100 protein-coding genes and 1 tRNA gene (1 of these 101 only partly in view) are annotated in these 115343 nt (G+C 49.8%); 60 read left to right on the forward strand and 41 right to left on the reverse strand.

Annotated elements, in window-relative coordinates; all coding sequences use genetic code 11:
* From ACO064_RS13850 to ACO064_RS13880, 7 genes are all read left to right on the forward strand, one after another.
* A protein-coding gene (locus ACO064_RS13850) for a 3-keto-disaccharide hydrolase (RefSeq protein ID WP_421827886.1) crosses the window boundary here: on the forward strand, positions 1 to 66 show its 3' end. The gene continues 657 nt to the left of window position 1, outside the view; 66 of the gene's 723 nt are visible here — the last part of the coding sequence; its start codon lies off the left edge, out of view; its stop codon occupies positions 64 to 66.
* Positions 67 to 171: 105 nt separating this feature from the next.
* Positions 172 to 498, forward strand: a complete 327-nt coding sequence (locus ACO064_RS13855) for a PadR family transcriptional regulator (RefSeq protein ID WP_138993000.1) — start codon at positions 172 to 174, stop codon at positions 496 to 498.
* A 96-nt stretch (positions 499 to 594) separates the two neighbouring features.
* A complete protein-coding gene (bshC, locus tag ACO064_RS13860; protein ID WP_421827887.1) occupies positions 595 to 2142 on the forward strand; it encodes a bacillithiol biosynthesis cysteine-adding enzyme BshC in 1548 nt (515 codons plus the stop codon).
* 3 nt (positions 2143 to 2145) lie between these two features.
* Positions 2146 to 2754 carry a 5-formyltetrahydrofolate cyclo-ligase gene (locus tag ACO064_RS13865; RefSeq protein ID WP_421827888.1) on the forward strand — a complete coding sequence of 203 codons (609 nt, stop codon included), beginning with the start codon at positions 2146 to 2148 and terminating at the stop codon, positions 2752 to 2754.
* Between the two features lie 86 nt (positions 2755 to 2840).
* Positions 2841 to 3932, forward strand: a complete 1092-nt coding sequence (locus ACO064_RS13870; RefSeq protein ID WP_421827889.1) for a serine hydrolase domain-containing protein — start codon at positions 2841 to 2843, stop codon at positions 3930 to 3932.
* 90 nt (positions 3933 to 4022) lie between these two features.
* A complete protein-coding gene (locus ACO064_RS13875; RefSeq protein WP_421827890.1) occupies positions 4023 to 4886 on the forward strand; it encodes an inositol oxygenase family protein in 864 nt (287 codons plus the stop codon).
* 118 nt (positions 4887 to 5004) lie between these two features.
* Positions 5005 to 6453 carry a sodium:solute symporter family protein gene (locus ACO064_RS13880; protein ID WP_421831021.1) on the forward strand — a complete coding sequence of 483 codons (1449 nt, stop codon included), beginning with the start codon at positions 5005 to 5007 and terminating at the stop codon, positions 6451 to 6453.
* Here the strand turns inward: ACO064_RS13880 and ACO064_RS13885 are convergent.
* The gene (locus ACO064_RS13885; RefSeq protein ID WP_421827891.1) at positions 6438 to 6890 is read right to left on the reverse strand and encodes an NUDIX domain-containing protein; all 453 of its coding nucleotides are present in this window, start codon (positions 6888 to 6890) and stop codon (positions 6438 to 6440) included. The genes ACO064_RS13880 and ACO064_RS13885 overlap by 16 nt on opposite strands.
* A gap of 83 nt (positions 6891 to 6973) precedes the next feature.
* Between ACO064_RS13885 and ACO064_RS13890 the strand changes: the two genes are divergently transcribed.
* Positions 6974 to 7702: a ThuA domain-containing protein gene (locus ACO064_RS13890; RefSeq protein ID WP_421827892.1), complete on the forward strand. Its 729-nt coding sequence runs from the start codon at positions 6974 to 6976 to the stop codon at positions 7700 to 7702.
* Positions 7703 to 7815: 113 nt separating this feature from the next.
* Here the strand turns inward: ACO064_RS13890 and ACO064_RS13895 are convergent, their stop codons facing one another.
* Positions 7816 to 8982 (reverse strand): Gfo/Idh/MocA family protein, encoded by a 1167-nt coding sequence (locus ACO064_RS13895; RefSeq protein WP_421827893.1) that lies wholly within the window; start codon positions 8980 to 8982, stop codon positions 7816 to 7818.
* 193 nt (positions 8983 to 9175) lie between these two features.
* Complete coding sequence (gene pbpC, locus ACO064_RS13900) at positions 9176 to 11521, reverse strand: penicillin-binding protein 1C (protein ID WP_421827894.1); 2346 nt, start codon at positions 11519 to 11521, stop codon at positions 9176 to 9178.
* Positions 11522 to 11637: 116 nt separating this feature from the next.
* On the opposite strand from pbpC, the gene ACO064_RS13905 reads away from it, so the two are divergent.
* The 5 genes from ACO064_RS13905 to ACO064_RS13925 all read left to right on the forward strand — a co-directional run bounded on the left by ACO064_RS13905 (position 11638) and on the right by ACO064_RS13925 (position 16684).
* On the forward strand, positions 11638 to 13050 hold the full coding sequence (locus ACO064_RS13905) for an MBL fold metallo-hydrolase RNA specificity domain-containing protein (protein WP_421827895.1): 1413 nt from the start codon (positions 11638 to 11640) through the stop codon (positions 13048 to 13050).
* Between the two features lie 132 nt (positions 13051 to 13182).
* Positions 13183 to 13266: transfer RNA gene (locus tag ACO064_RS13910), tRNA-Leu, on the forward strand.
* Between the two features lie 381 nt (positions 13267 to 13647).
* A complete protein-coding gene (locus tag ACO064_RS13915; protein WP_421827896.1) occupies positions 13648 to 13944 on the forward strand; it encodes a helix-turn-helix domain-containing protein in 297 nt (98 codons plus the stop codon).
* Positions 13945 to 13947: 3 nt separating this feature from the next.
* The gene (locus ACO064_RS13920) at positions 13948 to 15471 is read left to right on the forward strand and encodes a DNA primase family protein (RefSeq protein WP_421827897.1); all 1524 of its coding nucleotides are present in this window, start codon (positions 13948 to 13950) and stop codon (positions 15469 to 15471) included.
* Positions 15472 to 16069: 598 nt separating this feature from the next.
* On the forward strand, positions 16070 to 16684 hold the full coding sequence (locus tag ACO064_RS13925) for a hypothetical protein (RefSeq protein WP_421827898.1): 615 nt from the start codon (positions 16070 to 16072) through the stop codon (positions 16682 to 16684).
* Positions 16685 to 16842: 158 nt separating this feature from the next.
* Here the strand turns inward: ACO064_RS13925 and ACO064_RS13930 are convergent, their stop codons facing one another.
* The 3 genes from ACO064_RS13930 to ACO064_RS13940 all read right to left on the reverse strand — a co-directional run bounded on the left by ACO064_RS13930 (position 16843) and on the right by ACO064_RS13940 (position 21446).
* The gene (locus tag ACO064_RS13930; RefSeq protein ID WP_421827899.1) at positions 16843 to 18195 is read right to left on the reverse strand and encodes a PIN-like domain-containing protein; all 1353 of its coding nucleotides are present in this window, start codon (positions 18193 to 18195) and stop codon (positions 16843 to 16845) included.
* A 1632-nt stretch (positions 18196 to 19827) separates the two neighbouring features.
* Positions 19828 to 20604: a hypothetical protein gene (locus ACO064_RS13935; RefSeq protein ID WP_421827900.1), complete on the reverse strand. Its 777-nt coding sequence runs from the start codon at positions 20602 to 20604 to the stop codon at positions 19828 to 19830.
* Positions 20605 to 20729: 125 nt separating this feature from the next.
* Positions 20730 to 21446 carry a PP2C family protein-serine/threonine phosphatase gene (locus tag ACO064_RS13940; RefSeq protein WP_421827901.1) on the reverse strand — a complete coding sequence of 239 codons (717 nt, stop codon included), beginning with the start codon at positions 21444 to 21446 and terminating at the stop codon, positions 20730 to 20732.
* 176 nt (positions 21447 to 21622) lie between these two features.
* On the opposite strand from ACO064_RS13940, the gene ACO064_RS13945 reads away from it, so the two are divergent.
* The 3 genes from ACO064_RS13945 to ACO064_RS13955 are packed head-to-tail and all read left to right on the forward strand — an operon-like array spanning position 21623 to position 24071.
* Positions 21623 to 22435: a serine/threonine-protein kinase gene (locus tag ACO064_RS13945; RefSeq protein ID WP_421827902.1), complete on the forward strand. Its 813-nt coding sequence runs from the start codon at positions 21623 to 21625 to the stop codon at positions 22433 to 22435.
* 1 nt (position 22436) lies between these two features.
* Positions 22437 to 23606: a hypothetical protein gene (locus tag ACO064_RS13950; RefSeq protein ID WP_421827903.1), complete on the forward strand. Its 1170-nt coding sequence runs from the start codon at positions 22437 to 22439 to the stop codon at positions 23604 to 23606.
* Positions 23607 to 23630: 24 nt separating this feature from the next.
* A complete protein-coding gene (locus ACO064_RS13955; protein ID WP_421827904.1) occupies positions 23631 to 24071 on the forward strand; it encodes a hypothetical protein in 441 nt (146 codons plus the stop codon).
* Between the two features lie 215 nt (positions 24072 to 24286).
* Here the strand turns inward: ACO064_RS13955 and ACO064_RS13960 are convergent, their stop codons facing one another.
* On the reverse strand, positions 24287 to 25630 hold the full coding sequence (locus ACO064_RS13960) for a phage integrase SAM-like domain-containing protein (protein WP_421827905.1): 1344 nt from the start codon (positions 25628 to 25630) through the stop codon (positions 24287 to 24289).
* A 417-nt stretch (positions 25631 to 26047) separates the two neighbouring features.
* On the opposite strand from ACO064_RS13960, the gene ACO064_RS13965 reads away from it, so the two are divergent.
* The 4 genes from ACO064_RS13965 to ACO064_RS13980 all read left to right on the forward strand — a co-directional run bounded on the left by ACO064_RS13965 (position 26048) and on the right by ACO064_RS13980 (position 28825).
* Entirely contained in the window at positions 26048 to 26353 is a 306-nt protein-coding gene (locus tag ACO064_RS13965; protein WP_421825547.1) for an ISAon1 family transposase N-terminal region protein, read from the forward strand.
* 48 nt (positions 26354 to 26401) lie between these two features.
* Entirely contained in the window at positions 26402 to 27388 is a 987-nt protein-coding gene (locus ACO064_RS13970; RefSeq protein WP_421825679.1) for an ISAon1 family transposase, read from the forward strand.
* Positions 27389 to 27484: 96 nt separating this feature from the next.
* Positions 27485 to 27790, forward strand: coding sequence for an ISAon1 family transposase N-terminal region protein (locus ACO064_RS13975; RefSeq protein ID WP_421825547.1), 306 nt, complete (start codon positions 27485 to 27487; stop codon positions 27788 to 27790).
* A gap of 48 nt (positions 27791 to 27838) precedes the next feature.
* Positions 27839 to 28825, forward strand: coding sequence for an ISAon1 family transposase (locus ACO064_RS13980; RefSeq protein WP_421827245.1), 987 nt, complete (start codon positions 27839 to 27841; stop codon positions 28823 to 28825).
* 70 nt (positions 28826 to 28895) lie between these two features.
* Here the strand turns inward: ACO064_RS13980 and ACO064_RS13985 are convergent, their stop codons facing one another.
* A complete protein-coding gene (locus ACO064_RS13985) occupies positions 28896 to 29321 on the reverse strand; it encodes a hypothetical protein (protein ID WP_421827906.1) in 426 nt (141 codons plus the stop codon).
* A gap of 227 nt (positions 29322 to 29548) precedes the next feature.
* Between ACO064_RS13985 and ACO064_RS13990 the strand changes: the two genes are divergently transcribed.
* Both ACO064_RS13990 and ACO064_RS13995 read left to right on the forward strand, forming a co-directional pair.
* Positions 29549 to 30838 (forward strand): Gfo/Idh/MocA family protein, encoded by a 1290-nt coding sequence (locus ACO064_RS13990; RefSeq protein WP_421827907.1) that lies wholly within the window; start codon positions 29549 to 29551, stop codon positions 30836 to 30838.
* A 5-nt stretch (positions 30839 to 30843) separates the two neighbouring features.
* The gene (locus tag ACO064_RS13995) at positions 30844 to 31782 is read left to right on the forward strand and encodes a sugar phosphate isomerase/epimerase family protein (protein ID WP_421827908.1); all 939 of its coding nucleotides are present in this window, start codon (positions 30844 to 30846) and stop codon (positions 31780 to 31782) included.
* 27 nt (positions 31783 to 31809) lie between these two features.
* Here ACO064_RS13995 and ACO064_RS14000 read toward each other — a convergent pair whose 3' ends face one another.
* Positions 31810 to 32853 carry an NAD(P)-dependent alcohol dehydrogenase gene (locus ACO064_RS14000; protein ID WP_421827909.1) on the reverse strand — a complete coding sequence of 348 codons (1044 nt, stop codon included), beginning with the start codon at positions 32851 to 32853 and terminating at the stop codon, positions 31810 to 31812.
* 594 nt (positions 32854 to 33447) lie between these two features.
* Here ACO064_RS14000 and ACO064_RS14005 point away from each other — a divergent pair.
* Positions 33448 to 33864 (forward strand): helix-turn-helix domain-containing protein, encoded by a 417-nt coding sequence (locus tag ACO064_RS14005; RefSeq protein WP_421827910.1) that lies wholly within the window; start codon positions 33448 to 33450, stop codon positions 33862 to 33864.
* A gap of 126 nt (positions 33865 to 33990) precedes the next feature.
* Here ACO064_RS14005 and ACO064_RS14010 read toward each other — a convergent pair whose 3' ends face one another.
* From ACO064_RS14010 to ACO064_RS14035, 6 genes are all read right to left on the reverse strand, one after another.
* Entirely contained in the window at positions 33991 to 35598 is a 1608-nt protein-coding gene (locus ACO064_RS14010) for a M28 family metallopeptidase (RefSeq protein ID WP_421827911.1), read from the reverse strand.
* Between the two features lie 12 nt (positions 35599 to 35610).
* On the reverse strand, positions 35611 to 38331 hold the full coding sequence (locus tag ACO064_RS14015) for a TonB-dependent receptor domain-containing protein (protein WP_421827912.1): 2721 nt from the start codon (positions 38329 to 38331) through the stop codon (positions 35611 to 35613).
* A gap of 242 nt (positions 38332 to 38573) precedes the next feature.
* Positions 38574 to 39566, reverse strand: coding sequence for an aspartate-semialdehyde dehydrogenase (locus ACO064_RS14020; protein WP_421827913.1), 993 nt, complete (start codon positions 39564 to 39566; stop codon positions 38574 to 38576).
* A gap of 112 nt (positions 39567 to 39678) precedes the next feature.
* Complete coding sequence (locus tag ACO064_RS14025; protein ID WP_421827914.1) at positions 39679 to 40323, reverse strand: hypothetical protein; 645 nt, start codon at positions 40321 to 40323, stop codon at positions 39679 to 39681.
* Positions 40324 to 40682: 359 nt separating this feature from the next.
* Positions 40683 to 42317 carry a sodium/sugar symporter gene (locus ACO064_RS14030; RefSeq protein ID WP_421827915.1) on the reverse strand — a complete coding sequence of 545 codons (1635 nt, stop codon included), beginning with the start codon at positions 42315 to 42317 and terminating at the stop codon, positions 40683 to 40685.
* 124 nt (positions 42318 to 42441) lie between these two features.
* Positions 42442 to 43905 (reverse strand): TonB-dependent receptor, encoded by a 1464-nt coding sequence (locus ACO064_RS14035; RefSeq protein WP_421827916.1) that lies wholly within the window; start codon positions 43903 to 43905, stop codon positions 42442 to 42444.
* Positions 43906 to 43993: 88 nt separating this feature from the next.
* Here ACO064_RS14035 and ACO064_RS14040 point away from each other — a divergent pair, with 88 nt between their 5' ends.
* A complete protein-coding gene (locus ACO064_RS14040) occupies positions 43994 to 44383 on the forward strand; it encodes a gamma-glutamylcyclotransferase family protein (protein WP_421827917.1) in 390 nt (129 codons plus the stop codon).
* Between the two features lie 140 nt (positions 44384 to 44523).
* Here ACO064_RS14040 and ACO064_RS14045 read toward each other — a convergent pair whose 3' ends face one another.
* Positions 44524 to 45969: a S41 family peptidase gene (locus ACO064_RS14045; RefSeq protein WP_421827918.1), complete on the reverse strand. Its 1446-nt coding sequence runs from the start codon at positions 45967 to 45969 to the stop codon at positions 44524 to 44526.
* A gap of 282 nt (positions 45970 to 46251) precedes the next feature.
* Positions 46252 to 46908: a hypothetical protein gene (locus tag ACO064_RS14050; RefSeq protein ID WP_421827919.1), complete on the reverse strand. Its 657-nt coding sequence runs from the start codon at positions 46906 to 46908 to the stop codon at positions 46252 to 46254.
* A gap of 175 nt (positions 46909 to 47083) precedes the next feature.
* Between ACO064_RS14050 and ACO064_RS14055 the strand changes: the two genes are divergently transcribed.
* The 7 genes from ACO064_RS14055 to ACO064_RS14085 all read left to right on the forward strand — a co-directional run bounded on the left by ACO064_RS14055 (position 47084) and on the right by ACO064_RS14085 (position 53633).
* Entirely contained in the window at positions 47084 to 48121 is a 1038-nt protein-coding gene (locus tag ACO064_RS14055; protein WP_421827920.1) for an oxidoreductase, read from the forward strand.
* A gap of 134 nt (positions 48122 to 48255) precedes the next feature.
* Positions 48256 to 48732, forward strand: coding sequence for a MarR family winged helix-turn-helix transcriptional regulator (locus ACO064_RS14060; RefSeq protein WP_421827921.1), 477 nt, complete (start codon positions 48256 to 48258; stop codon positions 48730 to 48732).
* 104 nt (positions 48733 to 48836) lie between these two features.
* Positions 48837 to 51290, forward strand: coding sequence for a 3-hydroxyacyl-CoA dehydrogenase/enoyl-CoA hydratase family protein (locus ACO064_RS14065; protein ID WP_421827922.1), 2454 nt, complete (start codon positions 48837 to 48839; stop codon positions 51288 to 51290).
* 251 nt (positions 51291 to 51541) lie between these two features.
* Positions 51542 to 51814 carry a hypothetical protein gene (locus ACO064_RS14070; RefSeq protein ID WP_421827923.1) on the forward strand — a complete coding sequence of 91 codons (273 nt, stop codon included), beginning with the start codon at positions 51542 to 51544 and terminating at the stop codon, positions 51812 to 51814.
* Positions 51811 to 52047, forward strand: coding sequence for a hypothetical protein (locus ACO064_RS14075; RefSeq protein WP_421827924.1), 237 nt, complete (start codon positions 51811 to 51813; stop codon positions 52045 to 52047). The genes ACO064_RS14070 and ACO064_RS14075 overlap by 4 nt, the downstream gene beginning before the upstream one ends.
* On the forward strand, positions 52029 to 52427 hold the full coding sequence (locus ACO064_RS14080) for a type II toxin-antitoxin system VapC family toxin (RefSeq protein WP_421827925.1): 399 nt from the start codon (positions 52029 to 52031) through the stop codon (positions 52425 to 52427). The genes ACO064_RS14075 and ACO064_RS14080 overlap by 19 nt, the downstream gene beginning before the upstream one ends.
* A gap of 30 nt (positions 52428 to 52457) precedes the next feature.
* The gene (locus tag ACO064_RS14085) at positions 52458 to 53633 is read left to right on the forward strand and encodes an acetyl-CoA C-acyltransferase (RefSeq protein WP_421827926.1); all 1176 of its coding nucleotides are present in this window, start codon (positions 52458 to 52460) and stop codon (positions 53631 to 53633) included.
* 39 nt (positions 53634 to 53672) lie between these two features.
* Here ACO064_RS14085 and ACO064_RS14090 read toward each other — a convergent pair whose 3' ends face one another.
* Positions 53673 to 55742, reverse strand: a complete 2070-nt coding sequence (locus tag ACO064_RS14090) for a LysM peptidoglycan-binding domain-containing protein (RefSeq protein ID WP_421827927.1) — start codon at positions 55740 to 55742, stop codon at positions 53673 to 53675.
* Between the two features lie 257 nt (positions 55743 to 55999).
* Between ACO064_RS14090 and ACO064_RS14095 the strand changes: the two genes are divergently transcribed.
* The gene (locus tag ACO064_RS14095) at positions 56000 to 57799 is read left to right on the forward strand and encodes an acyl-CoA dehydrogenase family protein (protein ID WP_421827928.1); all 1800 of its coding nucleotides are present in this window, start codon (positions 56000 to 56002) and stop codon (positions 57797 to 57799) included.
* 133 nt (positions 57800 to 57932) lie between these two features.
* Here ACO064_RS14095 and ACO064_RS14100 read toward each other — a convergent pair whose 3' ends face one another.
* Positions 57933 to 58457 (reverse strand): pyridoxamine 5'-phosphate oxidase family protein, encoded by a 525-nt coding sequence (locus ACO064_RS14100; protein ID WP_421827929.1) that lies wholly within the window; start codon positions 58455 to 58457, stop codon positions 57933 to 57935.
* 238 nt (positions 58458 to 58695) lie between these two features.
* Here ACO064_RS14100 and ACO064_RS14105 point away from each other — a divergent pair, with 238 nt between their 5' ends.
* From ACO064_RS14105 to ACO064_RS14115, 3 genes are all read left to right on the forward strand, one after another.
* Positions 58696 to 64155 (forward strand): alpha-2-macroglobulin family protein, encoded by a 5460-nt coding sequence (locus tag ACO064_RS14105; protein ID WP_421827930.1) that lies wholly within the window; start codon positions 58696 to 58698, stop codon positions 64153 to 64155.
* A gap of 213 nt (positions 64156 to 64368) precedes the next feature.
* The gene (locus ACO064_RS14110) at positions 64369 to 64569 is read left to right on the forward strand and encodes a hypothetical protein (protein WP_114407472.1); all 201 of its coding nucleotides are present in this window, start codon (positions 64369 to 64371) and stop codon (positions 64567 to 64569) included.
* A gap of 138 nt (positions 64570 to 64707) precedes the next feature.
* On the forward strand, positions 64708 to 66642 hold the full coding sequence (locus tag ACO064_RS14115) for a glycoside hydrolase family 9 protein (RefSeq protein ID WP_421827931.1): 1935 nt from the start codon (positions 64708 to 64710) through the stop codon (positions 66640 to 66642).
* Positions 66643 to 66659: 17 nt separating this feature from the next.
* On the opposite strand, the gene ACO064_RS14120 is transcribed toward ACO064_RS14115, so the two are convergent.
* Complete coding sequence (locus tag ACO064_RS14120; RefSeq protein WP_421827932.1) at positions 66660 to 67397, reverse strand: response regulator; 738 nt, start codon at positions 67395 to 67397, stop codon at positions 66660 to 66662.
* A 7-nt stretch (positions 67398 to 67404) separates the two neighbouring features.
* Positions 67405 to 69147, reverse strand: coding sequence for a sensor histidine kinase (locus tag ACO064_RS14125; RefSeq protein ID WP_421827933.1), 1743 nt, complete (start codon positions 69145 to 69147; stop codon positions 67405 to 67407).
* Between the two features lie 221 nt (positions 69148 to 69368).
* Here ACO064_RS14125 and ACO064_RS14130 point away from each other — a divergent pair, with 221 nt between their 5' ends.
* Positions 69369 to 70691: a hypothetical protein gene (locus tag ACO064_RS14130; protein WP_421827934.1), complete on the forward strand. Its 1323-nt coding sequence runs from the start codon at positions 69369 to 69371 to the stop codon at positions 70689 to 70691.
* A gap of 22 nt (positions 70692 to 70713) precedes the next feature.
* Here the strand turns inward: ACO064_RS14130 and ACO064_RS14135 are convergent, their stop codons facing one another.
* Entirely contained in the window at positions 70714 to 71010 is a 297-nt protein-coding gene (locus tag ACO064_RS14135) for a hypothetical protein (RefSeq protein ID WP_133299874.1), read from the reverse strand.
* A gap of 70 nt (positions 71011 to 71080) precedes the next feature.
* On the opposite strand from ACO064_RS14135, the gene ACO064_RS14140 reads away from it, so the two are divergent.
* The 3 genes from ACO064_RS14140 to ACO064_RS14150 all read left to right on the forward strand — a co-directional run bounded on the left by ACO064_RS14140 (position 71081) and on the right by ACO064_RS14150 (position 75743).
* Positions 71081 to 71899, forward strand: coding sequence for a polysaccharide deacetylase family protein (locus ACO064_RS14140; RefSeq protein WP_421827935.1), 819 nt, complete (start codon positions 71081 to 71083; stop codon positions 71897 to 71899).
* Between the two features lie 246 nt (positions 71900 to 72145).
* Positions 72146 to 74974, forward strand: coding sequence for an outer membrane beta-barrel protein (locus ACO064_RS14145; RefSeq protein ID WP_421827936.1), 2829 nt, complete (start codon positions 72146 to 72148; stop codon positions 74972 to 74974).
* A gap of 22 nt (positions 74975 to 74996) precedes the next feature.
* Entirely contained in the window at positions 74997 to 75743 is a 747-nt protein-coding gene (locus ACO064_RS14150) for a GLPGLI family protein (protein WP_421827937.1), read from the forward strand.
* A 64-nt stretch (positions 75744 to 75807) separates the two neighbouring features.
* On the opposite strand, the gene ACO064_RS14155 is transcribed toward ACO064_RS14150, so the two are convergent.
* Positions 75808 to 77520 (reverse strand): GMC oxidoreductase, encoded by a 1713-nt coding sequence (locus ACO064_RS14155; RefSeq protein ID WP_421827938.1) that lies wholly within the window; start codon positions 77518 to 77520, stop codon positions 75808 to 75810.
* Positions 77521 to 77623: 103 nt separating this feature from the next.
* Here ACO064_RS14155 and ACO064_RS14160 point away from each other — a divergent pair, with 103 nt between their 5' ends.
* Positions 77624 to 78220: a transposase gene (locus ACO064_RS14160; RefSeq protein WP_421827939.1), complete on the forward strand. Its 597-nt coding sequence runs from the start codon at positions 77624 to 77626 to the stop codon at positions 78218 to 78220.
* Positions 78221 to 78302: 82 nt separating this feature from the next.
* On the opposite strand, the gene ACO064_RS14165 is transcribed toward ACO064_RS14160, so the two are convergent.
* On the reverse strand, positions 78303 to 79019 hold the full coding sequence (locus ACO064_RS14165) for a LexA family transcriptional regulator (protein ID WP_114407483.1): 717 nt from the start codon (positions 79017 to 79019) through the stop codon (positions 78303 to 78305).
* 117 nt (positions 79020 to 79136) lie between these two features.
* Between ACO064_RS14165 and ACO064_RS14170 the strand changes: the two genes are divergently transcribed.
* The 11 genes from ACO064_RS14170 to ftsZ all read left to right on the forward strand — a co-directional run bounded on the left by ACO064_RS14170 (position 79137) and on the right by ftsZ (position 91730).
* On the forward strand, positions 79137 to 80414 hold the full coding sequence (locus ACO064_RS14170; RefSeq protein WP_421827940.1) for a DNA polymerase Y family protein: 1278 nt from the start codon (positions 79137 to 79139) through the stop codon (positions 80412 to 80414).
* Positions 80415 to 80591: 177 nt separating this feature from the next.
* A complete protein-coding gene (locus ACO064_RS14175) occupies positions 80592 to 81158 on the forward strand; it encodes a thioredoxin family protein (RefSeq protein ID WP_421827941.1) in 567 nt (188 codons plus the stop codon).
* 175 nt (positions 81159 to 81333) lie between these two features.
* Positions 81334 to 82125: a transglutaminase family protein gene (locus ACO064_RS14180; protein WP_421827942.1), complete on the forward strand. Its 792-nt coding sequence runs from the start codon at positions 81334 to 81336 to the stop codon at positions 82123 to 82125.
* A gap of 106 nt (positions 82126 to 82231) precedes the next feature.
* On the forward strand, positions 82232 to 82555 hold the full coding sequence (gene mscL / locus ACO064_RS14185) for a large-conductance mechanosensitive channel protein MscL (RefSeq protein ID WP_138992959.1): 324 nt from the start codon (positions 82232 to 82234) through the stop codon (positions 82553 to 82555).
* 132 nt (positions 82556 to 82687) lie between these two features.
* Complete coding sequence (gene murD, locus ACO064_RS14190; RefSeq protein WP_421827943.1) at positions 82688 to 84049, forward strand: UDP-N-acetylmuramoyl-L-alanine--D-glutamate ligase; 1362 nt, start codon at positions 82688 to 82690, stop codon at positions 84047 to 84049.
* Between the two features lie 76 nt (positions 84050 to 84125).
* Positions 84126 to 85268, forward strand: a complete 1143-nt coding sequence (locus ACO064_RS14195; protein ID WP_170315701.1) for an FtsW/RodA/SpoVE family cell cycle protein — start codon at positions 84126 to 84128, stop codon at positions 85266 to 85268.
* A 65-nt stretch (positions 85269 to 85333) separates the two neighbouring features.
* Positions 85334 to 86431 carry an undecaprenyldiphospho-muramoylpentapeptide beta-N-acetylglucosaminyltransferase gene (gene murG / locus ACO064_RS14200; RefSeq protein ID WP_421827944.1) on the forward strand — a complete coding sequence of 366 codons (1098 nt, stop codon included), beginning with the start codon at positions 85334 to 85336 and terminating at the stop codon, positions 86429 to 86431.
* A gap of 201 nt (positions 86432 to 86632) precedes the next feature.
* Complete coding sequence (murC, locus tag ACO064_RS14205; protein ID WP_421827945.1) at positions 86633 to 88015, forward strand: UDP-N-acetylmuramate--L-alanine ligase; 1383 nt, start codon at positions 86633 to 86635, stop codon at positions 88013 to 88015.
* 83 nt (positions 88016 to 88098) lie between these two features.
* Positions 88099 to 88824, forward strand: coding sequence for a cell division protein FtsQ/DivIB (locus ACO064_RS14210; protein ID WP_421827946.1), 726 nt, complete (start codon positions 88099 to 88101; stop codon positions 88822 to 88824).
* Positions 88821 to 90239, forward strand: coding sequence for a cell division protein FtsA (ftsA, locus tag ACO064_RS14215; protein WP_421827947.1), 1419 nt, complete (start codon positions 88821 to 88823; stop codon positions 90237 to 90239). The genes ACO064_RS14210 and ftsA overlap by 4 nt, the downstream gene beginning before the upstream one ends.
* 78 nt (positions 90240 to 90317) lie before the next feature.
* Entirely contained in the window at positions 90318 to 91730 is a 1413-nt protein-coding gene (ftsZ, locus tag ACO064_RS14220; RefSeq protein WP_421827948.1) for a cell division protein FtsZ, read from the forward strand.
* An 82-nt stretch (positions 91731 to 91812) separates the two neighbouring features.
* Here the strand turns inward: ftsZ and ACO064_RS14225 are convergent, their stop codons facing one another.
* Positions 91813 to 92373: an NADPH-dependent FMN reductase gene (locus ACO064_RS14225; RefSeq protein ID WP_421827949.1), complete on the reverse strand. Its 561-nt coding sequence runs from the start codon at positions 92371 to 92373 to the stop codon at positions 91813 to 91815.
* A 78-nt stretch (positions 92374 to 92451) separates the two neighbouring features.
* Here ACO064_RS14225 and ACO064_RS14230 point away from each other — a divergent pair, with 78 nt between their 5' ends.
* From ACO064_RS14230 to ACO064_RS14240, 3 genes are all read left to right on the forward strand, one after another.
* A complete protein-coding gene (locus tag ACO064_RS14230; RefSeq protein WP_421827950.1) occupies positions 92452 to 93150 on the forward strand; it encodes a DNA alkylation repair protein in 699 nt (232 codons plus the stop codon).
* An 88-nt stretch (positions 93151 to 93238) separates the two neighbouring features.
* Positions 93239 to 94081, forward strand: a complete 843-nt coding sequence (gene accD, locus ACO064_RS14235) for an acetyl-CoA carboxylase, carboxyltransferase subunit beta (protein ID WP_421827951.1) — start codon at positions 93239 to 93241, stop codon at positions 94079 to 94081.
* Between the two features lie 3 nt (positions 94082 to 94084).
* Positions 94085 to 95062 carry a radical SAM protein gene (locus ACO064_RS14240; RefSeq protein WP_421827952.1) on the forward strand — a complete coding sequence of 326 codons (978 nt, stop codon included), beginning with the start codon at positions 94085 to 94087 and terminating at the stop codon, positions 95060 to 95062.
* Positions 95063 to 95134: 72 nt separating this feature from the next.
* On the opposite strand, the gene ACO064_RS14245 is transcribed toward ACO064_RS14240, so the two are convergent.
* The gene (locus ACO064_RS14245; protein WP_421827953.1) at positions 95135 to 95485 is read right to left on the reverse strand and encodes a hypothetical protein; all 351 of its coding nucleotides are present in this window, start codon (positions 95483 to 95485) and stop codon (positions 95135 to 95137) included.
* A 300-nt stretch (positions 95486 to 95785) separates the two neighbouring features.
* On the opposite strand from ACO064_RS14245, the gene ACO064_RS14250 reads away from it, so the two are divergent.
* Positions 95786 to 96004 carry a hypothetical protein gene (locus tag ACO064_RS14250; RefSeq protein ID WP_421827954.1) on the forward strand — a complete coding sequence of 73 codons (219 nt, stop codon included), beginning with the start codon at positions 95786 to 95788 and terminating at the stop codon, positions 96002 to 96004.
* A 79-nt stretch (positions 96005 to 96083) separates the two neighbouring features.
* On the opposite strand, the gene ACO064_RS14255 is transcribed toward ACO064_RS14250, so the two are convergent.
* Positions 96084 to 97196, reverse strand: a complete 1113-nt coding sequence (locus ACO064_RS14255; protein ID WP_421827955.1) for a T9SS type A sorting domain-containing protein — start codon at positions 97194 to 97196, stop codon at positions 96084 to 96086.
* Between the two features lie 122 nt (positions 97197 to 97318).
* Between ACO064_RS14255 and ACO064_RS14260 the strand changes: the two genes are divergently transcribed.
* Positions 97319 to 98137 (forward strand): enoyl-CoA hydratase-related protein, encoded by an 819-nt coding sequence (locus ACO064_RS14260; RefSeq protein WP_421827956.1) that lies wholly within the window; start codon positions 97319 to 97321, stop codon positions 98135 to 98137.
* A gap of 103 nt (positions 98138 to 98240) precedes the next feature.
* On the opposite strand, the gene ACO064_RS14265 is transcribed toward ACO064_RS14260, so the two are convergent.
* The 9 genes from ACO064_RS14265 to ACO064_RS14305 form a co-directional block, all read right to left on the reverse strand.
* Positions 98241 to 98699, reverse strand: a complete 459-nt coding sequence (locus tag ACO064_RS14265) for a nuclear transport factor 2 family protein (RefSeq protein ID WP_421827957.1) — start codon at positions 98697 to 98699, stop codon at positions 98241 to 98243.
* A 248-nt stretch (positions 98700 to 98947) separates the two neighbouring features.
* Positions 98948 to 100291: an acetyl-CoA carboxylase biotin carboxylase subunit gene (gene accC / locus ACO064_RS14270; protein WP_421827958.1), complete on the reverse strand. Its 1344-nt coding sequence runs from the start codon at positions 100289 to 100291 to the stop codon at positions 98948 to 98950.
* Positions 100292 to 100404: 113 nt separating this feature from the next.
* Positions 100405 to 100875, reverse strand: coding sequence for an acetyl-CoA carboxylase biotin carboxyl carrier protein (accB, locus tag ACO064_RS14275; protein WP_421827959.1), 471 nt, complete (start codon positions 100873 to 100875; stop codon positions 100405 to 100407).
* Positions 100876 to 100966: 91 nt separating this feature from the next.
* Positions 100967 to 101530 carry an elongation factor P gene (gene efp / locus ACO064_RS14280; protein ID WP_114407503.1) on the reverse strand — a complete coding sequence of 188 codons (564 nt, stop codon included), beginning with the start codon at positions 101528 to 101530 and terminating at the stop codon, positions 100967 to 100969.
* Between the two features lie 25 nt (positions 101531 to 101555).
* Complete coding sequence (locus ACO064_RS14285; RefSeq protein ID WP_421827960.1) at positions 101556 to 102542, reverse strand: beta-ketoacyl-ACP synthase III; 987 nt, start codon at positions 102540 to 102542, stop codon at positions 101556 to 101558.
* A 113-nt stretch (positions 102543 to 102655) separates the two neighbouring features.
* Positions 102656 to 103594, reverse strand: coding sequence for a phosphate acyltransferase PlsX (gene plsX / locus ACO064_RS14290; protein WP_421827961.1), 939 nt, complete (start codon positions 103592 to 103594; stop codon positions 102656 to 102658).
* A gap of 185 nt (positions 103595 to 103779) precedes the next feature.
* Positions 103780 to 103974, reverse strand: coding sequence for a 50S ribosomal protein L32 (gene rpmF / locus ACO064_RS14295; protein ID WP_114407505.1), 195 nt, complete (start codon positions 103972 to 103974; stop codon positions 103780 to 103782).
* Positions 103975 to 104052: 78 nt separating this feature from the next.
* The gene (locus tag ACO064_RS14300) at positions 104053 to 104598 is read right to left on the reverse strand and encodes a YceD family protein (RefSeq protein ID WP_421827962.1); all 546 of its coding nucleotides are present in this window, start codon (positions 104596 to 104598) and stop codon (positions 104053 to 104055) included.
* A 65-nt stretch (positions 104599 to 104663) separates the two neighbouring features.
* A complete protein-coding gene (locus tag ACO064_RS14305; RefSeq protein ID WP_421827963.1) occupies positions 104664 to 106211 on the reverse strand; it encodes a hypothetical protein in 1548 nt (515 codons plus the stop codon).
* 91 nt (positions 106212 to 106302) lie between these two features.
* Between ACO064_RS14305 and ACO064_RS14310 the strand changes: the two genes are divergently transcribed.
* Positions 106303 to 106950: a phosphatase PAP2 family protein gene (locus ACO064_RS14310; protein WP_421827964.1), complete on the forward strand. Its 648-nt coding sequence runs from the start codon at positions 106303 to 106305 to the stop codon at positions 106948 to 106950.
* A gap of 296 nt (positions 106951 to 107246) precedes the next feature.
* Positions 107247 to 108545 carry an anthranilate phosphoribosyltransferase gene (locus ACO064_RS14315; RefSeq protein WP_421827965.1) on the forward strand — a complete coding sequence of 433 codons (1299 nt, stop codon included), beginning with the start codon at positions 107247 to 107249 and terminating at the stop codon, positions 108543 to 108545.
* On the opposite strand, the gene mog is transcribed toward ACO064_RS14315, so the two are convergent.
* Entirely contained in the window at positions 108546 to 109082 is a 537-nt protein-coding gene (mog, locus tag ACO064_RS14320; protein WP_421827966.1) for a molybdopterin adenylyltransferase, read from the reverse strand.
* A 92-nt stretch (positions 109083 to 109174) separates the two neighbouring features.
* On the opposite strand from mog, the gene ACO064_RS14325 reads away from it, so the two are divergent.
* Positions 109175 to 110986 carry an ArnT family glycosyltransferase gene (locus tag ACO064_RS14325; RefSeq protein ID WP_421827967.1) on the forward strand — a complete coding sequence of 604 codons (1812 nt, stop codon included), beginning with the start codon at positions 109175 to 109177 and terminating at the stop codon, positions 110984 to 110986.
* Positions 110987 to 111048: 62 nt separating this feature from the next.
* Here ACO064_RS14325 and ACO064_RS14330 read toward each other — a convergent pair whose 3' ends face one another.
* Positions 111049 to 111471 (reverse strand): DUF1801 domain-containing protein, encoded by a 423-nt coding sequence (locus tag ACO064_RS14330; protein ID WP_421827968.1) that lies wholly within the window; start codon positions 111469 to 111471, stop codon positions 111049 to 111051.
* A 154-nt stretch (positions 111472 to 111625) separates the two neighbouring features.
* Here ACO064_RS14330 and ACO064_RS14335 point away from each other — a divergent pair, with 154 nt between their 5' ends.
* Entirely contained in the window at positions 111626 to 113200 is a 1575-nt protein-coding gene (locus ACO064_RS14335) for a M81 family metallopeptidase (protein ID WP_421827969.1), read from the forward strand.
* A 275-nt stretch (positions 113201 to 113475) separates the two neighbouring features.
* On the opposite strand, the gene ACO064_RS14340 is transcribed toward ACO064_RS14335, so the two are convergent.
* From ACO064_RS14340 to ACO064_RS14350, 3 genes are all read right to left on the reverse strand, one after another.
* Complete coding sequence (locus ACO064_RS14340) at positions 113476 to 113670, reverse strand: hypothetical protein (protein ID WP_421827970.1); 195 nt, start codon at positions 113668 to 113670, stop codon at positions 113476 to 113478.
* 105 nt (positions 113671 to 113775) lie between these two features.
* A complete protein-coding gene (locus ACO064_RS14345; RefSeq protein WP_421827971.1) occupies positions 113776 to 114357 on the reverse strand; it encodes a hypothetical protein in 582 nt (193 codons plus the stop codon).
* Positions 114358 to 114402: 45 nt separating this feature from the next.
* Positions 114403 to 115341 carry a CPBP family intramembrane glutamic endopeptidase gene (locus tag ACO064_RS14350; protein WP_421827972.1) on the reverse strand — a complete coding sequence of 313 codons (939 nt, stop codon included), beginning with the start codon at positions 115339 to 115341 and terminating at the stop codon, positions 114403 to 114405.
* Between the last annotated feature and the right edge of the window lie 2 nt (positions 115342 to 115343).

A 115343-nucleotide genomic window follows, 5' to 3' on the forward strand; every position in this document is an offset into this window, starting at 1 on the left:
CGCATTGGTTTGCAGGACTGGGGCAGCCCGGTTTCCTACCGAAATATCAAGATCCGGACACTTTAAATAAAATAATTTTCCGTCATTTTCCGCCAAAAACGATGATTTACCGAACGGTTCTTTGCTGATAAAAGAATCTGGATATATTTGTTTTACAAAACCTAAACAAATATGAATCGTCCGTACTTAGGCGAATTTGAGGAACTGGTGCTGCTAACGGTTGCCATGCTGAACGGGCAGGCTTACGGCGTAACCATTCTGGAAGAAATCGAGAAGCAAACCGGTCGCACCGTCAGTTTGAGTGCCATTCATGCAACGCTGCAACGACTCGAAGAAAAAGGCTACCTCAAGTCGCAAATGGGCGGGGCCACCGCCGAGCGCGGGGGCCGCCGGAAGCGGTTTTTCAACGTGACGCTGGGCGGCACCCGGGCGTTACAGGAAATTCATACGACCCGGAACAACCTCTGGAACCAGATCCCAAAAACCGGGCTGGCCTGATTCCTGAACCATCTTTGGTTGCCATTCGTGTATTCACCTAAACTCGTCCGAACCTTGCTCCCCAATTCTGTGTTCACTGACAAAAATCCCATTTTCATGGACTGTCAGTACCTGCCACTAACCGCCACCGGCCAGTTTTCGAATCTGTTCCTCGATTATATCTCTCAAAAAGAAGCTCTCCAACCGTATTATAACCGCTTTCCAACCCTGGAAGCGTTTGAGGAACAAGTCAGAAACCGGGCGTTCGACGACAGCAAACGGCAGACGCTGGTGGAGGTTCTGGAACGGCAGTACCAGCACATTCCCAACAAACCCGACTTCTCGGTGCTGGCCCAGCCCAATACCTTTACGGTGACGACGGGCCACCAGCTCAATATTTTCACCGGTCCGCTGTACGTGCTGTACAAGTGGATTACAACGGTGAATCTGGCGAAAAAACTGAACGAAACGTATCCGGGCTACCGGTTTGTGCCGGTCTACTGGCTGGCGGCCGAAGACCATGATTTTGCGGAAATCAACCATTTTACGCTGTTTGGCAAAAACTATACCTGGGAAACGGAGCAGCGCGGAGCCGTCGGGCGGATGAACCCGAAGGAACTGAAAACCGTGTTCGACCAAATGCCGGAAAAGCTGTTTCTGTTTGAAGACGCTTACCTCAAACACGATACGCTATCGGACGCCGTTCGCTGGTACGTCAACGAACTGCTGGGCAAAGAGGGATTGATTTGCCTCGATCCCGACGACGCGGACTTGAAACGGCTCTTTGCGCCGATCATCAAAGACGAGTTGCTGCACCGCCCAACCGACGGTATTGTAACCAAAACCACCCAGCAACTGGAAGCACTGGGGTACAAAACGCAGATAACGCCCCGCGAAATCAATCTCTTTTATCTGGACGACCAGTTGCGCGAACGGATTGTCACCGATGGGGAGGATTCATATGAAGTGTTGAACACCGAAATCCGGTTTTCGAAGGATGAACTGCTGGCGTTGGTCGATGAACATCCGGAACGCTTTAGCCCCAATGTGGTGCTAAGACCGGTTTACCAGGAAGTTATTTTACCGAATCTGGCCTATATCGGCGGGCCGTCGGAAGTGCCGTACTGGCTGCAACTGAAAGGCATTTTCGATCATTTCCAGATTCCATTCCCGCTGTTGATGCCCCGCAATTTTGCGTTGTACGTGAATCCGGCCAGCGCCAAAAAGATGGATAAACTGGGCGTATCGCCCGAAGAGCTGTTCTGGGACGAGGTGAAATTGCGCCGGTCTTACACAGAACGAATTTCGGGCAATTCACTCGATCTGACGGAACAGAAAGCGTGTCTGGAACAGTGTTTTGCCGAGATTCTGCACAAATCCGTCAACGTGGATCGGTCGCTGGAAGGGGCCGTGCTGGCCGAAAAAGCCCGGCTGATGCACACAATCGATCATTTGGAAAAACGGCTGAAGAAAACGGAAGAGAAGAATTATGAGACGGTTCTGAATCAGTTGATGACCCTGAAACAGAAACTCTTTCCGAACGGCGGCATTCAGGAACGCTCCGAAAACTACCTCAATTTCCAGCTCAACGACCCGCAGTTTATCCCGAAACTGCTGACGGTTTTTGATCCGATGGCCTACCAGATGCTGGTGTTGAAAGACTAAGCAATGACGAAAGCCGAACTGCGTGCTGCGTTCCGCCAGAAACGCCGGTCGTTGTCCGAAGGCGAGTGGCAAACCCGTTGCGAAGCGATTTCAACTCAGTTTTTTACGTTTCTGCCATCCAGACCGGTTTCGGTTATCGGTACGTTTCTGCCCATCGAAAGTCAGAAAGAAGTCAATACCTGGCTCATCGTCCGGCAGCTCTGGCAGGATTTTCCACCGATTCGGGTGGCCGCGCCCGTCACGAATCTGGAAACCGGAACGCTGGAAAACTACGAGATCAATCCAGATACGGCGTTTACTAAAAACCGGTATGGCATTCCCGAGCCTCCCACTTCGTTATTCGCTATTCAACATTCATTATTCGATATTATTTTAGTCCCGTTGTTAACGTTCGACCAAACCGGCAATCGCGTCGGCTACGGGGGCGGTTTTTACGACCGGTTTCTGGCCCAGTGCCGCCCGGATTGCCTGAAAATCGGCCTGTCGCTGTTTGATCCGGTGGCGACCATTGATGATGTGTACGAAGGCGACATTCGAATCAATTTCTGCATCACGCCCGATCGGATCTGGGCTTTTGATGGGAACACGGATTTGACGGATGGAACGGATTAAAACTGATTTTAGCCGTAAAAATCCGTTCCATCCGTCAAATCGCATCGGCGACCCGGCCGCGTTCCTATTTTTCGTAGATTGCCGGAATGAAAATCCTCGTTTTCTGGTGTTGTATGCTTCATACGGTTTTGGCTCAACAGCTCCCGGCGGCTCTCGATTCGGTGATGCACCGCAACTTTCCGGCCGACCAGCCTGGTGGCGCTCTACTGGTGGTGATCGATGGAAAAACCGTCTATAACCGGGGCGTGGGGCTGGCCAATCTGGAAACGAAAACGCCCGTTTTGCCGGAAACCAATTTCCGGATGGCGTCGGTTTCCAAACAGTTTACGGCGATGTGTATTCTGTTGCTGGAAAAACAGAAAAAGCTGTCTCTGGAGGATAATCTGCTCAAATTCTTCCCGGATTTCAACCAGAAAGTGGGCAAAAGCATCAAGTTGCGCCATCTGCTGACACACACTTCCGGGATTCTGGATTACGAATCACTTTTGTCGTCCGGTCGGAAAGAGCAGATTTTTGATGCGGAAGTGTTGACGCTGCTGAAGTCGCAGGATTCGACGTATTTTGAACCAGGGAGCCGGTTTCGGTACAGCAATTCGGCCTTCTGTTTGCTGACTCAAGTCGTGGAGCGCGTTACGAAAAAACCGTATCTGGCGTTCATCACCGAAAGCCTTTTCAAACCGCTGGGCATGAACCAGACGACGCTCTATGAACCAACGCGGACGATTCCCAACCGGGCGATGGGCTATGCCCGAAATCTGGACCAAACCATCCGGTTTTCGGACCAGAGCGTGACGAGCGGCACCAAAGGCGACGGTTGTGTCTACACTTCGCTAACGGACTACAAAAAATGGAATGACGCCCTCAACTCCGGCAAACTAGTCGATGTTGTGGAAAAGCTCAAAACCGTCCAACATGCCATTGAAGGACAGGTGAACGGTTTTTACGGATTAGGCTGGTTTTTCACCCAAACAAACGGCGAAGCATCGGAGTTTTTCCATTCCGGCAGCACGTGCGGTTTTAGCAACTGCGTCGTTCGCATTCCGCAGAAAAAGGCATTGATCGTTCTGTTTTCGAATCTGGCCGATCATCACCGGCCTTTTGCCGACGTTTTGAACGTATTAAAAGCCGATCAGGAACTATCCATCGACGTGTGGGCGTTGCACAATCTGACGAATTGACTGGCTATTTCGGGTAAGCGATGGACTTGAAATAGTTGGGGGAATGATTATCTTTACACCATTAATTGGCTTATTAACAGCTACCTTACTATGGCATTCACCGACACCGAACGCAACCCCCTCTCCAGCCTGGAACAATGGGAAGATGATCTGCTGATCCGCTACCCCGAACCCGAACACAAGGCCAAGGAAGAATACCGCAACTATGATGACCCCGCCCGCGATACCGTCCGGGAGTTTTACCGCCTGAATCACACCTACCAAACGTACGATTTTGTGCAGGAAAAACGGGCTGAATTCCTCAAATTCGACAAAAAAGAAATCCCGGTTTGGGGCGCGATGGAGTTTCTGAACACCCTCGTCGATGACTCCGATCCGGATATTGAACTCGACCAGTTGCAACATTTGCTGCAAACCGCCGAAGCCATCCGCGCCGATGGTCACCCCGACTGGTTTGTACTGACCGGTTTTCTGCACGACATGGGCAAAGTCCTGTGTCTGTTCGGTGAGCCGCAATGGGCGGTTGTTGGTGACACCTTCCCGGTGGGCTGCGCGCATTCCGACAAAATCGTTTATCCCGAGTATTTTGCTGCCAATCCGGATACATATAACAAGGATTTCAATACCAAATACGGTGTTTACGAACCGAATTGCGGGTTGAAGAACGTCACGATGTCGTGGGGCCACGACGAATATTTATACCACATCACGAAGGATCACCTGCCCGAACCGGCCTTGTATATGATCCGGTATCACTCGTTCTACGCGCAACACCGCGAAAAAGCGTATGAACACCTGATGGACGATCACGACCGGGCGATGTTCAAATGGGTCGACAAATTCAATCCGTACGATTTGTATTCGAAAAGCCCGGTTGTGCCGGTGGCTTCGGAACTGAAACCGTATTACGAAGACCTGATCGCGAAGTATCTGCCTGCGACGATTCGGTTGTAACCCCGTCAGCGCCGGGCCGTCGATACGGTCGATAGACCCTGACGGGGTTATGCAAAAAACCGATGTTTCCGACATCGGTTTTTTTGTTTATTTTGGTGACGACAAGCCTATTCGCCGGATGCTCCTCACCTTCATTGCGCTTTACCTCCTCTCCAACCTCGCCATCGGTGCCTGGGCGGCCCGAAAAGTAACCAGTAGTCAGGATTTTGTGCTGGCCGGCCGGCGACTCCCGCTGGCCCTGGCGGCTTCGGCCACATTTGCTACCTGGTTTGGCTCGGAAACGATCATGGGCGCGCCAGCCATGTTTGTCGACGGCGGTTTTCTGGCCGTTATCGAAGAACCGTTCGGGTCGGCCTTGTGCCTGTTTCTGGTCGGGGCTTTTTACGCCCGACCGCTGTATCGGCTGGGAATCACCACGTTTTCGGATTATTTCAGCATCCGCTTTGGCCGTTCGGCGGAGTTTCTGTCGGCAGCGCTGGTCATTCCGTCGTATTTTAGCTGGATCTCCGCCCAGTTCATCGCAATCGGGATTGTCCTCAACCTGGTCACGGGCGTGCCCATTTTCTGGTGCATTGCGTCCAGCGCAACCATCGTCATGATTTATACGATGATGGGCGGCATGTGGTCGCTTTCCATCACCGACTTTCTCCACAACATCATCATCGTTATTGCGTTGATTATCATTGCCGTCATTTTGTATAACCAGACCGGCGGGATAGCCAGCATCATTCAGAAAACCAAACCCGGTTTTTTCCATTTCCTACCCAAAGCAACGTTCAAAGACAGTGTCGGGTGGGTAGCCGCCTGGATCACCATTGGCCTGGGTTCCATTCCGCAGCAGGACGTTTTTCAGCGCGTGATGTCGGCTAAAAATGAGCGGACCACCGTCCGGGCTTCCTATCTGGCGTCGCTTCTGTACATCACCATTGCCATGCTGCCCCTCTTCATTGGGCTGGTGGGCAAGCAGCTATACCCGGATTTAAGTCAGGACAACCAGATGCTGATTCCGAACATGGTGTTGCGACAAGCCAGCATGCCACTGCAAATTCTCTTTTTCGGAGCCTTGTTATCGGCCATTCTCAGTGTGTCGAGTGGGGCAATTCTGGCCCCGGCAACGGTTTTCGGCGAGAACATCTACCGGTTTTTCAGGCCCGACATCAGCGACAAAACACTGCTGCGCACCATCCGGCTCGCCGTTGCCGCCATTACCCTGATTTGCGTCTGGATGACCGCAACCCGCGACGTCAACATTTTCGAACTGGTCGGCGAGTCGTCGGCGTTCAGTCTGGTATCTTTGTTCGTGCCACTCACGGCCGGTTTATACTGGAAACCGGCCAACACCCTGGGCTGCCTGCTGTCGATGGTGAGCGGAATCGTTGTCTGGTTAACCTGTCTGGCCATTGAAACGGAGTACCCGGCCCTGGTCTACGGCTTACTGGCCAGTATAGCAGGCATGGTTCTGGGTGCGCTAATCGCCCCTAAATCCCCTGAAGGGGACTTGGACGCAGCTTATCCAGATCTAAAAGTCCCCTTCAGGGGATTTAGGGGCAATCAAAAAAACGCCTGATCGATTTTCCCGATATATTCCAGATTAGTCTGCGACGTGAGCCAGCGCTGAATCTGCCGCCCGACATTCGGATAGAGATTCAGGTCGTCCAATTCATGAACGGGCTTCCAGCTAACGGCCAGGGCTGTGGTTTCTTCGGGGTTGATGCGGGGAATACCGCCAATCAACTGACTGGCAAATACCACGTGCAACACATCCTCTTTGGCTTCGGAACCGTTGGCTGGGGGTAAAATCACTTCTCCGACAAACGCGATCGGCCCTACTTCCACGTCGATGCCCAACTCTTCCTGCAACTCGCGCATCACCGTCAGATCCAGGGTTTCGCCCCGGTCGGGATTGCCGCCGGGCAGGGCATACACGTCCGTGTCACCATACCGGTAGTGCATCAACAGCAAATGATTATTCTCGATCAGGAGCACCGCAGGCCGTACTTTCATAACTCAGCAAGAAATTGATGAAACATGAACAGTAAAGTACAACAAAACCGATACTTTTGATACTGTATATTTAACCTTGTGTAATGAAAACGATTGTAAAGTTTCTCAGCATTCTTTGTGTGTTAACCAGCGTGGCGGTTACAACCGTAAACGCCAAAGATGCGATTCTGGTTTTTTCGAAAACCGCAGGCTTCCGGCACAAGTCCATCGAAGTGGGTAAAATGAGTATTGTGAAGTTGGGGCAGGAAAACGGTTTCAACGTCGATACGACCGAAAACGCGGCTCTTTTTACCACCGATAACCTGAAAAAATACAAAGCCGTCGTTTTTCTGAGCACAACCGGTGATATTTTGAACGCGGAACAACAGGCGGCTTTTGAGCAGTATATCAAAAAAGGGGGCGGTTTTGTCGGAATTCACGCAGCAGCCGACACCGAATACGAATGGCCGTGGTACAACCAACTGGTGGGAGCCTACTTCCTAAGCCACCCCAAACAGCAGAACGCCGAAATTGAGATTGTGGACAAAAAACACATTTCGACCAAAGCCCTGCCCGACCGCTGGAAACGCTACGACGAGTGGTACAATTACAAAAGCATTGTGCCGGGTCTGAAAATTCTGGGAAAACTGGATGAGAAAACGTACGAAGGTGGCAAAAACGGCGATAATCACCCGTTTATCTGGTACCGCGAATTCGACGGCGGCCGGTCGTTCTACACTGGCGGGGGCCACACGGACGAATCCTACAGCGACGCCCAATTCCTGACGCACATCCTGGGGGGGATTAAGTACGCAATGGGGAAGAAGAAGTGATTATTACACAGGGTTTATCAGAGGAAATCAGAGTCTATCAGAGAAAAAACTCTGTGTAACCACCGGGCGGCCCCGTCTGATTTCCTCTGATAAACCCTGTGTAATAACTTAACCTAGCTAATCTTAACTTTCCGCCCGGTTTCCGCAGCCTGGTACGTGGCCTGGATGATTTTCACGTCCTGCATTCCCTCTTCACCCGTGATGTGTTTCGGCAGTTGTTTGCCGTCGATCAGATCCTTGCAAATACCGTCCATGTGCATCGCCTGGTGATTGACCACCGGTTTATCGATCGGCCCTTTGCTGGTCATCCCTTTCAGCGGGCCGTAGCCAAAGGCCGGGCGCAACTCAAACCAGCCATTTTCGGCTGATGCGTATAACCGCTCCACACCCGCAGCGTAGCTCGTGGTCGACGTTGAGGTAATCCCGTTCGGAAATTCAAACTGCCAGTACATCGTCTCTTCCACATCCTTGAATTTCTGCGGGTCGGTTTTGGGCGCAAACTGGGCCGTCACCGAAAGCGGTTCCAGACCCGTTACCAGCCGCACACCCTGAATGGCATAGATGCCCACGTCCATCATCGGACCACCACCCGCCATCGCTTTCTTGAGCCGCCACTGGTTCGGATCACCGGCCTTGAAACCGTCGCTGGCTTCCAGAAACTTCAGATTTCCGAATACCTTCTCCCGGCCCAGTCGCATCATTTCCTGCGTGAAGGGTTCATAATGAAGTCGATAGCCAATGGCCAGTTGCACGTTGGCCTTCTTACAGGCATCGATCATAGCCTGACAATCCTTCACCGTGATCGCCATCGGTTTTTCGCAGATCACGTGCTTCCCGGCTTTGGCCGCCCGAATAACGTATTCCGCGTGCATCGAATTCGGCAAAACGACGTAAACCACATCGATGTCCTTGTTGTCGATGATGCGGTCAAACGTCTTGTAGTCGTACACATTCGCTTTCGGAATGTTGTACTTGCCCATCCATTCATCGGCTTTGGCGGGCGTTCCGGTCACAATACCGGCCAGCCGGACGTGTTGCGTTTGTTGCAGCGCCGGGGCCAGTTGATTCTTGGCATACCCACCCAAACCAACCAGCGCCATACCCAATTTACGACCTTGCCGCAGCGGTTCGCCCAGATGCGAAACGAGCGTGTTGATCCGGGCAAATTCATTTTGCTGATTCAGCGAAGCCGCATAACCGGCTAAAGGCGATGCGAGCGCCGAAGCACCAATGCCCTTCGAAAGCTTTTGTAAAAAATCACGACGGTTGGAGTTCATCATAGAGAAGATAAAAATGAGACAAGAGCGTAGAGACTAAAAAAGTCATACGTTGTATTTCTCTACTCTCTTATCGGAATTAATGGAGGTCGCTTTTAGCCCCTAAATCCCCTAAAGGACGGTCGGCCGCTGCCGGACTTTTTGCATCCGAATTAGGCTGTGTCCAAGTCCCCTTTAGGGGATTTAGGGGCTATCTTCACTCCGCTTTGATCGAAATCCGGATGTCGGTATTTCGCCCCTTGTCGTCGGCACAGGATATTTTGAGCGAACCGGGTTGCGGACTGAAGAAAACGCCCTCCGTTGGGGCGGCTTTTCGGTAAAGCTTGTCGTTCAGATACCAATAGACCCGCTTCACTTCATTGTCGGCCTGGCAACTCAGTTGCAACTGCTGGGGCTGATTGGGATTGATAAAATATTCGCTGCCGTCGTTCGGGCTCACAATCTGCGGCCCCTGTTGGGCAAACACCCGCGTGCAGGCCGGGTTGTGGGGCGGTATTTTCAGGTATGGAATCCGGCGGCTTTCGTAGAAGGCAATCAACTCCGGCGCCAGATTCGGATAAAACCGCTGAACGGCCTGATCGGATTCCGAACCGGTATTTTCGGGTAAACAATGGGCGCAGTACGACAACGTTCCGGCTGGGTTGGTCCAGACGGCTTTCTGGTGTTGGCAACGGTGGTAGGGCGAAACCCCCATGATGGCGTAATCGACAATTTTATGCGCACAAAATTCACCCGGCACATCGCCGGTTTCAGCACAAACCTGCCGCATCGACAAGCTTTTCGGCATTCGGAACCAGCCACTGGTCGAATTGTAGTCGATGGCGTTGAAAATATTGAACAACAATGGAGTGGCAATATTGGCACCGCTCAATTCCGGCACGCCCTCGCCCGAAAAATTGCCGACCCAAACGCCGACCGTATACCGTTTGTTGTAGCCAATGCTCCAGGCATCCCGACGACCGTAGGACGTACCGGTTTTCCAGGCGATGCGCGGCAAATGGTAGCTGTTATCAAAATTATTCGGCAAATCCGGGCGCGTGATTTGGGTGAGCGTATTCGTGATGAGAAAGGCGGCATCCTCCGAAATCAGGCGGCTTTTTTTCGCCGGTATTTCATCCGCCGGGGGAGCCATCAAGTTGAGGTTGCTCATCTGACCACCGTTCGCAAAAGCCGCAAAGAGCCTTGTCAGTTCTTCCAGCGTGACGCCACAACCGCCCAGAATGACCGACAAACCCAGCCCTTTCGACTGTTTTTTGATGGTTTCAAACCCGGCTTTTTTCAAATAATTAATAAACGTCGGTGTGCCAAGCTGTTGCATCGTTTTCACCGCCGGAACGTTCAGCGAGTTCGCCAGCGCCGATTCCACCGTGATCGGGCCGTAGAATTGCCGGTCGTAGTTCTCGGGTTCGTAGCCGGAAAAGCTCGTTGGTACATCATTCAGGACGGTTTTTGGCGTCATCAGTCCTTTATCGAATGCCACGGCGTACAGCAACGGTTTCAGGGTGCTACCCGGCGACCGCACCGCCCGGACACCGTCTACCTGCCCGCCATCGTAGCCATTCGCAAAATCCGCCGAACCAACGTAGGCTTCGACGGCCATTGTCTGGTTATTGATCACCAAAACCGCAGCGTTGTGAATGTTCATCGAACACACCCGCCCGACGTAACTGGACACGAGTTGCTCCGCCTGCGCCTGCCGGTTGGGCCGCAGCAGCGTATGAATGATGGGTTGATCGGGCTGGCTTTTTTTCAGCCGCAGCGCCAGGTGGGGGGCTTGTTTCGGTAAGGCCCGCCGGTGTGCCTCCAAGGGTTCGGCCAGGGCGTCGGCGATGGCTTCGGACGTGAACAGGCCGGTTTGCCGGAAGCGGTTCAGCCAGCGGTTTCGTTCCTGAACGATCAGCTTGTTATTGATTCCCAGCCGCAGGGTCGAGGGGCGGTTTGGAATGATCGTGAGCGTTGTGATTTCGGCCAGACTCAGCAGTTGGGGCGGTTTTCCGAGGTACAACATCGACGCTGATTTGATGCCTTCCACGTTTCCGCCGTACGGAATCAGGTTCAGATAGAGTTGCAGAATTTCGTCTTTGGAATAAAAAACCTCCAGTTGAATGGCCCGGAATACTTCGACGAGTTTGCTGGTGTACGTCCGTTTTCGGGGTTCGAGTAACCGCACCACCTGCATGGTAATCGTAGAAGCCCCCGAGGTTCGGCGGCCCGTCGTCAGGTTGCGAACAGCCGCCCGCGCCATCGATAAGGGGTTAAAACCGGGGTGATAATAAAAGAAACGGTCTTCCTTGTGTAAAATCGTTTTTCGCAAAACCGGCGTGATTTCGTCCAGTTCTGTCATTAATCGCCATTTGTCGTCGTCGCTCAGGAAGGCGTGCAGAATGGTGCCGTCGGCGGCTGTAATAACTGTTGAATACCGTGGTCGGACCTTTAACGGAAAAACCAGATTCAACCCCAGCAGCAGCCCGACGAACGCAATCAGGGCTTTAACCCCGCGTCGTTTCCAGAATTTTTTGGCGATATGAAGTAATTTTTCCAATATGCGAACCCTTAAACCCCTAAATCCCCTGAAGGGGACTTGGACCTAGCTTAACCTGTATGCAAAAAAGTCCCCTTCAGGGGATTTAGGGGCATTAAAAGTATAAAAAACGATTTATGAAAATACAATTTTTTGGTGCCGCCCGCACCGTTACCGGCAGTAAACACCTGATTACGACCCAACGCGGAACGCGCATTTTGCTCGACTGCGGTTTGTTTCAGGGCATCAATACCGATGATCTCAATCAGGATTTCCGATTTAAAGCTTCCGACGTTGATTACCTCCTCCTGTCGCACGCCCACATCGACCATTGCGGATTGATTCCACGGCTGGTTCGTCAGGGTTTCACCGGCCCGATTTACTGCACACCTGCCACCGCCGATCTCTGCCAGCTCATGTTACTCGACAGTGCGCACATTCAGGAAAAGGACCTGGAGCGGATCAACAAACGCCGGAAAAAGCAAGACCGCGCCTTGCTCGAACTGTTGTACGAAACCGCCGATGTGGAACGCGCCCTGGAGCTGTTGAAACCGGTCGACTATGGCGAAACGTTCTGGCTCAGCCGCGACGAAGTCAGCGTGGTGTTTACCGACACCGCCCACCTGCTCGGCAGCGCGGCCATTAGCCTGACCGTCCACGAAACCGCTCCGAACGGCGATCCGGTGGAAAAACGCCTGTTTTTCAGTGGCGACATTGGACGGCCGCACGACAAGATACTGAAAATGCCGGAACCCTTTCCGCAGGCGGATTACATTCTTTGCGAATCGACGTATGGCGACAAACTCCACGAGCCGGAAGTCGATATGAGTGCGCATTTGCTGCGGATTGTACACGAAACCTGCGTGGTGCGTCGGGGCAAGCTCATCATTCCGGCTTTTGCCGTCGACCGGACGCAGGAGCTGGTGTATGCGCTCGACCAGCTTGAAAACCGGGGCGAATTACCGCGTCTGCCGGTATACATCGACAGTCCGATGGCCGTGAAAGCCACGCATTTGATGAAAGCCCACGAGGAATGTTTCAACCCGGAGATTCTGGCCTACATCGAAAAGGACGGCGACGCCTTTGCCTTTCCGAACCTGCATTACGTGTCGGATGTGGAAGAATCGAAAGCCATCAACGACCGCGACGAACCCTGCATCATCATTTCCGCATCGGGCATGGCCGAAGCCGGGCGCATCAAACACCACATCAAAAACAACATCGAAGATTCGCGCTGCACGATTCTGATTGTGGGCTACTGCGGCCCCGAAACGCTGGGCGGGGCCTTGAAACGGGGCGATTCGCAGGTGAAAATCTTTGGCGAAACGTTTCTGGTGAAAGCCGACGTGGAGGTGATGGACTCCTTCAGTGCCCACGGCGATTACCGGGAGATACTCGAATTTCTGTCGTGCCAGGATGCGGGGCAGGTAAAACAGGTGTTTCTGGTCCACGGCGAATACGACCGGCAGGTAGTTTTCCGACAGAAACTCCAGAGTGCCGGTTTCCAGAATGTCTACATTCCGGCGCTGTATGAGTCGGTGGTATTGTAGGCCATTTGAAAAAAGCGCAGGCAAAAGCCGTCTGAAACCTAAAAAAACAAAGAAACCGTAAAAAAACTGTAGAGACGGCTTGCATAGAAAATCAAAACCCTGCATCTTTGCAATCCCATCTGGGGAATATATGCCGAAGTGGTGAAACTGGTAGACACGCACGTTTCAGGGGCGTGTGAACGTAAGTTCATGCGAGTTCGAGTCTCGCCTTCGGCACAGCATTAGACCCGTAGTTAACTGTTATTCAGTTGATTACGGGTTTTTTGTTTTCTGTTGGGGGAGGATTCGGGGGAGGAATAAGGAAATCAATAACAATTGCCCCGCCCTCAATATTCAATATAATCTACATAATACCCCGCTTATTCTCCCGTCTATATTACTGCCTATATAACCCGTCCTGAGCTGGTGTTCCCGATCAATTGAATATCCTATCAGTTTTACACATGTAAGTATCTGATTTTTAGATAATTATAAAGTATCCTACATTCGCTATTCCAAATCGGAACCTGATCAAGACCACATATTTTTTCAAACATGAAGGATGTTTGATTTGTTTTCATTTCCTTTGTCACATGTTAAACTAAACATATGATAGAAATGGCTGTTTTAAGACAATTGCAGATTGAACAGATGGATGCGCAAACCTTCAATGACCGGCTTGACCGGTTTGAAAAACTAATAATCTCGATGGGAGAACGTATTTCCCCCTCTCCTATTGTCACCTATATCACACGTGAACAGGTCGCCAAGAAGTTTGGTGTAAGCCTGGTAACGCTGTGGTCTTGGGAAAAGGCGGGAATTATCCAGGGTTATCGCCTAGGCAACCTAGTTAGATACCGAGAGGATGAGATCGACACTGCGCCGGTACGCATTCAATATAAAAAAACAAAGTAGAAAATGAAAGCACCTGGAGAAATGCAATCGATTCCTACTCTGTTTGAAGATCAGAGTAAAGATACAAATTCGGCGTCGTTTTCACAAGAGAGGCTAGAGGGTCTGGAACGGCACATAGTTGACATGTCAGCTACTACTACCGAAACATTCGACCCGACACCTCACGAGAAGGTTTTGGACCAGCTATTGAGCCAAATAGAGCCAATTGACTACCGAGCCTATGCCAATGCGGAAGGTCAAGACGACAAGCTTAAAACTAAACACTTTCTGGTAGTTACCGCCTGGGTAATTCAAGACTTAGCCAGACGCAACCGATGGGCCATTTGTCGAAATCAAGATTTTATTTACATCTATAATGGCGCTTATTGGAAGGTTATTCAGAAAGATGACCTAAAGCTTTTCCTAAGCAGAGCTGCGGAAAAAATGGGCGTCGATAAGATTACGGCTCAATACGTCAAGTTTATCGACCAACTATTTGACCAGTTCAATTCATCCGCCTATTTTCCCGCCCCGGAAGGTGACCGCAGTGCAGTTAAAATTAACCTGCTCAACGGAACCTTTGAAATCGGGATCGACCGCCAGCAATTACAAGCTCCCAATAGTCTGGATTTCCTAAAATACCAACTACCGTTTCCCTACGATCCTGATGCTAAGGCCCCCATATTTCATCGATACCTTAACACTGCTCTACCAGACTCGGATTGCCGTAAAGTGTTGGCTGAATTCTTAGGGTATGTGTTTATTAGTACATCAAAGTTGAAACTCGAAAAGGCCCTACTCCTTTACGGCAGCGGAGCCAATGGAAAGAGCGTTATTTTTGAGATTACTTCTGCGATGTATGGGCGGGATAATATTAGTCATTATGGCCTGCAAAGCCTAACCACAGAACCGGCATACTGCCGCGCTCACTTAGCCAACAAGTTGTTAAATCATGCTAGCGAGATCAGCGGGAAAATGGAGGCCAATATGTTTAAACAACTCGTATCGGGCGAACCAGTGGAGGCGCGTCTACCTTACGGTCAGCCGTTTGTGATGACCGATTATGCAAAATTGATTTTCAATTGTAACGAGCTTCCGTCCGATGTGGAACATACCCCGGCCTATTTTCGACGGTTTATTATTCTCCCATTTAACGTCACGATTGCTGAAAAGGATCAGGATAAGCAGCTAGCGGATAAAATCATTCGCACTGAACTATCCGGTGTATTCAACTGGGTACTAGAGGGGCTACGTCGTTTACTATCTCAGGGCCGGTTTACCGACTGTGAGGCTGTTCGCCAGCAGATAGAACTGTACAAACAGCAATCGGATAGCGTACGTCTGTTTTTGGATGAGGAGGGGTTTAAGGCTACCCCAGACCAACATCCTAAACCACTAAAAGACCTGTATTCGTCCTACCGTAGTTATTGTTCGTTCGATGGCTACCGTCCAGTTAACAACAAAAATTTCAAAAACCGTCTGAATAGCTACGGAATTATAACCGAAAAGAAGACAATTGGCCAAGTAGCGTATGTCACAAAGGCTTAGTTCATATTTTTAAAAATTTGTTTTTGGGCTGTCATTTTCGTCAGTACCGTCATGGCGGGAGTTGAATTCACTCTTCCGTTCTTTCTATTCATGACGATACTGACAATAATGACGCTCGAAAAAGACATTTTTTTTCTATGCCATGACGATAAACACATTTCACTATCAATATCTAGTTTACAATGGCCGTAATACTCGACTCGATTGCCCTGATTGCGGTAACTGGAATGAAAAAGCGGAAATGCTGACCAAACAAGGTTTTCAAATTGCGGTATCGGATTACCTGGAAAAGAATACGACATCCAAACAAAAGGACCAGGGTTTTGGCCTAGGTGAATTTTTATTGGAAAATGGGAAAGGCTATCCGCCCGGATAGGACATGACTAGTCAATCAACACCTCGATTAGTAGTTAGTCCGCGCCTGGCAGGACGGACAATGGTATTCAGGGTTGCGGAGGATCAATTGGGGCTATTCTCTTTTCAAGCATAATGACCCGCCAGTAGATAAGAGCGCCTTAATATACCGGTATGAGTCTCCTGAGCCTCGTTTACTGTTTTTTTAAGATTGTCATTTTTTAAAATAATTAAATTGAATAAAATGCAAACCAAAAACTCTGTTGTCACGAGCCTAATTGGTATAGTGGACCACTACGATGGTCACCCTATCGCTCACCGTATAATTAAAACCCATTATGTCCAGCTCCTACCGGATGGATCTACGTTGTATTCTTTGTATGAGCTTGATAAGTATCAAATTCGGCTTGACCTGAACAGATTAAAGCAAAGGGGATACGACTTGGGAGAGGTTTCTTATATGTTAAAGCAACGCAGGTACGAACCAGATGAAACATTTTTTAGCAAATCATATCAAAAGGTTTTGGAAGAAATGCCCGCCATCCATTACGGCCTGTTTGATGTTGTCGATATATACGGCGATACTTGGATGATCGACGCTGTTGCAGCTATCCAGAATTTAGGCGGAGATATGATGTGGTATAGGCCAGGACGGGGGCGCGTGGTATTGGGCAATTATCGCCTTTACGAAGAACACTGTAAACAGCATAAGATTAAGCCGCTCCTCAAACATGAATATATCGCTGCCGTCCATGATAAGAAAAAACTATTCGATGATTCGTTGCCTATTCCGATTGAGGCTCAGTTCAAAGAGCGAAAACGGAGGGTGAAAAAGGTGAGAGGAGAGTGGTTAAAGTAATGATCAAAAGGGCCGTCTGATAAGGGCGGCTTTTTTGGGCTTTCAAAAATGACCATACCGCCAAACGCATTAACACTTCTTACAACATCAAGACCGATACACAAGATGCTTGTGCTTCTCAAGACATTCTCAGTCTTTCCACTTGTTTTGCTATAATCCTAAGATTCTGGAAGAAGCGCATCGTCTTCAGTCTCCATAACTATTTTATGATTTTCGTTGTCAATAGTTTCTCCCTTTTGCAATTTTTCATAATACTCTTCTTCAAGTAAATCTTCTTCATTAGTGGCATCGGAATATTCTATATAATCATCTAAATAACATTCTTGTAAAACGGTTGCTCCTTTTAAATTTATAGATTGGCTTTCCTTCTCTCCTATCGGATATTCATATACTTCGAAGTGACCATCTATTTCATTTCCACAATTTTCACATTCAAAGCTTGCATAGGCAGTGTGTAGAACTTCTCCATCAATCATCTCTTCATCTACAACATTATATTCAAATTCTAAAAACAAATCATCTGCATCAATTCTCCCTTCTTTAAGGCAAGATTTGCACTCAAAAACCAATTCATTAGGATTTCTATAAAATACTGGTGGAACTCCGAACAAAGTCAATTGACCTACTTTAATAATTTCTTCATCATCAATTTGTGTTTGAAGATACTGTTTTGACAAGTGCAAAAACTGCTGCTGATTGTACATCCAGAAGGAAACATTTGCAATATCATACATTTCACGTATTAATTCCTCTCTAGGAGATTTAATACGCTTTTTATTTTCTTCAAGTATACACCAGTCACTTTTAAGATCATTACAAATAAAAGCAATTGGTTTTTTTAATTCAGTAGCAAGTTCAACAATTTGTTTCCATATAAATAGATCACCAAAAGCTTGTAAACCTTTTTTATCCATCAGATCCTCATACCCAGGTGGTATTTTTAATTCATACCTAAATTTCCCTTCTTGCGATATACTATAAAGCTCTTGAAATGTGTATTTTCGACCGACATTAAAATGAATATCAAATTCTTTTAAAACGGGATCATCGTTCTCAAATTCTTTGATTTCCTGAATCTTAGACTCAATTCTAATCTTTATTTTATTAAAAAAATCTCTATAATCTTTATTAAGCTGATCAAGTTTTGGAATAAAATCATTTATTTCATCTTGTTCTAAATATGGATGTTCATCACTATTCCGTGTATCTTCTTGTATCTCTATAAGTTTTGTTTTTGCCTCAATTAAATTCTTTTTTACTTCGGCTAGTTCTTTCGAGAGCAAAGGATAGTAAAATCTACTAATAGGCTTTTTTAAAGTATTTAACCTATTATTTAGATATTCATATTCCGTATGAGAAGCAATCCATAATCTTCCTTTTATTTTGTCAAATACTTCACGGAAAATGACTTCATTAGTCTTACTTGGATAAACATAAAAATCTAAAAGGGCTGATGTATCAAAGACAAAAATACATTCATTAAAAAAAGCTTCTTGCCTGTCCGCAGGCATAGTGAATAGGTTATTATAGCCATTTATATCCATATAATTTCAAATAATTACAATCGCGACATTAAGAACAGGAAAGTATTTTCTGGAGAACTTATGAATCCTTCTGCATATTGCAGCATATATATTGCGATTTGCCAACAGGAAATCAGGCAAATATATCTATATAAAATTAATTCTCTACTTTACTCGCTATTTATTGTTTAGAGCCCATCCTAGGGAGTCTACAATTCTTTTGCCCTTTCATATTCAGGCTGGATAATAAACCTTGCAAATAGTATTTTTGAACAGACATATATTTCAGCTCGTCGGTCGGGCAATCCCAACTAACGATAGTTTCGACATTAGTATTTTATATAAAAGATTTACAAAATATGCCCGAATAGCAACAATCTAAATTAGGGAAATGAATTCGGCCCACTTAAGGGGAGATAGATTAACAATGGGTATTAATAAATGAAAGTAGCAACATCTATGGGTCCTTCCCGGCTTGTATATAGTGCGGGCGTCCTCGACCCCGAAAACGCGCTATTTTAACAGTTTTCTGACTTGCGAAGGTTTCTACCATATATCAGAATATTATATATATAATGTATAAATGTCATTAAACTTTTGAAAATATAAAATGACTTGCGAAAATGTCCTTATAAATTCTAATGAAGTTAATTTTAACGAGTAATAGTGACCTGGCGTCAATTCAGCTTTACTTTGGATGAGGGCTTTTGCCTTTAATGAAAAAAGGTTCGGGCTTGATGCAACCAACCTAATATCTACATTGTTAATAAGAAATAGATCAAAATTTATCCGTACAAAGTAAGCTATTTGATTACAGAATCTTAAAGTAATATACTTTACATTAAAGGCAAAATATGAAATTATATTTGCAGGCTTTATTTTACAAGTTATTTAAATACAAGTAATTATGATAGATTATTCTTGGATAATAGGCTAATTTTCAAACTAATATTGTAAATTAACAATCTTATGAATAACACTTTAACATTTGATGTTATATTAAAAAAATATATTTTATTTACCTGAAAATTATATTTAAAAATCTTTGGTAAATATTTATATACTCCTACCTTAGTTCTCGCTAAGTTTCCTTATAGGTGACGGAATTGTCTTTTACAGACTCCATTTTCTGCCAACTCAAATTATTATATTTGCCAGTAGAGCGGTGACCGTTCACTCCGTGGGTTTGCTGTAATAGCACTTCCAAGCCTTATATGGGACTTAGCAAGCGGGTAGTGGCGGCACCGCTTTATTATTCGATCATCCCTCAGCCGTGAGAGGGCTTTTGCTAAAACCATATATAAATGTCAAACTCAACGATTAACCAAGCGGGTCCAGGCTACTCACTTGTATTTGTACCAGACAACATTTTGGCCACACTAAGTCACCCGATGTACGCCAATAATCTGCGTACTTGCTTAACAAATTGGTTCACGACCTGGGTGCAAGACCCGGAGATGACTCCGAATCCTGTAGATTTTAATGCTAATGCGAGGCTATACGCACTCTTGGACTCGTTTTTAGGGCAGGTTCACGTACAGCTTGAATCAAGCGAGGAGGAGAATTAGTAGTACTAAAGAATTGTCCTTTCATTAAAATTTGTATCTTAAAATCCCGGCTCTACCAAGTACCGGGATTTTGTATATCAATATTATTTCTAACCTCTAATTGTAAACGAGATCGATGAAATGGACTAAGATGTTTTTGAAAATATAGCCATTTTGATATGGTTCTATCTTTAGCGGCTCCAGTAAGCCAATTTGGCCCAATTTTTTTGTCTGCACCTGTAGTTCTTAATAAATATTCAAAGAAGGCTAGTTCAAATTTATTAGGAGTATGTCTAAAAAACATTTTTGCCAGGTTTTCTTTTGAAGAAGAATGCCCCCCTATAGAGTAAATGGTTTCAATTGGAAGATTATGTATTTCCAAAATAACCTCTTTTTGCTCTCCCCTATATCTATCTATCCCGGTTGAATATCCAACAATTTCCGACTTGAAATCGTTACAAGAGCTTATAAAATGGGGGTCTTCATAGAGTTTATTCAAGTTAATTATTACATTTTCGGGTTTGGGATCTATAGAGAAAATAGCCCCAATATCATCCTGAAATCTACCTGGAACTCCTCCTTTAAAATCCTTTGCTATTTCAAAATCTAATGTCCAAGAAGAAATTGTTTCTAATAAACTAAGCTTTTCTGCCATTTCCCAGACATACATTTTTTTTAGCGAAATTTGTCTGTAACATTTTTCACTTACTATCCGAAAGGAAGGGTCTAGCATTATTGCCAATTCCTTTATTTTCTTGCCGCGTTTCTCTTTTTGTAAAATACTGCCCCCGCGTTGCCAATCGCTTATTGCTTGTAAAAGCTCTAAAGTAAATTTTGAACTGCCGATCATATTAATTTCAAATTCTTTTACTGTATTTAAAAGAGAATGTTGTTATACGATATTATCGTAAAAAGATACATGTAAAATAGAAATTAATCTTATAACTCTATGTGCAAATTATTTTGCTATTATAATTACAAAATTTCTATTATAAACATGGAATAATTATCTTTTGAAGAACAACGGCATATATATTTTATTTCACGCAATATATATTCTAAGGTGTTATTATTAATAAATAATAAGCTTAATATTTCGTCATCGACTGCTTCTAAAATTCCGTCAGAACAAATAAGAAAAAAATCTTTACTTTTAATGCCTGAAATTTCTTTTATTCCTATTTCACAATGATTACTTGTACCTTTTATACATTGCAATACATAGGTCTTTAACCAATGGTGTTTCGCTTCTCTTTCAGTTAATTTACCAATCTCTACTAGTTTATTTACTAATGAATGGTCTTGAGTTCTATATAAAATATGGCCGTTTCTGATATGGTATACCCTACTATCTCCAACCCAGCCAATTTTGCATGTATTTTCACAAAAATCTACTATTACCGCCGTGGTTGACATACCTAGGCTTTCTGAATGTAAAGAAATATAGGTGTCGAACTGCCTCTCTGTATATCTTACTGCGTCAATAATATCATATTTAAATATTTTAATTCTTTCATATAGACTATAAGACGCTAACCTTGACGCCACATCTCCGTATTTTCCTCCTCCAACGCCATCGCAAAGTATAAACACATTTTCATGTTCAATTGCATTATCAAAAAATGGGAAAATAGAATCCTCGTTTCTTTCCCTTTTTCCTATTTCGCTCAATGCCAATGCTCTGCATTTCATATCTACTTTATATTGAATGTATTGGGCTCACACTTAATTGACAGAAGTTTTCAACCAATATTAAAATAAAATTTGAGAATTATAAGGTTTTTTATAAAAATTTATCCTATTTGAGGTGTTTAAAATATAGCCTAATTCAAAATATCAATAATATTGGAATATTGTTACCTAAAAGTATGAATACTGAATTCTCTTTGTGTTATAATATACAAGACCTAGCAGTTGGGGGGCAAAAAAAGGTGTGGAAAGGAGACCATCCTGTATTTGGCTCTGTAGCATTAAAGGAAGGTACTGTAGACAGCCTGAATTCTTTAGAAAGAATAAAACGCGAAATAGAGACATTAGGATCGATTTCATCAGAATATTATCCTAAACAATTTTACTACAGTGACAACCCGGCAAATAATATATTTTACATAATTGAAGAATATATACAAGGAGAAACCTTGCGTACATCATCAAATTTGTTTGATAGCGAAGAAAAAATTATCGATCTATTTGAGAAGCTATTAGATGCTTTAGAAATAATTTGGCAGCGCCGTATAGTGCATAGGGATTTGAAACCAGAAAATATAATAATCACTCCAACTCTATCTCCGTGTATACTTGATTTGGGAATTGCCAAATATTTAGATAGATCTTCCCTAACCAATACATTTCAAGCGGTAGGCCCATGTACACCTTTTTATGGAGCTCCCGAACAGTTATTGAATAAGAAAAATGAAATTGATATTCGAGCCGACTTTTTTGCATTAGGAATAATATTGTTGGAACTTCATTTAGGATTTCATCCTTTCGACCCCATAGTTCTTAGGAGCAAATACCCAATTCCATACAATATAATTAATGGAGATTATGTTAGAGCAAGTGCTAAACCAGGAACAAGTATTTTTTTTACTAAATTAACAGATACTTTATTAAGAGTTCAGCCATATCAAAGGTTTAGAAATTTGTCTGTATTAAAAAAATTTGTCTCAGAAAATACTTAGTATGAAAGTTTATCATCAAACCGGCTTCCGTTTTATTTGGAACATTGATTCTTACATACAGGGTGTAGGGGATGGATTGATTTTCTCGCCAGTAAATATTAGTTCTGATGAATTGGAGAGTATTGACGAAAGCATAAAGAAGTCTAGTTTTTTAGATCCTCAACTTTATTTGCCAAGCCAAGAAAAAGGACAACTTATAACTTACAATTATTTTCCTCTAAATTTTATTCCTGGATTCACGACGATAGCTTTACATTCCCAGCAAGATATGCTGGCAAAAGAATGTGTTGATATTCAGGTTCGTAATGATTTTGAATATATAGTAATTCCCTGTCGATATTATGATGAATTTCCTACCAATTATTTTGACAATCAAACCGAGTTTTATATTGATCCATTTTGTAAATATATTTCGACTTTAGATTTAGCAAAGAAAATACTTATTACTGTAGTTGTTAAGCCTATAATGTTAACTGATGTTGCAAAAAGAGATGATATTCTAAACTGGATAACGAGCCAACAAAATATTGATGGAATTTATTTGATTTTTGAAAATAATTTTTTAACAAAACAAATAAAGGATGTAGATTTTTTATTTGGCGCACTTCAATTTATTGATTTGATCAAATTCAATGGATTAGAAGTTCATATCGGATATTGCAATGTAGAAGGACTTTTATATTCAGCAGCGAATCCAGATTCTATAACTATTGGATCTTATGAAAATTTACGACATTTTAAAGTAAAAAGATTTGAAGTTGTTGAAAAACAACAGATGAAAGGTCCCAATGCTCGCATTTATAGCGGCTTGTTGTGTCAGTGGATTGACTACAGCTATTTGGCCTCCTTAAAGGCTCTTTATCCAAATTATAATTTAATGCTTGAAGATAGTGATTTTAAACTCGCCATGTTTGAGGCTTCGTATAAATGGCATTTTAGTAAGCCTCAACCTTATAAGCATTTTTTCAAGGTGTTTTATGATCAGACTAAATTGTTGCCTGTGAATCAGGACGATAGAATACCATATTTAAAAACACTCTTTTCCAAAGCAATTGATGAATTCGAGATTATTAAAAATAAAGTTCGATTAGATCCAGATAGTGACGGATCTCATTTGTATATTTGGCTTAACGTTTTATCAATGTACGAAGACTTTAAAAATAATTCTTAATTTATGTTCAAGAGCGAGGCCGAAATGTCGGAAAACTTCTATATTGCTTTGCATCAATATAATATGCTGAAAGAATGTAAAGGCCTTTTCGGTATTCCTGATTATGTTATTTTTGAAGAAAAAAATGACTGTGATTTCTATATTGTTTCAATCGAATTAAAATTGAAGAATTGGCAACAAGCATTAACTCAAGCATTCCGTTATTTAAGTTTTTCGAATAAGTCATTTGTAGTACTTGATGAAAAATTCATTCGACCTGCATTAAATAATATAAATATATTTGAACAGTATAATATTGGTTTGGCTTCATTTAATCTAAATCATGATTTTAAAATTTATCTTAACCCTGTTGAAATTACTCCTTTTGACCCGGTTCTAAATGAAAATTTAACGAAATTAATTACAGCTTCTCATGCAAAAACCGGATACAATAAATGTCTATCTAAAACTTTAAATTATTTTTAAGTCTACTACTTCGTTTTTTAATATTCGATTTTTTTTGCTAAATTCTGACCCATTATCTTCTTGCCCCCTTGCGTCTTAGATAATGGTTATCAATACGCGCTAAGTTTTTGACTTTCTCTTTTATGACTTATACTTTTTGGGGTTTTGCTGTAAAAGCACAGCAAGTTGTTAAGCAGCCCATTACTCTTCTTTTCTTTCAACAATTAGGTTAAGTTTTATTGAGCTGTCTTTGGCAGAGCTGAGTTTTGGCGCATGTATGACCGGATTAGGCTCTCCGTTTCCTCTGGATCAATTTTAATATATTTAAGAAACTCAGACTCTTTTTTGTGTCCAGTAAGCTTCATTATCAGTAAGGTAGGCATACCTCTCTTAAACATATTTGTGGCAAATGATCTACGTGCTGTGTGGGTTGTGATAAGTTGCCATTTCTCAACACCCGAAGAGATTTTGCTCCATCCGTCCGTGGTTTTTATGACCTGTTTACCTCCTTTCGTTACATGTTTTAATATGCGTTCGTTGATTTCGGCCAATTGGCAAATTTCCTTTAGATATTCATTCGTTTTTTGATTGGAAATCCCGCTCGGTAGTCGATTATTATACTTTTTCAGTATTTCTATGACCACTTCACTTTCAACCGGTATAGTAACCCGTAGACCCGTTTTCTGTTGTTTAAGATTTAAAGATACCTCCCCCTCCGTATTGGATTTAAAATGCTCGGGCTGTAAAGCAGAGAAGTCAGAGAACCGTAGACCTGTCCAGGCAGCGAAAACAAATAGGTCTCGTACTTTTTCAAGACGAGGGGTTTTGCTGAGATCAAGTAAGTAAATCCGGTTTAGCTCTGGTTCCGTCAAGTAAATATTTTCGGCATCTTCTCTAAGATTTGAAAATTTACGAAAGGCCAAGTTTGTAGTAAAGCCCTCATCAACGGCCGCGCTCATAAAACCTTTGACATTTTCGATATACTTACTTACGTTATTAGTTGCATAGTTTCGGGCTGTAAGCCATTCAGTAAAGGCCTTGTAAAAATGGCTGTCAATATTTTCGAAATCCAGCGGTCGGGGGTATTTAAGCGCAAACGCTTCTAGGCCGTTCAAAGTGGTTTTATAACGCCGAATAGTACTAGGGGAAATAACACGTCCGGCTCTGTTTCCCTTACTTCGTACTAGACGGGTAGGGCAAGTTTCAATATACCACCGAACAAATTGTAATAACGTCTTGGGTTTGTCTTCTACCGGGGCCGGATTTAGAAACTCCTCAATGCGACTTTTCAAGACATCCTTAGTAAGCGCAATTCGTTTAGACTTTAGGTCGGCAATAATTTCACCTGCCGCCTTCTCTAAATCGTTCAGGAATGAGTTAATCTTATCCTTATCAATCGCGTCAACAACATTCTTTACCCTTTGCTTAGTGTAATTCCAGTGGGTAGGCAGTACCTTAAAACCCGTACTAATTTTCAGTCGATCATTGTCAAAGCAAACTATGCAATGGATAGGAGTAGCTACTTTAGCTTTAACATCGCGTAGGTTGTAGATAACGGGAGAAAGTGATTTCCGGGGCATGTCAACAGTGGTTTGACTTTACACCAAATATAAGGAAAGTTTTGAAGCGGGGGAGGAAAGGGGGGAGGAATAAGTTAATTAATCCGATTATATATTAATAGTATTTAATATGTTAATTTTATATAAATCAGCAATACTATTAAATTTAGGCCATAATTAGTCTTTTACAGTTCGTACGATAAAAGTGAAATTAAGGTAGTTCGAGTCTCGCCTTCGGCACAGCATTAGACCCGTAATCTTTCGATTACGGGTTTTTTGTTTTTAGGGGAATGCCATTTGTGGCGGTGCACAAAAGTTCCAATATATGGGATCAAGTACAAAAGTTGTGGAGGGCGTAGGATTTTTTGGATCAAGTGCAAAAGTTGTGGAGGGCGTAGGATTTTTTTAGGTTTGTGTTTTTAATCAAACCTGACCGTCTTGGAGAGTTTCTTACCTTTAGTCGAATACCTGTTACCTGATTTTATCGTAGCCTATTATGAACTGACCCGTGTCGAGAAGTCTTCGGATCTGCTTCATGTTTATCTGGAAGAGAAAAACTACCCGGAGTCCGATCCCGCTAAAGCATTTCTTTTATCGAAGGGTTTCTTACCTGAAATTACCATCCAGGACTTCCCCATCCGTGATAAACGGGTTTTTCTTCATATTAAACGTCGTCGCTGGCCACCGTGGCGCGGCTCAATACCCAGACCGGTCACATCCAGCAAAGAGATTGGTCACAGGTAGCAGAGGGAACGCGAATGACGAAAGAATTCGCGCTTTTTTTAAACCAGCTTGACGGATTTATCCCCCCACAGTACCAATAGCCTGGGTCGTTTATATGGCGTTGACGGAAAACGTTTGTCCCGCCAGTATCGGACCCATTTGAGCCATTTTCAGAACTGGTCCCAGCTAAAACATGCTAAACAGTGGCTGTTATATCCCCAAAATATAGGAACGCATTTGTCAATTGATGAGACTAGCCTTTCGCATGGCGAGTTATATACGATTCTGACCAATAAAGCAGCCAAAGGCCAAAAGGGCAGTATTGTAGCCATTATCGCCGGTACAAAAGCGGAAACCGTGATCGCTATTCTCCGGAAAATCCCCGAAAAGCTCCGCAAAAAGGTGACCGAAATCACCCTGGATATGGCGGGCAATATGAGCCTGATCGCCAAAAAAAGCTTTCCACGCGCCACTCAGGTCACCGACCGGTTTCATGTTCAGCAATTAGCCCTGGAAGCCGTCCAGGAGATGCGTGTCCAGTACCGGTGGGAAGCTCTGGATGCCGAAAATGCAGCCCTTGAACAAGCCAAATCAGCTCAAAACACGTATGAGCCGGAGCTGCTTTCCAATGGCGATACGCTCAAACAATTGCTGGCCCGCAGTCGGTATGTGCTCTATAAAAAACCGGGTGATTGGACTGAAAGCCAACGGGAACGGGCTGAACTGCTCTTTGATCGTTATCCTGCTCTAAAACAAGCCTATGAACTGAGTCAAAGCCTAAGCCACATTTTTGAGAACACCACCGACAAACTCTATGGCTTGGCCCGCCTAGCCAAATGGCATGAAAAGGTCCGGCAATGCGGTTTTAAGGCTTTCAACACCGTGGCCCGTTCGATTCAAAATCACTATGACACGATCCTGAACTACTTTGACAACCGCAGCACGAATGCCTCGGCCGAATCTTTCAATGCCAAAATCAAAGCGTTCCGAGCTCAGTTCAGAGGGGTAAGAAACGTTGAATTCTTTCTTTATCGATTAACGCAGTTATATGCTTAATCCAACTTGATCCACAACTTTTGTAATTGATCCTACAAAAGTTGTGGAGGGCGTAGGATTTTTTTAGGTTTGTGTTTTTAATCAAACCTGAGCGTCTTGGAGAGTTTCTTACCTTTAGTCGAATACCTGTTACCTGATTTTATCGTAGCCTATTATGAACTGACCCGTGTCGAGAAGTCTTCGGATCTGCTTCATGTTTATCTGGAAGAGAAAAACTACCCGGAGTCCGATCCCGCTAAAGCATTTCTTTTATCGAAGGGTTTCTTACCTGAAATTACCATCCAGGACTTCCCCATCCGTGATAAACGGGTTTTTCTTCATATTAAACGTCGTCGCTGGCCACCGTGGCGCGGCTCAATACCCAGACCGGTCACATCCAGCAAAGAGATTGGTCACAGGTAGCAGAGGGAACGCGAATGACGAAAGAATTCGCGCTTTTTTTAAACCAGCTTGACGGATTTATTCCCCCACAGTACCAATAGCCTGGGTCGTTTATATGGCGTTGACGGAAAACGTTTGTCCCGCCAGTATCGGACCCATTTGAGCCATTTTCAGAACTGGTCCCAGCTAAAACATGCTAAACAGTGGCTGTTATATCCCCAAAATATAGGAACGCATTTATCGATCGATGAGACTAGCCTTTCGCATGGCGAGTTATATACGATTCTGACCAATAAAGCAGCCAAAGGCCAAAAGGGCAGTATTGTAGCCATTATCGCCGGTACAAAAGCGGAAACCGTGATCGCTATTCTCCGGAAAATTCCCGAAAAGCTCCGCAAAAAGGTCACCGAAATCACTTTGGACATGGCGGGTAACATGGCTTTGATTGCCAAAAAAAGCTTTCCACGAGCTACTCAGGTCACCGACCGGTTTCATGTTCAGCAATTAGCCCTGGAAGCCGTTCAGGAAATGCGCGTCGAGTACCGGTGGGAAGCCCTGGATGCCGAAAACGAAGCCCTTGAACAAGCCAAAGCCACTCAGAGTGAGTACGAGTCCCCGGTGCTTTCCAATGGCGATACCCTTAAACAATTGCTGGCCCGCAGCCGGTATGTGCTTTATAAAAAACCGGGTGATTGGACTGACAGTCAACGGGAACGGGCTACGCTGCTTTTTGATCGGTACCCTGATCTGAAAAAAGCCTATGATCTCAGTCAAGCCCTAAGCCAGATCTTTGAGAATACGACCGATAAACTTTATGGCTTGGCTCGTCTGGCTAAATGGCATGAAAAGGTCCGGCAGTGCGGTTTTAAGGCCTTCAACACCGTGGCCCGTTCGATTCAAAACCACTATGAGACAATCCTGAATTATTTTGACAACCGCAGCACCAATGCGTCGGCCGAATCTTTCAATGCTAAAATCAAAGCGTTCCGAGCCCAGTTCAGAGGGGTAAAAAATGTGGAATTCTTTCTTTACCGATTGACGCAGTTATATGCTTAATCCAAGATGCTCCACAACTTTTGCTCTTGATCCAATATATGCAAATAGTGAATTTTGCATCAATCTCCCTTCACTTCTTCTCCCCAAACTCCTCCACCCACACCCGAATCTTCCGATCCGGCATTTCGGCGATTTCCATCAGGAACGTGAGTTGGCCCGCTTTGCCTTCGATGGTCAGCGTCACGTGGCGTTCTTCGCCGGACGGTTCTTTAAATAACGCTTTCATCACGGTTTTCCCTTCCTTGTACGGAACGCTCCAGGTGCAGGTCGTCGACTGAATGATGCCGTTCATTTTCTGATCGGCATTGCCCGGTATGATCAGCACGTCGGTTTTCCCGATGTCAATGGTGCATTGCTCATCCACCGTCCGCTGAACCACGCCGGCGGCATCCAGGTATTCTGTTTTTGAGGTGGTTAACTTAACCTCTTTGTCGCACTGGCCAAAGCTGAGGACGGTTGTGAAAAGCAGGGAAAAGGAGAGGAAGATCGTTTTCATCAGATTTGTTGGTTTAGCGTGAAGGTTCAAAGGTAGAAACCTTTTTAACTATCGTGCAAAACCCAGTACCTTTTATTGCATTCTATTGGATGAGAGGTAAACGGGTGGGATAAATGGCCTTTCGAAAGGCGAAAACCGGCCGAATTTTGACTTTCCCGGTTGGACTGGCTATCTTTCAGGGAAAATCTTCACCGATTTTTCTACCCAAAATCCTAAACCACTTTCGTATGAGTACTTCCCGTCGAGACGTCTTAAAAATGACTGGTATGGCGTTGGCCAGCAGCGTTTTACCCGCCGTCACTATTTTACACCCCCAACGTTCATTTGCCGGTATCAACAGCGACACCCTCAAAGTCGGCCTGGTCGGCTGTGGGGGCCGGGGTTCCGGCGCAGCCGCCCAGGCGCTGAAAGCCGATCCCAATGTGGTGCTGCACGCCGTTGGCGATATTTTCAAGGATAAACTGGATGACTCTCTGAATAACCTGCGGAAAGTCCACGGCGACAAGGTCAAAGTTGACGAAGAACACAAATTCGTGGGGTTCGATGCCTATAAAAAAGTGCTGGAGTCGGGGGTCGATGTGGTCATTCTGGCAACACCCCCGCATTTCCGTCCCGAACACCTGATGGCCACCGTTCAGGCCGGAAAACACGTTTTTTGCGAAAAACCGATGGCCGTCGATGCCCCCGGCGTCCGCAAGGTGCTGGAAGCGGCTAAAATCGCGAAGGAAAAGAAAATCTCGCTTCTCTCGGGTTTCTGCTGGCGGTTTCATGAACCCAAACGGGCCACGTTCGAGAAAATTCAGGACGGTGCCATTGGCGATGTTATCACCGTCTACAACACCTACAACACCGGAACCGTCTGGTCGCACCCCCGAAAACCGGGCTGGACCGACGCTGAATACGTACTCCGGAACTGGTATTATTACACCTGGCTGTCGGGCGACCACCTGGTCGAGCAGGCGATTCACAGCGTCGATATGATGTCGTGGGCTTTTGGTGACAAAATGCCGCTTTCGGCAGCCGGAACCGGTGGACGACAGGTTCGGACCGAGCCGATCTACGGTAATATTTACGACCACTTTGCCATCACCTACGAATACGAAGACGGAGCCAAAGGATTCCACTTCAGCCGTCAGCAGGTCAACTGTGAGGGAAGTTATATGTGTGAAGCCCTGGGTACGAAAGGCCGCGCCGTGGCCAACGTGTCCCGGAACGTGCACGAAATTACCGGGCGGAAAAAATGGAAATATTCGGGAGTCGCCAACGACATGTACCAGACGGAACACGACGAGCTGTTTGCTGCCATCCGGAAGGGCGAACCGATCAACCAGGGCGAATACATGGCCAATAGCACGCTGCTGGGCATCATGGGACGCATGGCGGCCTATACCGGGCGTCGGATCACCTGGGATGAAGCGATGAATTCAACCGAAAAATTAGGCCCGGACACCTATAGTTTTGACATGAAGCCCCCGGTTGTGGAAGTCGCCCGACCCGGTATTACCTCCTTCTCCTGAAAACCATGCAACGCAGAGAATTTCTGAAAAACGGCTCACTGGCCGCTGTAGGCGGTTTTGCCGCTATTGAATCCGCACCCCATGTCATTGCCTCAGTTACCGCTCCGTTCGTCAATCCGGTTTCCAACCCGGTTCTTAAAACGCCGATGGTGAAGAAAAGCCTGAAATGGGGCATGGTGAAAGAGGAGTTGTCGGTACTCGATAAATTCAAATTGCTGAAAGATCTGGGTTTCGATGGCGTGGAGCTGGACACCCCCAACAACCTCGACATGAAGGAGGTGCTGGACGCCCGCGACAAAACCGGTCTGGAACTGCCCGGCACGGTCAATTCGGCCCACTGGAAATCACCCCTGTCGGACCCCGACCCGAAAGTCCGGGAAGTATGCGTGAAGGCGATGGAAAAATCGCTGCAAGACACGAAGCAATACGGCGGCACGACGGTTTTACTGGTTCCGGGCGTGGTGAAAGCCGATGTGAGCTACGAAGATGCCTACGAACGTTGCCGCAAGGAAATTAAAAAACTGCTGCCGATGGCCGAAAAAACCGGCGTCAAGATTGCCTTCGAAAACGTCTGGAACGGTTTTCTGATCAGCCCGCTGGAAGCCGCCCGGTTTGTCGATGAGTTCAAACACCCGCTCGTGGGCTGGTATTTCGACGTGGGCAACATCCTCCGCTACGGCTGGCCGACCCACTGGATCGAAACCCTCGGCAAGCGGATTCTGAAACTGGACGTCAAAGAGTACAGTCTGAAAAAACAGCAGGACGAGGGTCTCTGGAAAGGGTTCGACGTTGAATTCCTGGAAGGCGATTGCAACTGGTCGGCGGTGAACAAAGCACTCGTAAAGATTGGCTATTCCGGTTGGGCATCGGCCGAAGTAAACGGGGGCGACCGCACGCGGCTGCTGACCATTCGCGAGAAAATGGACGCAATCTTTGCGGCCTGACGATCATCCGCCGAAAAACCGCCCGTTTTACAACGTATTCATATCGATCACAAACCGGTAGCGCACGTCGCCTTTCAGCATCCGGTCGTATGCGCTTTGGATGTCTTTGATCGGAATCAGCTCAATATCCGAAACGATGTTGTGCTCAGCGCAAAAATCCAGCATCTCCTGCGTTTCGGGTATCCCGCCGATACCCGAACCAGCGATGCTTTTCCGACCACCGATGAGGCTAAATCCCATGATTTCGGCCGGTGTCGGGGGCGCGCCCACGCAAATGTGTATGCCGTTGGTTCTGAGCAGAGAGAGATACAGGTTGTAGTCGTGCGGTGCCGAAACCGTGTCGATGATGAAGTCGAAATAACCTTTCACCTCCTTCACCCGGGCCGGATCGCTGGTCAGAACAAACTTGTGAGCACCCAACCGTTTGGCATCTTCTTCTTTCGAAGGGGAGGTACTCAGCATGGTTACTTCAGCACCAAAAGCCACGGCAAATTTAACGGCCATGTGTCCCAGACCGCCCAGCCCCAACACGGCGACCTTGTGCCCTTTGCCCACTTTCCAGTGCCGCAGGGGCGAGTAGGTGGTAATGCCAGCGCACAGTAACGGCGCGACGGCAGCTAAATCCAGCTTTTCGGAGACATGCAGCGCAAAATCTTCATGGACAACAATCAGGTTCGAATAACCGCCGTACGTTGGCGTTACGCCGTCCTGCTCCCGGCCATTGTAGGTTTGCGAATTTCCCACCAGACAGTATTGCTCCAGACCTTCCCGGCAATTTTCGCACTCACGGCACGAATCGACCATGCAGCCAACCCCGGCCAGATCGCCGACCTTGAATTTGGTGACCTCCGCGCCGACCTTCGTCACACGCCCCACGATTTCGTGGCCCGGCACCATCGGAAAAATCGACCCACCCCATTCGTCCCGAATCTGGTGTAAATCGGAGTGACAAACCCCACAGTAGAGAATGTCGAACTGAACGTCGTGGGGTTTTACCTCGCGCCGTTCAAACTGAAACGGAGCCAGCGGTGTTTGTGCATTCTGAGCTGCATAACCTTTTACTGCAATCATAAATAGGAATGAATAAAATAGGGTGTAAAAGTCGGTTCTTTTGCTGCGTACGACGGGTCTGCGAATAGAGACCGGTCGACTCTATTTAACCCGGTTTTCCAGAATTAGTTTAAACATCAACCCGGTTTTGCGGCCGAACCGGTTGCACCAATTCCTGTTGTAATTTTTTTAGAAGTGATTATGTGGTTTCCTACTACTTCGCAAAATAGAATCTACTTATGATCCATTTTACCGGGATTTAAGTAACCAAATCGTATACGATAAAGCACTAAAAAACAGAACATTGTACTTTTATTACCAGAACCGAATCGCTTTTTTTAAACAGAAAAGCAACAATATTAAATTTTTATAAAAAATACCTTTACTTATTACATTCATTCTAAATAAAATTAAATAGGTTGTTTTTTAAGTTGATATAATCTTTCCAATAAACGTGAACGGTCACTTTTAACGCACTGTTTATCAGCTTATTTTTACATTCATTATTTTAATGAAACGTGAACAGAAAGAAGACTGGGAGCAAAATCCGACCATCTCACTTGTAATTATCGGGTACGCAACCGCAGTCGTCTCATCAATCAAAATGTTGAGAAAATGAAAAACATCAAAGCACTTACCTCGGATGAAATGAAGCAGCTTCGCCATTTGATTGCCACCACTGACAATGTGATCCTCCGGCGACGCTGTCAGTGCATTCTCTACAGCTTTCAGGGAATGCAGGTCAATGAGCTTGTAGATATGTTCCAGGTCGACCGCCGAAGTATTTACAACTGGATGAACCGGTGGAACCAGGGCGGACTCGAAGCGCTGATTGATAAACCGGGCCGTGGTCTAAAACCCAAATTGAATGTAGCCCGCCAGGATCACGTGGAAGAAGTGAAACAGGCTTTTCAGATGTATCAAGGCAATTATTACCGGGTTTTGGAATACGTCAATACCCGGATATCCAAACCCGTCAGCCACGATACCCTGCGTCGCTTTGTAAAAAAACTGATGGTTTCTGGCGTCTAACAATATTATTTTTCACTCCTTTCACTCTGTCCTATCGAAAAAACGCTGTACTGTTTAGCTCAATCTCACAAAACAAAAACGGTCTCGGTTTACCCGAAATTGGGGTAAACCGAGACCGTTCTCTCTTTACTTCTTATCTCGTGCAGCTTTAAACTCCGATCCACTTTTCCAGCCGGGAAAAGCGGATTCGTTGCTCAGACGGTAGCCCACGTTGAACAGCAACTGCATGTCTTCGATGATACCAGACAAATCCCACGAAGGTGAATATTCGTCCGACGGCGCGTGGTAGCGGTTCAGATTGTGGTCTTCCAGTTGGGCTTTTCCCCAGGCTTCCCCATTTTTAATGGAATTCACACCGGTTTTGAGATACAGTGCCGGAACGCCCACTTTGGCAAAATTGAAGTGATCGGAGCGGAAATAACTTCCCGCCGACGGATTAAAATCACCCCGGATAAAGCGCCCCTGCTTGGCGGCAGCAGCCTCCGCGTAGTCTTCCAGATCCGACTGTCCCTTGCCGACAATCACCACATCTTTGGTCCGGCCCACCGGAATAAACGCATCCATGTTGATATTGGCAACGGTTTTATCCAGAGGGAAAACCGGGTGCGTCGCGTAGTATTCCGACCCCAGCAACCCCTGCTCCTCCGCCGTGACGGCCAGAAACAGGATGGAGCGCGACGGTTTCTTTTTCAATTTGGCAAACGTCTCCGCCAGTTCGAGCAGAGCCGCTGTGCCGGACGCATTGTCGGATGCTCCGTTGTAAATCGAGTCGCCTTTGATGGCTTCGCTTTTGCCCAGATGATCCCAATGCGAGGTATAGATAATGTATTCGTTCCGCCGGTCGGTGCCGGGCAGCAAGGCCAGGACATTCCGGGAGGTCGATTTCGTAATCTGGTTGTTGATTACCAGCGAAGTCGTCAGACCCAGCTTGACGGGCTTAAAACCCCGAACACCCGCTTCCCGGAACAGTTCCGGCGAAACGCCCGCGAGCTTGAACAGGCTTTTGGCCGCATCCAGCGTAAGCCAGCCTTCCACCGTCGCCCGCGATCGGTTGTTGTCGGCTGCCTGTAAGTACAATTTTGACTTCGAGAAACTGCTGCGGACCACCGACCAGCCGTAACTGGCGGCTTTGGATTCGTGAACGATCAAAACACCTGCCGCACCCTGCCGGGCCGCTTCCTCGTATTTATACGTCCAGCGACCGTAGTAGGTCATGATGTTTCCCTTAAACAGCGTGCTGTCGATCAGTCCCGGATCGTTTACCATCACCACGGCGGTTTTGCCTTTGACGTCCAGACCCGCGTAGTCGTTCCAGTTGTATTCGGGCGCCACGATGCCGTAGCCCACAAACACCAGCTCCGAATCGGCTATTCGCACCTGATTTTCCACATGGGGCGTTGTCGCGACAAAATCGGTCAGGTTCGCGAGCGAAACCGTGCCGTTTTTGCCTTTCAACACCAGCGGCCCCGCCGGGGTCGAGGCAATGTTCACCATCGGCACATCCTGAAAATAGCTCTTGCCATTGCCGGGTTGCAAACCGGCTTTCTGAAACGCGGTTTTCAGGTATTCGACGGTTTTCTTTTCACCGGTCGTAAACGGTTTTCGCCCTTCGAAGGCATCCGAAGCCAGCACCTGAATGTGTTTAACAAACGCTTTGCCGTCAATGACCACGCTGTCGGCAGTGGCGAAAGCATAATTTCCGGCCAGCAGAAAGAAGAGAAAGAGTCGTATCATGCCTAAAGATAACTAAAACTCATTCTCCGTCGGCGAATCATCCCGGTCACGTTCCTGATCGCGGTCTTTTTCCCGAACCACCTGCCTGCTCAACCGGTAGCTGAAGCCAATGAAACCGATGCGGCTTTCGCGTTTGCTACGCGTAGACGACACAAAGTTGGAGCCAAAACTCTCGTTCTGAAACTGCAGCGTATTGAAGATATCACTGACGCGCAGGCTCACCGTTCCGCGCCCTTTCAGAATGTTCTGTTTCACCCCCAGATCGACGTTGAAAAAGCCTTTGATGGTTCCCTGCGCCACGATGAACGGCGACCGGTAATTCATCGCCACCTGAATATCGGTTCCTTTTTTCGGATTCATGTTGGAGGTGACCCGGGCCGTCCAGCTTCGGTTCGTGCGGGTCAGAATACCCGGAATATCGGCACTGGCCTGGATGTTTCGCTGGAAAAAAGAGAAATTACCGTTCATTTTCCACCAGCGTGTAAGCTCTTGCGTCAACACGATTTCCAGCCCATAATTCTGCGAACGGTTCAGGTTCAGCGAGGTTTGCTCGGTAATACCATCGGGTCGCAGCGTCCGGTAATTCGTAATTTCGTTGTTCGTCTGACGGAAAAACAGCGACGATGTCAGCGTTGTGCTTTTGCCATACAACAAATGGCTTATTTCAAACGAATTGATCAACTCCGGGTTCAGATCCGGATTCCCGTACCGGATGTTCAGCGGATCGGACAAGTCGATGAAGGGGTTCAGCGACCAGGTTGAAGGGCGGTTGATCCGGCGGCTGTAGTTGACCTGCATCTTCTGCGATTCGCTGGCATTGTAGTTCAGGAAAACACTGGGAAACAGGTAGATGTAATCCCGCTGGCTTTTCACATTGGTCGTCCGCTGATCCGTTGTAATGTTGGTATATTCGCTGCGTAAACCCACCTGGTAGCTGAACTTCCTGATCTCGTTCCCAAAATTCACATAAGCCGCACTGGTTCGTTCATCATAAATAAAATTGTTGCTGATGGCAGGATTCACCGTCCAGATGCCGTCCAGCAGGTTCTCAAACGTATAGTCGGAAGCCAGCCGCCGGTAGGTATGTTTCAACCCGGTTTCGAGCTTCTTCTTGTCTTTGAGTGGTTCCACAAAATCCAGTTGCAACACCGCCACCCGGTTTTCCCGGCCATTGTCGGCGCGCTGACGCCCAATCAAAAAATTGGGCGTCAGCAAATTTTCGGGCAATGTCGTCGTATTGCTGAAGTTCTGGTATTCCGTGCTTTTGTTGCTCGACGTGGTGGCGTCGAAAGTCAGTTCGCGGCCCTGTTTGTCGAAGGTCCGGCGATACCCGAAAACGTAATCCAGCCCCCTTTCGGGTTCGGTTTCTTCGGTGATCCGCAACGTCTGCCCCAACGAATTGCGACTGGCGTCCAGGGTGTTAAAGTTCTCTTCTTCTGTATCTCGGCTGTATTCGGGCCGGTAGAGAACGGACGCCGTAATGTTGTCGCGGGGCGACAGCGCGTAATCAAAACCGACGCGAAGGTTATTGTTCACGCTCCGGCGGATGGCATCGTTGCGTTGCGCCAGATAACTGATCGAGTCTCCGAATATATTCTGCCGTTCCGAAATTCGGTATTGAAACCGACGGTTTGCCCGAAAGTTATAGCTGCTGAACAGGTTGAGTTTCTTAAACCGGGTGTTTAGATTGATCGACGCGTTGTATTTATCCCGCGTACCGACGTTCAGTTGCACATTCCCATTGAAACCCGCAGCCCGTTCTTTTTTCAGGATAATGTTGATAATCCCGGCGGCACCGTCGGCATCGTAACGCGACGACGGATTGGTAATCATCTCGATGCGTTCGATGTTGCTGGCCGGAATCTGTTCCAGAATCGCCTGCCGATCCAGACCGGTCAGACCCGACGGTTTTCCATCGACCAGCACAATTACATTGCTGCTACCGCGCAAACTCAGCGTCCCGTCGACATCGACCGTTACCGAAGGCACGTTCTGCAAAATATCGATGGCCGAACCGCCCTGCGCGATGGGCAACTGATCGACGTTCACAATTTTGCGGTCGAGCGAGTATTCATACGCCTGCTTTTGTCCCTGAACCACCACTTCCTGAAGCTGTTTAGCGGTTTCGGTCATCAGGACATTCCCCAGATCGACAATCGGTTTGTCCATACTGATCACAATGCGCGGCACCCGTTTGGCCGCAAAACCCAGGCTTTGGATGAGCAGGTAATAGGCGTCGGGAGCCAGATTGGTCATCTGGAAAAAGCCTTTTTCGTCGGTCAGCGCGCCCGTCACCGAACTCGAGTCCCGCGAGCGGAACAGGCCGATGCTGGCAAATTCGACGGGTTGATTTTTCCCGGCTTGCGGAGTGAGGAGTTTCCCACTAATTTTTCCGGAGCCGACAACGGATTCCGGTGTGCCCGCATTGGCCCGACGGCCCGCTGTGGTTCCTGTACCAGCCGGTTGGGTGGTCGATGTTGGCGAGTTGGTTGCCGGAAGGGCGGGTTGCACGACCGGTTGCGCCGGTGCGGAACGAACCGTATCCGGGCGGTCGGCCGAATTATACAGGGTCGTGTCCGGGCGGGTCGGGGGAGCGGGTTGCGTCGTATCTGCTTTCAGTCCAATGGCTTGTACCATCGAATTGGAAACCGGTGCGGGTTGTTGCGCCAGAGCGGTTCCTACTCCCAGCCAAACGGCACAAATCACTAAAAAAACAACCGAATCGATCTTCATAAAACGTTTAGATAAATTGTATCTATTTAAGAAAGCAGGCCTGTCTGTCCGGATTTTCTGCGCCAGCCATTCTTTACCGGACGGGGCCGGTTTGAACGGTTTTTAGCAGATAAACCAGGGAGGAATTCCCGGAATTCATACAGAATGAACCGAATTAGACGTACGGGCTTGAGTAGATGGGGCTATAAAGAAAAAAGCCTGTCAGCCTAAGGCCGACAGGCTTGTATGTATATAACGGGATGTTAGACTAAATTGTTTTCCGCTAAATATTCCGCAATCTGAACGGCGTTGGTAGCCGCGCCTTTCCGCAGGTTATCGGCCACAATCCAGAGATTGAGGGTATTGGGCTGGCTTTCGTCGCGACGAATTCGGCCTACAAACACCTCATCTTTTCCGTGGGCTGTCAACGGCATCGGATACAGGTAGTTTTTCGGATCATCCTGAACGATAACGCCTTCCGATTCTTCCAGAATTTTAACGACATCGCTTACTTCGTAGTCATTTTCAAACTCGATGTTCACGGCTTCAGAGTGCCCGCCGATGGTCGGAATCCGCACGGTTGTGGCCGTCACCTGAATGGTGTCGTCACCCATGATTTTCTTCGTTTCGTTCACCATCTTCATTTCCTCCTTCGTGTAGCCGTTGTCCAGAAAAACGTCGATGTGCGGCAACACGTTGAGGTCGATGGGGTGCGGGTAGACTTTCGGATTGGAATAGTCGCCCGAACGCTCGGAAAACAACTGATCGACGGCGGCTTTCCCGGTTCCGGTTACGGATTGGTAGGTCGAAACCACGACGCGTTTCACGCCATATTTTTTATGCAGCGGGTCCAGCACCACCACCATCTGGATGGTCGAACAGTTGGGGTTGGCGATGATTTTGTCTTCCGGTGTCAGCGTATGGGCGTTGATTTCGGGCACAACCAATTTTTTGGTCGGGTCCATCCGCCAGGCCGAGGAGTTATCAACAACCGTAATACCGGCTTCGGCGAACAACGGAGCCAGTTTGAGCGATGTGCCGCCCCCGGCCGAAAAAATCGCAATAGCCGGTTTTGCCGCGATGGCATCCTCAAAGCTCACGATCGTAACCTGTTTACCCTTGAACGTAATCTGTTTACCCACCGAGCGTTCTGACGCGACAGGAATCAGTTCCGTTACCGGGAAGTTACGTTCTTCGAGCACTTTCAGGATTTCGCCACCGACGAGGCCGGTTGCACCTACTACTGCAATTTTCATTTCCGTACCAATCAATTAAGTGAAACAAGTCTTAAAAATTGGGTGCAAAAATACGGATAAATGCTGAGAGAACCGGGAAAGATTCAAAAAAATCCGGATAAATCGCTCAGTGTCAAAACCGCGCGACCAAACCTATCCCGCTATTGGTGTAGTCAACGTGTGGTTCGAGTTGCAACGAAACGTCTTTAGTCTGCAGCGATTTGTTGTAATACTGAATGGAACGCCGGAAATGAAAACCGGGCATGCGGATTAACGAGCCCACCAGAAACAGACTAAGACCAGTCGTCATGGTAACGAGTCCACCTTTTCTGACTTCTTTTTTCGTTTCTGTATTCGCGTATGGATTACCCAGGTAGACCAGCCCATTCCCATACCAGGCACCATTGTAATACGTCAACCCTTTTGGAATACCGTTCTGACTTTGTACCTCTTTGGGATTGGCAGTAACAATTATTCCTACCAGCGACGCAACTCCGCCGACGAGCATCAGGCTGGTGCCCAATTCACGCCCGCTCTTGAACTGCCGATATTCACGAATGGCATTCGGATCGTTGGAAGCCAGGATGTACTGGCCTAAATCCGTCGCCCGGCGGACCTCAATGCCGTCATACAAATAGTGCGATGAAGCTTGGGTTCGGTAACCGTATTGGGTATAAATCGGTGTTGAGTTGGTAACGGTTTCAATCGGTTTCAAGGGGTCAGACTGCCCCCACACTCCCACGGGCCATGCCAGCAATAAAACGTACAGTGTTTTCATCGTCGAGATTTTTTAAGAAATCTACGAAAAAAACGCTGTTTATATGATTAAAGTTTGATTATATTTTTAACAGAATGGTTTTGATTATTTCGTGACTTTTATGGAAAGTGCAGGCATTCCCGTAGGGATTTAACAGCGCAGCGTCGGTAGCAATACGTTCGGTTAGGTCACGCTCCAAGTGCCGTCAGGTACGCAATGACTCGACCTGTAGCAACGCTTCGGTCGCGTACCTCACGGCACGCAGGGGAAGGTGATTCATTTATCGCTACCGACGCTGCGCTGTGGAGCCCCTCACGGGGCAACAACGGCTCGGTAATGAATAATCCGGAAGCCATTATTTGACCCGGTAAAACGTATCATCACCAGAAGTTGGCGTACAAAACCGCCAGAATCCCCAGAATCAGTGCCGAACCGGCAATGAACGACGGCGTGACCTTGAACATTGTCTGGTCGATTTCCAGCCCTTTTTCGTTGTGGTGACTGGCCGGGTCAGTCAGCGTCACTATGACCATGAGAGCAACGTCCAGACAGAAAACCCACATCGTGCGGTGCAGGAACGGAATGTCAGCCGCCTGCACGCCAAACACACCCATCACTTCGGCCCAGAATTTGAGCAGAACCGACAGCGGAATACTCAGAATGGCCGCCGTTAAAGCCGCCCGCGTGGTGGTACGTTTCCAGAAAAAACCCAGCAGAAAAATCGCGAACACGCCCGGCGAAACAAAGTTGGTGTACTCCTGAATGTACTGATACACCTGATCGAACGACCGCAGCATGGGCGCAATGATGATGGCGATGATGAACGCAACCACCACCGCATACCGTCCCACCCGCACCAGCTTCTGCTCCGACGCGTCTTTGTCGAAGAACTTTTTGTAAATATCAAGCGTGAAAATGGTCGAAATGCTGTTGCATTTTCCCGCCAGCGAGGCCACCACGGCAGCCGTCAGAGCGGCAAACGCCAGCCCTTTCATGCCAACCGGCAGCAAATTCATCAAAACCGGGTAGGCGTTATCGGGCCGAACCGCGCCGTTGCTGGTCATTTCGGTCTGAAACGTACCATTTTTGAACAGCACATAAGCCGCAATGCCCGGAATGACGACAATCAGCGGAATCATCAGTTTCAGGAAAGCGGCAAAGAGGATACCGCTCCGGGCGGTTTTCAGATCAGCCCCTAACGCCCGTTGCACAATGTACTGATTACAACCCCAGTACGACAGATTATTCACCCACATGCCGCCCGTTACCAGCGCCATTCCGGGCAACACGCTGTAGTGCGGATGGCCTTCCGGAAAATACATGTGGAAGTGCGAATCGGCTTCGGTGCGGAGCGACAGCAACCCGTTCCAGACGCCGGAAATACCCAGTTTGTCGGACACCAGTTGCAAGGCCAGATACGTCACCACCAAACCGCCCGTAATCAGCACCACCACCTGGATGACATCCGTATAACCGATGACTTTCATGCCGCCCAACGTGATAAAAATGGCGAAAAGAGCCAGCCCGATGGTGCAGGTCGTAAACGAAATCCCGGCCAGCGACTCGATGGCGATGGCACCCAGATACAGAATCGACGTCAGGTTGACCAGTACATAAACGATCAGCCAGAAAATGGCCAGAATCGTACTGACGGTGTCGTTGTACCGCTGCGCCAGAAACTGCGGCATCGTATAAATGCGGTTTTTCAGGTAAATCGGGATGAAAAATACGGCCACGATGATCAGCACGGCAGCCGCAATCCACTCATACGACGAAATGGCCAGACCCATGGCAAACCCCGACCCGGCCATGCCGATGAAGTGTTCGGCGGAGATGTTCGACGCAATCAGCGAGGCTCCGATGGCCCACCACGTCAGTGATCCTTCGGCCAGAAAAAAGTCTTTGGTATTGGTTTCAGCGGATTTCCGACGGCGGTAGATCCAATACCCATAGCCGGACACAATGACAAAATACAGCAGGAACACCGCGTAATCGGCGGGTTGGAGGTGGTTCATTCCAGGGTAGTTTTAGGCTTAAAGAACGGCAAAATAGAACTATTTCCATTCCCGTTCAACTTCCCACCTCTGCGTATGCAGTAAAATTACGCGGATCAATCCCTGACAGGGTCTGCGACCGCTGTCAGGGATTCGGAGTTGCCGTCTGAACTTGTTGAGTAACAGGTTGAAGGTCCACCTCACACGGATAACCGAACAGGCAGTTGTCTTTGATGATCTTGGCAACGCCTTCGGGTACCATCGTTTCCCAGCCATCTTCCCCGGCTTTGACCATCTGCAACACGCGGTCGGTCGAAATGTGCAGGTTTTCTTCGTTGTAATCGGTAATGTCTTCGATTTTGTCGTTGGCAATGAGATACTGATACAGCGGTTGCAGGTTGGGCGGTAACTGAAAATCCTGGCACCGGTAAATTACGCCGTCGGAGAGCAGCGTTGGATAGACAAAAAGCTTCACTTTCCGGCTGAACAGCGTGGCGAATGACTCCAGAATGCCGCCCGGCAGATTTTTGTAATGCTGCTCTTCAAAAATATATTCCAGGTTGGGAATGCCCAGAATCAGGCCCACTTTCAGACGCGTCAGGCGCGACAGGTACGAAACCAGCCGGTAATATTCCAGGAAACTCGAAATCATCACCGTTTGCCCGAGCGAGCACAGAATATCGACGCGATCGAGAAAATCCTTCTCGTCAATTCCGTGATCGACGTTGGCGGCCAGGTTGTGAAGCGTTAACTCCGCGATGGTCACCACCCGGTTGGGGTCAATTTCGGGTTCTTCGAGAAACTGCTTCAAACCGTTGCTGAGCATGTCGACGTGAACATTGGTGACGGGCCGCAACCGCCCGCGCAACAACACGATATGGCGTTTATAGAGTGCTTCCGAGGGTTGCAACACCCGCCCGTCGGGACCGAACAAAGCCGCATTGGTAAAACCGTTCCGAACCAGATACAGGCTCATCAGCCGGTTATCGACGTTGGGAAAATCCGGCCCGTCGAAACGGATCATGTCAATTTCAATGCGCTCCGGCGACAGATCGTCCATGAGCGACAGCAGCAACGTTTCCGGGGATTTATGGTAGTAGTAACAGCCGTAGATCAGATTGACACCAATCACACCCAGTGCCTGCTGCTGCAACACATTCTCGTTGTCGAGCATCCGGACGTGGATGATCACATCGTTATAAGGCCCTTTGGGTTCGAGTTGAAACCGCAACCCAATCCAGCCGTGTGATTCGTTGGTTTTCTGGTAATTGAGGGCAACGACGGTATTGGCAAATGCAAAAAACGTGGTGGTTTCCCCACGTTGATCGGCCAGCCGTTTTTCCATCAGGCTGTACTCTTTGCTGAGCATTTTGATCAGCCGCGATTCGACCACGTAGCGCCCGCTTTCTTCCGGGCCATAAATCGCATCACTGAAGGTCATGTCATAGGCCGACATGGTTTTGGCAATGGTTCCCGACGCCCCCCCGGCTTTAAAAAACATGGCTGCGGTTTCCTGCCCGGCTCCAATTTCGGCAAAAGAGCCGTAAATCCGCCGGTCGAGGTTGATTCGCAGCCCTTTTTGTTTGGTTCCAATGGTTTTATCGTACATAGGTTGGCGAGTAGACGAGTTCACATGCGACGGGCAAGTTAACTTTTGGTTTAAATTTACAAATATCCTGGTGAATACCGCCTATCGCATGTCTACTTCTACAACGTCTTTCATCCATCTTTTTGTTTACGGAACCCTGCTGAGTGCGTCAAAACACCCAATGGCGCAGGATTTACGTCAAAAAGCCCGGCTTCTCGGACCGGGTTTTTTCGCCGGTCGGTTATACGATCTTGGCATGTACCCCGGAGCAGTTTACGACCCGATTGTCCAAACGAACGTATATGGAGAAGTCTATTCGTTCACAGAATTGGTGTGGAAACGGGAGCAGGAAACGCTCGACGACTACGAAGGAGAGGAGTATGTCCGGACGATCGTGCCGGTTAAAACCGATAACGGTTTGGTCGATTGCTGGACGTATCTTTTCAAACCGCCAACGGATTATTTACCGCTGATTGCATCGGGGCGGTATTTTGGGTAAACAGGGAATGTAAAAAGTGAACTATAAATGTAAAATGATGAATGCTAAATGTAAAAGTGTTTGAAGATCACGTCTTCACTTTTACATTTAACATTCATCATTTTACATTTATGATTTTTTGTATTTGAAGTCCAAACCCATCACCGATTCAACGGGCTCCGGTCGTCGAACATGTTGCTGCCGCCGGCCCGGCGTTCAACTGAGGAGCCGATGGCAGGCAGTTGCGGTCCCTGATCGGCGGAAATGCGGGCCGTTCCGTTGCCAACAATCTGGGCCACGGCCGCATTCAGGTACTCTTCTTCCAAATTGCCCAATGGTTTTAAGTCCAACGGTTCGCTTTTTATGATTGTTGGCGTAAAACCGGTCGAATAATCGGACTGATTCTGGGCGTTAAAAGACTTGAAGACAATGGGTTGCATTCCCCACTTGATTTTGCCGGTTTCGTCCGAGATCGTAATGGAACCCACATTCTTGCCGTAGGTGGTTTCGCCGATGGTGATAACCGGCATAAAAGGCTTCAAGCCATTGATGATCAATTCGCTGGCCGAAGCAGTTCCACCCGTTATCAGCACGAACACCCGCGACAGGTTGCCACCAATGTTTTGCGCCTTGGTCTGAAAACGGGTCGTTAACTGCGCCGTCTGGTTTTGACTCTGGAGTTCCGCCATCACATCCTTATTGTATTCCGTGCGGTAAAACGTTTTCGTGTTATCGACTCCTTTGGCAATCATACTCGCCAGTTTCACCGACGACGACACGTAACCGCCCGGATTGTAGCGCAAATCGAGCACCAGTTCATTGACACCCCGGGCCTTGAACTCGCTGAAAATCTGTTCCAGTTTCTGGTCATAAACGGGCGTACTACTTCCGTTCGGGCCGGGAATAAATTGATTATAGACCAGATAACCAATCCGTTTGGCCCCGATAATGTAAATCGAATCCAGCAGAACCGGATTTTGCTGAAACACTTCGGCGGTTACGGTTTTTACCGTTTGCGTATCCACAATTTTGCCGGCTTCTACTTTCGCCAGCCCATAGGCAAATGTGGTTGGGTCATTCGCCAGCGAGGAATAATTACTGGTCGTCAGTTTCTGACCGTTGATCGTCGAAATAAAATCGCCCCGTTTCAGACCAGCTTTGTCGGCCGGAGAACCGGGCAAAACATACAACACTTTGATAATGACTTCCGTCGAACCTGCTGATCGCAGAAAATACTTGACCTCAAGACCCGTTGTTTTTTGTTCTCCACTCAACGAGGCTTTCAGATCGGCAGCACTCTCCTGAATCCACGAAAACCGGTCGCGCTCCGGGTTAGCCCGGTTGGTATAATCATACAAAAGTGAGTAGAAAAAAGCACTGGGACTCAGCGTGGTATCCGGACTGGCCGGAATTTTATCGTTCCAGTAATAAACCGTCTGCATGTTCTCCAGAATCCAGTTATTCACCGATTGATCGGCTTTTGCAGGAGTGCCACTCACCGGCGACTGCGGGGTAACCGAGGGGTCTTTCGTACAGCTTGTTAGCCAAATTCCGACCCCTACCGTTACGATCCAGGTACAAGATCGGGTGCTTAAAGAAAGCTTCATCAAGTTGTCTGTTGATAGTTCTTAAACCGTTATTCTAACGCACTATTGGTCGCTATATTTTAAGAGGTTGCCAGACTGATTGTCCGGACAAACACCTCAATTAATTGTATTTAAGCCAGCAATAACGCCCAAAATAGTAGTTAAACTATAACATTATCAAGTAAAGAAGCCTTTAATAAGGGTATTTTCTTCCAAAGAAAACCGCTAAAACGACTTGTGCGCTTCGGGCCTCGCTATCAATTTATGCGAAAGACCGAAGCGCACAGGCTGCTGTAATCGACCTTATTTCTCTTTCTTACCCCAGCTCACTTTGAATTTTCCCTCTGTGATTGAGATTTCACCGCTGCCTTCGGTGCGTTTGGTGTTGTCGTGGTCGTGCGGACCCGACTTGGTCAACATACCGCCACCGGCCGCCGTGATGGCTTTGTCTTCCAGGTTCTGCCGGATTCCAAAACCGGAAATGGTAGCCAGGGCCCGTTTTTTATACGTCACTTCTTTTAAGGTGGCCTCAAACGTGCCTTCAATGCTGTTATCCGTCACACTCGTGATCGTCACCGTCCCTTTCCACGACTCCCCATCGCGGAACGCGTGACCCAATCCTTTCGCTTCCTCGGTGTAATCGACCAGCGCCCAAATCACGTTGCCGTTCGATTCCTTGTATTTCTTTTCCATCTCCCGGTCGTTTTCTGCAATAACCGGATAGGTGCCCGGTTTTAGTTGGTCGACATACACAAAACGAATCCAGGTTTGCACATCCGGACTCACGTTCATCCCGGCAATGGCGAGGTATTTAACCCCGGTAAAGGGCAGATTGAGCCGCTGGGCTTTGGCTTGCCACTCTTTCCCGTTAATTTTGGCAGAAACGACATTCTCCGGCGTCTGTGCATATGTCAGTACGCTCCAGCCGAAGGCTACGATAAGGGCGAAAATCTTTTTCATAAAGTATTCTGTTCGTTGTTGTTAGCAGGATTTCGGAACAAACATACGTGAATCAGCACCAATCCGGTTACCATTCACGAAAAGCCGTTTACAAAAATAAACTACCTTGCCGGTTCTGGTTTTCAAAACCGGTCTGTATTGCTATTAAATCCTGTTAAAACCGCTCTTTTCCCGTATGAAACTGCTTTTGTTCCTGCTGCTTCCTTCCCTTGTTTTTGCGCAATGGCAACCCCAAACCAGCGGCACCGACGCCAACTTTCGGGCCGTCAGCGCGGTGAGCCGGAAAGTGGTCTGGGTGGGTGGCAGCAAAGGCACCTTCGTCCACACGGCCAACGGCGGAAAAACCTGGAAAACCGGAACCGTGCCTGGGGCCGAAAGCTGCGATTTCCGGGATGTTCAGGCTTTCAGTGCCAAAGAAGCGATTCTAATGGCCGCGGGGCCCGCCGAAAAAGGCCAGGCACGATTGTATCGCACCAACGACGGCGGCAAAAACTGGAAGCTCATTTACCAGACCAAACAGCCCGGTGTTTTTTTCGACTCGATGGATTTCTGGAATCGTTGGGAAGGCATGGTGTTCAGCGATCCGGTTAATGGAACCTGGTATGTGATGACCACGACGAACGGTGGCAAAAACTGGAAGCGGGTTCCGGCGGAAAACCTGCCCCTCCTTCCCACGGGTGAAGCCGCCTTTGCCGCCAGCGGAACCAGCCTGATCACGCGGGGTTATAAATGGCGAATGAATAGTTACCAGCGGGCCTGGATTGCGTCGGGGGGCGTTGGCAACGGGCGATTATATACGGCGGCAACGCCCGAGTCGACCTGGCAAATGATCGAAACGCCCATTCCGGCGGGTCCAACGGCCGGCATCTTTGGGCTTTGGTTCGACGCGCAGGGCCAGAACGGCATGGCCGTCGGGGGCGATTACAAAAATGAAAAAGGCGTCTGGCAGAACGTGGCCGTCACCACCGATGGCGGTAAAACCTGGAAAGCCGGCACTCCCACCGACCCGCCGGGGCTGAAAGAAGCCGTCGGGCGGTTGTCGGGCAAGCGTTTCATCGCGGTGGGGCCATCGGGAACGGGTTACACCGACGATTTCGGTAAAACCTGGACCAAAATTGACGATTCGGCTTTCCATTCCATTGACTGTTCGGGCGGGCAATGCTGGGCGGTGGGAGCCAAAGGAACGATTGCGGTGATCAGAGAGGTGAAGTAGCGGTTTTGTGCGCTCTTTGTCGTCCGGTTTTATCCCAATTTTATCTTCATTTCTTCAATAGTATGCTTGCATAATACCTCGTCTATATAGTAGCTTTACAGTTGATGGCCCCTAACGAGCAACGAGAACTGAAGATGAAGAAAGAGAAAACCGTCGATTATCACATTAAAACGGGTTGGCACGCAATTTCGCGGATGTACAATGCCTACGCAATCCGCTACGATATGACGATGGCGATCGGCTATGTGTTGCTAAACATCGACACTGAACAAGGCACGCCCGCTACCAAAATCGGGCCGTTGCTGGGCATGGAGCCGCGCAGCCTCGTCCGGATGCTGAAAAGCCTGGAAGAACGCGGCTGGATTCGGCGGGTCATCGACGAAAACGACAAACGGTTTGTTCGTATCGTGCTGACGGATGCCGGAAAAGAGAAACGCGAAGTAGCCCGGGAAGGCGTCATCCAGTTCAATAACCTGATTCGGGACAATATTCCGCTGGAAAAACTGGTGATTTTCTTCGACGTCATGAAGGACATCAACCGGCTGGTCGAGGATGAAAATGCCAAAATGAAAACGAGTGGGATCGTCCTAAACTCGGATTACGCAGATTAAAGGATTAGCAGGATATAAAAGACGTCAAATGATTGATAGGGGAATCCCAGTTAATCCTTTCATCTGCGTGATCCGAGTTCAGGACGGTTCAGACTTACAAAACCATGCAAACAACCCTTTCAAAACCACAATCTGAAGGCCGGACGCCGACTACCAAAAACCGCAGCATTCGCCGGGTAGCCGTTCTGGGCTCCGGCATTATGGGCTCGCGCATTGCCGCTCACTTTGCCAATATCGGCGTCGATGTGCTGCTGCTCGACATCGCTCCCAGCGCGCTGACACCCGCCGAGGAAGCCAAAGGACTGACGCTCGACAAACCCGCCGTTCGCAACCGGATTGTGAACGATGCGTTTCAGAATCTGCTGAAAGCCAGCCCGGCCGCACTCTACAGTCCGAAATTTGCCCAACGAATTACGCTGGGGAATTTCGATGATAATCTGCCAGAAATCGGCAAATACGACTGGATTATGGAAGTGGTTGTCGAACGGCTGGACATTAAAAAATCGCTATACGAGCGCGTCGAGCAATACCGTAAACCGGGCACGCTGATCACCTCGAACACTTCCGGGATTCCGATGTACCTGCTGACCGAAGGCCGGAGCGAGGATTTCCGGCGGCATTTCTGCGGAACCCACTTCTTCAATCCGCCCCGGTATCTGCGCCTGCTCGAGATCATTCCCGGCCCCGACACCGACCCGGCCATCATCGATTTTCTGATGAAATACGGCGATTTGTATCTGGGGAAAACCACGGTTTTGTGCAAAGACACCCCCGCGTTCATTGCCAACCGTTTGGGCATCTATGCCATGATCCAGACCATTCGCGTGGCCGAAGAAATGGGGCTGACGGTGGAGGAAGTCGACAAACTGACCGGCCCGGTGGTGGGTCGCCCGAAATCGGGAACATTCCGGCTCTCGGATGTCGTCGGTCTGGACACGACGGCGAATGTCGCCAACAACCTGCTGAACGTGCTGACCAACGACGAGTCGAAAGACACCTTCCAGTTGCCGCCCGTCATGCAGAAACTGATGGAAAACAAGTGGCTGGGCGACAAAACCGGGCAGGGATTTTACAAGAAAATCAAGGACGAAAAGGGTCAGTCGGTCATTCTGGCGCTCGACCCGAAAACGTTCGAGTATAAACCGTCGCAGAAGGTCAAATTCGCGACGCTGGAAGGCACCAAAAGCATCGACAATCTCAAGAAGCGGTTTTCGGTTCTGCTGGCCGGTCAGGACAAGGCCGGGGAGTTTTACCGCAAAACCTTCGCCGATCAGTTCCGGTACGCCAGTCTCCGCATTCCCGAAATCGCCGACGAACTCTACCGCATCGATGCCGCCATTACCGCCGGTTTTGGCTGGCAACTCGGCCTGTTCGAAACCTGGGACGCTATCGGCATTCGCCAGGGAATCGAATTGATCGAGTCGCAGGGGTCAAAACCGGCACAGTGGGTCTACGATTTGCTCGATGCCGGTTTTGATAGTTTCTACAAAGTGGAAGGCGGGGTCCGGAAATACTACGACATTCCGACGAAAAGTTACAAAGCCATTCCGGGAACGGAGCAGTTCATTTTGCTGGAAAGTTTGACGAACAATGTGGTTTGGAAAAACGCCGGGTCGGTCATCTACGATCTGGGCGACGGGATTCTGAACCTGGAATTTCGCAGCAAAATGAACACGATGGGGGCCGAAGTGATCGAAGGCATCCACAAAGCCATTAGCCTGGCGGAGAAAGATTTTCGCGGTTTGGTGATCGGCAACGACTCGTCGGAGGCTTATTCGGCAGGGGCCAATCTGGCGACACTGTTCATGTTTGCCATTGAGCAGGAGTTTGACGAGATCAACCTCATGATTGCGCAGTTCCAGCAGACGATGATGCGGGCGCGGTATTCGTCCATTCCGGTCGTGGGCGCTCCCCACTCCCTCGCCCTCGGCGGGGGTTGCGAACTGAACCTGCACGTCGACCGGGTGGTGGCCCATTCCGAGCTGTACATGGGTCTGGTGGAAGTGGGCGTCGGCCTGATTCCGGCGGGGGGCGGTACCAAAGAAATGGCCGCCCGCGCCAGCGATCTTTACCAAACAGGTGACCCCGAACTGAACATCCTGCAAAGCATGTTCATGAACATCGCCACCGCCAAAGTCTCGACTTCGGCGCAGGAAGCCCGCGAAATGAATTACCTGCTGCCCTCAGCGCAAATCGTGCTGAACCGCAGCCGCCTGATTGCCGAAGCCAAGCAGGTCGCCATCGAACTTGCCGAAAACGGTTATACACAACCCAAACCGCGCAAAGACATCAAGGTACAGGGCAAAACCGGTATTGCGCTGTTCAAAGCCGGGATTACTTCCATGCGGATGGGCCGCTACATTTCCGACCACGACCAGAAGATTGCGGAAAAACTGGCGTATGTCATTTGCGGTGGTGATCTGAGTTCTCCGCAAAATGTATCCGAACAATATCTGATTGATCTGGAACGCGAAGCTTTTCTTTCGTTAACCGGTGAGAAAAAGACGCTGGAACGGATTCAGGGGTTATTGAATGGGGGGAAGCCGCCGAGGAACTAAATTAACGCGAACTATGAGATTTAGTGATTCGTTTTGCTACAAACATCAGTCCGCTACGCGGCCAATAATCCCATAGTTCGCGTTAAATTATATACGAATTCGAACAGAGTTGACTCAAAATTATGAACTGCTTTTACGCAATATGCCTTTGAAAAAAGGGAAGAAAGTGGCGCTAATCATTTTGGAAGACGAGTCGGAGGAGATAAACTCGAACGAAAACCGGTTTCCACTTCGGGGAAAACCGTTACGTTATGACGACCCTTTGGGATCGGCAACAGAAACTTCTGACTGGAGTGCTAATCAATAAACTCAGTATGAAAACGCAATTCATCACCGACGAGAAAGGCAACAAAACAGGTGTTATTTTATCTACTAAGGATTATGAAAGGTTAATGGACGAAGTAGATGAAGCACACACCGCTCGAATATATGATAAAGCAAAATCCAAAAAGCTCACGTTTCGTCCGTTTGACGAAGCTTTAAAGAACATTGAGCAAAAAAGATCTAAACGTAAAAGTATATGAACGTTCAGCAAGCAACTTCAGCCACTACCCAAACCGTCACCGTCGAGCTTTACAACGAACACGCCTTGAGCCTTCTTAAAGACCTGGAGCGTATGAATGTTCTGAAAGTGGTTGAAAAAACGGCTTCCGGAACGGGAATCAGCCGATTGCGGGGGGGCATTTCAAAAGAAACTGCGGATAAACTCCATCAACAACTGAACGAAATGCGCGACGAATGGCAGCGGGATATTTAAGTGACACGAACACCCTCATCGATTATTTATCGGAGAAATATCCAACTCAGGCTTTGGAATGGCTCGACGGGATTTACGAAACCGAAGCCGCTATTTCGGTTATTAATCAGATTGAAGCCTTGGGTTTTAACTTCGAGAATCCGGAAGAAGAGCAAAAATGCTTACAATTTGTCGATGCGTCAGTGATTTATCCGCTGGATGACGAAGTAGTTAGCCGAACCATTCAGTTGAGGAAGCAAGTCAAAATCAAACTACCTGACGCTATTGTTGCGGCTACGGCACTAGTCCATGATTTGCAACTCATCAGTCGCAATACCGCTGATTTTAACAAAATATCGGGGTTAGTTGTCATTAACCCATATGAATTACCTCAAAGTTAAATTCAACAAAACCAGAACCCAACAACCAAAATGGACGCATACATCGTAGCCGGATACAGAACCGCCGTCGGGAAAGCTCCCCGCGGAGGATTGCGGCTCACCCGCCCGGATGACCTGGCGGCTAAAGTCATTAAACACCTGCTCGCACAGGTTCCGAATTTTGACCCCGCGCGCGTCGAAGACCTGATCGTCGGCAATGCCGTGCCGGAAGCCGAGCAGGGCATGCAGATTGCCCGGTATGTTGCCCTGCTGTCGCTGCCCAACAGTGTGCCGGGCATGACCATCAACCGGTATTGCGGATCAGGACTCGAAGCCATCGCCATCGCATCCGCCAAAATCCACGCCGGACTGGCCGACTGCATCATTGCGGGCGGCACGGAGTCAATGTCGCTGGTGCCGGTGATGGGCTGGAAAACCGCCCTGAACTTTGAAATCGCACAGAAACACCCGGACTACTACATCGGCATGGGCCTGACCGCCGAACAAGTGGCCGAGCAGTTTAAAATTGGTCGCGAAGACCAGGATCAGTTTGCCTTCGAATCACACCAGAAAGCGCTGGCGGCTCAGGCAGCCGGGAAGTTCGACGGGGAAATTGTGCCGATTGCGGTGAAAGAGACGTATTTCGATGCCGATTCGGGCAAGAAGAAAACCCGCGAATGGACCGTTGGCAAAGACGAAGGCCCCCGCGCCGACACCAGTTTTGAAGCCCTGAACAAACTGAAACCGGTTTTTGCCGCTGGCGGCTCGGTGACGGCAGGAAATTCATCGCAAACATCTGACGGTGCCGCGTTTGTCATCGTGATGTCCGAAAAGCTGGTCAACGAACTGGGATTGAAACCGAAAGCCCGCATGGTTTCCTACGCGGCCGCCGGTGTGGAACCGCGCATCATGGGCATCGGACCGGTGAACGCCATTCCGCTGGCGTTGAAAAAAGCCGGGTTGAAGCAGGACGACATCGACCAGATTGAACTGAACGAAGCCTTTGCGGCCCAATCACTGGCGGTTATTCAGGAACTCGGACTGGATCGCAGTAAGATTAACCCGAACGGTGGCGCCATTGCGCTCGGCCACGCGCTGGGTTCGACGGGCGCCCGCTTGTCGGTGCAGTTGTTGAATGAAATGGAGCGTCAGAACCAGAAGTACGGCATGGTTTCGGCCTGCGTCGGCGGAGGTCAGGGCGTGGCCGGAATTTTTGAGCGGCTTTAAACCGTAATTGAATCTAAAGACAAGGGGCTTCGGCCCCTTTTATTTTTTCCGGATGACCAATCGCGCGCCCACAACCGCCGTCAAATCCGGCAAATTGTTCCATTGGCGAACCTGCTCCGGTTTTACATTGTATCGCAAGCCAATCCGGTACATATTTTCACCGGGTTTTACCACATGAATGAGTTCACCCGTTGCATTGACCGGCACTGTGGCCGGTGCTGCCGGTTTTGCCACAGGCGGTCGAGCCGGAGCAGGTTTAGCGGCCAGCGGCACTAAACCGGTTTTCGTGGGTGACTTCGATTGATCGATGAGCAACGCCTGGCCGGGGCGCAGCGGTTTTTGAGCCGACAAATTATTCCAGAGGTACAACTGCGGCACCGTTACGTTGTATTTGCGGGCCACCGTCGCATAGGTATCACTTTTTTCCGCCACGTGCATAATCAGCGGACCACTCACCTCTTCCGGCTCTTCTTCGGTTTCTTTCGCCGGAATCGGTTTCTCCGCTGCCCGAACGGGCTGAATGGTTTTGGTAGCACCTGAGCGGAATTGCGGGGCTTCCGGTTCGTTCAATGCCGCAATCATACTGTCCAGCGTCGACAGAGTGCTTCGGCTCGGAACGGTGGTCAAAGGCTTCTCGGCAATTGCCAGCCGCTCGGGCTGCTCAGTCGGCTCTGGTTTCAAAGCGACGGGTTTCTGATCGGCCGAGTCCGGTTTGATAACGGCCAGAACCGGTTCGGTTTTAGGCGTCAAAGGTGGTTCGGTGGGTGTGCGGTAATATTCCACCGGCAGGTTGGAGGGTCGCTTCTTCTGCAACCATAAAATCCGGTTCACCGCGGGTTGCTGCTCCGGATTGACCCCATTGTATGCAATCAGTTTGCGAAGTTTAATCCCGTATTGCTGCGCGATGGCCCACAGCGACTGCCCGCGTCTGACAATGTGAAACGGCACGTTGGCCCGTTTCCTTTTTTTCCGCAGGTAATAAATTTCACCCGCAACAATTGGCTGGTCGCTTCGCAGGTCATTATACTTCTGAAATTTACTCACCTTCACTTTCCCCTCATAGGCCAGCGTAATCCGGTTATCGAATAACTGCGCCTGAACACCCTTTTTCCCGTTGATCTGGTAGAATACTCCACCCCGTTTACCGGGTTCCGCCGTACTTTTTTGTAATACCGGAAAACCGGCATCCGGGAGAGCCGCCTGACGATCGCCCGACGAACCGGTTTGCTGTTTCAACCCGGCATACTGTTCCGGCGTGGTCGGGACATAAACCGTATAATCCTCATTTTCCGGTATGCGGGGTGCTTTTAGCCAGGTATTATATCGACTAATCAGGGATTCGCTGACCTGACACATTTCCGCAATTTGCGACAGGCTTTTTCCCCGGGTTTCTTCATACGGAAACAAAACCGTTTGTTTCTGCGGATGATAAACCGACAAGGCGCGCTCCAGAACCATTTTAGAAGCCAGCAACCGGATTAAAAACACATCCTGCGGGTCATTGAGGGCGTAAGTTTTCCCATCTACGGGGTCTTGGGCCAAAAGCTGGGTCGAGTCTCCGCGCAACAGTTGATCGTATCGATGAATGACCGACACCCAGTTCGGCTTTCGGGTATACAGTTGTTTTAACCGGGTCAAAACGGCCCGCGTCGATCGGATGGGATGCCGCCGTTCATCCACAAAAATGTCAGTTTGAAGATCGTGCAGAACTGTCTTGTCCAAAGCCCAAAAACCGGAAGAACCCTCATCGGAAACCGATACCGGATGATGAAGCGCCAGAAATAAAAAATCGTCGGACAGGGAATGTTGTGCCAGAAGAGGCCGGATAATCGGAAAGTAGGCGTTCATTCGTTCCAATCGGGCCGTCACCAACGCCCGATTGACATACAACAATTCTGCTTCCTGTTGAACAGAATGCTGCGTGGCCGGGGTCAACAGAATCGTTACACCGGCAAATTCCAGTCGGTTATCAATCCGGGGAACACCCTGAGCATGAACGGCTCCACCCTGAAGCAGAAGGCCTACACTCAATCCAAACAGCCGCCTGATGAACGACGGATTCAGACCGCACCGGAATACCGCTGGTCTGAATTTATTTTCCTGGATCATACCTGCGCAATAGTCGTACTCAATAATACACGAAATATACAGTTAAATCATACATGTACAAGCAAAAAAGAGATTAATTTTATACTTTATAGCTACAAAATGACCCATTCCGTTAACAAACCGCAGGACTGCTTTCCACCAAAAACCGCCGTCAAATTAAACCCGTATGCTTGCATACTATCTCTACTTTTTTTACTTTTGCAGGGTAACGGTATGCCTGCATACCAACCTATAAACCCCTATTCGACCTACACATCATGATTGCAACGGACCATAAAGCATCGCTGAAAGGCGGAGAGTTTCTGATCAAAGAAACCGATGCCGCCCAGGTGTTCATTCCGGAGGAATTTTCGGAAGAGCAACAAATGATTGCCGCGACTTGCCGCGAGTTTCTGGAGCGCGAAATCTGGACTCGTCTGGATGAAATAGACCAGGCCAAATCGCCGGACCTGATTGCTTCATTGATGGACAAAGCCGGGGAGCTGGGCTTGCTCGGCACGTCGGTTCCGGAAGAATACGGCGGTTTTGGCATGAACTTTAACACGTCGATGCTGGTGACGGAAGTAACCGGCGCCGGGCATTCGTTCTCCGTGGCGCTGTCGGCGCACACTGGCATCGGAACCCTGCCGATTGTGTATTATGGTAACGACGACCAGAAATCGAAATACCTGCCCAAACTGGCAACCGGCGAGTGGAAAGCCGCCTACTGCCTGACCGAGCCGGATTCGGGTTCGGATGCCAATTCGGGCAAAACGAAAGCCAAATTGACCGAAGATGGCAAACACTACGTCATCGATGGCCAGAAAATGTGGATCACGAACGGCGGTTTTGCCGATCTGTTCATTGTTTTTGCCAAGATTGATGAGGACAAGAACCTGAGTGCGTTCATTATCGAAAAGGATTTTGGTGGCATTACAATGAACGAGCCGGAGCACAAAATGGGGATCAAAGGCTCCGACACCCGTCAGATTTTCTTCAATGATTGCAAGGTACCGGTCGAAAATCTGCTGTCGACGCGGGGCAATGGGTTTAAAATTGCCGTCAATATTCTCAATATCGGCCGGATCAAGCTCGGTGTGGCCGCCGTTGGTGGGTCGAAAGAAGTGATCAACAACGCCATCCGGTACGCCAACGAACGCAAGCAGTTCAACACGCTGATTTCGAGTTTTGGTGCCATCAAGCACAAGCTGGCCGAAATGGCCGTGAAGGTATACGCCTGTGAAACCGCCTGTTACCGCGCCGGACAGAACATCGACGACCTGATCGAAACCCTGAAAGTCAACGGTTTGGGCGATTCCGAAGCCAAACTGAAAGCCCTGGAGCAATTCGCCATCGAATGCGCCATGATGAAAGTCCACGGTTCCGAAACACTGGACTATGTGGTCGATGAAGGCGTTCAGGTCTACGGCGGCATGGGCTATTCGGCCGACGCGCCGATGGACCGCGCCTACCGCGACGCCCGCATCAACCGGATTTTTGAAGGCACGAACGAAATCAACCGGATGCTGACCGTCGACATGATTCTGAAACGGACCATGAAAGGCGAACTTGACCTGATGAGCCCGGCGATGGCGGTTTCGAAAGAAATCATGTCGATCCCGGACTTTAGTGCCGACGAAGAAGAAGTGCTGTTTGCCGCCGAGAAAAAAGTGCTGCGGAATTTGAAGAAAGCCATTCTGATGGTGGCAGGGGCGGCTGTTCAGAAGCTGATGATGAAACTCTCGGACGAACAGGAAATTCTGATGAACCTGGCCGATATGGTCATTGAACTGTACGTCGCCGAGTCGGTTTTGCTGCGCGTTGAAAAACTGACGGGCCTCAAGGGCGAATCTCCGGTCGCGTTGCAGAAAGACCTCGCGCTGGTGTATCTGCACGAAGCGGTCGAGAAAATCAACAACGCCGGTCGGGCCGCCATCTCCTCGTTTGCCGAAGGTGACGAACTCCGCGTGATGCTGATGGGCCTGAAACGCTTTACCAAAATTGAACCACTGAACCTGAAAGACACCCGCCGTCGGATTGCCGATGCGATGATTGCGGAGAATAAATATATTTTCTAAAAAACTCAGGTCTAGCGGTTTTTCATAAACCGCTAGACCGACCGGTTAACTTCACAACTAAAAACCAAAATTGTATAAGCCGACTGCGGATTCGCGGTCGGCTTTATTGTTTTGCTTCCTTTCAGCAAATGAATCAGACTTTCAGCTCGCCTTCCACGCCGTCGTCCATCGTTTTGCCGGTTACCAGCGAAGCCGCCATCTTGATGAACGACACCGCACGGTTGTTTTTCGTATCCCAGTAGCGGCAGGTTTCGGGCTGCACGCGGATCACCGTCAGATCTGGATCGTCTTTGCCGCCCTGAAACCAGATTTTTGCGAAGGGCGTCCAGTATTCTTCGATTTTCTGGCGGTCTTGCGAAACGGTAGCCGTACCGTACAAACTGAGGTATTCGGAGGGGCCTTCCTTGCAGAAAAAAAGCTGCACCGCCGGATCGGCGGCCAGTTCCTTGTTTTTGTTCGAGGAGGCCGCGCTGAGAAAATAGAGTGCGCCATCATCGTCTACGCCCTGCAACGCCATCGGCCGGCTGGGGGCCGGGCGGCTATCGGTGAAGGTCGTAAACATACACATGCCTTCGGCGAGGTCTTTTAGTTTTTCAAGGGCTTCAGTTCCAGCGAGATTCTGGATATGGCCGTCTTCGTCGTGTCGGGGATCTTGCATGACTCCGTTGAAATAAGGGTGAGTCGGCAAAACGGCTTGTGCGTGCTTTATGTTTTTGCGGATTGGCGAGACCGATTGTGTGGCCCCTCATTCCGTAGAACCGATCCAGGTTTCCCTTCCTGCCATCTGTGATATAGCGGTGATTACCAGCCTGAAACCGCCATTTATTCATTCCTATTGCAAAATGCCAACTATTTTTAAGACCTTTCGCCGTTCTTCTCCGTAACAATTCTAAACCATGAAGACGTACCTGCGTTCGTTAACGGCCCTTAGCGTCCTGTTTTTTTTTAGCACCTGTTCCCATCTCAGTAATTCCGTCCGGCTGATCAATCAAAACTTTGAAGAGGAAGTGGGCCGGAACCAGAATCTGGTCTTTACGTTCAGCAAAGACCTCGTACCGGACGGTCGGCTCAACGAATGGGATTCGACGCAATACGTGGTTTTTGAACCGGCGGTTGCAGGAAATTTCAAGTGGACTGCCCCCAACGAACTGGTGTTTTCACCGGCAATTGCTTTCAAACCGGCGACGGAATACAAAGCCGAACTGAACAACGCCCTGGTTCGCCAGCAGAAAGACGCGCAACTCTCTCTCGATAATGAAACCATCGCCTTCCACACGCCGTATCTCCAGCTCGCCGACACCGAATTCTGGTGGACGCGGGGCGAGAACGGGCGCCCGGTTGCCAAAGCGAAACTGAATTTCAATTATCCGGTGAGCGGAGCCGAACTGGCCGGTTTACTAAAAATTGAAGCCGAAGCGGAAAAACCGCTGACAACGCAGGTTCTGCAAACGTCGCTGAACGAAACCATCCCGGTTACGCTCGCCAACGCCCCCGCTTCCCGCAGCGAAACCCCGCTGAAAATTCAGATTGGGCAAGGCCTGAAAGTGCCGAATACGGCTTTCAGCACCAAAGAAGCGTTTGAACAAACGACCGCGCTCCCCTCGCAATACAGCCTGGAGGTGGTGGATGTTAAAACCGGCTTCGAAAACAACGAAGGCGTTATCCGAATCATTACGACGCAGGAATTGCAGGCCAGCCAGTTGAGCAGCTATTATACCCTGACACCGGAAGCCGAAAGCCGAGCCGAACTCACAGAGAACGGTTTTATCATCCGTGGTAACTTCAACGAAACCGAAACCTACGTGCTGACGCTCACCAATCAGCTCAAAGGCGTTTTGGGCGGACGACTGGACGAAGCGGTTTCGAAAGACGTGTTTTTCGGAAAAATGCCCGCCGGTATTTCCTTTGTCAACAAACGGGCGGTTTATCTTTCGTCGAAAGGCGCGAAAAACGTAGGCGTTAACATCGTCAACGTGCCGAAAGTGGACGTAAAGATTGCGAAGGTGTACGAGAATAACATTCTGCACTACCTGCGCTCGGGTCGCTACGAAGAAAGTGGCGAAATCGACGGCGAATGGAAACCGCTCGGAACGCACTATTATTACGACGATGAACAACAGAATTACAGCGATATCATCGTTCAGAAAACCGTTGAAACAACCAATTTGCCCAAAGCCAAAGGCGTTTCGGCCTTAAACCTGTCCCTCCCCGACCAAACCGCATCCAGTCCGAATCCGCCCCGGGGGATTTATCTCGTTACGGTCAGTTCGAAAGACGATGCGTACATCAGCGCGACCAAACTGATTTCGGTCTCGGACATTGGCCTGATTACCAAACAGGGCAGCGACGAAGTGTGGGTATTTGCCAACTCCATCAAAACCGCCGAGCCGCTGGCAAATGTCGATATCACGCTGATCAGCAGCAATAACCAGGTCATTGCCACGGTGCAAACCAACGGCAAAGGCGTGGCGCATTTTGAAAAAATAACCGCCAAAAATCCCGGTTCCAAACTGGCGATGGTGCTATCCAAAACCGAAGATGATTTCAATTATCTGTTGCTGCAGGACGCGAAAGTCGAAACGTCGCGCTTCGAGGTAGAAGGCAAGCGCGACAACCCGACCGGTTTTGATGCCTTTGTCTACGGTGACCGCAACATTTACCGCCCCGGCGAAACGATTCACTTCAACACCATCATCCGAAACCCGGTTTGGGAAAGCGTCGGCGAGATTCCGCTGAAGATTAAAGTGCTGTCGCCCAACGGCAAGGAATACCGGGTGCTGCGCCAATCGACCAACGAGCAGGGCGCCGTGGCTACCGACGTACCGATCGATCCGGCGGCCGTCACAGGCACGTATGTCACGGAAATTTACAACGCCAACGATGTGTTGCTGGCATCGCGGAACATCAGCATCGAAGAGTTTATTCCCGACCGCATCCGGGTGGAAGCCCGCACCGAACGCGACGCCTACCGAACCGGCGAAACCGTCACAATGACCGCCACCGCGACGAACCTGTTTGGCCCACCCGCCACCGGGCGAACCTACGAAATGGACCTGCAACTGAAGCAACGGGCATTTACGGCCAAACAATTCCCGGACTACACCTTTGCCATCGAGAGCAATACGTCGTTTGAAAAAAATCTGCGCCAGGGCGTGACCGACGCCAGCGGCCAGGCCGTTGAACGGTTTCCGATTTCGACCAGCTACCGCGACATCGGCGTGTTGGAAGGCAAACTGTTCGTCACGGTTTTTGACGAAAACAGCCGCCCGGTCAATCGACTGAAGCAACTCGATGTGTTTACACAGGAAACTTTTTACGGCATTCGGCTGGCCGATTCGTACGTCGGCACCAACGTTCCGCTGCCCGTCGATGTGGTGGCCGTGGATCGAAACGGCAACTTGCAAAAAGGAGCAACGGCCCAGGCGGAGGTGGTGCGCTTCGACTACCAGACGGTTGTTGAAAAACAGTACGACCAGTTGCGGTATGTCTCGAAAAAACGCGAAAAAGTGGTTTACACCAATAATTTGAGTTTCGGCGATGGCCGGGCCAAATTCAGTTACGTGCCGACAGTTTCGGGCGAATACGAGGTGCGCATCCGGCGGACGGGCAAATCCGGCGAGGTAGCTGCGGCTTACACGGCGGTTTCGTATTACGCTTACGGTTTTGGCACCACGCAAAGTTCGTCGTTCGAAGTCAGCACCGAAGGGCAGGTTTTGATGGAGTTCGACAAAGAAAAGTATCAGGTGGGCGATAAAGCGAAAGTGTTGTTCAAAACGCCGTTTGCCGGAAAACTGCTCGTCACGCTGGAACGCAACAAAGTACTGGAAACGCATGTGCTGGAAACCGATCAGAAATCCGCCGAGCTGACGTTCAGTTTGTCCAATGAATATCTGCCAACGGTTTATGTGACGGCGACACTCATCCGGCCCGTTGATGGCTCGAACCTGCCGCTGATGGTCGCCCACGGTTTTGCGCCGATTTCGGTAGAAGACCCGGAAACGAAATTGCCGGTGGAAATTACGGCGGTGACGCAATCCCGCTCCAAAACCAAACAGCACATTTCGGTCAAAACCAGCCCGAATGCCGAACTGACTGTGGCCGTCGTCGACGAAGGAATCCTGCAACTGAAGAATTTTCAAACGCCCGACATCCACGGTTATTTTTACCAGAAACGCGCCCTGGAAGTCAATAGCCACGATTTGTATGCCTTCCTGTTTCCTGAACTAGCACTTTCCGGTAGTTCGTCGTTTGGCGGTGACGGCTACAATCTGGGCAAACGCATCAATCCGCTGAGCAACGGACGCGTCAAACTGGTGGCCTTGTGGAGTGGTGTTCTGAAAGCCAACGGTAGCGGAGAAGCCAGTTTTGACATCGCGATTCCGCAGTTTTCGGGTGATTTGCGGGTCATGACCGTCGCCTACAAAGACAAAGCGTTCGGTTCGGCGACGAAGAACATGAAAGTGGCCGATCCGCTCGTCATCAGCACCGGCGCGTCCCGGTTTTTGAGTCCGGACGACGAGCTGAGCCTACCCGTGACAATCAGCAATACCACCAAAAAACCGGCAATCGTGACGGCTTCGCTCAAACTGAGCGGGGCTTTACTGGCCAACGGCGCAACAACGCAGCAACTCACCATCGGGCCGGGGCAGGAAGCCCGCGCAAACTTCGCCGTCAAAGCAAAAACCGCCATCGGCACGGGCAACATCACGGTTTTGGTGAGAGGATTGAACGAAACCTTCAGCGAAAGCATCGACCTCACCGTCCGGCCGGTGACGTCTTTGCTGAAAACCGCCCAATCGGGTGTCGTGGCGGCCAATCAATCCCAAACCATCGACCTGACCAATCCATACATTCCCGGTACGGTGCGGAGTCAGTTGACCGTCAGCCGGTCGCCGATGATTCAGTTGAGCAAGGAGTTGTCATACCTGCTCGGCTATCCGTACGGTTGCATGGAACAGACGATCTCGAAAGCGTTTCCGCAGTTGTATTTTGCCGAAGTGCTCAAAACGATGGGCAAACCGGGCACCTATTTTGTGCGTTCGGGCGACAGTGATCTGAATCCGAATTACACGGTTCAGGAAGCCATCCGGCGCGTGGAATCGATGCAACTGGCCGACGGCGGTTTTAGTATGTGGCCCGGTTTGCCGACAGAAGACGGCTGGGCGTCGGCTTACGCGGTTCATTTCCTGACTGAAGCCCGACGCGCCGGTTTTGAAGTGAGTCCGTCGGTGTATAGCAAAGCCTTGGATCGTCTGACGATTCGCACGGGCAGCCCCGCGCTGGAAGATGAAATTGTCTTTTCTGAATCGGGCAATACGGTTCGTAAAATCGTGAGCCGGCAGAATCTGTACGGTTTATACGCCCTGGCGCTGGGTGGGCAACCCAATCGTCCGGCGATGAATTACTACAAAACCGCAGCCCAGCGCCCGAACGAAAGTTCACTAACACCGGATAGCCGGTATTTGCTGGCAGCCGCGTTTTACCTGACCGGCGATACGCGGAGTTATACGGTTTTACTACCCAAAAAATTCACCAATACGACCAGTCAGCGGCAATCGGGCGGGAGTTATGCTTCGCCGATTCGGAATCTGGCGCTGGTGCTGAATACGTTACTGGAAACCGATCCGGACAATTTGCAGATTCCGGCCCTGGCCCGGCAATTGTCGCAGGCCCTGAACACCAGTTCGTATCTGAACACGCAGGAATCGGTTTTTGCGGTTTTGGCGCTGGGAAAGATTGCCAAAAAAGCCGCGACCTCGACAGCCACCGCCACGCTGTCGGCAGATGGCAAAACCGTGGGGCAGTTTACCGGCAAAACGCTGAATCTGACCACCGGCATTGCCAACCGGAAACTGAAGCTGGCGGCTCAGGGCAGCGGGAGTCTCTACTGGTTTGCCCAAACCGAAGGATTGAGTGCGACGGGAAACTATACCGAAGAAGATGCCGGTTTGCGGGTTCGGCGGGAATTTCTGGACCGCGACGGTGGGCCGATGTCGTCGTTTAAACAGAATGATCTGGTGGTGGTCCGGATTTCACTGGCGAGCGACAACGGGGTTCCGGTCAACAACGTGGTGGTGACGGATATGCTGCCCGCCGGTTTTGAGATCGAAAATCCGCGCCTGACCGAACCGCGTGAAATGCCCTGGATCAAAGGGGCTTCGACGCCGGAACACTTCGACGTGCGCGACGACCGGATTCATTTTTTCACCTCCGCCGGAACAACCGTTAAAACATTTTATTACCTCGTCCGGGTGGTGTCCAAAGGGCGGTTTTCGATGGGGCCGGTTTCTGCCGACGCGATGTACGACGGCAATTTGCGGAGTTATTCGGGGGGCGGAATCCTGACCACATACTAACAAAAAAAAATCGAAAAGTGACTTTTGAGACTAAGTTGCGTCTATTAAGTATATCCCACCATTTTATCCGGTGGGATGAGTTCATTCCAAGTCGGTTAAACCATTCGTTTTCCCCTGATTAGAAGCAGGTTGATTCGAATAAACTGTTTTAACGGGTTGGAGAAAGGCGTTTTGTGGTCTACCTTTGTGTCACCGAAAAGATTAAGTAATCGTATGCAATACAATCGCTATTACCTCTTATCCAGCATGATGGGCGATGAGTTATATCGTCAGCATTCATCTAAAAAAGATCAACCTATTGAGGAGAGTCTGGAAAAGCGTTTTAATCTCCTTTCGGAGATTCCGCTGGATCAATTTATACGCAGTGGCATGCCGTGGCTGCGTATTCTCGAAATGCTCGAACGGCGCTACTAACCGTATTGGCCGCTTATCCTTATACTATATCCATCCGTGAACCCATTCCTGACGATTTTTAGCCAAAGTCGGGAATGGGTTTATTTCATTTAACAGGAGTTTCCTCTGCAACCGGTAAAAATTGTAACTTGCCTATCGATGAGGAAATTATTTTTGCTGATTGGTTTTATTGTCTGGCTTTTTGCTTTCAAATCCACCGTTGACGAACAGGCCTGGATCCGAATCAATTCCCTCGGCTACCGGCCCGCCAGTACGAAAGTAGCCATCTGGGTCGGAAAAACGGAGGAAGCCGTCGCGCAGCCTTTTCAGGTCATCGACGCCCAAACCGGAAAAGTCGTTTACGAAAATCCGGTTGGAAAAGACTTCGGTGCGTACGGCCCTTTTGTGCAAACCCACCGCCTGGATTTTTCCGGTGTTCGCAAACCGGGGACCTACTACCTCAAAACCGGTACCATTCAATCGCCCGAATTTCGGATTGCGGACGACGTATACAACGGGGCGGCTGATTTTTGCCTGCGGTATATGCGCCAGCAGCGCAGCGGTTACAACCCCTTCCTGAAAGATTCGTGCCATACCCACGACGGTTATACGATGTATGGCCCCATGCCCGATAGCACCCACATCGATGTGTCGGGTGGCTGGCACGACGCTTCCGACTACCTGCAATACGTGCCAACCTCCGCCAACGCTACGTACCACCTACTGGCCGCTTTTCGCGATTTTCCGAAAGTTTTTGGTGATCAGCACCTGGCCAACGGGCTTGAAGGAACGAACAACCAGGCCGATGTGCTGGATGAAGCCCGCTGGGGCCTCGACTGGCTACTGAAAATGCACCCCAAAGACGACTGGATGTTCAACCAACTGGCCGACGACCGCGACCATTCCGGATTACGCATTCCCAAACTGGATTCGGCGTATGGAAAGGGCTATGAGCGGCCTGTATATTTTGCGACGGGAAAACCGCAGGGGCTTTTCAAACACAAAAACCGCGCAACAGGCGTTGCTTCCACGGCGGGCAAATTCAGCAGCGCGTTTGCGTTGGGTTACCAGATGCTGCGCAAACGGGATCTGGATTATGCCGACAAATTATGGGAACGGGCACAAAGTGCCTATATGCTGGGCCTGCAAAAACCGGGTGTTTGCCAGACAGCGCCGGGCCGGGCACCCTATTTTTACGAAGAAGACAACTACGTCGATGATATGGAACTGGCGGCTGTCGAGATGTACAATGCCGCCCGGGTGCAGGGCTACAAAGCGGCCGACTACCTCAATAGCGCCTATGCTTACGGTTTGATCGAACCCGTAACACCCTGGCTGGGAACCGATACGGCCCGGCATTACCAGTGGTATCCATTTATTAACATCGGCCATTTCGAAGTCGCCAAACGAGTTGTCGATACCCGTCGGCAACATATGGTTGGTTTTTACCGGGATGGGATTGAGAAAGTCTGGCAGAAGGCGCAGAGCAACGCATTTTACCGGGGCGTTCCGTTCATCTGGTGCAGCAACAACCTAACAACCTCTTTCGCCATTCAGTGTTACTGGTACCGCAAACTAACCGGCGATACGCGTTATCTGCAACTCGAGCAGGCCTGTTTCGACTGGCTGTTTGGTTGCAATCCGTGGGGAACCAGTTTTGTGTACGGTTTGCCGGCCGGTGCCGACACCCCCGCCGATCCACACTCTGCCTTTACCCACCTCAAAAACTACCCCATCGACGGCGGTTTGGTCGACGGGCCTGTGTATGGCCGGATTTACAAGAATCTGATCGGGATCGAGTTGAAAGAACCGGATGAATATGCCGCGTTTCAGAGCGATCTGGTGGTTTATCACGACGATTACGGCGACTACAGCACGAATGAGCCGACGATGGACGGCACGGCTTCGCTGATTTACCTGCTGGCGGCCAAAGAGGGCGAAACGGCAGCGGCAGCCCCGGTGGCGGCTCCGGCAAAAGCGAAGGTGGTCAAAAAGAAAACCTCGTCCCGCAAAAAGACGGTTCGCAAAAAATCGTCCGGACGAAAAAAGGCACCGGCCAAACGTTCGTCGTCAAAGAAAAAACGGAGACGATAAGCGGTTTTCATGTCTCTTTAACGGGTCCGAACCACCCCCAGCTTTTTTAGCAGATCGGTCCGGTTGCTTTCCGGAATAGAAATGGGCGTGCTCTGGTTGCGCATCAGCAACTGGCTCCGTTCCAGACGCTCGATGTGATTCAGATTGATCAACAGCGAGCGTGACAACCGGTAGAAATAGGACATGGGGAAATACTGAGCCAGATAGCCCAGATTCATGGACAACAAATGCGGTTTTTCTTCATTCACCATAAAAACCTTGACGTAGGCTCCCTCAGCCAGCAGATAGAGAACGTCAGGCAGCAATACCTTCTCATACCCCTTATTGATCGGCAGAAACAACGTCTCGGGAACCGCGGTGTGGCTGGCCCGCTGGGTCAGTGAACGATTCGTATAGGCCAGTTCAATCTGAAAAACAATTTCATTTTGGTGAAAGGGTTTAATCAGGTACGCAATTGGCTTGGTTTCTTTGGCTCGTTGAAACGTCGGCGTTTCTGAATTGGCGGTCAGGTAGATAATGGGCATCCAATGCAGGGCCAGCATATCCCTGGCGGTCGTAATGCCGTCAGCCGTAGATCGTTCGAGGTGAATATCAACCAGTGCCATATCCGGGGGTTGTCGCCGGACAGCGGCCATTGCTTCGTGGTAATTCCGGGCGATCGTCGGCACCCGGTGCCCGGCACTTTCCAACGCTCCTTTGAGGTCATGAGCCGTCAACAAATCATCTTCAATAATCAGGATGGTTAAGGATTCCATGGTACGTTCAAATTTTAAACTGCATCTCAAACCGGGTGCCCGCTTCCGAATGAAATTGACAGGAGCCGTACAACTGATCGACCTGGATCTGAATGAGACGCATTCCGAAGGTCTTACTTTCCCTAAAAATAGCTGTACCGGTTTGCGAAAAAGGTAGCCCCGGTCCATTATCGGTAACGGTCAGCAGTAGCGCACTTCCCTGCCGCCGACTCATCACCCGGAAAACCGGATCAGGATGATCCGGGAACGCATATTTACAGGCATTGGTGGTTAATTCGTTCACAATCAACCCCAACGACAAGGCATGGGTGGCCGATAACTCAAACGCTTCCAGGTCGTATACTGTCCGAATCCCGGAATAACCAAAAGTGCGGATGACACTCTCGACCAGTTCAGGAATAAAATCAGGCATATTAACGGTCACCAGCCCTTCGCCATCGTAAAGCCGGCGATGCAGCAGGGCCATCGCCTGCACCCGCAACTGACTTTCTTCCACGGCTTTTCGGGCGGTTTCGTCAACAAGCTGTTTGGAATGCAGGTTGAGCAGACTGGACACCACTTGCAGGTTGTTCTTCACCCGGTGGTTCTGCTCTTTCACCAACTCGGCATTCCGGGCACTGATGCGGTGGTTTTTACGGTAAAGCCGAAAAAAAACAATGCTCGTGACCACCGTGACGAGCAGGAGAGCCGAGACGGCCCAGGTCAGGCGTTGCTGAAAGAACAGGGTCTCCGAACGCAACGCCAGTTCTTTCTGCTGGGCTTTCAGGAGCGCATCTTTTTGCCCGGCTTTGTACTCCATATTCAGGCGGGATATGGCCCCTGCGTGATCAACGGTGTAATTATTACTTTCAATCTGACGCAATTTTTCGCTGTGTACATACGCATGTTTCCAGTCGCCAATGGATTGATAATACAATTGGTAATTGCTTTCAAAACTATAATTGATAAAATGGTCGATGAACGGACTCTGGTTGAGCAGTTGCTGTGCCTGAGAAAGAAATGACCATGCCTGCTTAGGCTGGCCCAGACTGGTATACGCCGAAGCCAGTTCCAGCATGAGCTTCATCCGAATTCCCTGCTCTTTCTGCAGCGTTGCCAGTTCCAGTGCTTTTTTCAGGTAGTCTGTTCCGGTCTGGTTCTGGCCCACACTTCTCCAAAAACGACCAATCCCCAAATGGTTTTCAATACGGGTTACGGTATCTTTCAGTTTATAAGCAAGTTGGTTTATTTTCCGGTAGTAATGCACGACACTGTCTGGCTGCGGTTTAGATTGATCCGGCGCTCCATCGGGTCCGTTATTGATGTAAAAACCCATCAGGCATCCGTACGCTCTGATCAAGGCTTTATCAGAGTGAATGCGCTTCGCCATCTCCAGTGCCCGATACGCATATAAGAGCCTGTCCTGGCGGTTTTCCTGAGTACCGCTCAACCGAACGTACAATCTGACCAAATCAGAGGAGCCACCACGGGGTTCAATGATTTTTAATGATTTGAGAAACCAGCGGTGGGCGGTCAGACGGTCACCGGAGGCTTCGTAGGTTTTTCCATAGAGATAATACGCTTCAGCCAGCAACAACGAATCTTTCTTCGCGACGGCCTCCCGGTATACCGTATCCGCATAGAGCAATTTATGCGACTGGAGTTTGAGGTAATGGGGCTGCTGTGCCCTGCCTGCCACCAGCGTCAATCCCAGGATCAGCAAAAGGCCAATGAGCCGCGCCATCATATACCGAAGGGAAAGAAAGGACATGAATTACGCTGGTTAGATTTACGTATGAAATCAAAAGAAAGTGAGTTTGTCATTCTAATCAGTAATCCTCACTGAGAGAATCGGCGACTCTGTATAGGCATTCCCTTCATTGGTAAAGTTACCGATAATTCACTTCTGGCAATCAAGTACATTCGACAAAATAAACCAGCGGTTTTCTTCCGAAACATCCTGTCGATTCCAACGATTTCTTTCAGTCAATTATGAAACGCATCTGCTTGCTCTGTCTTGTAATAGCCCTGCTGGGTAATGCCTGTGTATCGCATAAACCGGTCGCACTCAGCACGGAGAGCCTACATGATGGAGCCATACGGGTAACCCCGGCCTGGCAATCGAAACGGACGGTTTGGAGCAAGGCCTGGCCTTTCATCGTGGGGCCGCTGGCCATGGGCACTTTTTTTGCCGTACGTCAAAATGCGGATCCGCAATTTTATTCGAATAAAAATACGGGCGCACCCTATCCGGTGGGTACTACTGCGGCAGTAGGTGCCGGATTGGGACTGATGGTACCCGGCTATATTCCCTTCTCCTTTTTTCGAAAGAAAAGCGTTCGGTCACGTACCTACCAAACCAGCGAGGAAGATAAATGGGTGTCGGCCTACGGCAATTATGTAGTGCGAGAACGCGCTCCGGGCGGACGGCTGTTGCTTATTCCCTACAAACAGGTTAAAGACTACGACCAAACGGAGCAGCAAATCAAAGAAAAAGCCGAACGGGAGCGTCGGGAAGCGGAAGAAAGAGTCCGACAAGCCGAAATGGCACGGGAAGAAACCGCTTACCAGAATTTCGTGAAGTATGATTCCTGGCAATACTACCTCGACCACTTCCCGAACGGTCGGTATAAAAATGAAGTCCTTCAAAAAGGAGAGTTACTGGCCTATAAAAGAGTGACGACGGGATCCGGTGATTCCTGGGAAACCTATATTAAATATTTCCCTCAGGGCGAGCATAGTCAGGCCATTCGGCAGGTAAAATCTGAAATCATTCAGGTCCAAAATTTACGGGCGCAGTATTATGAAGCCAATACGCTTGAAGCCTACAACAAGGTCGTGGAAACGGGTCGGAACCTGCAAACTGAACTCACAGAAAAACGTGGTAAGATTCCAGCCTCCGACGGATATGCCAGCCAAATCATTTCCGGATTGGCCAATGCAACCGGCATTCTCATTACCAGTGCAGACGAGCGACTAAGCAAGAAACAGATTGAACGCACCCGCAGACTGGAATTAGCCAAAGAATGGGTGATTGGGGAAAGTTTATGCTGGACCACCAGCAGTGTTAAACTTGACGAAAATGGAAAAGAAGTGCCAGGCACCAGTGCTAAAATGGCCATTCGGGTAGTTATTGAAGAGATTAATCCGGAACGCACCCGGTTCAAAGTCCGGATTAAGGAGCTTTTTAGTTACCGTCTGAACAAGAATGTGGACTCATTCCGCATGGAAACCGCAAACCGGGTTTGGCAACCCGAAGAAGTTGACTGGCTCGACCCTACCAGTGAAGAGTTCGATTTCAAAAAGTGCAATTGATCCAGCCAGGGGTTCTACTCCTTCAAAACACCACTTCTATTCCAAAATCATTAATTTGCACCATCGACGGGGCCTGCTGGTTGCGCAGTTCGGTGGCAATGCGTTGAATGATTTCGGTTCGGCGCGGGGTGGCGACTTTGGCCCCGGCACTCCGGCAGTAGGCAGGCCATTGTTCGTTGCCCGGAACGAAAACGTAGATGGAAGTCAACATGCGTTCGTACGAAAACCGCAACGTCAGCATGGATTCACGGTAGCTGATCCACCCGGATAAACCGGTGTGTTCCATTTCAACGGTGTAATTGGTCAATGGAGTGGCCATAGGGGTCCGGGTAGCCCAAGAGTTCATCAAATTCATGATACGGTGTTTTTGGAAGTAATGGTGTCCCGCTATGCTGATCGTTTGGTTGTGTTTACTGTATTGGGCTATCGCTCCTAAGATCGATAATTGCGTAAAAGATGCAGCCCGGGTCGCCGACGTTGCACGCAACGACACAAACCCCGAAAAATATATTTCGCGGCACCGGGGGGCCATCATCCGGGGCGACACAACCGCCCGGCGGCTGGCGATCGTGTTTACGGGTGATGAATACGCCGATGGTGGCGAACAAATCCGGCAGAAACTAGCGCATCACCGGGTTGCTGCTTCGTTTTTTCTGACGGGCCGGTTTTATCGCAATCCGGTTTTTCAATCCCTGATCCGAAGCCTGAAAAAAGACGGTCATTACCTCGGCGCGCATTCTGACGCCCATCTGCTGTATTGCGACTGGACAAAGCGCGACAGCCTTTTGGTAACCCAAACACAGTTTCGCAACGATCTGGAGCAGAATTACGCAGCCATGCAATCCTACGGTATCTTGAAAAAAGACGCCCGGTATTTTCTGCCGCCCTACGAATGGTATAACGACAGCATTGCCGCCTGGACCAAAACCGCGGGTTTTCAACTCATCTCCTATACGCCCGGCACCCTCAGCCACGCCGATTATACAACGCCCGATCTGAAAAATTACCGCAGCAGCCGGGTCATTCTAGAATCCATTTATGCGTATGAGCAGCGGCAGCCAGCCGGCTTGAACGGTTTTATTCTCTTGCTTCACGTTGGGACACACCCCGCCCGAACCGATAAACTCTATGCGCACCTGGACGAACTTCTTGAGTATTTACAGCAGAAAAAATACCGGCTGGTGCGGGTCGATGAATTAATTCGATAAGGAACATATAACAAAGTATACTTTCTCCGTTTTTCTGTTGATTCATGCAACAGTCCGCTGTGAATCAATGTCTTTCCCTTGTTTTTCAGAATTGCCCCGCCTGTTTGCTAACCCGGCATTGCTCCTGTAAAAATATTTTTTTAACTACAATTGTAGTTGTAACTATTAAAATTTGTTAACTTTCAGCAACGGATGTTAATTCTTTCCAATTTGCCGGTGCGTATTGCAAACTGAATCCTGTTCCCTATGAAAAAACTTTTCCTGCTGCTGTTACTAACAGTATGTTGTCAGGCGGCTTTTGCCCAACAGTCGAACCGGATCACCATCCGCGGCTCCATCACCGATACGTCCAAAGCCGTCATGCCCGGAGCAACCGTCATGCTTCTGACCCCGAAAGACTCCGCACTGGTCAATTTTGGCCGAACCAACGACAAAGGGGCTTTTGAATTCCGGAATGTAAAGCGGGCTCCATACATTTTGAAAGTATCGTACGTCGGTTTTTTGCCCTTGCAGGTCGAAGTGAATCCCGACAACAGCGAGGTGACCGACCTGGGGGCCTTGCCCATCAAGCCCATTCAGAAGGAATTACTGGAAGTAGTCATTAAAGCGGCCAAAGCACCGCTGAGCATTCGGGGCGATACCATCGAGTACAATGCCGCTTCGTTCAAAGTACCGCCCGGATCGACGGTAGAAGAACTGCTCCGCAAACTGCCGGGCATGCAGGTCGACCAGGAAGGGAACATCAAAGCCCAGGGCGAAAACGTCACGAAAGTCACCGTGGATGGAAAAACGTTCTTTGGCTCAGATCCTAAACTAGCCACCAAAAACCTTCCGGCCGACGCTATTTCGAAGGTGCAGGTGTTCAACGACAAAACAGAAGCCGCCAAGACGACCGGTATCGACGACGGAAAAAGGGAAAAAGCCGTTAACCTGGAATTGAAGGAAAGCCACCGTAAAGGCGGTTTCGGAAAAGTAACGGCAGGCGTCGGAACGAAAGACCGGTTTCAGCTTCGGGGGAATTACAACCGCTTCAATACGAAAGAGCAAATGTCGGTGATTGGTCTCGGCAACAACATCAACCAGACCGGTTTATCCTTCGATGATTACCAGGATTTTCGCGGAAGCCAGTCCTTCAACTGGGAAGATCAGGGCGATTTCGGGTTCTACAGCGGAGGAGTCTATTTCTTTGGGGGCGACGATGGCATCGGGGTTCCGATCACGGGCGGGGGTAGCAACAGCCGGGGCTTTTCCCGCAACTATGCCGGGGGAGCGAACTACAATTACGATACCAAAAAGACCAAACTCAGCTCCAATTATTTCTACAACCAGAGCGGTCTGACGCTCAACTCGGATTTAGAAAAAGAGACCTTTCTGCCCAATAGTTCATTCCTGAATACGGACCACAAGAGCCAGGGTAGCCTGACCCGAAATCACCGGGGCAGTGCGCGGTTCGAGCAGAAAATCGATTCGCTCAATACGCTGGTGATCATCGGCAACCTGCGCGCCAACAACGGCAACACGAACCTGTTCAGCGATCAGAACTTTTTTGAAGGACCCAATCAGGAAACGCGCACCAGCCAGACCAATTTTGCCAACTACAACCAGTTCAACGGTTTTCAGTTGGCGACAACGGCAATTTACCGGCACACCTTCCGGAAGAAAGGGCGCAACTTTGCCGCCAGCCTGGCCTACAACGTGAACGATACCGATGGGTCGGCCCAGCAACGTTCGACCAACACCTATTTTAATGATACCACCGCCACCGGCCCGACGGTTTTCCGCATCAACCAGGACAACATCACCAGCAGTTTGCGAACCGAAATCAAGTCCAGCTTGGATTATACGGAACCCTTATCAAAAACAACGTTCTGGGAAACGTTTTACAACTTCAGCCGACGCAACGACAAGGTCGATCGCGATGTGTTTGATGTCGGTGACCAGATTTCCGTTCGGAATGAAACCCTGAGCCGGTATTATACCAACGATTTTACCTACAATCGCATTGGATCTTTGATTCGTTATTCCGACAAAGGATTCAATGTGTCGGGCGGTTTGGCGGGTATGTGGTTTCACCAGGCCGGGCAATTTGCCTCGAATCAGGGAGCCTCTAATTTTACGAAAGTCGACCGCAATTATTTCTCGGTTGTTCCCAATGTCAGCATAAACTACAACAAGAAGAACAAACGGTTTAACGCCGGTTACAACGTCAATGTCAACCAGCCACAAACCAGCGATTTGCAACCGGTTGTCGACAACAGCAATCCCCGCTTCATTCGGGAAGGAAATCCCGATTTGCTACCCTCGCTCACACACCGGGTCAGTGGCGGATTTGGCGTCTTCAATCCCGGTAGCTTTGTCAACGTGTTCGTCAATGTCAACTACGGGTACAACATCAATCAAATCGTTTATAATCAAACGGTTAATGAATTGCGGGTAACGACTACCCGCCCGGAGAACATCAGCGGTGGAACCACCAAAGGAGGAAGCGTTTATTTTAGTTTCCCGATAAAAAAGACGAAAGCGGTGCTGAATACGAATTTTTACACCAACCTCAACAAATTCCCGACGTTTATCAATGGCGTACCGAACCAAACCAACAACAACAATTACAACGCCTACATGAGCCTGGATTTGACGCCGAGCGAAAAATTTACGTTTTATCCGACGTTTAACTTTAGCATCACGGATACGAAATATTCCGTCAATACGGCGCAAAACCTGACGATTTATAATTACAACTACGGCGGTAACATGAACGTCCAGTTGCCAAAAGGAATTTTCTTCAACGGGCGGATGAATTATCAGATTTACAAAAATCCCAAATTTGACTTCAGACAGGAGTTGCCGATTTTGAACCTGGCCGTTTACAAACTCTTCCTCAAAGACAACAAAGCGGAGGTGCGGCTGACGGCCTATGACGTATTCAACAAAAACCGGGGCATTACGCAACAGGCTTACCAGAACTACGTTCAAACCGAACGGGTTCAAACCCTGGCGCGGTATTTCATGCTCTCCTTTTCGTATAACCTACGGGGCCTGAAGTCGCAAATGCGTCAAAATAACTACATTTATTAATCAGCAGGAACCGCAAATGATAATGAAAAAGCTTCTGATTCTTCTTCTCGTAATGATCGGGGCGCCGTCAATGGCCCAAAAAATGGAAGGTGTCGTTACGTATGACCGCACGCAGGATTACGTTAAAATCATGTCCCGGATGACGTTTTTGAGCCTGGATCAGAAAGAGCGCATGAAGGCCACCAACAAAAACTACAGCAGCCGCCCCACCCAAATGGTGCTGTATTTCAACGAAGATCAAAGTCTGTATACCAACGAAAGTGAGTACTGGCGGAGCGAAAACGGTCAGTGGTCCTACCGAAACAGCGATTACATCATCCGCCGTGATTTCAAACAGGAAACCAAGTCGGACGTAATCGAAATGCTGGGGAGAACCTACCTCATCGACGATTCCCTGAAAACGCCCCAATGGAAGATTCTGAACCAGTTGAAAGACATCGCCGGCCACATCTGCATGAAGGCCGAAACCGAAGACCCCATCAAGCAACAGAAGGTTGTCGCCTGGTTTGCCCAGGACATTCCGGTTTCGGCCGGACCCGAGCAGTATTTCGGCTTACCGGGCCTGATTCTGGAACTGGATCTTAACGACGGCGATGTGGTCATTACCGCCAGCAAGATTGAGATGCGGGATGTCTCGAAAGAGTTAACCGCTACCAAAAAAATCAAAGGCAGGAAAATCAAAACCGCTGACTACGATAAATTGATCAAAGACCATATCCAGACCAGCACCAAAGCCCAGGAAAACCCGTATTGGACGATACGGTATTGAATTTAATGATGAGTTATGAATGATGAACGATGAATGCGTCACCCCATTCATCGTTCATCATTCCTTACAGGTTCCCCTTCTTGAGCTCCACAGCGGCATAATTGGCGGCCCGGGCCGTCAGCGCCATAAACGTAATCGACGGGTTTTGGTTGCCGACCGAGGTCATGCACGCCCCGTCGGTGACGAAAACGTTTTTGACGTTGTGAAACTGATTCCATTTGTTCAGCAGCGACGTTTTAGGGTCTTTCCCCATCCTGACACCGCCCATTTCGTGAATATCCAGCCCCGGATTGCGGTTATCGTCATAAGACGCGATGTTTTTACACCCTGATTTGTCGAGCATTTCGGCCCCCTGCACCAGAAAGTCTTTCAGGATTTTCACATCATTGTCGTCGTACCCCACCGACGTAATCAGTTGCGGAATGCCCCAGGGATCTTTCTGATCAGTACTGAGACGAACGTGGTTTTCGTATTTTGGAACGGTTTCGGCCTGCATCATCATGTAGACGCTCCAGTCGCCCGGCGTCAGCAGACTTTCTTTAAATTCCGCCCCGAATCCTTCCTGCCCGTTGCCACGTCCCCAACCGGCACGGCTGGCACTGAACGCTACCATATACCCCCGCTGAAAGTCCGTTTCCTGCTTTTTCACGTTCCGGAAGGAAGGCATAAAAGCCGTGGTCGGTCGACGTCCGTAGAAATACTGGTCCTTGTAGCCCTCAAACGAAGCCGTCAGACTGCCCCGGTAATTATGGAAGGCTACATAACGACCCAGCAAACCGTTGTCGTTGCCCAGGCCATTCGGAAAGCGTTTTGAAGTCGAATTCAATAACACCAGATTGGAATTCAGACAGGCCGCGTTGACAAAGATGATTTTGGCAAAATACTCGGTCGTTTGCTTCGTATGAGCGTCGATCACCCGCACACCAGTTGCCTTGCCTTTCTGCTCATCGTAAATGATGGAATGAACGACCGAGTCGGGCCGAATCGTCAGATTACCGGTTTTGGCCGCCCACGGCAATGTCGCGGAGTTGGAACTGAAATAACCGCCAAACGGACAACCCCGGTAGCAAAGATGACGTGCCTGACACTGCCCGCGTCCCTGCTGCAAATGAATGGGCTGCGGTTTGGTCAGGTGGGCGCAGCGGCCAATGATCACGTGCCGGTCGGCGTAGTTGGTTTTAACCGCCGTCTGGATGTGTTTTTCGACGCAGTTCAGTTCAAAAGGCGGCAGGAACTCGCCGTCGGGCAGGCTGTCGATCCCGTCTTTGTTGCCACTGATGCCGACAAACTTCTCGACCCGGCTATACCAGGGCGCGAGGTCGGCGTAGCGAATGGGCCAGTCGACGGCAAAACCGTCGCGGGCCGGAGCAACAAATTCGTAGTCGCTCCACCGCTGGGTCTGCCGCGCCCAGATCAGCGATTTTCCGCCGACCTGATAGCCCCGAATCCAGTCGAACGGTTTTTCCTGAATATACGGATGTTCGGCATCTTTCACGAAATACTGCTGCGTGGCCTCGTCCAGCGCGTAACATTTGGTGGCTACGGGATTGGCCACCTCAAACGTGTCGGGCATCCGGTTGCGGTGGGGCAGATCCCACGGATTGGCCATCGCTGTTGGGTAGTCGGTGATGTGTTTCACCATCCGGCCCCGTTCCAGCACCAGGGTTTTCAGTCCCTTTTCACACAGTTCCTTAGCTGCCCAGCCCCCGCTGATTCCCGAGCCGATGACGATGGCGTCGTAGCTCATTTGTTCTTTGGCCTTTCCGTTGAGATTCATCAAATAGAAGCGGTTAAATCCATTCGCAAGTTAAACAAAAACCCCTGTCAGGTTTTCAAAACCTGACAGGGGTTTTTACGTCTAAACAGATAAAACTTCCGTTATGTCAGCTAGCCCCCTTCCTCTGTTGCCTGATCAGTATTATCACATCTATAACCATGCAAACGCATCGGACTTATTGTTTCGGGAACCGCCTAACTACCAGTATTTTCTGAAAAAATACGCAGAACACTGCGCGCCGGTAGTCGATACTTTCGCCTATTGTTTGATGCCCAACCATTTTCATTTATTTGTTCGCATAAAGTCTGAAAGCGAGCTGGTATCTCATTTTGAAATGCCTGAAAATCTGAGTTCTCTGGAATTACAGGATAAAATAACCTTTCAACTCAGTCAAATATTTTCGAATTTCTTCAATGCATACGCCAAAGCCTATAACCGGCGATTTGAGCGAAAAGGAGCCTTATTCCCGAATCCTTTCAAAAGAAAAGAAGTAAGCGATGAACGATATTACAACCAACTTATTTACTATATCCACCACAATCCCGTCAAACACGGTTTTTGCAAAGAATTAGTTAAATGGCCGCATTCTTCTTTTCAATCATTGATTTCTGAAAAACCGACTTTATTATGTCGCAATGAAGTTTTGAGTTGGTTCGGTGGGCGGGCTGCCTTCATGGCTTTTCACCGAGATACGGTTTAAAATGGACAGACACCTGTCAGGTTTTCAAAACCTGACAGGTGTCTGTCCATTTTAAACCAGTTATTATTTACATTCCCATACCCTACTCCACCGGCGAATCGATCACCCTCACGATTTTCCAGATGCCGCGAATGTCTTTCAACGGAACCGTAACACTGCCACCGTTTGGATTATCGGAATGCAGCGTTAACCGCTGTTTGGTCAACAATTCGTTGTCTTTGATGCGTTTAACGACGAAAAAATCGCGGTAAATCACCGCAAAGATGCCGCCCGACTGGTATTCCCAATTGTTCGGGTCTACCAGAATCGCCAGTACTTTCGCTCCGTTTGCCAGTTGTGGCGTCATGCTGTTGCCCGAAACCTCGATAACGACCGGGTCCTTGTGATTGCCCACCAGATGAACTGGAACGCGGTACGTTTCCATCTGTGCCATGCTGATTCCTTCAATGTAGGTCTCGATGAAGCTCGCGTAGAAACGCGTCGGCACAAAAGGAAGATCGGTATACCGTACTTCCAGTTCAATAATTTTTCCGTTCTGCTCCGGCTCGTCCAACACGGGTTTTTGCCCCCGCAACAGAAAGTCGGCCCGTACCTGCGGATACTGCTCCAACAACCGCATGATGGTATCATACGATGGTTTAGCGCGGCCGTTCAGGATGTTATAAAACTTCGATGAGTTCTCACCCAGGTCTTTGGCAGCCTGGTAGATACTGATTTCCAGCGCGTCAAATACTTGCCGCAACCGCTCCTGAATCGGCTCTAAACCCTCCTCAAAAGATTTTCCGGGTTCGTTAAACATAATATAGTTGTTGACTTTTATAATATAAGTATTATATATTGTGATCAAATTTACTAAATAAAACAACAAATCCGATGAAAACTACCAGAATAATATTATACGATAGCTAAAAAAAGGATGAAGCGGCTGGGGGAATACACGAAACCGACGGTTCTGTTCGTCGATATGAACAGTTTTTTTGCCAGTTGCGAGCAACAGGTAAATTATTACCTTCGCGACCGCCCGATTGCGGTGTGCGTCTATACCGGAAAACAGGGTTGCGTAATTGCGCCCTCCATCGAAGCCAAACGACTGGGAATCAGGCTCGGGATGCGACTGGACGAAGCCGTAAAGATTTGCCCGGATCTGGTTCCGGTTGAAACGAACTCCAAGCGTTACCGTGAATTTCACGTTGCCATCATCGATGTGCTCCGTCAGTTTACGCCCGATGTGCTACCGAAAAGCATCGACGAAGCGGTGGTCGATCTCACGCGCTGTCAGTTGATGTACAAGGACGTGCGGGAAGTGGCTCAGCAGATCAAACGGGATATTCGCGAAAAAGTCGGTGATTACCTGCGCTGCTCCATCGGAATTGCGCCCAATGCATTTCTGGCCAAATTAGGCTCCGATCTCCAGAAGCCCGACGGTCTGGTGATGATCACGCCCGAAACCATCGACGACGTTTTACGGAATCTGAAACTGACGGATTTGCCCGGCATTGGAACCCGCATGGCAAAACGGCTCGAAGACAAAGGCATTCTGACGCCCCTGAATCTGCGGTATGCGTCGCCCGAGCGACTGCGGGCGGTTTGTCAAAGCGTCATCGGCTGGCACTGGCATCTGCGGCTGAACTTCGGGGGCGAAGTGGATCTGGAAACCAGCGCCTACAAAAGCATGCAGGCCATGCGAACCATTTCGACGGCCCAGCGACGATCCGAAGAGCAACTGGATGAGTTGCTCCAGTCGCTTTGCCTGACGCTCGAGCGCCGGATGGTGCGTCAGGATGTTTTCTGCCAGATCGTGACGTTCTATTGCCGGTATCACGACGGCCGAAACTACAGCGACGAAGTCCGGCTGCCCGAACCGAAACAGGATAGCATGGAACTCTACCACCTGATCCGGCAACGCTTCGAGCGGTTTCAGAAACTCAACCAGTGTGAACCGATTTTAAATCGCTCGATCCGGAGCATGAGTGTCAGTGTGTATCGCTTCATTCCCGCCCAATTGGTTCCTTTCAGCTTGTTCGAAGACAATACCCGCAAAAACACGCTTCGGAAAACGGTGTATGAAGTGAAAGCGAAGTTTGGCAGCGATAAGCTGATGCGCGCCACCGAACTCCGTGATAACCCCGTATTCCGGGATGTCATCGGTTTCGGATCAATCAAGGACTTGCACGATGACCAAAATCCATTTTGAATGACGAAACCGATACGTCCAATAGTTTTTTAACGAAAACGTGTTACTCTTCCTTCTTTTTGGAGTCAAAACAAGGAGCACGAACTTCGACTGGTGCTACACGGTTTTCCTGGTATCTTTCGTTATCTAATTTGGTACAGCAAGCCCGGAAGCGGTTTTGCCTTAATCATCAGACTTATGAATAAATTATTCACCGTCGTTGTAACCATGCTGCTTGTTACAGTGACACTGGTTTCGTTTCGGCCCCGCCCGGAAGCCGCCAAAGAAGATGCCAAAATCAAGTGGCTGACGATTGAGGAAGCCTTTGCGCTGAATCAGAAAACGCCGAAGAAGGTTTTCATCGACGTGTATACCGATTGGTGCGGCTGGTGCAAGGTTATGGACCGCGAAACCTTCACCAACCCTTCCGTTGTCGACTACATCAATAAAAACTATTATGCCGTTAAGCTGAACGCCGAACAGAAGGCCGACATCGTGCTCGGAACCGATAAATTTGTGTACGTTGCGCAGGGCGGCCGGGGCTATCACCAACTGGCGGCTGCGCTGTTGCGCAACCAGTTGAGCTATCCGACCGTCGTATTTCTGAACGAAAAATTTCAGCCGATTCAACCCATCCCCGGATACATAAAAGCCCCGGAATTTCATCAGATCATTACCTTCATCGGGGGCGACCACTACAGCAAAGAACCCTTCGATCAGTTCAAAACGAAGACTTATCAGCAGAAATATTCCGCAAAGATTTAGCGGATTGACTATCGTCCAACGCAAAAATGACCCCGGTTTCAGATCGGGGTCATTTTTGCGTTCAACCGTACAGAAAATAATTCGTTTACATCCGAAATACGAAGAACAATTTCACAGAAATTGAAGTTAGGAAAGCTTGAGCAACTTAAAACCGACGCTCGCATCCTGACACTTTATGAAACTTTTCGCCGGCTGTGAACTCCTCTACGAAGTTCCGGCTCCAGCACCTGTTGTGCTTATGTTACGCCCCCGCTCCGGTGCCGGGCAATGGGTAATTTCCGAAGAATACCAGATCGAACCGAGCATTCCGGTGATCGAATACACCGACCCGTACGGCAATCTGTGCCAGCGGCTGATGGCCCCGGAAGGCAAGTTCAAGATCCAAATATCGCTGGTGGTCGAAACCGCCGACGAAATCGATACGGCTCCCGGCGCCCCTTTTGTGCCGGTGCAGGATTTGCCCGACGACACCCTGCAGTTTTTACTACCCAGCCGCTATTGCCAGTCGGACCGGCTGGGAGCCCTGGCGGCCGAAATTACAGAAACCGCCCTCCCCGGCTACGACCAGGTTGAAGCGATCCGGAGCTGGATTCAGACCCGCGTGACGTACCAGTATGGCACCAGCGATGCCAGCACATCGGCCGTTGAAACCGCCGAAAAACGCATTGGCGTCTGCCGCGATTTTGCACACCTGGGCATTTCACTTTGCCGCAGCATCAACATTCCGGCCCGGATGGTCGTGGGCTACCTGCACCTGCTGGAGCCGATGGATCTGCACGCCTGGTTCGAAGCATTCATCGATGGCCGCTGGTATACGTTCGATGCCACCCAAAAAGAACCCCGTGGCAATCGGATCGTGGTTGCCTATGGCCGGGATGCCGCCGATGTGGCCCTCGCAACGCAGTATGGTGCCATGACGCTGGAAGAAATGCGGGTATGGGTGGAAGAAAAGAAAATAGACGGATAAGTTGCCAGACAGGTGAAATAAGACCGGTTTTTCTTTTTTTGTAAATAAATTTGACAAAACGGTTACATTTCATAACTTCCTGCCAATCAACTTAACCACTCAATCCATGCTGAAAGAATTTAAAACCTTCATTGCTCAGGGCAACGTACTGGATTTGGCCGTGGGTGTCATCATTGGTGCGGCTTTCGGAAAAATAACCACCTCTCTGGTTGAAGATATCATCAATCCGATCCTGGGTCTCTTAACGGGCGGTGTCGATTTCAGTAATTTGAAAATTGTTCTGAAGGAAGCCGTCGGTGAAACGCCGGAAGTGGCCATTCGGTACGGTAATTTCCTCAACATTGTCATTCAGTTCTTAATCATTGCCTGGGTTGTGTTCCTCATTGTTAAGGCGGCCAACCGGTTTAGGTCGCAGGAAAAGAAAGAGTAACCTTTCCACTGTACCCACTCCATCGACCCCGCTCCAGAGCGGGGTTTCTTTTTTGGAAACAAAAAGATTGGTGAACGGGCGAACAGACTACAGCGAAACCCCTATTTTTGTCTTCGGTTTGCACATGAATCTATGAAAGGTATTAGGGAATTGATGGTTGTTTTGGGCGGAGGAGAAAGCGGAGTTGGAGCAGCGTTGCTGGCAAAAGCGAAAGGATACACGGTTTTTTTGTCGGACAAAAGTCTCTTACAGGAATCCTATCGTCAGATTCTCCAGCAAGAGGGCATCCCGTTTGAAGAAGGACAACACACCGAAGAAACTATTTTTCAGGCCGACGAAGTGGTGAAAAGCCCCGGCATTCCCGAAAAAGCGCCCCTTATTCAGAAACTCCGGGAAAAGAAAATCCCGATTATCTCGGAAATCGAACTGGCTTCGCGCTACACGAAGGCCCAACTGATCGGTATTACGGGCAGCAACGGAAAAACCACCACGACGCTCCTGACCCATCATCTGCTGAAAACCGCCGGTTTCAACGTTGGTCTGGCGGGCAACATCGGCGAAAGTTTCGCTCAGCAGGTTCTCGACCATTCGTTTGACTATTACGTTCTGGAACTGAGCAGTTTCCAGTTGGACGATATGATTCAGGCCCGGATGAATGTCGCCATCCTGCTCAACATCACGCCCGATCACCTAGACCGCTACGAGTACCAGTTTTCGAAATACGTGGACTCGAAATTCCGTATTTTGCAAAACATGACCCCTAACGATACGTTCATTTACTACGCGGAAAGTCCGGTGATCAGTGAAACCCTGCCCGTTAAAAAACCGGTGCCCCGGCTGTTGCCCGTGTCGCTGGTCGATGCACCCAAACGGGGGGCTTACCTGAAAAACGGTTTGCTGGTAATCGACAACGGTTCACAATCCTTTGAAATTCCACTGGCTGATCTGCCGTTGAAAGGCAAGCATAACGCCATCAACATGCTGGCAGCAACGCTGGCGGCTCTGGCGGTCGGCGTCAAACCGGACGCACTGCGGGAAGGATTGCTGACGTTCCAAAATGCCGCTCACCGGCTCGAACCGGCGGGCGAAATCAAGGGGGTTCGATTCATAAACGACTCGAAAGCGACCAACGTTGATTCGGTTTACTATGCTTTGGAGAGTATACCAACGCCGGTGGTGTGGATTGCGGGCGGTTTGGACAAAGGAAATGACTACGACCAGCTTGAGCCCTTGGTTCAGGAAAAAGTAAAAGCGTTAATTTGTCTGGGAAAAGATAACCGGAAACTGGTAAGCTACTTTTCAAACCGTGTTCCGACGCTGTTTGAGACGCAGGATGTCAACGAAGCCGTTGCCAAAGGACTGGAACTGGCCAATCCGGGTGACACGGTTTTGCTATCACCCGCCTGCGCCAGTTTCGACCTGTTTCGTAATTACGAAGACCGGGGCAATCAGTTTAAAGAAGCCGTTAAACGAATGATGAATGATGAACGATGAACGATGGATGGGCCTGCGGCCGGTATTCCGTTTTAATTCATCATTCATGATTCATCATTCATAATTCATTTGAGGAATGACAATCTCTCCAACAGACTGGTTGAAAAGCAACATCAAGGGCGACTACCACATTTGGGGGGTAGTGCTGTTTTTGTCCATCATGAGCGTTGCGGTTGTGTACAGTGCCACGGGGACGATGGCCTATCAGAAACTGCAATCGACGGAACATTACCTCTTCAAACACGGCGCACTGGTGGTGCTGGGGCTGGCCTGCATGTGGGTGGCTCACCGGTTCAACTACGTCTACTACGCCCGGTTGTCGCGGTTTGGCATGTGGCTGTCGGTACCCCTGCTGCTGTGGGCCTATTTCAAAGGGACGAACCTGAACGAAGCCTCGCGCTGGATTACCATTCCACTGATCAACCAGACCTTTCAGCCCTCGGATTTGGCCAAACTCGCCTTGATCTCCAACCTGGCCGCCATGCTGGCCAAACGGCAGCACATCAAAAAGGAACAGTATGACCCCAGCGTTCTGGTCAACATGATTGGCTGGATCGGGATTATCTGTGCCTGCATCGTTTTGAGTAACGCATCGACGGCAGCTTTGCTGGCTGCCACCTGCTTTCTTCTGATGTTCATCGGACGCGTACCCAGCAAGTATTTGCTCATCATGGTGGTGGTTTGCATGATCATGGGTAGCTTTGCTCTTTTGATCGGGCAGCGGGCTAAAACATCGGGCAGCCGTCTGACCAATTACTGGGAGACCTTCAACGGAAGGCGACCGCCCGAATTTCAGGTTGAACAATCATACATCGCGCTGGCACACGGCGGAATTTACGGACAGGGACCGGGGAACAGCCACCAGCGGAATTTCCTGCCCCACTCCTATTCCGACTTTATTTTTGCCATGATTGTGGAAGAATACGGACTGATCGGCGGCATCGTCATCATTGCGGCCTACCTCTATCTGCTTTGGCGAGGGATGCGGGCCATTCGAAAGGCCAACCGGGCGTACGGCGGTTTGCTGTCGGCCGGTCTAACGTTCAGCATTGTGATTCAGGCAATGATCAACATGGCGGTTTCGGTCGGATTGGTTCCCGTAACGGGCCAGCCGTTGCCACTGCTCAGCATGGGCGGAACATCCCTGCTTTTCACCGGAACTGCCATCGGCATTATCATCAGTGTGAGCCGGGGAGAAGCCGACGAAAGCAAAATTTAACCATAATCGACTGATTACGAACGGTTTTTAACACATTCGTAATTTCAATTCAGAGTCAACCTATCATGCCAAAACGCATCATCATCAGCGGTGGAGGAACCGGCGGACACATTTATCCGGCGATTGCCATTGCCAATGAGCTAAAAACCATCGATTCGGCCACCGAAATTTTGTTCGTGGGGGCCGAAGGAAAGATGGAAATGGAAAAAGTGCCGCGGGCAGGCTACCGGATTATCGGCTTGCCGGTGGTCGGTATTAAACGGCAGTTGACGCTGGAGAATCTGGCTTTCCCGTTCAAACTGGGGCGAAGTTTTCTGAAGGCACAACAGGTCGTCCGCGACTTCGGGCCGGATGTAGCCGTGGGCGTGGGTGGCTACGCCAGCGGCCCGGTTTTGCTGGCAGCTTCGCTAAAGGGCATTCCGACATTGATTCAGGAGCAGAATTCATACGCCGGGCTGACCAACAAGCTGTTGTCGCGCGGAGCCAGAACCATCTGTGTGGCCTATCCCGGCATGGAAGCGTTTTTCCCCGTTCAAAAAATCAAGTTGACGGGCAATCCCGTCCGGACCGACATTATGCAGGCCAAAGGGAAGCGCACAGAAGGCCTGGCTTTTTTCAAGCTGGAACCCGATCGCAAAACATTGCTGATTATCGGGGGCAGCCAGGGGGCACGTACCATCAACGAAAGCATCGAAAAAGACCTTCGGTTGCTGGTCGATTCCGGTTACCAGGTTGTCTGGCAAACCGGGTCGCTGTTCATCGAACGCGCCCGCAAAGCCGTCGCCGATGCCGGGGCCAGCCGGGTCAAAGCGTTTGATTTCATTTACGAAATGGATCTGGCCTACGCAGCCGCCGACGTGGTGGTGTCGCGGGCGGGAGCCTTATCGGTTTCCGAGCTTTGTCTGGTCGAAAAACCGGCCATTCTGGTTCCGTTTCCGGCGGCTTCGGAAGACCACCAGACCAAAAATGCGATGAGTCTGGTGAATCGGCAGGCGGCTTTGCTGGTCAACGACCGTGCAGCCCCCACCGATCTGGTTCCGGCGGCACTGCGGCTTCTGGCCGATCCTGAACAGCAGCAAACGCTCAGTCAACACATTCGCGAACTGGCCCGGCCCAAAGCCGCCCGCGAAATTGCGGAAGAAGTTTTAAAATTGATAAAATAGATGGTTAACAATGGTTTGAATGGCTGTATGGTTGAATGGCTAAAATTTGAATGATTGTATGGTTAAATAACTAAAAATGGTTATAGGTCTAAAACCATCCAACCATTTTTAACCATTAAACCGTACATCCATTTTCAACCATTTAACCATCAAAACCATTTTTAACCATATAGCCATTCAAACCATCGTAGACCATTAAAAATGAATAACATCCGTTACGTTTATTTTCTGGGAATTGGCGGTATTGGCATGAGTGCCCTGGCGCGGTGGTTTCTGGTCAACGGTTATGAAGTGGCGGGTTACGATCGCACCGCCACCGCCCTGACCAACGCCCTGCAACAGGAAGGCATGGCCATTCACTTTGAGGAAGATGTCGAACAGATTCCGGCGCATTTTCGGGAAAACCGGGACGAAACCCTGGTCATTTACACCCCTGCCGTACCCAAAACCCATCAGGAATACATTTACCTGACCGAACACGGTTTTACGTTGCAGAAGCGGTCGCAGGTGCTGGGCTTGCTGGCCGGGCGGATGACCACCGTGGCCATTGCCGGCACCCACGGCAAAACGACGACGTCGTCGATGGTGGCTCATATTCTGAAAGATTCGGGCGTGAACTGTGCGGCTTTTCTGGGCGGTATTACCCAAAATTACGGCACCAACTTTCTGCTGAACGAACCGACCGACGATCTGTCGAAGGTCATTTGTGTGGTGGAAGCCGATGAGTTCGACCGGTCGTTTCTGACGCTGTTTCCGCAGGTAGCCATCGTCACCTCCACCGACGCCGACCACCTGGACATTTATGGCGACCACAACGCGGTTCTGGATTCGTTCAGTGCTTTTGTCAGCCAGATAAAACCGGATGGCACCCTGTTTATGAAACGGGGGCTGGCATTGGCCGACCGAACCCCGGCAACCGTTTATGAGTACGCGTTAGACGAAGGCTCGTTCTACAGTAAGAATCTGCGCATCGAAAATGCCTGCTTTGTTTTCGACATTGTTTATCCTCAGGGGGTTATCGAAAACATAGCCTTGCAGATGCCTGGTTTTCACAACGTCGAGAATGCCGTAGCTGCCGCGGCTGCCGCTTTGCAGGTAGGTGTCAAGCCGGAACAGATCCGGCAGGCACTCGGAAATTATAAGGGGGTAAAACGTCGCTTCGAGTATATACTCAAATCAAAAAACGTTATATTTATCGATGATTACGCCCATCACCCCGCCGAAGTATTTGCTTTTTTGTCGTCGCTAAAAGCGTTGTATCCGGAGCGAAAAGTAACGGCCATTTTTCAGCCGCACCTCTTTAGCCGGACCCGCGATTTCGCCGATGCGTTTGCAAAGAGCCTTTCACTGGCCGATCGGGTCATTTTGCTCGATATTTACCCCGCCCGTGAGTTGCCCATTGAGGGGGTGAGTGCCGACCTGATTTTCAAATCGATTTTGTCTGAAAATAAAGTTCAATGCACCAAAGCAGACCTGCCCGATCTGCTGCGAAACGAACCGCCGGAACTGGTTGCAACCATCGGTGCAGGCGACATTGATCAGATGATTCCGGTGTTGCGAAACCTATTTGAGACCAATCAATAAAAATTCATCTCTTTTAAAGTTAATAAACACGGATGTTTTCTATTTTTCCCTTAAATAGAACTTTCATTCTGACCGTAGCAGGGTTGGCCATTTTGGTGGGACTGATTGCCTTTACCGAACACCGCCAAAACCACCGCCAGTGTGAAGGCATCGACATCCGGATGGACGAAGTTGATGGCCACCGGTTTTTGAACCGGAACGATGTACTGAAAACGCTGACCAACGAAGGGGCCGATCCACTGCTGGGCGATGATTATGCCGACCTGGATTTGAAGCTTTTGGAAAGGCGGCTGAAACAGAATGGGTTGATAAAAAGTTGTCAGTTGTATCGGGATCTGAAAGGGATTCTGATCGCTGATATTAAGCAGCAACGGCCGTTGGCGCGGCTGGTTCCGGATGGCGATGAAGACAAATCGGCTTATGCCGGTTATTATCTGACCGAAGAAGGGCGGTGGTTTCCACTGTCCATGAATTACACGGCACGGGTCGTTCTGGTATCCGGATCGTATTTCAGCGAACGAAAATCGTTGACGACGGAGCAAAACCAACCGTTGATCGAGTTGCTGAAACAGATTGAAAAAGACCCGTTCTGGAAAGCGCAGGTGGCCCAGGTGGTAGTCGACAGAAATCGCGAAGTTACGCTGATTCCGCAGGTGGGCGACTGTCTGATCGAAATCGGGCAACCCGTCGAACTGGAGTCTAAATTTGAAAAGATTAAATTGTTTTACAAACATATTCTGCCCCTGAAAGGGTGGGAACGATACCGGAGGGTTAGTGTGCAGTACCGTAACCAGATTGTGTGCGAATGATACCTAAGCAGGAAGAAATTATAGTTGGACTGGACATCGGCAGCACCAAAGTGTGCGCCGTGGCTGGTCGCCTTATCCGCAGTAACGATCACGCTCGTCTGGATGTCCTGGGCGTGGGAAAAGCCATTTCAAAAGGAGTCACCAAAGGCTCCGTCGTCAATATTGGGCAAACCGTCGAAGCCATCAACCGGGCGGTTGAAGAAGCCGCCGGGCAAGCCAACATCGATATTCACGTCGTGAATGTCAGTTTTTCCGGGCAAAATGTAACCGCCCGCCGGCAACACGGCAGCATTACGCGCACGTCGCCCGGGGATGAAGTGGTGGCCGATGACATCGACCACCTGGTCGGCGATATGTACCGTTCGGTTCTGCCGGCCGGTGCGGAAATCGTTCACGTCCTGCCGATGGATTTCACGGTCGACAGCGAATCGAACATCGATTACCCTGTTGGGCGGATTGGCGTTAAGCTGGAGGCTGATTTTCAGGTCATTACTGCACAAACGAGTTCCGCGTCCTACACCCGCAAGTGTATTCAGCGCGCCCGTTCGGTATCTCCCCAGAAAGAACCGCTGGAAAACGACAAATTCCTGCTGGCGCCCCTCGCGTCGGCTTTGGCGGTTTTGACCGATGAGGAAAAACACGCCGGTGTCGCCCTGGTCGATATTGGTGGTGGCACCACTGAAATTGCGATTTACCACAAAAATGTGCTGCGGCATGTTGCCGTGGTTCCCTATGCGGGAAATAGCCTGACAGCCGACCTGGAAGTCGGATGCCGGGTGTTGCCAACCCAGGCTGAACTGCTGAAAACGAAGTTTGGCAGTGCCGATCCCACGGATTTCCGACTGAACGAAGTCGTGGCGGTTCCGAACCTGAGCGGTCGGCCGCCCAAAGATATTCTGCTGAAAAACGTAGCCCTCGTCATCGAGGCCCGTCTGAAAGAAATCGCAGCGATGGTACAGGCTGAAATCATCCGCTCCGGCTACCGCGACAAACTGGTAGGCGGTGTGGTTTTGACCGGCGGAACGGCTTCGATTTCAGGCATCGAACGGATTTTTGAGCGCGTTACGGGCCTGGACGTCCGGATTGGTTTTCCCGATCAACTGGAACACAACGTCAAGGCGGACCTGGTCAGCGACCCGGCTTTCGCCACGGCGGTGGGTCTGGTGTGGGCCGGTTTCAAACGGTTGGACGACCGCATTCCCTTGCAGCACATGGTTTTAAATCCGGTGAGCGGTTCCGGCACAAACGGACATGGTCACGGACACGGTACAAATGGACAGACATCCGGGAAGAATGCAAAAGACTCGGGTAAAGGAGAAGAAAAAGGGGGTGGCGGGTTTATGACCTGGGTTCGGAAGTTTCTGACCGACGACATCGGCAAAGACCTCGGCCCCGACGACCGGTACAATCAGTAGTACTCAATTTTGACGGCACAACGTACTGGCTATCCAGCGTTACCAAATATATATTTATAGCAACAAACATTAGCAGGTATGCCAGAGGCATTGGAGTACGGCATGAGGTTTGAATTCCCCGACGAGGAGGATGACCCAATCATTAAAGTAATAGGCGTCGGTGGCGGTGGCAGCAATGCCGTTAACCACATGTTTAGAATGGGCGTGAAGGATGTGGATTTTATTGTCTGCAACACCGACCGCCAGTCCCTGACCAATAGCCCGGTAAAGACCAAAATCCAATTGGGTGCCCTTCTGACTTCCGGACTGGGAGCCGGAACGAACCCCGAAGTGGGCCGCCAGGCCGCGCTGGAAAATACGGACGACATCCGGCAGTTACTGGGCGAACCCACCAAGATGGTTTTCATCACGGCGGGGATGGGGGGCGGAACCGGAACCGGAGCCGCACCGGTTATTGCCCAGATTGCCCGGGAAATGGGCTTGCTGACGATTGCTGTCGTTACGGCCCCGTTCGACTTTGAAGGCATCGAGAAGTTGGATCAGGCCATGCGCGGTATCGAAGAGTTGAAGGAATACTGCGACACGGTTCTGGTTATTCTGAACGATAAACTGGCGGAAATCTTTGAGGATTTTCCGATGGATCAGGCGTTTGCCAAGGCCGATGATGTGCTGGCGAATGCCGTCAAAAGTATTGCGGAAATCATTACCGTTCAGGGCGAAATCAACGTCGACTTTATGGACGTCAAGCGGGTGCTGGAAGGTGCCGGTCAAGCCGTAATGGGCTCCGCCGATGCCGAAGGCGAAACCCGCGCACTGACTGCCATCCAGGACGCCCTCAACTCGCCGTTGCTCAACGACCGCGACATTCGGGGTGCCAAACGGATTCTGCTCACGATGGCGTCGGGTCCGGATGCCCGTACGACCATGCGGGAATTGCAGATCATTACCGGTTATATCAAGGAAAAAATCGGCAAGGACAAGCAGGCACATCTTTTCAAATACGGTACGATCAAAGACAAATCGCTGGGCAAAAATCTCCGCGTGACGGTGATTGCTGCCGGTTTCGATTTGCCTGCTGAACGACCGGATTTTCCGCCAACGAACTGGAAACAGCCGGAGCCGGAGCTGAAAAAAGAAGAAGTGACCGACGAGTTGCCCGTTGACGAAGAGGAGGATACGGAACTGGTAACGGAAGACCAACCCCAGGGAGCAGACACTTTGACGCGGGGCGGTGGAAACATCGAGGTGGCACCGGTACCCGATCCGGTAACCCGTCCGCATTTGACCAGCATCGACGACATTCTGATTGACGAAAAGCGGGAAGATGATTTGCTGCTGATCCAGAAAATGGTCGAAGGGTTTTCGCAGGGGCGGTATTCGGAGCGGGAACGGGAATTGGAAACACCGGCTTTTGCCCGCCAGAAAGTGAATTTATACGAAATACCGCTTCTCGATGAGCGGGATATTATTCGTACCCGACTGAATGATTGATTGAATGCCCCTAAATCCCCTAAAGGGGACTTGGACATATCCAATTTTAGAAGTCCCCTTTAGGGGATTTAGGGGCATTCAATCAAAAATCAATTAATTGCTGCGCCTGTTGTTGCAGGAGCATATTATAAAGCTCATTGTGTAGAGCGCCTTCTTTCCAGTAATTCCGGATCTGCGCCAGCTTCACGCGCAACGCCAGGGTATTCGTCCCGAGGTAGCTAAAAATATCATTCAAATGGCTGAGGGCCAGGGCCCCACCCTGGTGATTGGCGGATAGGCCCACCAGCGCTACTTTCTTGTTTGATAAACCGCTGGGATAACTCATTCCGTCGATAAAGGCTTTCAGGACACCGGGATACGAATTGTTGTATTCTGGAACGATAAACACCATTTTCTTCGCCCGTTCGACCACTTCCTTGTAACGGTTGAATTCAGGATTTTTTCCCGTATTTTCGTACAAAGCCGTCGTCATAAAATCGGGGGGAAGTCCGCTTAAATCCAGAATATCACTCGATTTACCCAGTTGCTGCAGAATGAGGTGGTAATAATCGGCAATATGGCGCGACATGGAGTCTTTCCGATTGGTTCCGACGATGATGATGATGGGAATTTCACGTACCGGTTCGGTAGGATTTGTATTCATATCCTTGTTTTCGTTCTGCTGAATAGACACTCAGTTGCAGCAATAACAACCCGTTCGGGTTTTAGTTCAAGTACAAAAATGACGCACCAGGACGTTAAGGAGGATCTGTTGGCTCTGGCGGTTCCCGAAAAAGCCGTCTTTTTTAAACGGTTTTTTAAAACCGGACCGGGCCAATACGGCGAAGGCGATGAATTTCTGGGCCTGTCGGTTCCACAACAGCGCATTATTGCCCAAACGTACCACCAATTGCCGCCGGAGGATACGGAAAAGCTCGTGCGGGATCCGTTTCACGAATGCCGTCTGACGGGCCTGATCATCTGGACCAATCAGGCCAAACGGCCCGGCGAGGAAAACCGGCGACTGATTTTCGACTACTACCTTCGGAATAAAAACTTTGTTAACAACTGGGATCTGGTGGACACGAGCTGCCCCGGAATCGTTGGCAATTACCTGCTGAACAAAGACCGCAGCATTTTATACGAACTGGCGCAGGAAAACCACCTGTGGTCGCAGCGGATCGCGATGGTGTCTACGCTGGCTTTTATTCGCAAAAATCAGTTTCAAGACACTTTTCAGATTGCTGAACTGTTGCTCAGTCACCGGCACGATCTCATTCATAAAGCCGTTGGCTGGATGCTGCGGGAAGTAGGGAAGAAAAATCCGGACGCGCTCGAAGAGTTCCTGCATGACCATGCGGGGCGGTTTCCGCGGACGGCTTTGCGGTATGCCATCGAACGGTTTGACCCCGCCCGGCGAAAGTACTACCTTGATCTATGAGCAGCCCTGCTGTTTTCTTACTATCTTTGCCCCCTGCCTGAAAAGCAAAGTTATTGATTGCGAACTGTTAACTGGAGACTGACCCCCTATGTCGTGGTTTATCCGTAAAGAAAAAGGTATCATCACCCCAACCGAAGAGAAGCGCGAAGCGCCGGACGGATTGTGGTACCAATGCCCGAATTGCAAGAAAATTATGCATTCGCGGGAACATAAGCTCAACGCCTATACCTGCGTACACTGCAACTACCACGAAAAAATCGGTTCGGATGCCTATTTCTCCATCCTGTTCGACGACGGCGTGTTCACGGAACTGGACGCCAACATGACCTCGGGCGATCCGCTGAAGTTTGTCGATACGAAGCCGTATCCGGAACGCGTGAAAGCGACCATCAACAAAACGCAGCTAAAAGATGCCGTTCGGTCGGCCTACGGGCAGATGAACGAACTGGAGGTTACGGTGGCTTGCATGGACTTTAATTTCATCGGTGGTTCGATGGGATCGGTGGTGGGCGAAAAAATTGCCCGGGCCATCGACCATTCGATCAAAACCCGGACGCCCTTTCTCATGATTTCGAAATCGGGCGGAGCGCGGATGATGGAAGCCGGTTATTCGCTGATGCAAATGGCCAAAACCTCGGCAAAACTGGCGCTGTTGTCGAACGAGAAAATACCGTATGTCTCCCTGCTGACCGACCCCACCACCGGCGGTGTGACGGCTTCCTTTGCGATGCTGGGCGATTTCAACATTGCCGAACCGGGGGCATTGATCGGTTTTGCCGGGCCGCGCGTCATTCGCGAAACCATTGGTAAAAACCTGCCCGAAGGGTTTCAAAGTGCCGAATTCGTGCTGGAACACGGTTTTTTGGATTTCATCGTTGACCGGAAAGATCTGAAAGACAAGCTGACCGGGTTGTTTAAAATGTTGCAATAAAGTATGCGCCTGGTCTCCCATCCGGTTCTCTGCAATTACTACATCACCTATCGCTGCAACGCGACCTGTAGTTTCTGCGACATTTGGGAGCGTCCCTCGCCCTACGTGACGCCGGAGAACGTGCGCGACAACCTGCGGGATTTGAAACGGCTGGGCGTTCGGGTCATCGATTTTACGGGGGGCGAACCCCTGCTGCACCGCCAACTGGATGACCTGCTCCGCGAAGCCAAAAACCTCGGGCTGATTACTACCATCACGACCAACGGTCTGCTGTATCCGAAATACGCCGAACGATTGCACGGACTGGTCGATATGCTGCATTTTTCGCTCGATTCGCCGATTGCCGAAGAACACGACAAATCGCGGGGCGTGAAGTGTTTCGACAAAGTGATGGAATCCATCGCCATCGCGAAAAAACTGGGCGAACGGCCGGATATTCTGTTCACGGTTTTTGAACACAACGTTCACCAGATCAAACAACTGCACGAAGAAATCTGTCTGCCGAACGACTTGGTTTTGATCCTGAATCCGGTTTTTGAATACAACGATGTTGAAACCGGGGGCGGTTTTTCGGAGAAGACCTTGCAGGAAATGACGTGGTGGGGCAAGCAGAAAAATGTGTACCTCAACGACGCCTTCATCCAACTCCGGCGCGACGGCGGCAACCACGTCGACGATCCGGTTTGTCTGGCCGGTAGCACCACCCTGGTGATTTCGCCTGAAAATAAACTGGTTCTTCCCTGCTACCACCTCGGCCTGAAAGACCTGCCCATCGACGGCAAGCTGTATGATCTCTACCGTTCTGATGAAGTCCAGAAACTAATTGCACTGGAAGGTCGGCTGCCGGGTTGCGAAGGCTGCGCCATCAATTGCTACATGCAGCCTTCGTTTGCCGTTGAAATGAACCGGTATTGGTGGAAAGCCCTTCCCAGCACCCTGAAATACAACCGCATCAAAGGCACCTGGAAGCAGTTGTTCTAACCTCTGCAGAGTCGCTTTCTATAAATTCCCACGGTTTCGCTCCATACCAGGATTCAGGCCTGATCGGTGGGTTTAAGCTGCCAGCGACATTGCCGGGACCTGATCACGGACCTGGGCTTGGGCAATGCTGTCTACAACTTCCTGTACCGCTTGATTGCGCTCCTCGATGGATTTATACCGGATGGTTCCAATCAAAAGGTTATCCCTGCCATAAAACAGGTTGAAACGGATGTTACCCACCAAATCCCACAAGGGATAATTGGCCATTTCACTACCAGCCCGCCGGGCGGCACTCGCTGCCCGCTGGCAATCGACTTTTGTATCGAACAATTCGCTGCTCAGGATGGATTCCCGGCTATTTTTCATCAAATGAAACTGGTAACGATTGTTGAGATGAGGAAGATTTTCAATGATGAAATACATGATTTACACCGTTTAAAGAGTGAATCCAGGATTTTTTAGAAGGTGTTTCCCATCGGATTAACGTAGTTAGCCGATCAAGTCGCCGACCCACATTTCAAAAAGACGTCTGTATTGTTGTTGCAATACAGACGGAGCCGTATCACCAATTATTATAACACAAATATATTATAAAACTAATACAAAGATATGACGGCAGTAAAAATAATGTTACCTTTGAGGACACAATCTAAGTTAACAGAGTTGAATCACCCCGGTTTCGATGGAGCCGGGGTATTTTGTTCTGCCATCTATTTGTTTTATATGCTCATCATCTCTGGCGAATACCTGGCCGCTATGATTCCCGGCCACACCTACACTGTGGTAGCCAATTCTGCCATGAAAGGCAACGAAGCTTTATTATTTTGCCAGAAACTCAACGTATCCTGGTCCGTTGCCCAACTGCTGGCCGATGCTGATGTTCGGGACCAGGTATTCCGGGAGCTACGAATTGCCATTCCCGAGCAGGCACCGAGTATATAGGTTTATCGGTCATTTCCTTAAAAATCCGACCTTGTATAAGTGGAGAAAGAAGGATCAGGCTGCATCCCGGACAGGGCGGTTATCGCTTGATCACCTTATTGGTATAAACCCGCCCGCGAGCCGATGTCCGAATCAAATAGAATCCCGGGGCGAGTTGCTCGTTACCAATGGCGTGCTGGTGTTCCAAAACTGTCTTCTTTTCAGCAATTTCCTGGATGATTCTTCCCTGGCTGTCCAGCAACTGGAAGGTTGCCGTGGTCGGTTTATGACTTTTCAGGACAATCTGAAAACGGTTTTGTGAGGGGCTTGGGTAAACCGTGATGGACAAATCCCGATCGTCGATGCGGTCATCCAAAGCCGTCAGTAAACCGCGTTCCAGCGCCGGTTCGTAGGGTGGAATGGCTCCGGGATTGCCGCCGGTTTGATCGATGACCCGAGTCACCAGATCAAAGAGCGTTGAGCTAATCCGCTGGCCGTTACGCCACTCTTCGGCCACAATGGCAAAATCATAAGTCCCAACCTGCGTGGGCGAATCCCAGGTTACCTGCCCGGTTTTTCCATCAACTCTAAAGGTTCCTTTTCGGGTTATATCATTCGGAAAACTGTAGTCGGAAAGCGCCTGACTGCTCTTGCCACAATCGCCGTTCCGAACCCGAATCAAATAATGCGCAACACTGTCTCCATCAGCGTCTTTTGCCTGAAAGTTATACACGGCTTTTTGGTTAACCGGAACCGTCAGACTATTGAGGGCTGGTCCCTGAAAAACCGGAAGTGAATTAACGACCGCGGCCGAAAACGTGGTTTCCAGATAGAGGGGTACAGTAAGCGCATTGGGCAGATTGCTGAGTTCAGATCGATTGCGAAGTTGTGTGGAAACCGTATACGTTCCCGAGCCCGTTCCACTGTACGTATGCGTAACTTTATAGACATTTAAACTAATCCCGTTTTCAAGCCGTGTTCTGGAATACCGCGGAATTTCCAAATCGCCGGAACCGTCGCCAGTACAAAACAAAACCCGGTCACTTTGATCAACAGCCGTTTTGCCATAAACCTCATCCATGTACACCTGAACCGAAAACTCGAAGGTGAGCGAAACCGAAACCCGTTTAACCTGAATATAACCCCCGATTAGGTGGGTACCGAATACAGGTAATGCACTCAAAATCAGCCAAAACGTAGTGATCTTTTTCATACAGGCGGGGGAAAGGAAGGATAGGATGATACCAGCAGTTGATCATTTATTTTGAAACGGAGAAGGCAATTTTGTAGTATTACACCCGGCAACTATTCACAATCTTTTACGATTGATACCCAATGCTTTACACGCCCGAGCAAACCGCCGGTTTTTCAGACCATTCATTTCAGCATTTGCTGACGAATCTGGACGATCATGTGCTGACCCTGACGCTCAACCGCCCTGAAAAGAAAAATGCACTGAACCCCACGCTGCTGAACGAGCTGGCATTTGCACTGGCTTATGCGCACTACGAAAAAGACGTTTGGCTGGTGGTGCTGGCGGCTACGGGCGATGTGTTCTGCGCGGGAATGGATCTGAAAAGCCTGTCGGCCAGTGAGCCAAACGCGCAAACCGTTCCTCCGCCCTCCGGCCCGGTGCGGCTGGGTGAGTTGCTGGCGGGTCTGCATAAACCGTGTATTGCCAGGGTGCAGGGAGCAGTGTATGCAGGCGGTTTTCTGCTGGTGGGCGGCTGTACGCACGTTGTGGCCGTCGACACCGCTGCGTTCAGCTTACCGGAAGTAAAACGCGGTCTGTTTCCGTTTCAGGTCATGGCGGTTCTGCTCGACATCATGCCCGCCCGAACGGTTTTGGATCTGTGTCTCCGCGCCCGGACGCTGTCGGCAGTCGAAGCCCGGGAAGTGGGTTTGGTAACGGAAGTGGTGTCGATGGCTCAACTGGACGAAACCCTTCAAAAGGTAGTAAACGAATTAAAACAACATTCCCCAACGGCGATGCAGTTTGGTCTACGGGCTTATCAACAGTTAAAAAATATTCCTCAGGATCAGCAGCAGGCCTTTTTGCACGAGCAATTTCAGCAGATTCAACAAACCGCCGATGCGAAAGAAGGCATGGCGGCTTTTTTGGAGAAGCGATTGCCAAAGTGGGGAGAGGAGTAATTAATTTTAAATGTAAAATGTTGAATGATGAATGTAAGAGTGTTTCGAAATCGTCCAACCACTTTTACATTTAGCGTTACGCATTTATTATTTATCATTCCCTTTACAAATCCGGGCAAGCTTCCCGTCGTCGGGTATCGATAATGGCCTGGATCTTCCAACCGCCGTTCAGTTTTACCAGCGTAAATACATTGACGCCACAGTGGCTTTTCTGGCTGTTGAAGTAGAAAACATACGGCGTCCAGGCGATGGCCAGTTCGGCGTCGATCCTGACTTCATAGGCCGAAAGCCGCTCGTCGAGCGCACCCGGTTTCTGTTTGCCAACCGACGCAATAAAGTTGGGGATCGATTCACTTCGCACACTGACCGCACCCTCTTTGTTTTTCGCAATACTTTGAAGCGATGCTGTGGGGGCAAAAACCGCTTTGAACAGAGTCGTGTCGGCCTTCCGCATCCCGTCAAATAGCTGGGAGATGGCGGCACGGACGGCTTTTTCGTCGTCGGACTGCGCCAAAGCGGATAGTGAAACCAGGCTGCATACAATCAGTAGTGCTTTTCTCATCGGATAAAGTAGCTGCATTTAACCTAAATATACTGATTCCGAATCATTTCATACAACGCACGCGAATCCGCTCATCGCTGTTATGAAACAAACCCGGTTTAAAGTCCGCTTTTTGAAAGGAATGCCAGAGATTGACAGGCATTATTCGGCAAAATGGCCTCTGGGGAATGAGGTAACGGATCATAAAAAAGCCGGAAATTGTCTCCAACTTCCGGCCTGTATACCCACGGATATGAGTCCGAAGATAATTATAACGTACTAAAATCAAATCCTTCCAAAAACGAAGTCGTAAACTGGCCCGACTGGAACTTGGGGTCGTCCATCAGCTTGATGTGGAACGGAATCGTGGTTTTGATGCCTTCGATCACCACTTCCTGCAACGCCCGTTTCATGCGGGTAATGACCTCCTCGCGCGATTGGCCCGACACGATCAGCTTGGCAATCATCGAGTCATAATTTGGCGGAATGGTGTAGCCGCTGTAGACATGGCTGTCGATTCGAATCCCGTGTCCGCCCGGAAAGTGCAGGTTCGTGATCTTGCCCGGTGAAGGCCGAAAACCGTTGGCGGGATCTTCCGCATTGATGCGGCATTCCATCGCGTAGATTTTCGGTGTATAGTTTTTTCCGGAAATCGGCGTTCCGGCAGCGACTTTTATTTGCTCCTTAATCAGATCAAAATCAGTCACTTCTTCCGTTATGGGGTGTTCCACCTGAATCCGGGTGTTCATCTCCATAAAGTAGAAATCGCCGTGTTTGTCAACCAGAAACTCCACCGTTCCGGCACCTTCATACCCGATGGCCGACGCACCTTTGATGGCTGCTTCACCCATCCGCTCCCGCAGTTCGGAACTGACCACCGGCGAAGGCGTTTCTTCGACCAGCTTCTGGTGCCGACGCTGAATGGAACAATCGCGTTCTGAGAGGTGGCAGACTTTGCCATATTGATCCCCAACAATCTGGATTTCAATGTGACGGGGTTCTTCCACGAATTTCTCCAGATACAGACCGTCGTTGCCAAAGGCCGCACCGGACTCCATCTTGGCGTCGAGCCAGGCTTTTTCGAATTCCAGCTCGCTTTTGATGATCCGCATTCCGCGACCACCGCCCCCGGCGGTTGCCTTCACAATGACCGGATAGCCGATTCCGGCCGCCAGCCGCTTGCCTTCTTCTACCGATTCCAGCAACCCTTCCGAACCCGGAATAACCGGCACACCGGCGGCTCTCATCGTGGCTTTGGCGGTCGCCTTATCGCCCATCGCGTTGATTTGCTCGGCCGTTGCTCCAATGAACTTGATACCGTAATCGGCGCAGATTTGCGAAAATTCCGCGTTTTCAGACAGAAAACCGTAGCCCGGATGAATGGCATCGGCACTGGTCACTTCAGCGGCAGAAATAATACTGGGAATATTCAGATAGGATTGGCGGCTCGGCGGAGGGCCGATGCAAACGGCCTCGTCGGCAAACCGCACATGCAGGCTGTCGCGGTCGGCGGTCGAATAAACCGCCACCGTCTTGATGCCCATCTCGCGGCACGTCCGGATGATCCGCAACGCGATTTCGCCCCGATTGGCGATTAGGATTTTCTTGAACATATATTTTTGAATGAGTGAATGAGCGAATGAGTGAATGAGTGAATAGCTTCGCCAATTACCTGCATTCTGCGAAGCTATTCACTCATTCACTCATTCGCTCATTCACTCATTGATTAAATAGGTTCGACTAGGAACAACGGTTGATCGTATTCGACCGGCGTAGCGTTTTCGACCAGGACTTTGACAATCCGGCCCGCAACTTCGGATTCGATTTCGTTGAAGAGTTTCATGGCTTCGATGATGCAAACCGTTTTTCCCGGTTTCACCTCGTCGCCTATTTCCACAAATGACGGAGAGTCCGGACCCGCCGACCGGTAGAAGGTTCCGATCATGGGCGATTTGATGGTCAGGTAGTTGCTCGTTTCTGCTTTGGGGGCCGACGCGGGCGCAGGTGTCGAAACCGCCGGTGGAGCGGCCGGGGCTGGTTGTTGCGGGGCCGATTGTGCAACCGGCGGTGCCGAAGAAACCGGAGTCTGACCGTAGCGTTTTACGTTCAGCTTCAGTTCGTTGGTTTCAATACTAACTTCATCCAGTCCCGACTGGGCGATGAAATCAATAAGGTTCTGAATGTCTTTCGTGTCCATGTTTTTCTAAATGATGAACGATGAACGATGAATGATGAATGAAAAGACTGGAAACCATTCATCGTTCATCGTTCATCATTCATCATCCTTTTTATTTAACTCGTTCTACGTAATCGCGGGTACGGGTATCGACCCGGATTTTGTCACCCTGCTCGATAAACAGCGGTACCATGATGGTGGCACCGGTCGATACGTCTACTTTCTTTTTGGCGCTATTGGCCGTATCGCCCCGGATTCCCGGTTCTGAATAGGTCACTTCCAATTCCACAAAAGGCGGTAATTCGCACGTCAAAGGCGTATCGGTTTCGGCGTTGATCAAAATTTCAACTTCCTGTCCTTCTTTCATCAAATCAGCCCCCTCTACAATTTTATCCGTCAGATTGATCTGATCGAACGTTTCATTGTCCATGAAATTATAGCCTGCCTCATCTTTATACAGGAACTGAAATTTCCGGCGTTCTACCCGCACCGGATAAATCGTCACCCCGGCGTTGAACGTGTTGTCGAGTACTTTACCCGACGTTAAACTTTTCAGTTTTGTACGGACAAAAGCGCCACCTTTTCCGGGCTTAACATGTTGAAATTCAGTAATTTGGAACAGGTCGTGGTTAAATTGAATAACGAGTCCGTTCCGAATGTCTGCGGTCGTTGCCATGGTTTTGAACTATGATTATACAGATTCAGAGTGCCCACTTCAGATATATCGCTCCCCAGGTGAAACCGCCACCAAAAGCGGCCAGAATCAGGTTATCGCCTTTTTTCAACTGCGACTCGTAGTCGAAGAGGCAAAGCGGGATGGTTGCTGCGGTGGTATTGCCGTATTTATGAATATTGAGCATGACCCGGTCCATGCCCAGGCCCATGCGGTTTGCGGTGGCTTCAATGATGCGTTTGTTGGCCTGATGCGGTACCAGCCAGGCAACATCGCTGCCTTTCAGGTGGTTGCGCTCCATCATTTCGGCGGAGACGTCGGCCATATTCTTAACCGCAAATTTAAACACCGACGGACCGTCCTGGTAGACGTAGTGCCAGCGTTTATCGATGGTCTCGTGGGTGGGTGGGTAACGGCTTCCGCCGGCTTTCTGAACCAGATGGTTCTGGCCGGAACCGTCGGAGCGAATGATGGAGTCGATGATGCCGTTGTCTTCCGTTGTGGGTTCCAGCAGAACGGCACCAGCACCGTCGCCGAACAACACGCAGGTGGTTCGGTCAGTATAGTCGACAATGGCCGACATTTTATCGGCGCCTACAACAATTACTTTCTTGTACTTTCCGGTCTCAATGAACTGAGAACCAATCGTTAGCGCATACAGAAAACCCGAACAAGCCGCCTGAATATCGAAGCTCCCGACGGCCCGGATGCCGGTCATGTCACAAATCAGATTGGCCGTCGACGGAAAAACGTAATCCGGTGTGGTGGTGGCACAGATCAGCAGTTCAATGTCTGCCGGTTCTGTACCGGTTTTGGCCAGTAAGCCTTCCACGGCCTTGGCCGCCATGTGCGACGTGCCCAGGCCTTCACCTTTCAAGATATGCCGTTCTTTGATACCGGTGCGGCTGGTGATCCATTCGTCACTGGTATCCACCATTTTCTCCAACTCCGCGTTGGTCAGGATGTAGTCCGGTACATAGCCGTATACGCCCGTAATTGCCGCTTTACTGTTCATACTCGGGGGTGCAATCAATTTTACAGACAAGAGAGGATAGACATGAGACCAGAGAAATCGATCGTACTTGTGCCGGAATCTTTTGTCTCATGTCTGTCCTCTTTTGTCTCATTTTAACTTAAAGCCTGTGCGATTTTCGTATAAGCGTTGGATTCTACCTGCTTTTTTGCCAGACTAAGCATATTTTTAATGGCCAACGGCGACGAGATTCCGTGGGCAATAATGACATTTCCATTAACACCCACAATCGGACTACCACCCACCGATTCATAGTTGGTTTTGTCCGTAAACTCGTGGCTCAGGCCCAGTTCTTTGGTCATTTCGTAAATCGACTCGCCCATTTTGAACAGGATGTTGCCCGTAAAACCATCGGTTACGATCACATCCGCTTTGTCGCGGAAAAAATCGCCCCCTTCCATATTACCGACAAAATTGATTTTCCGGCTGTCTTTCAACAACTGATACGCGGCCTGGGCAATCAGCGATCCTTTTTGTTCTTCCTCGCCGATGTTCATCAATGCCACGCGGGGTTTGTCGATCCCGAACGTGTATTGGGCGTAGATAGAGCCAATTTCGCCAAATTGCAGCAGCATTTCCGGTTTGCAGTCGGCATTGGCACCAATATCGACAATAACGGCAAAACCGCCACTAAGCTGGGGAACAAAACCGGCAATGGCGGGTCGCATGACGCCTTCGATCGCTTTGATACTGAACAGGGCTCCCACGTGCATGGCACCGGTGTTGCCTGCACTGCAAAAGGCATCGACTAACTTGTCACGTAAAAGTTTAAACCCAACTCCGATGCTGGAATTGGGTTTTTGCGAGAGTGCCTTGGTGGGGTGCTCTCCCATTTCAACCACATCTTCCGCATGAACAATTTCCACGCTGGAACCTGCGTACTTATATCGTTGAAGAAGGTCTTCAATTACCCGTTGCTTGCCCACCAGTACGATGGTAACGTCACTCGGTAATTCTTTAGTGGCCATCACGACTCCTTCCACAATTGCGTCCGGAGCGAAATCGCCACCCATAGCGTCGACTGCGATTCTCATTGAACCAGGTTTGGGTGCGCTGAATTGGTAAACGAACGTGTAAAAATAGTAGTTGCCCGGCAATAAAAAAGTATTTCACGTTCATCCAGTGCAGATTCCTGTGAAATACTTCTTACCCCCAACCCCGCAAAAGAGGTTTTCGATACGCTGAAAAAAGCCCCTGCGTGGGGTTGGGGGCTAGAATGTCAGGCGGTTGGTGCGTAATTTTCAATCATCACCTTGCCTTTGTAATACAGGTTGCCTTCGAATACGTGCGCTTTGTGACGAATGTGAATCTCGCCCGTCGTCGCATCGAAAGAGAGCGCCTTCGGGGTCAGTTTATCGTGCGTTCTACGCTTGTCCCGGCGGGTGGTCGAATGTCTGCGTTTGGGATGTGCCATAATGGTATCTTGTCAATTGTCAGTAAGTCTTGCCATTCTCCTACGCCGGAACGGCTACCGGAGGGATAACAAATTGTATTAATTATTATTCAGTTTTCGTAATGCTTCCCAACGGGGGTCAACGGGCGGTTCAGGGGTTTCCTCATCGGGGCCGGGGGCGTCCGACCGGTAAACTACCTTGCCTTCCTGCTCCTCATCCTCGTCGTTTTCTTCCTGCCGGAACCGGGGATGCAGTTTTTTCATCGGCAACGACAGCACGATAAAATCGAAAAGGTAGCGCGCAATGTTGATTTGCTGCGTCTCCCACAGAATCAGTTCGATTTCGTCGGTCAGTTCCTCCACACGATCCGAAAATTTCAGAAACAGTTGTTCCTCAATATCAATCGGCTCGTCGAACGAATCCAGGCTGCGGTCACAGATAAGACCCACCGTTCCCTGGATATGGAAATTCAAATGAATCATCGACGACGACCTGGTCAGAACCAGATGCGTCTTGAATGATCCGCTTTGAATCAGTTCCTGATCCATGGCCTCGAAAAACGCATCGCCGGATTCAAAGTCGAATTCGTACGATTTGTCTTCAAGACTGCTAATGGGGATGGTGTATTTTTGCAACTCCTTCACTATCGTCTCAAAATAGTCCGCAAAGTTACGAACTATTTCTGAATCCTAAAAGACTAACTATCAATTTACAGTCTCTTTGTTGAGTCGGGTGGGGCCGACCGGTGGTAGAGGACGTAACTTTTCATCGAAACCGCAACGGGTTGGTAGCCGGCAGCGGCCAGTTGCTGCTGCTGGGCATCCCGGCACGTCGCATCAGCCAGGAAATAGGCCGGTTTTTTCGCCAGCGTCGTCATTTCAAGGCGGTGGTAGCGTTGCAGATACGAATGCAGTAAGACACTGGCCATCATTTCCGGGCAAACCCCCAGCCTGGTGTTCGAAGGAACGACCGATCCGATGGTGTGAACGTCGGCCAGAATGGCCCGGTGACTGTGGTAGGGCGTCCCGGCAATGCTGATTCCGTAGAGCCCGGAGCCGAGGCAAGCCACCCCGCCCAGCACCAGGAGAATCCGCAAACTGGTTTTCGGCACCCGAAACGCGAGTTTTACCAGTTGCGGCCCTATCCAGGCCCCAAGGCCCAGCGCCATATACGGAAGCGCAGGGACGATGTAGTATTCGATCTGTTTGGTGGTAGCCATAATGGGTAGCGTAGAAGCCAGCCCCAAAGCAATACAAAACCGGATCATCCCCGAAAGCGGACGAATCGCTTCCCGTGATTTCAACCAAAACCGGTTCAGGAGCCACAAAACCGCCAGAAGCACCAGCGCGGGGGCCAGGTTAGTCAGCAACACTTTCACGATAAAGGTCCGGCCCAACGAGCCTGAGGTATCGCCGTAGACTTCGCGTTTGCCGTTCAGGGCCGCCCACACCTGCTGGTTAAAGTAGGTATGCAGGAAAATCCGGGCCGGTTCATACAACAACAGGAGCGACAGCAGCAGCGCAAAACCGCCGATGAGCAGAAGCGTCCAGCGGGTTGCCTTCGCGAGTTGTGGGGTTGGGCCGCAAAACAATCCGTAGAGCCCCGGAACCGCCAGCACGTGCAGACTCACCGGGCCTTTGGTCAGAAAAGCCGCCAGCAAAGCCAAAACCGCCAGCGTAGCCATCAGAAACCATTTTTTGGGATTTTGCCAGCCTTCAATCGTATATTTGACGGTCAACAGACAGAACAGGCTCATCGTTACGTCCAGGTAATTTTGCGCATACGTCCACTCCGTGAGCGGAAACGTGAACAGCAGAAAAACCGGTAACCATTCCCAGCGGTACAAGGGATGGTCGGTCGGAACGAGTTGCTGCCACAACTGAACCATCAGAAGAAGGATCAGCAGAAGCACGACCAAACAATAGACCCGTTCGGTGACGTAAGTATCGCCGAAGAGCCTGAAAAACCAGGACTGAATATAAAACAACAGGGGAGGATGTTCGTAAAACGTTTCGGTCCGGTTGAACGGCAGCCAGAACGAACTGGCAAAAACCGGTGACCAGAATGACCCTTTTCCGATGGCCATATTGCGGGAAAGGGCCGCGTAGGTGAGGCCGTCGGCCCACATGCCTTCGCGCAGCAAACGGCGAAAAACAATAAAAGCCCCCCAGGCAACCGTAAAAAGCCAGCCAATCCGGCGATAGGTGTCTGTCGTGGGCAGTATGGAAACAAAACCAGGCAATGAAACAGGACTCATATAACGCTGAGTGTAAAACCGCATCAAGATACTTGCTAATTCATCTTTTTTCACACCGTTCCCTTATTTCTGCCCGTTAATACCGCTATTTATGGAAATTGTAGCCAGAAATCGTTCTTTCTTCATCGTCTACTTCCTTTGCCTGGCAACGGTCAGTGTGTTGATGCTGCTCTATAACAAGACTGAGCTCATGCAGTGGGTGAACGCGCACCACACGCCCCTGGCCGATCTGTTTTTCCAGAATGCAACGTACCTGGGCGATGGTGCCTTTTCCGTTCTGGTCATCATCATTCTCTTATTCCGGTCGTTCCGGTTTGCCTTAATGGGAGCGGCCTCGTTTCTGCTTTCGACGCTGATTACCCGCGTACTGAAGCAGCTCGTTTTCTCGGATTCGTTGCGTCCGTTGAAATATTTCGAACATTCGCCCTGGCAATACCGGATCATCGACGGCCTCGACATCCACAGCTACAACAGTTTTCCGTCGGGCCATTCAACCACGGCTTTTGCGGTTTTTTGCCTCCTGGCCTTGCTCGACGATCGCAAAAGCCGGGGCTGGTTTTTTGCCGTGCTGGCAGTCATCACGGCTTATTCGCGGGTCTATCTCTTTCAGCATTTCGTGGAAGACGTCTACGTTGGCTCGCTGATCGGCACGGTTTCCTCCATTTTCGTTTTCTGGCTTCTGAGCCGCCACTGGGACCAAAATCCGCAAAGCTGGCACGATCGGCGGTTGCGGTTTTAAGCAAAAAAATTGCACATACAAAAATATTCTCGAGATAATCACATCGAATCGGTAAATAGTTCGATTGATTTCCTTTTGCGTATATACCTGCCTGTCCGGATTTTTGAAATGCCCTGTAGATCCAGCTTTTCGATTTGGCAAAATAACCCATTTCCCAAAAAATAGGCTGTCTAAATAGGTTTATATCAATGATTATTTGGTATTTATCAAAAATTCAGTTCAAAAATAATCTCAGTTATCGAAAAAACGTATCTCTTTTCGTAATTTCAGCTTGAAATCCAAGGTTCTCCATTATTATGCTTCAAACGCCATCCATTGCTGATCCAACCACTACAGCCTTAGGTCGGGGTATTCAGCACATTGGTTTCGGCAAGTTGGGCCGCCGACCCCTCCCCCCTGCTTTGATGGAAGAATGCCGACAGGAGTTGGTGTCGGGCCATGCCGATCCGTTACAAAAAGGCGCTTTTCTGGGGGCTCTGCTGGCGAAAGGCCCCATGCCGGAAGAACGGTCACTGGAGCAGATTTTCGGGAAAGGGGCTTTTTTGAATCCAACCTTTTTTATCAATAAAGTATGCCCTGATCTGCCCACAAACCTCTTCCCGATTGCCACCAAACTTCTGAAAGGCCATATTCTCCGCTCCAGCGAAGCCCATCAGTTGGGAAACTTTTTGTTTTTGAATGACGATTGCGAGACGTTCAAAGGCATGGCTATCAACATTTTGCGCATCCGTATCGAATCCAACGACGAATACAAGGGCTTCTACCATGCCGCCATGGAAACCATCACGCCCGGTTTTCGGCAACTGAGCTGTGTGGATCGTCCGCTGGTTCAACTGGCCGAACCGTTCGACGGCGTGGAGCATACGTATCTAATTACGCCACTGCTGGCCCATTTTTTCGAACAGCGCGGCTACGGCGCGTTGTCGGTCGTTGGCCGAACGCCGGGGCCGAAATATACCCTCAATGCCCACGATCTGTATCTCTACCTGGGGTGTCAGATGTTGCAGAGCAACCACGAAATCAACACGCCACCGGAACCGTTCGGCTGGGTGCTGGATCAGAAAGCCCTCTCGCCTGCCCTGAACCGCTGGGTCGACCGCCGTCGGCTCATGCTCAAACGACCCTTTTTAGCGACGCTCGAAAAAATCATGAATCCGTGCAGCGCCCGGATTCTGGTAACGCCGGTTTTTCAGGTTCCCTTTCAGATGAAAATGGCGGAACTGGCGCTCATGGCCGGTTTTGATGCTGTCATCGTGATGAAACGCGGATTGGAAGGCAGTCTTTCGCCGTCGACTAGCCGGAGCAGCGGCATTTTGTGCGCCGTCCGGACGGCCCGCGGTCACTTATTTTACCAGCATTTCGATGCCGACTTGCCTGCCTTTGCCGAATACCGCACGGCCAGTGACGAAATTGTGATGAACCTGCAGGTTAACGACAACGCCCGGCTCATCCGTAATTTCATGAATGAAGGCGAAACCGCCAACGACGACTTCGACAACCGCGTCCGCTTTACGCAGGCTCTGTTGAGCCGGGGCATGGACTGGATCGAGGGGCAACTCGACGGCCGGTCCATGAAAGACGTCCGGCTGAGCTAATCAGACCGATTTAGGCCGAAACACCTTCATAACGTCCGGATTGGTCGTCAGAAACGGGCCACCAATCAAATCGATGCAATATGGAATGGCCGGAAAAACCACCGACAGACATTGCTCGATAGCCGACGGTTTTCCGGGTAAATTCAGCATCAGCGTCTGGTTGCGAATCCCGGCGGTCTGGCGCGACAGAATGGCCGTCGGCACGTATTTCAGACTTTCCTGCCGCATCAGCTCACCAAATCCCGGCATCATTTTCTGACAAACCGCTTCGGTGGCTTCCGGTGTTACGTCGCGCAAGGCCGGGCCGGTGCCGCCCGTCGTTACCACCAGACAGCAGCCTTCCGCGTCGGCGAGTTCAATCATCGTGGCTTCCAGTTGGGGTTGCTCGTCGGGAATAACCCGATAGACCGGCTCCCAGTCACAACTCAGGTATTTTGTCAACAAACTCACCACGGCTTTGCCGGGAATGTCTTCGTAAATGCCCGCGCTGGCCCGGTCAGACACATTGATTACACCGATACGAATTGGAGTTGCCATGAAACGCCTTTTAGAATGATGGCGCAAAGATACACGCAAGCGCGCGACGGAATGGCTAGTTTCTGTACTTTTGCGAAATCAACCCCAACGCCATGCCCCGAATTCCGTCCCGTTTTATTCCCGTTTTGCTGGTTCTGGCCGGAGCGTTGTTCTATTTCCCGTTTCTGGGCCGTGTTCACCTCTTCGACTGGGACGAGATCAATTTTGCCGAGTCGGCGCGGGAAATGATCGTGACGGGCAACTACACCCGGGTTCAGATCAACTTTCAGCCATTTTGGGAAAAACCGCCCCTGTTTTTCTGGCTGCAGGTGCTGGCCATGAAAGCATTCGGCATCAACGAGTTTGCCGCCCGGTTTCCCAATGCCATCATGGGCATCGTCACGCTGCTGGTTCTGTATTTCGTGGGGAAAAAGATCGTCGATGAGCGGTTTGGTCTGCTGTGGGCGCTGGCCTATTTCGGTTCCCTAACGCCCCATCTCTATTTCAAATCCGGCATTATCGACCCGACCTTCAACCTGTTTATCTTCCTGAGTGTCTGGTTCATCGCCCAGGCGGTTTCGGCTTACGGCACGCCCAAAGCCACCCGGCTGGCAGCTTTTTCGGGGTTGTTCGTCGGGTTGGCGGTGTTGACCAAAGGCCCCGTGGGCGGTTTGCTGCTCGGCCTGACGTTTCTGGTTTACTGGGCCATTCAGCGGTTTCGGCCGATCCTCCGTTTTCTCAACGGTTTATTGTTTTTTGGTTGCGGGCTGGCCGTAGCCTCGGTCTGGTTTGGTCTGGAGCTGGTCAAAAACGGTTTCTGGTTTTTCGAAGAATTTTTCCGCTACCAGATCCGGCTGTTCTCCACGCCCGACGCCGGTCACCAACAACCATTTTACTACCATTTTGTGGTGGTTTTGCTAGGCTGTTTTCCAATGTCGCTGCTGGCGATTCGCGGTTTTTTTGCGGATGCTCGTCCAGATTTTTGGGGTGCTCGTCCAGATTTGCAATCTGGACGGTTTTCTGTGGCGGATTTGCAATCCGCAGTTCCAATACCAGAATCCGCTGCGGATTACAAATCCGCCACAGAAAACCGTTCAGACCGGAATGCCGGACCGTTAAAATCTGAACGAGCATCCGGCTACAAATCTGAACAGGCGGTTTCGTTCCGGCGCTGGATGATCATTCTGTTTTGGGTCGTGATGATTTTATTCTCCATCGTCAAAACCAAAATCGTTCATTATTCGTCGATGGCGTGGTTTCCGGTTTCCTACCTGGCCGCTACGGTTTTGTACAGCTATCTGAATGGCGCGCTACAATGGAACCGCTGGCTAACCATCGGCATTGCCATCATTGGTGGCGTATTGGCTCTTTTGATTACGGCCTTGCCGCTGGTTGGAATGAATGCCGCCGACCTGATTCCGTACATCAAAGACCGGTTTGCGGCCGCCAACCTGACCGCCCCCGTCGAATGGCAGGGCTGGGAATGGATGATCGGGACGGCGTATGGACTGATCATTCTGGGTTTGTTAGTACTGCGGCAAAAACGGCCCGTCGGCAGTGTGGTGACCTTGTTTCTGGCGACCCCGGTTTTGTTGTGGTTTGTGTTACCGGCGATTGTTCCTAAAATTGAACGGTATACGCAGGGCGCAGTCATTGATTTTTACGAAGCCAAACAGGGGCAGGATGTGTACATTGAGCCCATCGGCTATAAAAGTTACGCTCACCTGTTTTATTTCCAGAAACCACCGCCGACCAATTCCAGCAGCTACCGGGAGGATTGGCTGATCAACGGCCCGGTCGATAAACCAGCTTTTTTCGTCACCCGCAACATCAACATTGATCAATACCGCTATCATCCGAATCTGGAAATCATTCGGGAGGAAGCCGGTTTTGTTTTCCTGCGGAGGAAACCGGCATTCAAGTGATTGAAGGTAGTATTCCGTTTTGCCAACAAACGGGTCAGTTTATTACTGCGAAGCGAAAACGATCAGGTGCTTTGATACCGATCTTTCAGGTATTTCACCGAATTCTGCACCATTTGGCCCAGGACACCCGTGTTGATGTCTTCCAGTTTTTGGATGTAAATACAGCCTTTCCCGGTTTTGTGCTTGCCAAACTGGTGTAACAATGGCTCTTTCTGGTCGAAATCGGAAGCCATGTATAGGGTAATGGCATTGGCGCGGGAAGCCAGACCAATCAGCGGGGCATCACCTTCATGGCCGCTCTCGTATTTGTAATGGTAACTGCCGAAACCGACAATACCCGTGCCCCACATTTTAGGTTCAAGCCCGGTTTGTGCGGTGATGAAGGCAACCAGTTCCGTGCAATCGCTGCGTCGTTTCTCATTTGCAATCGCATTCAGATAAGCGGATGCGCTGTGCTCGGTTTCCGTTGTTTTATTTTTTGCCATGATCGTCGGTCTATCGCAGTCAGCTACCTTCTAAAAATAGTAAAAACGGCTCATATCGTATCAGAAAATTGAACGACGGGTTGAATTTATAGCAGCTAAAAGGCAGATTCAGCCAGAAATTTTAAAGATGGGTGAAATGCTTTACCTTGTAGCTATGAAACTACTCTTCTTCGTGGCAGTTTGGCTTTCGGTGGCTCAGGCCGCGTTTGCCCAATCGACCGCCAGCACAAGTGCACCGAAACTACCCCGCATTGCCATCGCCGGATTAGGCATCGAATCCAGCACGTTTTCTCCGGCGGTTACCCATGAAGAAGCTTTTCACGCCCGGTATGGCGGGGAGATCTACAACGCTTACCCGTTTATGATGCCGGTTTCGCCCCTGCGCAAACAAGCGGTTTGGGTGCCAACCATCGTCGGAAAATCGCTGCCGGGCGGAGCCGTGACCCGGGAAGCCTACGAATCACTGGTCAGCAAAACGCTGGATTCGCTCAAAAAATATGGCCCCTACGACGGGTTGTATTTTGATATTCACGGCGCCATGAGCGTCAAAGGGCTGGACGATCCGGAAGGTGATTTCATTACCCGAATTCGCCAAGTAATCGGTTATAAAACCCTCATTTCCACGTCGATGGATTTGCACGGCAACGTGTCGTGGCGACTCGCCCAAAACACGGATTTGATGACCTGTTACCGGATGGCTCCGCACGAGGATGCCATGCAAACCAAAGAACGGGCCGTCGTCAACCTGCTGGAGCGCATCAAAAGCGGCAAGGGAAAACCGGCCTACAAAGCCTGGATTCCGATCCCGATTCTGTTGCCGGGCGAAAAAACGAGTACGCGCATCGAACCCGGCAAAAGTCTGTATCAACAAGTCGCCCCTCTGGCCGACCACCAGGCTGGCATTGTCGATGCGGCCATCTGGATTGGTTACGCCTGGGCGGACGAGCCCCGCAACCATGCCGTGGTGATGGCGGTCGGTGATGACAAAACCAAGGTCATTCAAACGGCCGAGAAACTGGCGCAGGCGTTCTGGAAGGTCCGCAACCAATTCGATTTTGTTGCTCCGACGGGCAAACTGGAAGACGTTCTGGCTAAAGCCTTAGTCAGCCCGAAGCATCCTTTTTTCATCAGCGATACCGGCGACAACCCGACGGCGGGTGGTGCGGGTGACGTCACCTGGACGCTTACGCAGATTCTGAAGCGTCCGGAATTTCAGCGGGCGGATGGCCCGTCGTTGATCTACGCATCGATTCCCGATCCGGAACTGGTGAAAAAGGCGATGGCAGCGGGCATTGGGGGCCAGGTGGAAGGCGTTGCGGGTGCCATCGTCGATGCCCGGTTTGCCCCGCCGGTTCCGCTGAAAGGCACCGTCGAAGCCATTGTCAAAGGCGATATCAACGCAGAGGTTGAGGTGGTCGTGAAAGTAGGGAGCGTACGCGTTATTGTTACCCAAAAACGAAAACCGTATCACAAGGAAATCGACTTCACCCGCTTAGGCCTGAATCCCCGCCAATCGGACATTGTGGTCGTCAAAATCGGCTACCTTGAACCGGAGTTGTATGCCATGCAGGCCGACTGGATCATGGCACTGACACCCGGGGGCGTCGATCAGGATTTGGCGCGATTGCCGTACAAACGGATCAAACGACCGATGTTTCCCTTCGACGCGACCATGAAAACCCCGGATTTGTCGGCGAAACTGGTGCCGTTGTCGGGGGAAGGGAAGTAGTTGAAACTGAAGAAATTCAACACTACCGGAAGCTTGTAAATAGTACAAAGAATGCCAACTATGAGGTGATGCCCATACCTGACAGTTGTTTAAGTGCCAGCGGCACGTAATGTTAATAGCAAATCAGTATTTTAAGAGTTCCAGGCGTGCCGGAGGTACGCGATATAGGCTTAGTTGCGTACCTCCGGCACGCCTGGAACTCTTAAAATACTGATTTGCTATTAACATCGGACCCCTCCGGGGTCAATAATCTCACAGTTTGCGTTAAAAAGAGACTATTTATCGGCAGAAAACTTCTGCTGAACACCTTTTACAAATTCGACCGGTACTCCCGCAATGTCGCCTATTTTTTCAAGACTGTAATCGAGTTTCTTTAAAAGGCTGGCAACCACCTTTTCTTCTCCTTTGTCAAAACCGATCAGATAAGCTGCGTCCTTTTCGATACTTACAAATTTGGCAATGCTATCCATAGCGAGGTCTCTGAGTGGTTTTCCTAAATTACGCAACTAACTGAAATGCCTTTTTAACGCAAAATCCCCGACAGCCGTTTCTTCAACCGTGTTGAAAAACTTTGCCTACTGCTTCATCCAAATCTCCTCAAAATAAGCATCCAAATGATCCAGATCGCATTCCGACGTGATGGCAGCGACGGACGGACTGGCGATGGTCAGACGGGACGTTTGCTCCGGCTCACAACGCGCATTGGTTCCCACAGCACGAATCGCGAGGGCCATGCAATCACCCAGTTGCCAGCTTTCGCTCTCCAGAACCAGGCGCTTCGCGTCGCTCCGGTCACACAAGGCAAGGCGCTTGGTCGGTCTCTTTTGGCCTTGCCCGTGTTGCGCAATGAAGGCGGTTTGCAGCGGTTCACCGTATTCGCAGGTAATCCGAAACAAGCGGTTTTCGTAAAAGACGAGGAATAATGACGCAACCAGAATACCCTGAATTTCAATAGAATCTGCTTTAAAAACGCGAATATTCGTGCAGGATAAGGCGAGCGTTCCCTTGACAACCACCAGTTCCTGTTCCTGAAAACCGGGCTGCGGCAAAGCGTCCGGCGTCGTCATCCCAATTCGAAACGGCCCCAATCCAACCCCATTCAACTGGCTGTAGAGCGGATATGGGAAAAGAAACAGGATCAGAATAAGATAGTTCATGGATCGCAATTTCGTGGAAACAGGCCAAATCGCAAGAAACCGGGCTTATTTCCCCAGACCCAACTGCAAAAAAGCGGTCAGTTCCATGAGCCAGGCCACGCCGAGGTGAATGATAATACCGCCCCAGATGCTGCGGGTCTGGAGGGCAATGACGCCCAGGATATAACCGCCAAAAATGGAGCTGATCGTTTCGCCGGGCGGTTTTCCGAAGTGAATGAAGGCATAGGTGATAACCATCGGAAAAACCGCTCCCCGGCCCAGAATCCGCGCCATGCCGATCACCAGAAAACCGCGAAACATCAACTCCGTCGGCACAAAATCCCAGCCGTAGGCCAGTTCATACACCACGGCGGTTACCCATTCCGGCACGTTGAAAAACTCGTTGGCGTTGGTGTCGCGGTAGGTTGGATACGATTCCAGAAAAGATGGCTGGAAAGACGCGTAGGTAATCAACGGCACCATGCACAGCAGCAGAATAAAATAAATTTTCAGCCCTTTCCACTTCGGCCGCATGCCGTAAAAACCGTTCGATTCTTTTTCGACGAAGTTGTAAAATAAAATCAGTGGCAACAAAACCGTCAGCAGCGACTGCCAGTTACGCAGGCAATAAAACGCAAACTGGTAAATCTGACCGTCAAAAACCGCGTGACTCCAGTCATTGAATCCGTAAAAACCGGCATACCAGCTATAGATCGCCAGACCCGTCAGACTATACACCCAGAAATCCCGCCGTCGCCAGATGTCCAGCCGCCGGTGAAAACGCGTCCACAACCACACCCCGGAATAATAGGCAAACGCATACAGCAGAAAATAGAACAGAATCCGGATGTTTTCGCCCCGGTACGCGTCGATGTAACTATCCTCAAAATCAAGATAATAATTGATGCTGATGCAAACCGCCAGAAACACAGCGGCTGCGGCATATAAGTCGGCGCGAAAGTCGGCTTTCAGGTGTTCGCGGAGGGATCGGAGCAGGGTACGCATGG

The organism is Larkinella sp. (assembly GCF_965227735.1).
Lineage (GTDB): Bacteria > Bacteroidota > Bacteroidia > Cytophagales > Spirosomataceae > Larkinella.

What these genes read in the sequence shown, in the direction of transcription:
- ACO064_RS13855 (WP_138993000.1), top strand. Translation starts at nt 172, where the DNA reads ATGAATCGTCCGTACTTAGGCGAATTTGAGGAACTGGTGCTGCTAACG.
- bshC (WP_421827887.1), top strand. Translation starts at nt 595, where the DNA reads ATGGACTGTCAGTACCTGCCACTAACCGCCACCGGCCAGTTTTCGAAT.
- ACO064_RS13865 (WP_421827888.1), top strand. Translation starts at nt 2,146, where the DNA reads ATGACGAAAGCCGAACTGCGTGCTGCGTTCCGCCAGAAACGCCGGTCG.
- ACO064_RS13870 (WP_421827889.1), top strand. Translation starts at nt 2,841, where the DNA reads ATGAAAATCCTCGTTTTCTGGTGTTGTATGCTTCATACGGTTTTGGCT.
- ACO064_RS13875 (WP_421827890.1), top strand. Translation starts at nt 4,023, where the DNA reads ATGGCATTCACCGACACCGAACGCAACCCCCTCTCCAGCCTGGAACAA.
- ACO064_RS13880 (WP_421831021.1), top strand. Translation starts at nt 5,005, where the DNA reads ATGCTCCTCACCTTCATTGCGCTTTACCTCCTCTCCAACCTCGCCATC.
- ACO064_RS13885 (WP_421827891.1), bottom strand. Translation starts at nt 6,890, where the DNA reads ATGAAAGTACGGCCTGCGGTGCTCCTGATCGAGAATAATCATTTGCTG.
- ACO064_RS13890 (WP_421827892.1), top strand. Translation starts at nt 6,974, where the DNA reads ATGAAAACGATTGTAAAGTTTCTCAGCATTCTTTGTGTGTTAACCAGC.
- ACO064_RS13895 (WP_421827893.1), bottom strand. Translation starts at nt 8,982, where the DNA reads ATGATGAACTCCAACCGTCGTGATTTTTTACAAAAGCTTTCGAAGGGC.
- ACO064_RS13905 (WP_421827895.1), top strand. Translation starts at nt 11,638, where the DNA reads ATGAAAATACAATTTTTTGGTGCCGCCCGCACCGTTACCGGCAGTAAA.
- ACO064_RS13915 (WP_421827896.1), top strand. Translation starts at nt 13,648, where the DNA reads ATGGCTGTTTTAAGACAATTGCAGATTGAACAGATGGATGCGCAAACC.
- ACO064_RS13920 (WP_421827897.1), top strand. Translation starts at nt 13,948, where the DNA reads ATGAAAGCACCTGGAGAAATGCAATCGATTCCTACTCTGTTTGAAGAT.
- ACO064_RS13925 (WP_421827898.1), top strand. Translation starts at nt 16,070, where the DNA reads ATGCAAACCAAAAACTCTGTTGTCACGAGCCTAATTGGTATAGTGGAC.
- ACO064_RS13930 (WP_421827899.1), bottom strand. Translation starts at nt 18,195, where the DNA reads ATGCCTGCGGACAGGCAAGAAGCTTTTTTTAATGAATGTATTTTTGTC.
- ACO064_RS13935 (WP_421827900.1), bottom strand. Translation starts at nt 20,604, where the DNA reads ATGATCGGCAGTTCAAAATTTACTTTAGAGCTTTTACAAGCAATAAGC.
- ACO064_RS13940 (WP_421827901.1), bottom strand. Translation starts at nt 21,446, where the DNA reads ATGAAATGCAGAGCATTGGCATTGAGCGAAATAGGAAAAAGGGAAAGA.
- ACO064_RS13945 (WP_421827902.1), top strand. Translation starts at nt 21,623, where the DNA reads ATGAATACTGAATTCTCTTTGTGTTATAATATACAAGACCTAGCAGTT.
- ACO064_RS13950 (WP_421827903.1), top strand. Translation starts at nt 22,437, where the DNA reads ATGAAAGTTTATCATCAAACCGGCTTCCGTTTTATTTGGAACATTGAT.
- ACO064_RS13955 (WP_421827904.1), top strand. Translation starts at nt 23,631, where the DNA reads ATGTCGGAAAACTTCTATATTGCTTTGCATCAATATAATATGCTGAAA.
- ACO064_RS13960 (WP_421827905.1), bottom strand. Translation starts at nt 25,630, where the DNA reads ATGCCCCGGAAATCACTTTCTCCCGTTATCTACAACCTACGCGATGTT.
- ACO064_RS13985 (WP_421827906.1), bottom strand. Translation starts at nt 29,321, where the DNA reads ATGAAAACGATCTTCCTCTCCTTTTCCCTGCTTTTCACAACCGTCCTC.
- ACO064_RS13990 (WP_421827907.1), top strand. Translation starts at nt 29,549, where the DNA reads ATGAGTACTTCCCGTCGAGACGTCTTAAAAATGACTGGTATGGCGTTG.
- ACO064_RS13995 (WP_421827908.1), top strand. Translation starts at nt 30,844, where the DNA reads ATGCAACGCAGAGAATTTCTGAAAAACGGCTCACTGGCCGCTGTAGGC.
- ACO064_RS14000 (WP_421827909.1), bottom strand. Translation starts at nt 32,853, where the DNA reads ATGATTGCAGTAAAAGGTTATGCAGCTCAGAATGCACAAACACCGCTG.
- ACO064_RS14005 (WP_421827910.1), top strand. Translation starts at nt 33,448, where the DNA reads ATGAAAAACATCAAAGCACTTACCTCGGATGAAATGAAGCAGCTTCGC.
- ACO064_RS14010 (WP_421827911.1), bottom strand. Translation starts at nt 35,598, where the DNA reads ATGATACGACTCTTTCTCTTCTTTCTGCTGGCCGGAAATTATGCTTTC.
- ACO064_RS14015 (WP_421827912.1), bottom strand. Translation starts at nt 38,331, where the DNA reads ATGAAGATCGATTCGGTTGTTTTTTTAGTGATTTGTGCCGTTTGGCTG.
- ACO064_RS14020 (WP_421827913.1), bottom strand. Translation starts at nt 39,566, where the DNA reads ATGAAAATTGCAGTAGTAGGTGCAACCGGCCTCGTCGGTGGCGAAATC.
- ACO064_RS14025 (WP_421827914.1), bottom strand. Translation starts at nt 40,323, where the DNA reads ATGAAAACACTGTACGTTTTATTGCTGGCATGGCCCGTGGGAGTGTGG.
- ACO064_RS14030 (WP_421827915.1), bottom strand. Translation starts at nt 42,317, where the DNA reads ATGAACCACCTCCAACCCGCCGATTACGCGGTGTTCCTGCTGTATTTT.
- ACO064_RS14035 (WP_421827916.1), bottom strand. Translation starts at nt 43,905, where the DNA reads ATGTACGATAAAACCATTGGAACCAAACAAAAAGGGCTGCGAATCAAC.
- ACO064_RS14040 (WP_421827917.1), top strand. Translation starts at nt 43,994, where the DNA reads ATGTCTACTTCTACAACGTCTTTCATCCATCTTTTTGTTTACGGAACC.
- ACO064_RS14045 (WP_421827918.1), bottom strand. Translation starts at nt 45,969, where the DNA reads ATGAAGCTTTCTTTAAGCACCCGATCTTGTACCTGGATCGTAACGGTA.
- ACO064_RS14050 (WP_421827919.1), bottom strand. Translation starts at nt 46,908, where the DNA reads ATGAAAAAGATTTTCGCCCTTATCGTAGCCTTCGGCTGGAGCGTACTG.
- ACO064_RS14055 (WP_421827920.1), top strand. Translation starts at nt 47,084, where the DNA reads ATGAAACTGCTTTTGTTCCTGCTGCTTCCTTCCCTTGTTTTTGCGCAA.
- ACO064_RS14060 (WP_421827921.1), top strand. Translation starts at nt 48,256, where the DNA reads ATGAAGAAAGAGAAAACCGTCGATTATCACATTAAAACGGGTTGGCAC.
- ACO064_RS14065 (WP_421827922.1), top strand. Translation starts at nt 48,837, where the DNA reads ATGCAAACAACCCTTTCAAAACCACAATCTGAAGGCCGGACGCCGACT.
- ACO064_RS14070 (WP_421827923.1), top strand. Translation starts at nt 51,542, where the DNA reads ATGACGACCCTTTGGGATCGGCAACAGAAACTTCTGACTGGAGTGCTA.
- ACO064_RS14075 (WP_421827924.1), top strand. Translation starts at nt 51,811, where the DNA reads ATGAACGTTCAGCAAGCAACTTCAGCCACTACCCAAACCGTCACCGTC.
- ACO064_RS14080 (WP_421827925.1), top strand. Translation starts at nt 52,029, where the DNA reads ATGGCAGCGGGATATTTAAGTGACACGAACACCCTCATCGATTATTTA.
- ACO064_RS14085 (WP_421827926.1), top strand. Translation starts at nt 52,458, where the DNA reads ATGGACGCATACATCGTAGCCGGATACAGAACCGCCGTCGGGAAAGCT.
- ACO064_RS14090 (WP_421827927.1), bottom strand. Translation starts at nt 55,742, where the DNA reads ATGATCCAGGAAAATAAATTCAGACCAGCGGTATTCCGGTGCGGTCTG.
- ACO064_RS14095 (WP_421827928.1), top strand. Translation starts at nt 56,000, where the DNA reads ATGATTGCAACGGACCATAAAGCATCGCTGAAAGGCGGAGAGTTTCTG.
- ACO064_RS14100 (WP_421827929.1), bottom strand. Translation starts at nt 58,457, where the DNA reads ATGCAAGATCCCCGACACGACGAAGACGGCCATATCCAGAATCTCGCT.
- ACO064_RS14105 (WP_421827930.1), top strand. Translation starts at nt 58,696, where the DNA reads ATGAAGACGTACCTGCGTTCGTTAACGGCCCTTAGCGTCCTGTTTTTT.
- ACO064_RS14110 (WP_114407472.1), top strand. Translation starts at nt 64,369, where the DNA reads ATGCAATACAATCGCTATTACCTCTTATCCAGCATGATGGGCGATGAG.
- ACO064_RS14115 (WP_421827931.1), top strand. Translation starts at nt 64,708, where the DNA reads ATGAGGAAATTATTTTTGCTGATTGGTTTTATTGTCTGGCTTTTTGCT.
- ACO064_RS14120 (WP_421827932.1), bottom strand. Translation starts at nt 67,397, where the DNA reads ATGGAATCCTTAACCATCCTGATTATTGAAGATGATTTGTTGACGGCT.
- ACO064_RS14125 (WP_421827933.1), bottom strand. Translation starts at nt 69,147, where the DNA reads ATGTCCTTTCTTTCCCTTCGGTATATGATGGCGCGGCTCATTGGCCTT.
- ACO064_RS14130 (WP_421827934.1), top strand. Translation starts at nt 69,369, where the DNA reads ATGAAACGCATCTGCTTGCTCTGTCTTGTAATAGCCCTGCTGGGTAAT.
- ACO064_RS14135 (WP_133299874.1), bottom strand. Translation starts at nt 71,010, where the DNA reads ATGGCCACTCCATTGACCAATTACACCGTTGAAATGGAACACACCGGT.
- ACO064_RS14140 (WP_421827935.1), top strand. Translation starts at nt 71,081, where the DNA reads ATGCTGATCGTTTGGTTGTGTTTACTGTATTGGGCTATCGCTCCTAAG.
- ACO064_RS14145 (WP_421827936.1), top strand. Translation starts at nt 72,146, where the DNA reads ATGAAAAAACTTTTCCTGCTGCTGTTACTAACAGTATGTTGTCAGGCG.
- ACO064_RS14150 (WP_421827937.1), top strand. Translation starts at nt 74,997, where the DNA reads ATGAAAAAGCTTCTGATTCTTCTTCTCGTAATGATCGGGGCGCCGTCA.
- ACO064_RS14155 (WP_421827938.1), bottom strand. Translation starts at nt 77,520, where the DNA reads ATGAATCTCAACGGAAAGGCCAAAGAACAAATGAGCTACGACGCCATC.
- ACO064_RS14160 (WP_421827939.1), top strand. Translation starts at nt 77,624, where the DNA reads ATGTCAGCTAGCCCCCTTCCTCTGTTGCCTGATCAGTATTATCACATC.
- ACO064_RS14165 (WP_114407483.1), bottom strand. Translation starts at nt 79,019, where the DNA reads ATGTTTAACGAACCCGGAAAATCTTTTGAGGAGGGTTTAGAGCCGATT.
- ACO064_RS14170 (WP_421827940.1), top strand. Translation starts at nt 79,137, where the DNA reads ATGAAGCGGCTGGGGGAATACACGAAACCGACGGTTCTGTTCGTCGAT.
- ACO064_RS14175 (WP_421827941.1), top strand. Translation starts at nt 80,592, where the DNA reads ATGAATAAATTATTCACCGTCGTTGTAACCATGCTGCTTGTTACAGTG.
- ACO064_RS14180 (WP_421827942.1), top strand. Translation starts at nt 81,334, where the DNA reads ATGAAACTTTTCGCCGGCTGTGAACTCCTCTACGAAGTTCCGGCTCCA.
- mscL (WP_138992959.1), top strand. Translation starts at nt 82,232, where the DNA reads ATGCTGAAAGAATTTAAAACCTTCATTGCTCAGGGCAACGTACTGGAT.
- murD (WP_421827943.1), top strand. Translation starts at nt 82,688, where the DNA reads ATGAAAGGTATTAGGGAATTGATGGTTGTTTTGGGCGGAGGAGAAAGC.
- ACO064_RS14195 (WP_170315701.1), top strand. Translation starts at nt 84,126, where the DNA reads ATGACAATCTCTCCAACAGACTGGTTGAAAAGCAACATCAAGGGCGAC.
- murG (WP_421827944.1), top strand. Translation starts at nt 85,334, where the DNA reads ATGCCAAAACGCATCATCATCAGCGGTGGAGGAACCGGCGGACACATT.
- murC (WP_421827945.1), top strand. Translation starts at nt 86,633, where the DNA reads ATGAATAACATCCGTTACGTTTATTTTCTGGGAATTGGCGGTATTGGC.
- ftsA (WP_421827947.1), top strand. Translation starts at nt 88,821, where the DNA reads ATGATACCTAAGCAGGAAGAAATTATAGTTGGACTGGACATCGGCAGC.
- ftsZ (WP_421827948.1), top strand. Translation starts at nt 90,318, where the DNA reads ATGCCAGAGGCATTGGAGTACGGCATGAGGTTTGAATTCCCCGACGAG.
- ACO064_RS14225 (WP_421827949.1), bottom strand. Translation starts at nt 92,373, where the DNA reads ATGAATACAAATCCTACCGAACCGGTACGTGAAATTCCCATCATCATC.
- ACO064_RS14230 (WP_421827950.1), top strand. Translation starts at nt 92,452, where the DNA reads ATGACGCACCAGGACGTTAAGGAGGATCTGTTGGCTCTGGCGGTTCCC.
- accD (WP_421827951.1), top strand. Translation starts at nt 93,239, where the DNA reads ATGTCGTGGTTTATCCGTAAAGAAAAAGGTATCATCACCCCAACCGAA.
- ACO064_RS14240 (WP_421827952.1), top strand. Translation starts at nt 94,085, where the DNA reads ATGCGCCTGGTCTCCCATCCGGTTCTCTGCAATTACTACATCACCTAT.
- ACO064_RS14245 (WP_421827953.1), bottom strand. Translation starts at nt 95,485, where the DNA reads ATGTATTTCATCATTGAAAATCTTCCTCATCTCAACAATCGTTACCAG.
- ACO064_RS14250 (WP_421827954.1), top strand. Translation starts at nt 95,786, where the DNA reads ATGCTCATCATCTCTGGCGAATACCTGGCCGCTATGATTCCCGGCCAC.
- ACO064_RS14255 (WP_421827955.1), bottom strand. Translation starts at nt 97,196, where the DNA reads ATGAAAAAGATCACTACGTTTTGGCTGATTTTGAGTGCATTACCTGTA.
- ACO064_RS14260 (WP_421827956.1), top strand. Translation starts at nt 97,319, where the DNA reads ATGCTTTACACGCCCGAGCAAACCGCCGGTTTTTCAGACCATTCATTT.
- ACO064_RS14265 (WP_421827957.1), bottom strand. Translation starts at nt 98,699, where the DNA reads ATGAGAAAAGCACTACTGATTGTATGCAGCCTGGTTTCACTATCCGCT.
- accC (WP_421827958.1), bottom strand. Translation starts at nt 100,291, where the DNA reads ATGTTCAAGAAAATCCTAATCGCCAATCGGGGCGAAATCGCGTTGCGG.
- accB (WP_421827959.1), bottom strand. Translation starts at nt 100,875, where the DNA reads ATGGACACGAAAGACATTCAGAACCTTATTGATTTCATCGCCCAGTCG.
- efp (WP_114407503.1), bottom strand. Translation starts at nt 101,530, where the DNA reads ATGGCAACGACCGCAGACATTCGGAACGGACTCGTTATTCAATTTAAC.
- ACO064_RS14285 (WP_421827960.1), bottom strand. Translation starts at nt 102,542, where the DNA reads ATGAACAGTAAAGCGGCAATTACGGGCGTATACGGCTATGTACCGGAC.
- plsX (WP_421827961.1), bottom strand. Translation starts at nt 103,594, where the DNA reads ATGAGAATCGCAGTCGACGCTATGGGTGGCGATTTCGCTCCGGACGCA.
- rpmF (WP_114407505.1), bottom strand. Translation starts at nt 103,974, where the DNA reads ATGGCACATCCCAAACGCAGACATTCGACCACCCGCCGGGACAAGCGT.
- ACO064_RS14305 (WP_421827963.1), bottom strand. Translation starts at nt 106,211, where the DNA reads ATGAGTCCTGTTTCATTGCCTGGTTTTGTTTCCATACTGCCCACGACA.
- ACO064_RS14310 (WP_421827964.1), top strand. Translation starts at nt 106,303, where the DNA reads ATGGAAATTGTAGCCAGAAATCGTTCTTTCTTCATCGTCTACTTCCTT.
- ACO064_RS14315 (WP_421827965.1), top strand. Translation starts at nt 107,247, where the DNA reads ATGCTTCAAACGCCATCCATTGCTGATCCAACCACTACAGCCTTAGGT.
- mog (WP_421827966.1), bottom strand. Translation starts at nt 109,082, where the DNA reads ATGGCAACTCCAATTCGTATCGGTGTAATCAATGTGTCTGACCGGGCC.
- ACO064_RS14325 (WP_421827967.1), top strand. Translation starts at nt 109,175, where the DNA reads ATGCCCCGAATTCCGTCCCGTTTTATTCCCGTTTTGCTGGTTCTGGCC.
- ACO064_RS14330 (WP_421827968.1), bottom strand. Translation starts at nt 111,471, where the DNA reads ATGGCAAAAAATAAAACAACGGAAACCGAGCACAGCGCATCCGCTTAT.
- ACO064_RS14335 (WP_421827969.1), top strand. Translation starts at nt 111,626, where the DNA reads ATGAAACTACTCTTCTTCGTGGCAGTTTGGCTTTCGGTGGCTCAGGCC.
- ACO064_RS14340 (WP_421827970.1), bottom strand. Translation starts at nt 113,670, where the DNA reads ATGGATAGCATTGCCAAATTTGTAAGTATCGAAAAGGACGCAGCTTAT.
- ACO064_RS14345 (WP_421827971.1), bottom strand. Translation starts at nt 114,357, where the DNA reads ATGAACTATCTTATTCTGATCCTGTTTCTTTTCCCATATCCGCTCTAC.
- ACO064_RS14350 (WP_421827972.1), bottom strand. Translation starts at nt 115,341, where the DNA reads ATGCGTACCCTGCTCCGATCCCTCCGCGAACACCTGAAAGCCGACTTT.